Source organism: Streptomyces sp. BoleA5 (assembly GCF_000373665.1).
Classification (GTDB): Bacteria; Actinomycetota; Actinomycetes; order Streptomycetales; family Streptomycetaceae; genus Actinacidiphila.
The window spans coordinates 1-115,343 of sequence record NZ_KB892100.1; the positions used below are offsets into that span (position 1 = coordinate 1).

At 70.7% G+C, this 115,343-nt stretch carries 94 protein-coding genes, 1 tRNA gene, 2 pseudogenes and 1 riboswitch (1 of these 98 running past the window's edge); of the genes and pseudogenes, 43 read left to right on the forward strand and 54 right to left on the reverse strand.

All coding sequences use genetic code 11. The features are described from left to right. Nucleotides 1-51 precede the first annotated feature (51 nt). Both B085_RS0115040 and B085_RS51905 read right to left on the reverse strand, forming a co-directional pair. Entirely contained in the window at nt 52-273 is a 222-nt protein-coding gene (locus tag B085_RS0115040; RefSeq protein ID WP_018559389.1) for a DUF3311 domain-containing protein, read from the reverse strand. Between the two features lie 695 nt (nt 274-968). Next, nucleotides 969-1,161 (reverse strand): annotated as a pseudogene (locus B085_RS51905) (Tn3 family transposase); the annotation flags it as partial. A gap of 496 nt (nt 1,162-1,657) precedes the next feature. Between B085_RS51905 and B085_RS42460 the strand changes: the two are divergent. After that, entirely contained in the window at nt 1,658-2,128 is a 471-nt protein-coding gene (locus B085_RS42460; protein ID WP_267881088.1) for an SDR family NAD(P)-dependent oxidoreductase, read from the forward strand. A 321-nt stretch (nt 2,129-2,449) separates the two neighbouring features. Here the strand turns inward: B085_RS42460 and eno are convergent, their stop codons facing one another. Continuing rightward, nucleotides 2,450-3,775 carry a phosphopyruvate hydratase gene (gene eno, locus B085_RS0115060; protein WP_018559393.1) on the reverse strand — a complete coding sequence of 442 codons (1,326 nt, stop codon included), beginning with the start codon at nt 3,773-3,775 and terminating at the stop codon, nt 2,450-2,452. A 163-nt stretch (nt 3,776-3,938) separates the two neighbouring features. Between eno and B085_RS0115065 the strand changes: the two genes are divergently transcribed. Beyond that, nucleotides 3,939-4,364: a MarR family winged helix-turn-helix transcriptional regulator gene (locus B085_RS0115065; protein WP_018559394.1), complete on the forward strand. Its 426-nt coding sequence runs from the start codon at nt 3,939-3,941 to the stop codon at nt 4,362-4,364. 876 nt (nt 4,365-5,240) lie between these two features. On the opposite strand, the gene B085_RS0115070 is transcribed toward B085_RS0115065, so the two are convergent. After that, on the reverse strand, nt 5,241-5,942 hold the full coding sequence (locus B085_RS0115070; RefSeq protein WP_026251050.1) for an SDR family oxidoreductase: 702 nt from the start codon (nt 5,940-5,942) through the stop codon (nt 5,241-5,243). Between the two features lie 130 nt (nt 5,943-6,072). Here B085_RS0115070 and B085_RS0115075 point away from each other — a divergent pair, with 130 nt between their 5' ends. Beyond that, nucleotides 6,073-6,642, forward strand: coding sequence for a TetR family transcriptional regulator (locus B085_RS0115075; protein ID WP_018559396.1), 570 nt, complete (start codon nt 6,073-6,075; stop codon nt 6,640-6,642). A gap of 378 nt (nt 6,643-7,020) precedes the next feature. On the opposite strand, the gene B085_RS0115085 is transcribed toward B085_RS0115075, so the two are convergent. Then, the gene (locus B085_RS0115085) at nt 7,021-8,550 is read right to left on the reverse strand and encodes an MDR family MFS transporter (RefSeq protein WP_026251051.1); all 1,530 of its coding nucleotides are present in this window, start codon (nt 8,548-8,550) and stop codon (nt 7,021-7,023) included. 239 nt (nt 8,551-8,789) lie between these two features. Between B085_RS0115085 and B085_RS0115090 the strand changes: the two genes are divergently transcribed. From B085_RS0115090 to B085_RS51445, 4 genes are all read left to right on the forward strand, one after another. Then, nucleotides 8,790-9,278, forward strand: a complete 489-nt coding sequence (locus tag B085_RS0115090; protein ID WP_018559399.1) for a TetR/AcrR family transcriptional regulator — start codon at nt 8,790-8,792, stop codon at nt 9,276-9,278. 512 nt (nt 9,279-9,790) lie between these two features. Next, nucleotides 9,791-10,351: an isochorismatase family cysteine hydrolase gene (locus B085_RS0115095; RefSeq protein WP_018559400.1), complete on the forward strand. Its 561-nt coding sequence runs from the start codon at nt 9,791-9,793 to the stop codon at nt 10,349-10,351. A gap of 507 nt (nt 10,352-10,858) precedes the next feature. Beyond that, nucleotides 10,859-12,478: a tannase/feruloyl esterase family alpha/beta hydrolase gene (locus tag B085_RS0115100; RefSeq protein ID WP_018559401.1), complete on the forward strand. Its 1,620-nt coding sequence runs from the start codon at nt 10,859-10,861 to the stop codon at nt 12,476-12,478. 250 nt (nt 12,479-12,728) lie between these two features. After that, on the forward strand, nt 12,729-12,854 hold the full coding sequence (locus B085_RS51445; RefSeq protein WP_018559402.1) for a hypothetical protein: 126 nt from the start codon (nt 12,729-12,731) through the stop codon (nt 12,852-12,854). Between the two features lie 177 nt (nt 12,855-13,031). Here B085_RS51445 and B085_RS0115110 read toward each other — a convergent pair whose 3' ends face one another. From B085_RS0115110 to B085_RS0115120, 3 genes are all read right to left on the reverse strand, one after another. Continuing rightward, on the reverse strand, nt 13,032-13,403 hold the full coding sequence (locus tag B085_RS0115110; RefSeq protein WP_018559403.1) for a hypothetical protein: 372 nt from the start codon (nt 13,401-13,403) through the stop codon (nt 13,032-13,034). Further along, nucleotides 13,387-13,605, reverse strand: a complete 219-nt coding sequence (locus B085_RS0115115; protein ID WP_018559404.1) for a hypothetical protein — start codon at nt 13,603-13,605, stop codon at nt 13,387-13,389. The genes B085_RS0115110 and B085_RS0115115 overlap by 17 nt, the downstream gene beginning before the upstream one ends. A gap of 219 nt (nt 13,606-13,824) precedes the next feature. Further along, nucleotides 13,825-14,499, reverse strand: a complete 675-nt coding sequence (locus tag B085_RS0115120) for a hypothetical protein (RefSeq protein ID WP_018559405.1) — start codon at nt 14,497-14,499, stop codon at nt 13,825-13,827. Nucleotides 14,500-14,658: 159 nt separating this feature from the next. Between B085_RS0115120 and B085_RS42470 the strand changes: the two genes are divergently transcribed. Beyond that, nucleotides 14,659-15,294 (forward strand): hypothetical protein, encoded by a 636-nt coding sequence (locus tag B085_RS42470; RefSeq protein WP_234018575.1) that lies wholly within the window; start codon nt 14,659-14,661, stop codon nt 15,292-15,294. A 207-nt stretch (nt 15,295-15,501) separates the two neighbouring features. Here B085_RS42470 and B085_RS0115130 read toward each other — a convergent pair whose 3' ends face one another. Beyond that, nucleotides 15,502-16,518 carry a helix-turn-helix transcriptional regulator gene (locus tag B085_RS0115130; protein ID WP_026251052.1) on the reverse strand — a complete coding sequence of 339 codons (1,017 nt, stop codon included), beginning with the start codon at nt 16,516-16,518 and terminating at the stop codon, nt 15,502-15,504. A gap of 93 nt (nt 16,519-16,611) precedes the next feature. Here B085_RS0115130 and B085_RS0115135 point away from each other — a divergent pair, with 93 nt between their 5' ends. Continuing rightward, complete coding sequence (locus B085_RS0115135; RefSeq protein ID WP_018559408.1) at nt 16,612-17,010, forward strand: VOC family protein; 399 nt, start codon at nt 16,612-16,614, stop codon at nt 17,008-17,010. A 74-nt stretch (nt 17,011-17,084) separates the two neighbouring features. Next, nucleotides 17,085-17,276, forward strand: a complete 192-nt coding sequence (locus B085_RS0115140) for a hypothetical protein (RefSeq protein WP_018559409.1) — start codon at nt 17,085-17,087, stop codon at nt 17,274-17,276. A gap of 134 nt (nt 17,277-17,410) precedes the next feature. On the opposite strand, the gene B085_RS42475 is transcribed toward B085_RS0115140, so the two are convergent. The 6 genes from B085_RS42475 to B085_RS42485 all read right to left on the reverse strand — a co-directional run bounded on the left by B085_RS42475 (nt 17,411) and on the right by B085_RS42485 (nt 25,815). Next, entirely contained in the window at nt 17,411-18,202 is a 792-nt protein-coding gene (locus B085_RS42475) for a GNAT family N-acetyltransferase (protein WP_018559410.1), read from the reverse strand. Nucleotides 18,203-18,911: 709 nt separating this feature from the next. After that, nucleotides 18,912-19,511 (reverse strand): hypothetical protein, encoded by a 600-nt coding sequence (locus B085_RS0115150; RefSeq protein WP_234018576.1) that lies wholly within the window; start codon nt 19,509-19,511, stop codon nt 18,912-18,914. A gap of 8 nt (nt 19,512-19,519) precedes the next feature. After that, a complete protein-coding gene (locus B085_RS0115155; RefSeq protein WP_018559412.1) occupies nt 19,520-20,167 on the reverse strand; it encodes a cysteine hydrolase in 648 nt (215 codons plus the stop codon). A gap of 401 nt (nt 20,168-20,568) precedes the next feature. Further along, entirely contained in the window at nt 20,569-20,745 is a 177-nt protein-coding gene (locus B085_RS50745) for a VOC family protein (protein ID WP_018559413.1), read from the reverse strand. Beyond that, the gene (locus B085_RS51645) at nt 20,712-21,083 is read right to left on the reverse strand and encodes a VOC family protein (protein ID WP_324603864.1); all 372 of its coding nucleotides are present in this window, start codon (nt 21,081-21,083) and stop codon (nt 20,712-20,714) included. The genes B085_RS50745 and B085_RS51645 overlap by 34 nt, the downstream gene beginning before the upstream one ends. 85 nt (nt 21,084-21,168) lie before the next feature. Next, a complete protein-coding gene (locus B085_RS42485) occupies nt 21,169-25,815 on the reverse strand; it encodes a family 78 glycoside hydrolase catalytic domain (protein ID WP_106434943.1) in 4,647 nt (1,548 codons plus the stop codon). An 897-nt stretch (nt 25,816-26,712) separates the two neighbouring features. On the opposite strand from B085_RS42485, the gene B085_RS49295 reads away from it, so the two are divergent. After that, the gene (locus tag B085_RS49295) at nt 26,713-26,853 is read left to right on the forward strand and encodes a hypothetical protein (protein ID WP_018559416.1); all 141 of its coding nucleotides are present in this window, start codon (nt 26,713-26,715) and stop codon (nt 26,851-26,853) included. Between the two features lie 626 nt (nt 26,854-27,479). On the opposite strand, the gene B085_RS0115185 is transcribed toward B085_RS49295, so the two are convergent. After that, nucleotides 27,480-28,055 (reverse strand): TetR/AcrR family transcriptional regulator, encoded by a 576-nt coding sequence (locus tag B085_RS0115185; RefSeq protein WP_026251053.1) that lies wholly within the window; start codon nt 28,053-28,055, stop codon nt 27,480-27,482. A gap of 95 nt (nt 28,056-28,150) precedes the next feature. Here B085_RS0115185 and B085_RS0115190 point away from each other — a divergent pair, with 95 nt between their 5' ends. Continuing rightward, nucleotides 28,151-29,101 carry an NADP-dependent oxidoreductase gene (locus B085_RS0115190; protein ID WP_037731713.1) on the forward strand — a complete coding sequence of 317 codons (951 nt, stop codon included), beginning with the start codon at nt 28,151-28,153 and terminating at the stop codon, nt 29,099-29,101. A 36-nt stretch (nt 29,102-29,137) separates the two neighbouring features. Here the strand turns inward: B085_RS0115190 and B085_RS0115195 are convergent, their stop codons facing one another. Further along, on the reverse strand, nt 29,138-30,139 hold the full coding sequence (locus tag B085_RS0115195) for an SMP-30/gluconolactonase/LRE family protein (RefSeq protein WP_018559419.1): 1,002 nt from the start codon (nt 30,137-30,139) through the stop codon (nt 29,138-29,140). A 133-nt stretch (nt 30,140-30,272) separates the two neighbouring features. Between B085_RS0115195 and B085_RS0115200 the strand changes: the two genes are divergently transcribed. Next, a complete protein-coding gene (locus B085_RS0115200; RefSeq protein WP_018559420.1) occupies nt 30,273-31,277 on the forward strand; it encodes an ArsR/SmtB family transcription factor in 1,005 nt (334 codons plus the stop codon). Between the two features lie 131 nt (nt 31,278-31,408). Here B085_RS0115200 and B085_RS42490 read toward each other — a convergent pair. After that, a pseudogene (locus B085_RS42490) lies at nt 31,409-32,173 on the reverse strand (pyridine nucleotide-disulfide oxidoreductase); the annotation flags it as partial. A gap of 20 nt (nt 32,174-32,193) precedes the next feature. Here B085_RS42490 and B085_RS51910 point away from each other — a divergent pair. Next, nucleotides 32,194-32,619 (forward strand): CGNR zinc finger domain-containing protein, encoded by a 426-nt coding sequence (locus B085_RS51910; protein WP_158689737.1) that lies wholly within the window; start codon nt 32,194-32,196, stop codon nt 32,617-32,619. Here the strand turns inward: B085_RS51910 and B085_RS42495 are convergent. Together B085_RS42495 and B085_RS42500 are read right to left on the reverse strand one after the other, a co-directional pair. Beyond that, on the reverse strand, nt 32,592-33,608 hold the full coding sequence (locus tag B085_RS42495; protein ID WP_018559423.1) for a helix-turn-helix domain-containing protein: 1,017 nt from the start codon (nt 33,606-33,608) through the stop codon (nt 32,592-32,594). The two genes, B085_RS51910 and B085_RS42495, sit on opposite strands and share 28 nt — an antisense overlap. A gap of 210 nt (nt 33,609-33,818) precedes the next feature. Continuing rightward, complete coding sequence (locus tag B085_RS42500) at nt 33,819-34,238, reverse strand: hypothetical protein (RefSeq protein WP_018559424.1); 420 nt, start codon at nt 34,236-34,238, stop codon at nt 33,819-33,821. A gap of 183 nt (nt 34,239-34,421) precedes the next feature. Here B085_RS42500 and B085_RS0115225 point away from each other — a divergent pair, with 183 nt between their 5' ends. Continuing rightward, on the forward strand, nt 34,422-35,159 hold the full coding sequence (locus tag B085_RS0115225; protein WP_018559425.1) for an SDR family NAD(P)-dependent oxidoreductase: 738 nt from the start codon (nt 34,422-34,424) through the stop codon (nt 35,157-35,159). A 430-nt stretch (nt 35,160-35,589) separates the two neighbouring features. Here the strand turns inward: B085_RS0115225 and B085_RS0115230 are convergent, their stop codons facing one another. The 3 genes from B085_RS0115230 to B085_RS0115240 are packed head-to-tail and all read right to left on the reverse strand — an operon-like array spanning nt 35,590 to nt 38,894. Further along, the gene (locus B085_RS0115230) at nt 35,590-37,290 is read right to left on the reverse strand and encodes an FAD-binding oxidoreductase (protein ID WP_018559426.1); all 1,701 of its coding nucleotides are present in this window, start codon (nt 37,288-37,290) and stop codon (nt 35,590-35,592) included. Nucleotides 37,291-37,302: 12 nt separating this feature from the next. Continuing rightward, complete coding sequence (locus tag B085_RS0115235; RefSeq protein ID WP_018559427.1) at nt 37,303-38,010, reverse strand: lysophospholipid acyltransferase family protein; 708 nt, start codon at nt 38,008-38,010, stop codon at nt 37,303-37,305. A gap of 38 nt (nt 38,011-38,048) precedes the next feature. After that, nucleotides 38,049-38,894: an SDR family NAD(P)-dependent oxidoreductase gene (locus B085_RS0115240; RefSeq protein WP_234018577.1), complete on the reverse strand. Its 846-nt coding sequence runs from the start codon at nt 38,892-38,894 to the stop codon at nt 38,049-38,051. Nucleotides 38,895-39,326: 432 nt separating this feature from the next. Between B085_RS0115240 and B085_RS42505 the strand changes: the two genes are divergently transcribed. The 3 genes from B085_RS42505 to B085_RS0115255 are packed head-to-tail and all read left to right on the forward strand — an operon-like array spanning nt 39,327 to nt 43,257. Beyond that, nucleotides 39,327-40,154: a hypothetical protein gene (locus B085_RS42505; RefSeq protein WP_018559429.1), complete on the forward strand. Its 828-nt coding sequence runs from the start codon at nt 39,327-39,329 to the stop codon at nt 40,152-40,154. Continuing rightward, nucleotides 40,151-42,463 carry an HAD-IB family phosphatase gene (locus B085_RS42510; RefSeq protein WP_018559430.1) on the forward strand — a complete coding sequence of 771 codons (2,313 nt, stop codon included), beginning with the start codon at nt 40,151-40,153 and terminating at the stop codon, nt 42,461-42,463. The genes B085_RS42505 and B085_RS42510 overlap by 4 nt, the downstream gene beginning before the upstream one ends. After that, nucleotides 42,463-43,257: a hypothetical protein gene (locus B085_RS0115255; protein WP_018559431.1), complete on the forward strand. Its 795-nt coding sequence runs from the start codon at nt 42,463-42,465 to the stop codon at nt 43,255-43,257. Before B085_RS42510 ends, B085_RS0115255 begins: the two co-directional genes overlap by 1 nt. Before the next feature lie 277 nt (nt 43,258-43,534). Here the strand turns inward: B085_RS0115255 and B085_RS0115260 are convergent, their stop codons facing one another. Both B085_RS0115260 and B085_RS0115265 read right to left on the reverse strand, forming a co-directional pair. After that, a complete protein-coding gene (locus B085_RS0115260; RefSeq protein WP_018559432.1) occupies nt 43,535-44,851 on the reverse strand; it encodes a tetratricopeptide repeat protein in 1,317 nt (438 codons plus the stop codon). A gap of 762 nt (nt 44,852-45,613) precedes the next feature. Beyond that, entirely contained in the window at nt 45,614-46,465 is an 852-nt protein-coding gene (locus tag B085_RS0115265) for a D-alanyl-D-alanine carboxypeptidase family protein (RefSeq protein ID WP_018559433.1), read from the reverse strand. Between the two features lie 132 nt (nt 46,466-46,597). Here B085_RS0115265 and B085_RS46930 point away from each other — a divergent pair, with 132 nt between their 5' ends. After that, entirely contained in the window at nt 46,598-47,083 is a 486-nt protein-coding gene (locus B085_RS46930; RefSeq protein ID WP_234018578.1) for a helix-turn-helix transcriptional regulator, read from the forward strand. Nucleotides 47,084-47,161: 78 nt separating this feature from the next. Here B085_RS46930 and B085_RS45635 read toward each other — a convergent pair whose 3' ends face one another. The 3 genes from B085_RS45635 to B085_RS0115280 all read right to left on the reverse strand — a co-directional run bounded on the left by B085_RS45635 (nt 47,162) and on the right by B085_RS0115280 (nt 51,438). Next, entirely contained in the window at nt 47,162-47,773 is a 612-nt protein-coding gene (locus tag B085_RS45635) for an SMI1/KNR4 family protein (protein ID WP_018559434.1), read from the reverse strand. A 211-nt stretch (nt 47,774-47,984) separates the two neighbouring features. After that, nucleotides 47,985-50,084, reverse strand: a complete 2,100-nt coding sequence (locus tag B085_RS0115275) for a glycosyltransferase family 4 protein (RefSeq protein ID WP_018559435.1) — start codon at nt 50,082-50,084, stop codon at nt 47,985-47,987. A 487-nt stretch (nt 50,085-50,571) separates the two neighbouring features. Then, nucleotides 50,572-51,438 carry a helix-turn-helix transcriptional regulator gene (locus tag B085_RS0115280; RefSeq protein ID WP_018559436.1) on the reverse strand — a complete coding sequence of 289 codons (867 nt, stop codon included), beginning with the start codon at nt 51,436-51,438 and terminating at the stop codon, nt 50,572-50,574. 589 nt (nt 51,439-52,027) lie between these two features. Between B085_RS0115280 and B085_RS0115285 the strand changes: the two genes are divergently transcribed. The 3 genes from B085_RS0115285 (at nt 52,028) to B085_RS0115295 (ending at nt 54,423) form a co-directional block, all read left to right on the forward strand. Then, a complete protein-coding gene (locus tag B085_RS0115285) occupies nt 52,028-52,498 on the forward strand; it encodes a VOC family protein (protein ID WP_018559437.1) in 471 nt (156 codons plus the stop codon). Between the two features lie 242 nt (nt 52,499-52,740). Further along, nucleotides 52,741-54,180: a dihydrolipoyl dehydrogenase family protein gene (locus B085_RS0115290; RefSeq protein ID WP_018559438.1), complete on the forward strand. Its 1,440-nt coding sequence runs from the start codon at nt 52,741-52,743 to the stop codon at nt 54,178-54,180. A 168-nt stretch (nt 54,181-54,348) separates the two neighbouring features. Further along, nucleotides 54,349-54,423, forward strand: a tRNA-Met gene (locus B085_RS0115295). Nucleotides 54,424-54,994: 571 nt separating this feature from the next. Here B085_RS0115295 and B085_RS0115300 read toward each other — a convergent pair. Continuing rightward, on the reverse strand, nt 54,995-56,755 hold the full coding sequence (locus tag B085_RS0115300; protein WP_018559439.1) for an ABC transporter ATP-binding protein: 1,761 nt from the start codon (nt 56,753-56,755) through the stop codon (nt 54,995-54,997). Further along, on the reverse strand, nt 56,755-58,200 hold the full coding sequence (locus B085_RS42520; RefSeq protein ID WP_018559440.1) for an ABC transporter transmembrane domain-containing protein: 1,446 nt from the start codon (nt 58,198-58,200) through the stop codon (nt 56,755-56,757). Before B085_RS42520 ends, B085_RS0115300 begins: the two co-directional genes overlap by 1 nt. Nucleotides 58,201-58,316: 116 nt before the next feature. On the opposite strand from B085_RS42520, the gene B085_RS0115310 reads away from it, so the two are divergent. Then, nucleotides 58,317-59,237 carry a GNAT family N-acetyltransferase gene (locus B085_RS0115310; RefSeq protein WP_158689738.1) on the forward strand — a complete coding sequence of 307 codons (921 nt, stop codon included), beginning with the start codon at nt 58,317-58,319 and terminating at the stop codon, nt 59,235-59,237. Here the strand turns inward: B085_RS0115310 and B085_RS0115315 are convergent. The 5 genes from B085_RS0115315 to B085_RS0115335 form a co-directional block, all read right to left on the reverse strand. After that, complete coding sequence (locus B085_RS0115315) at nt 59,222-60,685, reverse strand: hypothetical protein (RefSeq protein ID WP_018559442.1); 1,464 nt, start codon at nt 60,683-60,685, stop codon at nt 59,222-59,224. The two genes, B085_RS0115310 and B085_RS0115315, sit on opposite strands and share 16 nt — an antisense overlap. Continuing rightward, nucleotides 60,682-61,884, reverse strand: coding sequence for an arginase family protein (locus B085_RS42525; protein ID WP_018559443.1), 1,203 nt, complete (start codon nt 61,882-61,884; stop codon nt 60,682-60,684). The genes B085_RS0115315 and B085_RS42525 overlap by 4 nt, the downstream gene beginning before the upstream one ends. Further along, nucleotides 61,884-63,080 carry a diaminopimelate decarboxylase family protein gene (locus tag B085_RS42530; protein ID WP_018559444.1) on the reverse strand — a complete coding sequence of 399 codons (1,197 nt, stop codon included), beginning with the start codon at nt 63,078-63,080 and terminating at the stop codon, nt 61,884-61,886. Before B085_RS42530 ends, B085_RS42525 begins: the two co-directional genes overlap by 1 nt. Before the next feature lie 103 nt (nt 63,081-63,183). Further along, complete coding sequence (locus B085_RS49305) at nt 63,184-63,354, reverse strand: hypothetical protein (protein WP_158689739.1); 171 nt, start codon at nt 63,352-63,354, stop codon at nt 63,184-63,186. 86 nt (nt 63,355-63,440) lie between these two features. Next, on the reverse strand, nt 63,441-64,421 hold the full coding sequence (locus tag B085_RS0115335) for a phosphotransferase enzyme family protein (RefSeq protein WP_018559446.1): 981 nt from the start codon (nt 64,419-64,421) through the stop codon (nt 63,441-63,443). Nucleotides 64,422-64,579: 158 nt separating this feature from the next. Between B085_RS0115335 and B085_RS0115340 the strand changes: the two genes are divergently transcribed. Then, nucleotides 64,580-64,831, forward strand: coding sequence for a hypothetical protein (locus B085_RS0115340; RefSeq protein WP_158689740.1), 252 nt, complete (start codon nt 64,580-64,582; stop codon nt 64,829-64,831). Continuing rightward, nucleotides 64,828-65,886, forward strand: coding sequence for an aKG-HExxH-type peptide beta-hydroxylase (locus B085_RS0115345; RefSeq protein WP_158689741.1), 1,059 nt, complete (start codon nt 64,828-64,830; stop codon nt 65,884-65,886). The genes B085_RS0115340 and B085_RS0115345 overlap by 4 nt, the downstream gene beginning before the upstream one ends. A gap of 244 nt (nt 65,887-66,130) precedes the next feature. Here B085_RS0115345 and B085_RS0115350 read toward each other — a convergent pair whose 3' ends face one another. Further along, entirely contained in the window at nt 66,131-66,775 is a 645-nt protein-coding gene (locus tag B085_RS0115350; RefSeq protein WP_026251058.1) for a dihydrofolate reductase family protein, read from the reverse strand. 647 nt (nt 66,776-67,422) lie between these two features. Here B085_RS0115350 and B085_RS42535 point away from each other — a divergent pair. Then, nucleotides 67,423-68,712 (forward strand): tachylectin-related carbohydrate-binding protein, encoded by a 1,290-nt coding sequence (locus B085_RS42535; RefSeq protein ID WP_018559450.1) that lies wholly within the window; start codon nt 67,423-67,425, stop codon nt 68,710-68,712. 225 nt (nt 68,713-68,937) lie between these two features. Here the strand turns inward: B085_RS42535 and B085_RS50045 are convergent, their stop codons facing one another. Together B085_RS50045 and B085_RS0115365 are read right to left on the reverse strand one after the other, a co-directional pair. Continuing rightward, nucleotides 68,938-69,111: a hypothetical protein gene (locus B085_RS50045; RefSeq protein WP_018559451.1), complete on the reverse strand. Its 174-nt coding sequence runs from the start codon at nt 69,109-69,111 to the stop codon at nt 68,938-68,940. Between the two features lie 171 nt (nt 69,112-69,282). After that, a complete protein-coding gene (locus B085_RS0115365) occupies nt 69,283-69,591 on the reverse strand; it encodes a hypothetical protein (protein WP_018559452.1) in 309 nt (102 codons plus the stop codon). Nucleotides 69,592-69,753: 162 nt separating this feature from the next. Here B085_RS0115365 and B085_RS0115370 point away from each other — a divergent pair, with 162 nt between their 5' ends. Continuing rightward, the gene (locus tag B085_RS0115370) at nt 69,754-70,749 is read left to right on the forward strand and encodes a helix-turn-helix transcriptional regulator (RefSeq protein ID WP_018559453.1); all 996 of its coding nucleotides are present in this window, start codon (nt 69,754-69,756) and stop codon (nt 70,747-70,749) included. A gap of 79 nt (nt 70,750-70,828) precedes the next feature. On the opposite strand, the gene B085_RS0115375 is transcribed toward B085_RS0115370, so the two are convergent. Beyond that, complete coding sequence (locus B085_RS0115375) at nt 70,829-71,704, reverse strand: SDR family oxidoreductase (RefSeq protein WP_051102060.1); 876 nt, start codon at nt 71,702-71,704, stop codon at nt 70,829-70,831. Between the two features lie 982 nt (nt 71,705-72,686). Here B085_RS0115375 and B085_RS51915 point away from each other — a divergent pair. Beyond that, the gene (locus B085_RS51915; RefSeq protein WP_420706595.1) at nt 72,687-73,067 is read left to right on the forward strand and encodes a Ku protein; all 381 of its coding nucleotides are present in this window, start codon (nt 72,687-72,689) and stop codon (nt 73,065-73,067) included. A gap of 22 nt (nt 73,068-73,089) precedes the next feature. Here the strand turns inward: B085_RS51915 and B085_RS50050 are convergent, their stop codons facing one another. The 9 genes from B085_RS50050 to B085_RS0115425 all read right to left on the reverse strand — a co-directional run bounded on the left by B085_RS50050 (nt 73,090) and on the right by B085_RS0115425 (nt 80,035). Continuing rightward, nucleotides 73,090-73,329, reverse strand: coding sequence for a hypothetical protein (locus B085_RS50050; RefSeq protein ID WP_018559456.1), 240 nt, complete (start codon nt 73,327-73,329; stop codon nt 73,090-73,092). 39 nt (nt 73,330-73,368) lie between these two features. Next, a complete protein-coding gene (locus B085_RS0115390) occupies nt 73,369-74,775 on the reverse strand; it encodes a purine-cytosine permease family protein (RefSeq protein WP_051102061.1) in 1,407 nt (468 codons plus the stop codon). Continuing rightward, a riboswitch (TPP riboswitch) is annotated at nt 74,767-74,859 on the reverse strand. (Overlaps the previous gene by 9 nt.) Before the next feature lie 216 nt (nt 74,860-75,075). Beyond that, on the reverse strand, nt 75,076-75,324 hold the full coding sequence (locus B085_RS0115395) for a hypothetical protein (protein WP_018559458.1): 249 nt from the start codon (nt 75,322-75,324) through the stop codon (nt 75,076-75,078). Nucleotides 75,325-75,627: 303 nt separating this feature from the next. Then, the gene (locus B085_RS0115400) at nt 75,628-76,362 is read right to left on the reverse strand and encodes a hypothetical protein (RefSeq protein WP_018559459.1); all 735 of its coding nucleotides are present in this window, start codon (nt 76,360-76,362) and stop codon (nt 75,628-75,630) included. A gap of 211 nt (nt 76,363-76,573) precedes the next feature. Next, nucleotides 76,574-76,840, reverse strand: coding sequence for a hypothetical protein (locus tag B085_RS0115405; protein WP_018559460.1), 267 nt, complete (start codon nt 76,838-76,840; stop codon nt 76,574-76,576). Between the two features lie 160 nt (nt 76,841-77,000). Then, entirely contained in the window at nt 77,001-77,162 is a 162-nt protein-coding gene (locus tag B085_RS49310; protein ID WP_018559461.1) for a hypothetical protein, read from the reverse strand. A 236-nt stretch (nt 77,163-77,398) separates the two neighbouring features. After that, nucleotides 77,399-77,932: a GNAT family N-acetyltransferase gene (locus B085_RS0115415; protein WP_018559462.1), complete on the reverse strand. Its 534-nt coding sequence runs from the start codon at nt 77,930-77,932 to the stop codon at nt 77,399-77,401. A gap of 380 nt (nt 77,933-78,312) precedes the next feature. Beyond that, nucleotides 78,313-78,540, reverse strand: coding sequence for a hypothetical protein (locus B085_RS0115420; protein WP_018559463.1), 228 nt, complete (start codon nt 78,538-78,540; stop codon nt 78,313-78,315). A gap of 190 nt (nt 78,541-78,730) precedes the next feature. After that, nucleotides 78,731-80,035 (reverse strand): glycoside hydrolase family 47 protein, encoded by a 1,305-nt coding sequence (locus B085_RS0115425; protein ID WP_018559464.1) that lies wholly within the window; start codon nt 80,033-80,035, stop codon nt 78,731-78,733. Nucleotides 80,036-80,449: 414 nt separating this feature from the next. Between B085_RS0115425 and B085_RS51450 the strand changes: the two genes are divergently transcribed. From B085_RS51450 to B085_RS0115445, 3 genes are all read left to right on the forward strand, one after another. After that, nucleotides 80,450-80,572, forward strand: a complete 123-nt coding sequence (locus tag B085_RS51450; RefSeq protein WP_018559466.1) for a hypothetical protein — start codon at nt 80,450-80,452, stop codon at nt 80,570-80,572. Between the two features lie 297 nt (nt 80,573-80,869). Then, nucleotides 80,870-81,514 (forward strand): RraA family protein, encoded by a 645-nt coding sequence (locus B085_RS0115440; protein ID WP_018559467.1) that lies wholly within the window; start codon nt 80,870-80,872, stop codon nt 81,512-81,514. A 153-nt stretch (nt 81,515-81,667) separates the two neighbouring features. Then, on the forward strand, nt 81,668-82,372 hold the full coding sequence (locus tag B085_RS0115445; protein ID WP_026251060.1) for a flavodoxin family protein: 705 nt from the start codon (nt 81,668-81,670) through the stop codon (nt 82,370-82,372). A 581-nt stretch (nt 82,373-82,953) separates the two neighbouring features. On the opposite strand, the gene B085_RS0115450 is transcribed toward B085_RS0115445, so the two are convergent. Then, nucleotides 82,954-87,033, reverse strand: coding sequence for a carboxypeptidase regulatory-like domain-containing protein (locus B085_RS0115450; protein ID WP_063741028.1), 4,080 nt, complete (start codon nt 87,031-87,033; stop codon nt 82,954-82,956). A 691-nt stretch (nt 87,034-87,724) separates the two neighbouring features. On the opposite strand from B085_RS0115450, the gene B085_RS51650 reads away from it, so the two are divergent. From B085_RS51650 to B085_RS0115485, 8 genes are all read left to right on the forward strand, one after another. Next, nucleotides 87,725-87,988 carry a family 16 glycoside hydrolase gene (locus B085_RS51650; protein ID WP_420706597.1) on the forward strand — a complete coding sequence of 88 codons (264 nt, stop codon included), beginning with the start codon at nt 87,725-87,727 and terminating at the stop codon, nt 87,986-87,988. A 251-nt stretch (nt 87,989-88,239) separates the two neighbouring features. After that, on the forward strand, nt 88,240-92,466 hold the full coding sequence (locus B085_RS0115455; protein WP_234018580.1) for a carboxypeptidase regulatory-like domain-containing protein: 4,227 nt from the start codon (nt 88,240-88,242) through the stop codon (nt 92,464-92,466). 513 nt (nt 92,467-92,979) lie between these two features. Beyond that, nucleotides 92,980-93,303, forward strand: coding sequence for a CATRA system-associated protein (locus tag B085_RS0115460; RefSeq protein WP_018559471.1), 324 nt, complete (start codon nt 92,980-92,982; stop codon nt 93,301-93,303). Nucleotides 93,304-93,340: 37 nt separating this feature from the next. Beyond that, nucleotides 93,341-94,888, forward strand: coding sequence for a CATRA conflict system CASPASE/TPR repeat-associated protein (locus B085_RS48595; RefSeq protein WP_018559472.1), 1,548 nt, complete (start codon nt 93,341-93,343; stop codon nt 94,886-94,888). Nucleotides 94,889-94,934: 46 nt separating this feature from the next. Then, a complete protein-coding gene (locus B085_RS0115470) occupies nt 94,935-97,610 on the forward strand; it encodes a CHAT domain-containing protein (RefSeq protein ID WP_018559473.1) in 2,676 nt (891 codons plus the stop codon). A 77-nt stretch (nt 97,611-97,687) separates the two neighbouring features. Then, nucleotides 97,688-98,449: an NUDIX hydrolase gene (locus tag B085_RS0115475; protein ID WP_018559474.1), complete on the forward strand. Its 762-nt coding sequence runs from the start codon at nt 97,688-97,690 to the stop codon at nt 98,447-98,449. A 566-nt stretch (nt 98,450-99,015) separates the two neighbouring features. Next, entirely contained in the window at nt 99,016-99,660 is a 645-nt protein-coding gene (locus B085_RS0115480) for a dihydrofolate reductase family protein (protein WP_018559475.1), read from the forward strand. Between the two features lie 214 nt (nt 99,661-99,874). After that, on the forward strand, nt 99,875-100,741 hold the full coding sequence (locus tag B085_RS0115485) for a GNAT family N-acetyltransferase (protein ID WP_018559476.1): 867 nt from the start codon (nt 99,875-99,877) through the stop codon (nt 100,739-100,741). Nucleotides 100,742-100,947: 206 nt separating this feature from the next. Here the strand turns inward: B085_RS0115485 and B085_RS0115490 are convergent, their stop codons facing one another. From B085_RS0115490 to B085_RS0115500, 3 genes are all read right to left on the reverse strand, one after another. Further along, nucleotides 100,948-107,919 carry a glycoside hydrolase domain-containing protein gene (locus B085_RS0115490; protein WP_026251064.1) on the reverse strand — a complete coding sequence of 2,324 codons (6,972 nt, stop codon included), beginning with the start codon at nt 107,917-107,919 and terminating at the stop codon, nt 100,948-100,950. A gap of 428 nt (nt 107,920-108,347) precedes the next feature. After that, on the reverse strand, nt 108,348-108,752 hold the full coding sequence (locus B085_RS0115495) for a hypothetical protein (RefSeq protein WP_037731763.1): 405 nt from the start codon (nt 108,750-108,752) through the stop codon (nt 108,348-108,350). An 83-nt stretch (nt 108,753-108,835) separates the two neighbouring features. Beyond that, on the reverse strand, nt 108,836-109,615 hold the full coding sequence (locus B085_RS0115500; RefSeq protein WP_026251066.1) for a hypothetical protein: 780 nt from the start codon (nt 109,613-109,615) through the stop codon (nt 108,836-108,838). 410 nt (nt 109,616-110,025) lie between these two features. Here B085_RS0115500 and B085_RS42545 point away from each other — a divergent pair, with 410 nt between their 5' ends. Both B085_RS42545 and B085_RS0115510 read left to right on the forward strand, forming a co-directional pair. Then, a complete protein-coding gene (locus tag B085_RS42545; RefSeq protein ID WP_051102062.1) occupies nt 110,026-111,237 on the forward strand; it encodes a HEAT repeat domain-containing protein in 1,212 nt (403 codons plus the stop codon). 136 nt (nt 111,238-111,373) lie between these two features. Beyond that, a complete protein-coding gene (locus B085_RS0115510; protein ID WP_158689743.1) occupies nt 111,374-111,610 on the forward strand; it encodes a hypothetical protein in 237 nt (78 codons plus the stop codon). Nucleotides 111,611-111,759: 149 nt separating this feature from the next. Here B085_RS0115510 and B085_RS0115515 read toward each other — a convergent pair whose 3' ends face one another. Both B085_RS0115515 and B085_RS0115520 read right to left on the reverse strand, forming a co-directional pair. Then, a complete protein-coding gene (locus B085_RS0115515; protein ID WP_018559480.1) occupies nt 111,760-112,047 on the reverse strand; it encodes a hypothetical protein in 288 nt (95 codons plus the stop codon). Between the two features lie 257 nt (nt 112,048-112,304). Then, the gene (locus B085_RS0115520) at nt 112,305-112,565 is read right to left on the reverse strand and encodes a hypothetical protein (protein ID WP_051102063.1); all 261 of its coding nucleotides are present in this window, start codon (nt 112,563-112,565) and stop codon (nt 112,305-112,307) included. Nucleotides 112,566-112,837: 272 nt separating this feature from the next. Between B085_RS0115520 and B085_RS0115525 the strand changes: the two genes are divergently transcribed. Together B085_RS0115525 and B085_RS42550 are read left to right on the forward strand one after the other, a co-directional pair. Next, nucleotides 112,838-113,371 carry a DUF4262 domain-containing protein gene (locus B085_RS0115525; RefSeq protein ID WP_063741015.1) on the forward strand — a complete coding sequence of 178 codons (534 nt, stop codon included), beginning with the start codon at nt 112,838-112,840 and terminating at the stop codon, nt 113,369-113,371. A gap of 450 nt (nt 113,372-113,821) precedes the next feature. Further along, nucleotides 113,822-115,343: the 5' portion of a carboxypeptidase regulatory-like domain-containing protein gene (locus B085_RS42550; protein ID WP_018559483.1), read on the forward strand. It continues 2,699 nt past the right edge of the window; 1,522 of the gene's 4,221 nt are visible here — the first part of the coding sequence; it begins with the start codon at nt 113,822-113,824; the stop codon falls past the right edge of the window.

Genomic DNA, 115,343 nt, shown 5'->3' on the forward strand with positions numbered 1-115,343 from the left:
CCAGGAAGAAGAAGATGAAGACGGCGAGTGCGACGCCGTTGACCCCGTCCTTCACTTCGCGGCCTCCTTCCGTGCCCGCTCCTCACGGCGGACCATGACGTACGCGGCGTACGTCAGTCCGGAGGACAGGAACACCCACAGCATCTGGTACCAGTAGAAGAAGGGGATGCCGATGAACTCCGGGGTCAGCTTCGCGTACGAGCCGACCCAGAGCATGGCGACGAAGGGGATGACGAGGCAGACACCGGCGATCACACGTGTGGTGGTGACCACCGGTGGCCGCCCGGAGGTTCCGGCTTGATTTTGTGACACTACGACAATCTCTATCTATAAGAATGACGGCTTTTTCGAAGAACGAACGGCCACTCCGCGCGCGGTGGAGCGGGCGACGAGGTGACCGTCGGACGGCACTTGATCCAGATTCACGCCGAGTGGAAACGGTAGTTCGGTTCAAGGCGCACGGATAGAACGTCAGAGCCAACGTGACACAGCGCCCTGGACAGGCCCCGTCCTCGTGGTCGCGGTCGCGGATTCCAGCCGCAAATCCACCTCGGTCGGGACGAGTTGCCGTCGGCGGATCGCCGGTTGGGAGGAACGCTCGTACACGGCCTGGGACGGGGAGGTGTCACTCCCGTGCGGTTCACAGTGCTGTGCCCGCGTGCGCCGGGGGTGACCGGCGTCGTGGTGCCGAGGCGGCCTGACCCGACAGTCTGGCGGGGCCTGGCAGCTCACTGGAGGGGCGGTGAGGTCCGCGGGCCGGGACGACCCTCGCGATGCGCCAGGGTGCGCGCGTATGTCAGGCACGGGCGAGTCGGCTCACCGATGAGGCTGGTCACCCAAAGGAATGACGTGGCCTCTGCGGCGTCCTCAGCAGCGGCCGACCGCGTCCCGGCGCTCGTCGATGAACGCTACGAGCGTGTGTGTGGCCGGTCGAGCTCGGCCGCGAGGAAACTCGCCGCGGCCGCCTTCCGGGCGAGCGCGTGCCGGCCGTCCTGGAGGTTGGCCTGCCCTTGATCTGGCGGCGGTAGCCGGCTCGTCGGCCAGGCGCAGGATGTGCAGGGTCTTCGCGATCCGCCCGTAGTGCGCGATCGCGTCCCCGAGTGGGGTGGGCCGTCCGTCGCGGGAGAGCATCCGGATCACGTCGTAGGCGCGGACGGGGCCGGCTTTGACCTAGTGATGCTGGACTCGGACACCGCAGCCTCGGTTTCCATCTGGATCAAAAGCGGCGGCGAGCTCGAAGCGCAAGGTCGAAGCGGCCTGCATCGCTGTATCGCCCGCCTGGACCAGGTCATACCTGCACTCAGCGAAGCGGACGACCCTGTGTACTGGCACCGCCTGCACGAGATGGCTCGACTTGTCGCGGATTCGTAACCGCCAAATGCGATGACCTCCAACGGCGAATCATGCGTCAGCCTGTCACAGGTCCCGGAGCACGGGTGTCCTGAGCAGGTCCTCCAACCCGGCCCACTCGAAGAGGCAGGCGGCCAGCACGGCGTGATCCGTGGGGTCAGGCAACTCCCACTCCCCGTTGGATGAGCGGAAACCGGCCTCCCCTCCCTTCTCGACAAGCCGAAGGCCGAAAGCGCGCGGCACGATCCGGACATCGATCGCGGGTCCTTCGTACGTGACCGATCGGCCGGAACGCCGGAGCGCGGACGTGCCAGCGAAACGGAGCGGTTCCCCGTCTACCTCGCCCTCGAAGCCCTTCCGTATCCGCCACCGGAGCAACAGGGGCTCCGCCACGAGCCGGTGGACCCGGGCCGCCTCCCGGGTGCTGCGTGCGGACGGCCGCATCATCACCGTGAGTTCCGGGCTCGGTTCCCGCGTCGGGCTCCCCGGCCTCGCCGACTACGCGGCCACCAAATCGGGCATCGAGCGGTACACCATGGGTGTCGCCCGGGACCTCGGGCCCCGGGGCATCACGGCCAACGTCGTGGAGGCCGGACTGATGAAGAGTGGCATGGAACCGCCGGACCCCGAGACCCTCAAGGCCCTGGTCAGCTCTCTTTCCCTCCAGCGCATGGGACGTCCGGAGGAGATCGCCGCGGCCATCGCCTTCCTGGCAAGCCCCGCCGCCTCGTACGTCACCGGGGCAGTGCTGGACGCCCACGGCGGCTACAACGCCTGACCGGCGACCCCGCCGCGAAAAACGACCCGCGGGATCGCGCCCACGGTCGGCGGCCCTGGACGCCAGTGCCACACGCACTGCCGCAACCAGCGGCACACGGCCAGCACCGCGAGCTGTCCGAGCCGACGGCGTCGCGCCCGGAGAACGTCGCGCCGACACAGTCACCCTCCGTCGACCCCCACAGTGCACCGTCACCGCCTCCTGGTTGTCGACGCCGACGAACCGCGCGTGGAGCCCGCCCGGCGGCACGCCGCCGATGCTGCTCTCTGCCCGAATCCGCGCCCGGTCCCCCGATCGTGATCGGGGGACCGGGCGCGGCGTCTACCCTCGTGTGCTCTTCGCGCCCCACGAGAGTGCGGAGCGCCCCGCGAAGCGTGCCGCTCCCCCCAGCTCCTCCTCGATGCGGATCAGCTGGTTGTACTTCGCCGTGCGGTCGGAGCGGGAGAGCGAACCGGTCTTGATCTGCCCGCAGCCGGTCGCCACCGCCAGGTCCGCGATGGTGGTGTCCTCCGTCTCACCCGAACGGTGCGACATGACGGCCGTCCAGCCCGCCTCGTGGGCCAGCTCCACTGCGGCCAGCGCCTCGGTCAGGGTCCCGATCTGATTGACCTTGACCAGGACCGAGTTGCCGACGCCGGAACGAATGCCTTCGCGTAGCAGCGTCTCGTTGGTGCAGAACACGTCGTCGCCGGTGAGCTGACAGCGGTCGCCGACGCGGGCGGTCAGCTCGCGCCATCCGTCCAGGTCGTTCTCCGCCATCGGGTCCTCGATGGAGACGACCGGGTAGGCGTCGATGAGCTTGGCCAGGTAGTCGGCGTGCTCGGACGGAGTGCGGCGCACCCCCTCCCCCGCGTAGTCGTACACCCCTTCGCGGAAGAACTCCGACGACGCCGGGTCCATGACCAAACCGACGTCCTCACCGGGGCGGTAACCGGTGCGCTCGATCGCGGTCATCACGAAGTCGAGGGCCTCCTCGGCGGTACGCAGCCCGGGGGCGAAGCCGCCCTCGTCGCCGACGCCCGTGGAGTGCCCCGCCGCCAGCAGGTCGCGGCGCAGGGTGTGGAACACCTCGCTGCCCATGCGGACGGCCTCGGCGAAGGTGTCGGCCCCCACGGGCGCGATCATGAACTCCTGGAAGTCCAGCGGGTTGTCGGCGTGGGCGCCCCCGTTGACGATGTTCATCATCGGCAGCGGCAGGAGATGGGCGTCGGCGCCCCCGAGGTAGCGGTAGAGGGGCTGGCGGTGGGCCGCGGCGGCGGCCTTGGCGGCGGCGAGGGATACACCGAGGATCGCGTTGGCGCCGAGTCGGGATTTCGTGGCGGTTCCGTCCAGGGCGATCAGTGCGGCGTCGAGAGCCGCCTGGTCTCCGGCGTCCCGGCCGCGCACGGATGCCGCGATCTCACCGTTGACGTGGGCCACCGCGCGGTCGACTCCCTTGCCGTGCCACCGCGCGGAGTCCCTGTCCCGCAGTTCCACGGCCTCCCGGGCACCGGTGGAGGCGCCGGAGGGGACAGCCGCGCGTCCCAGGGATCCGTCAGCCAGGACGACGTCGACCTCGACCGTGGGGTTGCCACGGCTGTCGATGATCCGGCGGGCGGTGACGGTCTCGATGGCGGCGTCGACTGTTCCGACTGCCTTGACGGACATGGAAGGTCCTTCCCGTTGTCGTATGCCGTGGCCCCGGCTGCGACAACGCTGGCGCTGAGCCCGACAAGGGCAGACAATACAGCAATGCTGTGCAGTTTTGCTGTACAGCATTGCTGTGCAGGCAAGGGGCTCAGCTCTGCTGGTCAACGAGGTAAAGTGCCCTATGCCCACCCCGGAAGCCGCCGCCATCGCCGCCGACCTGCGCACCGCGATGGGCAAGCTCATCCGACGCGTCAAGAACGAGGACCGCATTCCGCTCGGCCAGGTCGCCGTGCTCGGAGCACTCGACCGCAACGGCGCCATGACCACCAGCGACCTCGCCGCCGATCAGCGCGTACGCCCGCAGTCGATGGCCCGGGCGGTAGGGCTGCTCATGGAGCAGGACCTGATCACGCGACGAGCGCACCCCACGGACGGCCGCAAGTCGCTGGTCGAGTTGTCGGACGCCGGCCGCACCGCACTCGAAGCGGAGCGCGGCCGCAGGGCCGGTTGGCTCGCACAGGCCATCGAGGCCGAACTCACGGATGAGGAGCGGGTATTGCTGGCACGGAGCGCCGCCCTGCTGGAGCGGCTCGCCACACGCCATTAGCGTCTGCTGCGGCAATCCTCACGGGGCTCGCATTTCCGGGGCGCGTGCGGAGGTTGGGCTTTGGAGGGGAAGTACAGGCTGCGGCGCCGGACACGTCGGCGGGCACGGTTTGCCCAGGTCACCGTTCATGGAGAGCCGGCCGGCGAGCCGAGTGTCGAGATGGGTATCGACGTCCTCGGGTGGCGCGGCACGTCTTACGGGACCGCGGTGCGCGCGGGGCCGGTGAAGAACGGTCGTTCGCCGGGCACCAAGCGGTGATCGCCCCTGGGGTTCCGGGGCGATCACCGTTCGACATGGGCCTACGGGTCAGGCGCCGCCCAGTCGATGCGAGGCTGGGGAAATCCAAGGGCTCAGCCGGCACATGGAGGGTGCGCCCCGTGAACGCCGGCCGGGAACCGCAGCCAGTCGCCGTCGTCTCCGCGGGACCCGTCCGCCAGCGCGAGGAGTCCCCCGAGTTGGACTCCGCCCGGGACATCAGGCTTCCCGGCTGCGAAGGACGCGGGCGCAGGAGCGGACGGCTGACGGAAACCGTTGGCTGTTGTGGACCGCAACGCCGCCGAACCACGGCGCAGCGCAACACATCACACCCGAAGACCGCATCCATCGGCGGTCGCTTGGCCGCATGAAGACCGGCCACGTGTCCCGGATGCACGTGGTGCGCTCGTTCTCGCTCGATGTGCGCGTGACACGTCCGCGAGGGCGGCACGTTCGGCATACCGCCCGCCGCGCGAAGCCCGCAGTTTCACGGAGCACAATCCACACCGGACCCGACGATGTCCCCTACGGCCGTTGTCCGCACCGCTCGGGTCGGCTGCCGCGCACCCCGGACAACAGGCTCGTCGGTGCGCCCGAAGGCATCGCGGCGGGGCGCCCCGGTCAGCCGGCCAGCTGCGGGTACAAGGAGGCGAGGTCGGCTGCCAGGCCCGCCTTGACCTGGCGGGAGAGCTCGTCGGCCAGCACTTCGTAGGCGTCGGCTTCGATCCCGTCCAGCGCCTGCTCCGCGACGTCGCTCGGCGACGCCTTCGGCGCGTCGACATGCGCCGCCAGGTCGGTGTCCACGTAACCGACGTGCAGCCCGGTGACGTTGACGCCGCGCGGCTTCAGCTCCAGGCGCAGCGAGTTGGTCTGCGACCAGAGCGCGGCCTTGGACGCGCTGTAGGAACCGGAGAGTGCGACCCAGGAGAGGACCGAGTGCACGTTGAGCAGGTGGCCGCCGCCGTTGGCCTCGATGACCGGGACGAAGGCCCGGGTCATCTCCAGGGGGCCGTAGAAGTTGGTCTCGAACTCGCGGCGAACGTCTTCCACCGGCGAGGTCAGGAACGAAGCCGCTACGGCGCCCGCGGCATTGTTGATCAGGATGGTGACGTCCGGTGCCTGTTCCACCGCGGCGGCCACGGACGCGGAGTCGGTGACCTCCAGGGCCAGCGCCACTGCCCCGGGGTGAGTGACGGTGCGGGGGTCGCGGGCGGTGGCGTACACCTTCTTCGCCCCTCGGTCGTACAAGGACTCGACCAGGGCCCGGCCTATGCCCCGGCTGCCTCCGGTGACGAGAACGGTAGAGCCTGCGATTGCGGTCATGAATCTGCTCCCAGCGTGACGCCCGACGGCGAAAACCGATCGGTTTCCAACACTGTAAACCGATCGGTTTCCATGCGGCAACACGCGGCGTAGACTCGCTTCCATGACTTCCAGCGCACCCGCCCCGTCCGTGACAGCCGCGGCGACGGCTCCGACCCGCGAGCGGCTCCTCGATGCCGCGGCCGGGCTCTTCTACCGGGAGGGCGTCAACATCGGCATCGAGGCGCTGTGCCGGGAAGCCGGAGTCTCCAAGCGGTCGATGTACCAGCTCTTCACCAGCAAGGACGACGTCCTGGCCGCGAGCCTGGACCGCGCCGGTTCCGGATACCTGAGCGGGCTGCTGCCCGCCCCCGACGCCGACCTGCCGCCGCGTGATCGCATCATGCACGTCTTCAAGCAGCTCGAGTCGCTGTCCGCGTCACCGGGCTACCTGGGCTGCCCTTTCCTGGCGACCGCGTTCGAGCTCAAGGACTCCGAGCACCCCGCCAGCGTGGTCGCCCGACGCTACAAGGACGCGCTCACCGACTTCTTCCGCGAAGAGGCCCGTCGGGGTGGCGCCCACGACCCGGACCTGCTCGCCCACCAGCTCACCGTCGTCTTCGACGGCTCCAGCGCCCGCACCATGGCCCAGGCCCGCAGCCTGGGCGGACTGGCCACCGCCACCGCCACCGCCTTGATGGACGCGGCGGGGGTGTCCTGAGGCCTCAGTGCTGCCGGACCACGAAGGCTCGGAAGGGCCGGACTCCGACGGTCGGTTCGGACGGCTCACCGCGGTTCCTGGGCGTCAACGGCCACGCCCTGACCTGCCGGCCGGAGGACGCCGCGATCCTGATGCGCGGCGTCGTCGCGGGCGAGGTGCCCATCCGCGATATCGCGCCGCAGCTCCTCCGGTGGGCCGCGGCCTGAACCAGGCCGCCGGTCGTTCCCGTCCGGTCTCGGGCGAGGCCGCGCAGAGAGGTGTCCAGGCGGATCCACTCCTCCCGCCGGGTGCGGTTTGCCCCGGATGGATCCGCCCCCGGCCGCCCGGACCAGGGCGCGTCGTCGTCCGGCTCAGGCGGCCGGGACGGCGTCGTCCGGCTCAGGCGGCCGGGACGGCGTCGTCGACGGAGCCGTGGACGTCGGCGCGGTCACCGGCCTTCCGTGCCGGCTTGAGGAAGAGGGCGAGGACGATGCCCACAGCGAGGGTGGGGGCGATCCACAGGTATCCGGTGGCCGTGGCGTGGGCGAAGGCGTCCAGTGCGCTGTCGCGCAGGGTCGCGGGCAGCCGGCCGATGGTGTCGGGGCGGGTGGCGTCGAAGCCGCCGCCCGCCGTGAGGCCGCGGGTTCGGTCGGCGAAGCCGGTGTTGAGGAAGCTGCCGAAGACGGCGACACCGAAGGCCGCGCCGATGGAGCGGGCGAAGGTGACCACGGCGCTGGCGGCTCCGAGATCGGTGGCGGGCACGCTGTTCTGCACCGTGGTCAGCACGACCATGGGCACCATGCCGATGCCTGCGCCGGTGATCAGGAAGTAGACGCTCAGCACGAGGGTGCCGGTGGCCGCCCCGATGGTGCCCAGCAGCAGCAGGCCGGCGAGGTTGGCGACCAGGCCCGCCAGAAGGATCATCCGCAGCCGGCCGACGTGTGCGGCCCAGCGACCGGCCAGGGACTGGCTGGCGACCAGGCCGGCGACCAGGGGCAGCATGTGGACACCGGAGAGGGTGGCCGAGACCCCGTGGACGATCTGGAGGTAGGTCGGCAGGTAGACCAGCACGGCGAACATCGCGGCGTTGGCGAAGAACCCGATCAGCGAGGAGAAGACGACGGTCCGGGAGGTGAACATCGCCGGCGGCAGGACCGGGGCGGCGGCGCGGCGCTCCACCGGCACCAGCAGCACGGCCAGCGCGACGGTCGCCGCGATCAGGCCGACGATGGGCGGTGAGCCCCAGCCCCAGCGCTCGCCGAAGGACGTGACGAGGACCAGGCCCGTGGCAATGGCGGCCAGGATGGTGGAACCGGGATAGTCGATGCGGGCCTTGGCGCCCCGGGTCGCCGCGGGCAGCGACCGCGCCGCGATGAGCAGGGCGACGACACCGACGGGCAGATTGACCAGGAAGGCCCACCGCCAGGACAGCAGGTCGGTGAAGACGCCGCCCAGTAGGGGGCCGACGATGCTGGCGACGCCGTAGACGGAACCGAACATGCCCTGGTAGCGGCCGCGTTCGGCCGGGGCGACGATGTCCCCGACGAGGGCGAAGGTCAGTACGATCATGCCGCCGCCGCCCACGCCCTGAAGAACGCGGGCGCCGATCAGCTCGGGCAGGTTCTGTGCCAGGCCGCAGAGCACCGAGGCGGCCAGGAAGACCGAGGTCGCGGCCAGGTACAGCCGCTTGCGGCCGAACATGTCGCCGAGCTTGCCCCACAGCGGAGTCGCGGCCGTCGACGCGAGAAGGTACGCGGCGCTGACCCACGCTATGTCGTCGAATCCGTTCAGGTCCTGCGCTATGCGGGGCAACGCGGTCGAGACGATCGTCTGGTCCAGGGCCGCGAGGAGGACGGCCAGGATCAGCGCGCTCATCGGCGCTGCGACGCCGCGGGACGCGGGTGATGGGGACTCGTGTGATGTCGACATCGAGACGTGCCTTTCCGGGAGTGGTGCGCAGGGACGCTGTGCCATCCGCCGTTGACGAATGGAGCCCACGGGATCGCACTACCAACGCTATCTGCCACAGTAATGTAGCACTTAAAATGCAGCCCTCTACGCCTGAGAGGCGTTAGATGTCATAGGTTTCACACTCGGCCGTTAGACTCGTTCCGGTGAGAGCCGACGCAGCACGCAATCTGGAAACCGTCCTGACCACCGGGGCGCGCATGCTCGCCGCCGATCCAGGCGTGAGCGTCGCGAGCATCGCCACCGAGGCGGGCGTGGACCGGCGCACCGTCTACCGCCGCTTCACGTCCCGCGACGAACTCCTCGCGGCCATCTACGAAGCCCGCCTCACGGCCATCGAGGACGCCATCGAGGACGCCCGGCTGCGCGAGGCCCCCGTAGCCGTCGCCCTGCATCGCTACGTCGAGAACATCATCGCCGTCAACCGCACCTGGCCCGTCGACCTCGCCCGCATGCTCACCGACGACAGCGTCCACGCGCGCCGCGAGGCCTCGGTCCGCGAGGTCGACGCCTTCCTCGAACGCGCGACCGGCGAAGGCCTGTTGCGCCCCGGTCTCGCAGGGGGATGGACGAATGCGCTGCTGCCCCAGCTCATGCACCTGGTCGCCCGGCAACTGCCCGACCTGAGCCCCGCGCAGGCGGCGGACGTCGTCGTCGACACCCTGCTGCACGGCCTCGGAGCGTCCTGACACACCGGAGGCTCCCGCGAATCCCCGGCAGGCGATTCCGCGCGGACGCGCTATTCCCGGGTCGCCGGAGCGCGCCGCCGGCACCGCGGCGCGGCGCGTCGTCCGGCGCGCCCAGGGCCGGCCGTCTGCCGTGGCCGGCTCCTTCGACGAAACGCCCGGCCAGGGTCGACCCGCTCGGCGAGCGCGGCCGGAACCCGACCCGCAAGCGGCGCACGCCACAACTTGCGCATCCACGCCGCGAGCAACCGCGCATGTCTCACGTGGGTGGAACCTCATCCCATAAGTGCTACAGTCGAGTGACAGATCAAAAGGGGTAGCGCAAGCCTCACGGGCCCCGTCGCCCCGCGGTCGGCACCAGAACCCCGGAGGCACTCCAACCGTTCGCGGCAGGGCCTGCGCGCCGGACGGCCCGCGAAGGACGACCGGCGCACACGGGCGTGCCCAACCGCCTCCCCGCAGAAGCCCAGCCTCCCCGCAACACCCGCGGGCCGAGCACCTCACCAAGGAGAGACATGCCTGTCACCACCCTTGACCCGAAGCCCGCCCTGATCGTCGTCGACCTCCAGAACGGCATCCTCAAGCTGCCCCTCGCGCACCCGGCCGCCGGCATACTCGCCCGGAACGCCGAACTGCTCGCGGAATTCCGTCGCCGCGGCCTGCCCGTCGTCCTGGTGAACGTCGCCGGCGGCCCTGCCGGACGCAACGACCTCGGCGCACGCTTCCCCACACCGAGCCCGGAGTGGACCGAACTCGCCCCCGAGCTGGACGCCGGCGCGGGCGACCACTTCGTGACCAAGCACGCACGCAGCGCCTTCACCAAGACCGGCCTGGACGAATGGCTGCGCGCGCGGGACGTGACGCAGGTCGTCATCACCGGCATCGCCACCAGCAGCGGCGTGGAGTCCACAGCCCGCGACGCCCACGAGCAGGGCTACAACGTCACGGTCGCGCTCGACGCCGTGACCGACACCAACGGCGTCGCACACGACCACACCATTGCCAGGATCTATCCGCGCATCGCCGAGACGGGCACCGCCAAGGACATCCTGTCCGCACTCGCTGACACGAACTGAGATCCACAGAGAACCCGCTGACGTTACGTCACCACGGCGAACCGCGATGTGACACAGAATGCCGGCCGGCGCGCGGCAAAGACCGCCGGAAGGGCAACGGCGCCGCTCGCCCCCTGAGCAAGCCCGTGACGGCGGCAGGTCGCGAGCCTGACGGGGGTCGGGCCCCAGCCGCCGCAGGCGTTGAAGCAATATTCGCCTGCGTAGCGGCGCCTGCAGGTCTTGGCATCGAACGGGAGCCACGATTGACCGGCGCCGGCGCTCCGGGACGATCGCGTCGTTGCCGTGCCGACGGCACCAGGGCACCACCGCCCCCGACAAGCACGCCTTGCCGGCGACCTCCGTCGCCAACCCCAGCCTTCACCCCCTGCGTTCGTGTCACACCTCACTCCGTCACCTACTTAACCGGTGATACGGTCTGTCTCGGTCTTCGCCGAACCGGGCACCACTCCCCGCCCTCCCCTTGCGCTGCCACCTCCCGCGCACACCGACCTACTTGAACGGAAACCCATGAAACGAGCTCTGACCGTCCTCGCCGCCTGCGTGCCGCTGGCCGCGGCGGTCTACCTGCCGACCGCGTCCGCCGAGCCCGGGAACGGCTCCGGTGGCGCCGCGCCGACCTGCGTGACGCCGTCCGTGAAGGCCCCGGCCGGTACCGCAGTGGAGTCCGTGACAGCGGCCCGCAAGGAAGGCGGCACCGTCCACGGAAGCGGACTCCTGGGCGGCACGGTCACCGGCGTGCCCGCCTACTGCGAGGTGACGGTCACCCTGACCCACCCCGGCGACAACGACCACGCCGAGGTGCGGACCTGGCTGCCCGTCACCAACTGGAACGGCCGCTTCCAGGCCCTCGGCGGCAGTGCGTACGCGGCCGGGGACAACGGAACCGGGATGGCCACCGCGGTCAAGAACGGTTACGCCGTCACAACCACCGACGCGGGCGTCGGCGACGTCCTCGACGTCAACTGGGCGCTGAACGACGACGGGCAGGTCGACACCGCGCTGCTCAAGAACTTCGCCTCCCGTTCCCAGCACGAGGCGGCGGTCGTCGGGAAGCAGGTCGTCGGCGACGTCTACGGCAAGCACGCCGCCTACGCGTACTTCAACGGCTGCTCCACCGGCGGACGCCAGGGCTACATGGAGGCCCAGCGCCACCCCCACGACTACGACGGCATCCTCGCCAAGGCGCCCGCCGTCAACTGGGACGAGTTCGAGGTCGCCACCCTGTGGCCGCAAGTCGTCATGAACAACGAGAAGACCTATCCGACGGCCTGCGAGTTCAAAGCCTTCACCGACGCCGCCGTGAAGACGTGCGACCCGCGCGACGGCCTCAAGGACGGCCTGGTCAACGACCCGGCCCGGTGTGACTTCGACCCGCGTCGGCTGATCGGCACCAAGGTCGCCTGCGCCGGCGAGGAGCTGACCGTCACGGCCGCCGACGCGGCCGTGGTCCGCAAGATATGGGACGGCCCCCGCACCCCGTCGGGCAAGAAGCTGTGGCCCGGCGTCCCGGTCGGGGCCGACCTGTCGGCCCTGGCCGGCGTCACCGGCCCCGACGCAAGCGGCGACGTCAAGGGCGCTCCGTTCCCGGTGCCCGAGTTCTGGGTCACCACATGGGTGAAGAAGCAGCCGGCGTTCGACGTGTCGACGATCACGTACGACCGGTTCACCCAGCTGTTCCGGCAGTCCGAGGCCGAGTACGACAAGGTCATCGGCACCGACGACCCCGACCTGTCCGCCTTCCGTGACTCCGGCGGCAAGCTCCTGAGCTGGCACGGCCAGGCCGACCAGTTCATCCCGGCCCAGGGCACGGTCGCGTACCGCAAGGACGTCGAGCGGACGATGGACGGCGCCAAGAAGGTCGACGACTTCTACCGCCTCTTCCTCGCCCCGGCGACGGTCCACTGCGGCCTCAACTCAGGCGACGGCACGACCGACGACCTCGGCGCGCTGAGGACCTGGGTCGAGCACGGCAAGGCCCCCAAGACGCTGCCCGCCACCCTGGTCGACTCCGCAGGGCAGGAGGTCAGCCGTGACCTGTGCAGCTACCCGGCAGTCTCCCGCTACGACGGCCACGGCGACCCGGACAAGGCCTCCAGCTTCCGCTGCGTCGCCCCGACCCGGCACTGACCGCTCCGCGACGGCCTGAGACGGACCGAACCATCATGCGCATACGGAGAACGGCCGGCGCTCGTCCGTGCTGAGGCCGTAACCGAGCCGCCGTACCCGGGTCGCGGCATGGGCCGCCGCGCTCCACGGCCGGCACCCCGTGTTCGACCGGGTGCCGGCTCGGTCCACGGCACGGCACGGCGGCGAGGGTCAGCCGCATCTCGCTGAACAGGTCCGTTCCGAGGGCGTTCCCGGGGTCCGCTTCCTTGCCGTGGAGCACCACCGCCCCGTCCACCACGCCGGCCTGGCCGAACCCGACGACCGCCCGCTCAACCCGGCCGCCCGGGCCTTCCTCGCCCAGGTACCGGGCGGCACACAGCCTCCCGGCCACGGATGAGCACCTGCCCGGCACCGTGGAGCGCTGCCGGTGGCGACCCTGCGGGTGGAGGGGCTCATGCCGTCTCTGTCTCCCCGGTGGGTTGTCGGGGACCGGCCCACCCGTGCCCCTGCGAGGCCTTCCCCTCGCGCGGAGGACCGCAGCCCTTACTGGGCCGCGGTCCTCTGCGGCACTGCCTCAGGCGGGCCACGCCCGCAGGAGCGCCGCCACGCTCTGCACGGTGCACGCCTCGTCGCGCAACTCGTCGACCAGAGCCCGCACCTCGTCCCAGGTCGGTTTCACCTCGCGGCCGGCGGCCTGCAGATACGCCACCGTCACCGCCACGGCGACCGTCATGTTCGACCGCTCCAGCCACCGCATTCGCCCCAGGGAGTGCGCCAGCGCCGCCGCCCGTGCCACCGGCCCGTCGTAGACGTCCCGATCGAACAACTGGGCCTTGTGGCGCTCCACCGCCGACAGGGGCACGCCGAAGTCGTCGGGGGCCGGATCGTCCTCCCCCGCCTGACTCGCAACGCTCAGGATCCAGCCGAGGTCAACCGCGAGGTTCACGCACGCGCTCCTCGATGAGGTCCCCGAACTCCTCGATCACGTTCGCCGCGGACGCGAGGAACGCCTTCCGGACGGGATCGGTGTCGGACTTCACCAGGTGCTCGATGTACTCCTGGAGGGACATGTGCCGGTTCCCCGCCGCCTGGCGGGCCGCCTCCACCGTGTCCTCGTCCAGCCGGACGTTCAGCTGCGTCTTGGCCATGCAGCGATGCTAGCTCCCGCTAGCCATGATCGGTAGTGCTTCTCACAGGGTTCAGGTGTGTTCCCCCGCGCCGGACCGGCTGCCACCCACGCGCCACCTCGACGGAGCCCGGCCCGGGAGATCTCCCTCGCGTTCGGGGCCCGCTGGTGCAGGCTCGGCACGGAAGTCCTCGCCGACGCGCGATACTCCTCGCCTCCCTGCTTCCGAGCGCGAGGAGCCTCACTCCGCCTCGCGGACCTCCCCGTACCAGCGCCACTTTTCCACGTGCTCCCGCCCCGGGAGGTCGCCCCGCCCGGTGGCCCACAGCAGCGTCGGCCACGGCTCCTCGTCGCTCTCCACATGCGGGAAGAGCCTTCCGAGGACCAGGGCGCACAGGTCGTCGGGGGCGGTGAACTCCACGCCGAGGCCTGCTGTGATGTCGTAAGTGTGGACGAGGGTCTCGACGATGCCCATCGCCGCGAAACCAGCCGGGTCCGAGGTACCGAAGGTGTGGTGGGCGCGCGCCGACGAGGGAGTCGTGCGAGTAAGGGAGACCTGCATCGCACCGCACGCCTCCAGGACCGTCAGCAGCCCGGACGGGCCCGCCTCCCGATCGGCCTGGAGGTTGTTGAGCGGCCCTTCGGGCCGTTGGCGGTGCATCCCGAAGGGGACATAGGTTCCGGCCGGCAGGCCGGGCGTCCCGATCTGCATCCCGTAAAAGAACAGGTCGTCCGCCAGGTGCTCGGCCGTCTCCCAGCACGTCCACTCCAACGCGCCGGCTGTCGCGTCCCACGCCTCCGCCTCCGAGGGAGCCGACCGCAGCGTGGTGAGGGCGAGTTGTACGGCGCGGGCCAGGGCGTCGGCCCAGGCGTCGTTCGTGCGGGGGGCCGACTCGTCATGGTCTTCGAATGTCATCCGGGCACCGTAACGGGCACACCGGATCGCCGCATCACAGTTCGGACGTCACCGACCGCCGCACCGCGCCGCCGCGAACGGCCGTCCGAGCACCTCGGGGCCGCCGCTCGGAAGCGGGTTGTCGGCAGACCGGTGCGCGGGCCCGCCACTTCTGCGCGGATGACGCGACGGACCTTCGGCACCCGGCACGCGCCTTCGCCGACCCCGGAGCGCGTCGACCTCGCGCAAGCGGCTGTTGTGTCTAGGGGAGTGGCCGACACCCTCGCCAAACTCGGCGCCCGCGTCTCGGTGGCCGACGTCGACCCCTATCGCGCGCTCGAAGCCGTCATGGCAGGGCATGCGACGGGAGCGCTGAACGATCTCCTGCCCGAGACCCGGCTCCTCTTCCTCGCCACCGGGCATCCCGGGGTCATCGGCGCGGCGGAACTGGACGTTCTCGCGGACGGCACGGTGATCGCCGGCGTCGGGCACATGCCCTGGGAGCTCGACACCGCGGCCCTGTCCGGCCGTACGTCGACTGCCGAGCGTCTGGGAGCCGGCGGCCAGGAACGCGCCCTCCACCGTCTGAAGGACGGGAGAGAGGTCATCGTCCTGGCCGACACCAAGATGATCAACCTGACGGCCGCCAAGGGGAACCCCATCCAGGCCATGGACCTCGGACTCACTCTTCAGGCCAGGAGCCTGGCGGTTCTCACCGCGGCGGCGGAGAATCGGCCGGCCCCCGGAGTGCAGGCCGTTCCGGCGCCGATCGACCGTCAAGTGGCCACCGACCTGGTCGGCTTGCTGAGTGCCTGACCGTCCACGCCGTTCCATTGGTTCGTCGTGAGTCCACGGGTGTGGCCGCCCTCGACCCGGCGGTGTCCCGCGTGGGGTCGGCACCGCCACCGCTTCCGTGACCTTCTTGCTGCTCGTCGGAGCGGCAAGAAGGTCACGGTGGACTGGAAAGCGCGTTCGGAGTCGCCGTCGGCCGGCCGGCGGCGTGAGCGACCCCGCAGGTAGCCGTCAGGCTCGGCGGGCGTAGGACGCGAGGCGATCGGCGAGCGAGACGACGAGGTCGCGCAGTTCCTCGGGGCGCTCGATGACGAACGGCCGGTCGAGGGTCGCGAGTACCCGAGGCAACCAGTCGAGCCGCTCCACCCGTAGCTCGACGCGCAACCAGCGCTCGTCCGCCCGGTCCTGGCCCGCCGCGGGCTCGGGCCCGGGCTCGCCGTACGCGTACTCGTACTCGTCCAGGTTCGCGACACTGGCGGGAAGGTGGGCGCGGACCTGCTCTGCTGTCCCGTGGATGCGCAAGATCACCTCGTGCCGGTACTCGGCCGTGGCGAACCCCGACAACACGCGCTGTGCCGGACCGGGGCCCATGGGTGCTTCGAATGAGCCGGGCAGGGGTCTCGCGTCCGCGATGCGGTCGAGCCGGAAGGTGCGGTCCTCACCGATCCGGGCGTCCACGCCCGTCACGTACCACCGGCCCGAATGGGCGACGATGCCGTACGCGTGCAGCGTGCGTTCGCTGCGCCGTCCGTCGCGGTCGGTGTAGCGGACCGACAGCGGTCTGCGGTGGCGCACCGCATCGGCGATGGCGAGCAGGACCTCGGCGTCCGGGGTGTCGAACTCACCGGGCTGGTCCGTGAAGGCGAGAGTCTCCAGGAGGAGGTCGAGCCGACGGGCGATGTGCTTGGGCAGCACCCGCCGGATCTTCGCCGATGCCGTTTCGCTCGCCGTACGCTCCGTCGCCGTCAGCCCTGTCCGGCGGCCGGCGACCAGTCCGAGCAACACGGCCAGCGCCTCGTCGTCGCTGAGCATGAGCGGAGGCAGGCGGTACCCGGGGGCGAGCCGGTATCCGCCGTAGCGGCCGCGCACCGATTCCACGGGCACGTCGAGGTCGATCAGCTGCCCCACGTACCGCCGTACCGTGCGGCCCTCGACGCCGAGCCGGTCGGCGAGTTCCGCCACCGTCCGGGTGCCCCCCGACTGCAGCAGCTCCAGAAGGGTCAGTACGCGGCCGGTGGGACGAGGCATGTTCACAGCCTAGGGTCAATACAGGACCGATTCCGTCCCCTATTTCTCCTAGCCTGCGACGTGCACACCGCCGGCACGGCACAGGAGATTTCCATGGACTTCGTCTCGATCCGCATCATCACCGGCGACGTCGCGCGCCTCGTCGAGTTCTACGAGCGAGCCACGGGGGTTCAGGCGAATTGGGCCACCCCGGACTTCGCCGAACTCCAGACCACGGGCGCCACTCTCGCGATCGCGAGCACCCGCACCGTTCCGCTGTTCGCCCCGGGCTCCGCCCGCCCGGCGGACAACCACAGCGTGATCACCGAGTTCCTCGTCGACGACGTGGACCGCGTTCACCAGAACCTGACCGACTTCGTCACAGACTTCGTCACCGAGCCCACCACGATGCCCTGGGGCAATCGGTCGCTGCTGTTCCGCGATCCCGACGGCAACCTCGTCAACTTCTTCACCCCCGTCACCCCTGCGGCCATCGAGAAGTTCGCACGCTGAGTCGCGCACAGCCGCTCACGCGGGAGCCCTGAGATCCCAGGGCTCCCGATGAACGCGCCGATGAGCCCCGAACAATGAGCTCGTTCCTGCGAAGACGGCGGATCGCGGTCGGGCGCTCCGGCGCAAGGGCTCGGTCGGACCTCGCCGGCCGCCACATGACGGCTCGCTCGCCCCACGCCAGGGGCCTCACCAGGGCCATCCCGGAGTCGCACCGCTCCCAGGTCCGCTACCGCTTCGTCGTCGACATGGCGAAGTTCCAGGGCTGACGCCGCCCGGCGCATCATGCCGCTCCGCGCACCTGTGTGGTGCGGGTACCTGGCCGGTTCTGCGTCCGGCACCGTGGGCGTCGCCGGTGGCGACGCCCACGGTGCCCGGTATCACGACGCCGGACAGGCGGCGGTCAGGATCCGATCAACGAGGTCCACGTCTCCGCGGTGCGGAAGCCGAGGCTCTCGAAGAGACCGACCGCCTCATCGGTCGCGTGGAGGTAGGCCGTGTGCGCTCCAGAGGCCCGCCCGTCCACCAGAATCTTCTCCACCACAACCCGGGCGTGGCCCTGGCCGCGGTGCTGCGGTGTCGTGGCGACGTTGATGACGCCGAGGTGGCCCTCGACCACGACCCCCAGACCCGCGGCCACGGCGACCCCGTCCGCCTCGGCCACGTAGGCGGTGATCCCCTGCGCGTCCAGAACAGCCGGTGTGTACAGGCCGGAGATGATCACCGGAGGTGCGCCGAACCCCGCGGCCAGCACCTCGGCGAACTCGTTGTACTCGGCACCGCTCAGCGCCCGCACCCGCACCCGTCCGCCTTCCGGCGGGAGCACGGATCCGCCCGTCAGCGGCATGACCATGAAGGGCTGCTCGGACTTGCCGGTCAGCCCGTACTCACCGGCCTTGCGCACGATCGCGTCGTCCGGGCCGCCGCGCAGGCGGATACTCCAGGGGAACCCGTGCCGGCCGGCCTCCTCGGCGGCCACAGCGGCCAGATCCGCGCACTCCCCCGCGTCCGGCTCCCTCGCCGTGCTCATCACGACGTTCAGGGCGGGTATGTGCGAGCGGGTGAGGGCGAGGAGAGTACCCCGGGCCCCTCTGCGGCCGGTGGCGCCGGGAACAACGCCCACCAGCTTCTCCATCGCCGACCCGAAGGCGTGCGCGGCCGCATCCGCTCGGTCACCGAGAGACTTGGGATCCATGTGAACTCCACTCACGAGGTACTTGGACACCGGCAGGACGCCGGACGGGGAAAGAAGTGATCGCGAGGCGCCGAGCGCGACTGAGGGGAGGTCGGCTCGCGGAGGTGCCCACGGTCACGGCGCTGAAGTGCTGGGCGAAGTCGCCGACGGTGAAGCCCTCCGGGATGTCGTCGGCCAGGACGATGCCCGAGGTGGCGTCGCCGGGGAGATCCGCCAGTACGGCCGCGCCCGGCCACGCTCACTCGATGACGTATAGGCCACCTGGCCGGCCAATTCCCGCCGTGGGGCGCGACGGTGGCCTCGACCGTTCCGGGCAGGACAGCCCCCTGCTCGTCTCGGAAAGCCACCGGAATCCGGGGGTGGTGGTTCAGACAGGGGGTCATGTCCGTCACTTCATTGTCTGTGCGTGCGGTCAGGGGTGACCACGGTGACGAGGGCAGGATGGCGCGCAGGAACTGCCGGAGCTTCCCCTCAGTTAGAAGTTTACCATCATCTAAAACTCGCGGTCGGCAACCCGCGCACGTCTGAGGCGGCTACCGGGGACACGGCGAAGCGCAGAACGGATACGGGAATCGCCGCGTCAGCGCGGTTCGCTCTCCACGACGGGGAGTGGTCCGGCGGCGGACACCGCATGTCACCGGGCGCCTGGACATCCGTCCATCTTGCTTTGCCGGCCGCTGCGGCAGGGCCCCCGCGCGGTGCGCGGCGCTCACGGTCCATAGGCGGGATCCGTACCGCCGCCGGCCTTGATCAGCCAGGACAGCGAACCCCTGCCGAACGGCCAGCCGGTCGTGGCCACCTGAATCCAGCCGCTTCCCGGTTCATCGGTTCCCGCGTGCCACCACCACCAGCTGCGATCGTCACCGGCCCCTTCCTCGGTCGGGTCGAAGCAGTGCAGCCAATCCGACAGCGTCCACGGCCCCTGACCGGCGGCTGCCCTCTGCTCCGGCGTCATCGCCCGCCACTGCCGCGGCCACGCCTCGGCATCGAAGGGCTCGCCAGGCTCCGGATCCTCGGGCTCGGGTGCGCACCGCTGGACGAACCACGCCGGCAGCAGCTGCGGCCACCGCTCGCACGCGGGCCAGTCGCCCATCCGCTCGACCACGCACGTCAGCACCGCTCGCGCATCGGCGATGACCTGGCCCGGGTCCTCGGCGGTGAACCGGACCCGTACGAGAAACGGCTGCCGTCCGCCGTCCTTGGCCCGCGGTCCGGACCGAAGACGTCGCAGCTCGCCATCCATGATCTCCACGGCGAAGAAGTCTGCACCACAGGCCTCGCCACGCGCACCAGGTCGCGCGCCCTTCACGGAGCTCTTCAGCGCATACCGTCGAGCACTTCGTCAGTCGACAGCAGAGCATGGGCGAAGAAGCCGTAATTGATGATCGCCGCCTGGTATCCGTCGCCCCAGACCGGGTGCCGAGGACCGGCAGTCGCATCCCTGACCACAGCGACCTCGAATCCCTGCTCGACGAGGTGACGCATATGGGACTCGACGCACATGTTCGCCAGCATCCCGCCGAGAATAATTTTCTGCATTTTCCGCTTCCGCAGCTGCAGCACCAAGTCGTTGGATTCCGGTCCGAATACCTTGTGCGGGCTGGCGACCACCGTTCTGCCGTCTTCGATATAGGGCTTGAAGCGGTCCAGCCAGTCCGCCCCGGAGTTCCGGAACCCCGTGAGATCGAGCTGTCCCGCCCTCGCGAACGTGTGGGTCTCGAGTTCGCTCGTCTCGAGGGGCCCGCTCATTCGCCACCCGCTGTCGGTCGGGTAGAAATAATGGGGCGAGATGAAGACCTCGTATCCACCCGCCTTCGCCGCCTCGAAAATCCTCTCCATGTTCTCGACGGTCCTGTTCTCCGTGACGCTCGCCCCCACCGCGTCCCAGGCCACTCCGTCCTCGCTCAGCACGTCGTTCTGCGGGTCGATGAACACAACCGCCGTGTCGGTATTGTTGACTTCCACCTGGCGCTCCTGACGCGATGAAAAACCCTGCAGCGGATGTCTTCCGAAGCGCGTTTTGACGCCTCCGTTCCACTTTGCCCCATCACGGGCCACTCCGCATCGGTGCATTGCTGCACCTCGGTCGCCGCCCCCGCCGCCCAAGGCGCGAACAGCCATCGACGGGCACCGGGGTGCCGGGCCTTGTCGAGGTGAAGCCGCGTCACGCACGGTGAGGTCGAGCGGTGTGCACCCGTCGGACGCGGCTCGGGCGCGGGCCGCGCGATCCCCTCGCGGTGCCGGACGCGGGACTCGGTCAGCCGCGCAAACGCACGCGACGATCACGGGGACGTCGGCGATCGTCCCCGGGGGACTGAACGCCGAACGCCTGCGCGAAGTCCCCGGCGGGGCCGACGTCGCCTGATCTATGGGGCGTCACGACACAGGCAGAAAGGGTGGCCGGCCGGGTCGAACAGCACCCGGACGTTCTCCTGCGGCTGGAACTCCGCGATGGCGGCGCCCAGGGCGACCGCCGAGTCCAGGTCGCCGACCTGGAAGTCGAAGTGCATCATCGGGCACTGGTCGCCGTCGGCCGGTGCCACACCGGAGCCCGATAACCGTCCGCCTGCTGGAATACGAAGAACGGGCCTTGCGGGGAGGCCGCCACGATGGCTGTTCCCGGCTCTTCGTGACCGATGTGCCAGTCCAGGAGTTCGGCGTAGAACCTCGCCAAACCGCTGGGGTCCGGCGCTTCGATCGTCGTCCCCCACCACATGCCGCCTGTCCGAGATCGCATGCTTGAGCCTATCCGAGACCCCCGCAGACGCCGATCCCGTTGGCACCGAAGGAACTCGGCCCGCGCGACACGACTGGGCCTGATCTGGCTGATGCGGCGCCGACCCGTCCGTCGGCCCCAACGCTCCGGTACCGGCCGCCGCATGGTCCGGAGATCTCCCTTGCCGCAGGTCGTGTGCCTGGGCGCCCCGTCACCGGGGTGCCCAGGCACACGACGGTCGCCGGTGATGTCAGTCGACCGGCATCACCCACACGTCGGCGATCGACGGGTCGTAGTCGGCGCCGGTGTCCTGGAAGCGGAGCCGTACGGTGCCGTCCGAGGTGTCGGCGGAGGGGTCCACCACGAACTGGTGGGTGATGGTCCCCTGGCCGCCCTCACTTCGCCTCAGGTCCACGCTGTGCACCACCTCGCCGTCGGCCCGGACGTCGTAGGTCTTGCGCCGGGCACCGTCGAAGGTCTCGACGACGCGGACCACGAAGCGGCCGCTGGAAGGCACGGCGACGTCGAACTCCATCCAGCCGCCCGGGTAGGAGGAGTGCGTGTAGCGCCGGGTCAGCCCGGCCTCGGTGTTCGTCCCCGAGTGCTCCGACGCCGTCAGCCGGTGGGCGGACTCCGACGGCCCGTCACCGAGGTCGACGTGGTCGCTCGACGCCGCGGGTGGCGTGGGCAGCGAGACCGCGATCGTGCCGGTCGCCCGCTCGGCCGCCGTCGTGCCGGTCGCCACGGTGACCGCGGCCGCTCCCTCGACGACGGTGAGCGGCACCGTCACGACGGCTTCGACCGTGGTCTCCTCCCCCGGGTTCAGGTGGTAGGAGACCGGGTCAGGCGTCGACCAGCCTTCGGGGAGGCCGAGCGTGAGCTTGCCGGACTGCGCCACACCGGTGCGGTTGGTCAGGACGGTGCTGACGGTGGCCTTCTCGCCCGGGCCGGCCGGGTCAGGCGTGGTGGACACGCCGTCGATGGCGACGCCGGGGGCGACCACCAGGCCCGCCGAGACCGGTAGCGTCGCCGTTCCTCCCGCGTACTGGTAGGACACCGAGCCGGTGAGGTCGGCCACGGACGCCTGCGCGTCCGCCGCAACTGTGACGTCGTAGGCGTGCTCGAGGGTACTGCCGGCACCCGTGGTCGACGCGTGCCGGCCCACGGACTTCACCGTCCAGCCGCCGGGTGCCCGCAGAGACGAGTCGACGCCGGTCAGAGGCTGCTTGCCGGTGTTCTTCAACGCCACCTTCACGCGGACGACGTCGCCCGGGAGGATCTCGCCGGCCGGTACCTCCAGCGTGGCCACCGCGCCGACAAGGCGCGACGACGCCCGCGAGAGGGGCTGCTCGATGCCGGTCAGCGCATCACGCAGCGCCTCGGCCTCCGTCTTGTCGATCGCGCCCTGCTCGGCGTACGTCTGCGTCCATCGGTCGAGGTCGGCCACGCCGGCGAGCGCACGGTGCGCCGCGGCAGCGGTCAGCCGCTCGTCCGCGCCCTCGCTCTGCAGGCGCCACGCAGCAGAGAGTTCACTGCGCATCAGGGCGGTGCGCACCTGCAGGTGACCCTTGGCGATCTTGCCCAGACCGCGCACCTGCAGCGCGTCGACATCGTCGGAGAACGACGCTGCCTGTGCCCGGGCCGCCCCCAGGTCCCCGAGCACCTGGTCGACCGCGAACGCGTAGCGCCCCGAGCCGACCTCCAGCACCACGTCCCCGTCGGCCTCCTTGACGTACGTCACGTCGTCGACCTCGCTGATCGGCTTGCCTCCCTCGGTGACCGCCCAGCGGTTGGCCGCCGGGACGCGCACCTCGGCGGTGGTGTTCGCCGGCACGGTGACGTCGAGCTTCATCGCCCCGGACGTCGTGTTCCACGCGCTGCGCACCGTGCCGTACGGCGTCTGGTGACTGAAGTCGACACGGTCGACGCCCTTACCGGGCTCCGGGGCGATGAGAACCTTGCGGTAGCCCGGCTCGGCCGCCGAGACGCCCGCCATGGTGCGGTACATCCACTCGCCGACGGCGCCGTAAGCGTAGTGGTTGAACGAGTTCATGCCCACGTCGTTGAAGGTGCCGTCGGGGTTGATGGAGTTCCATCGTTCCCAGACCGTGGTCGCGCCCTTGCCGATCTCGTAGCCCCAGGACGGGTAGTCCTCGTGCTGCAGCAGCCGGTAGGCGATGTCGGACCGGCCCGCCTCCGTGAGTGCAGGCAGCAGTCCGTCGACGCCGAGGAAACCGGTCGACAGGTGGTAGTCGCGGCGCTCGAGGGTCCCGACGAACTTGGCGACGACCGCGTCGCGCCGGTCGGCGGGGGCGAGGTCGTTGGTCAGCGTCAGAATGTACGAGGTCTGGCTGTCGCCCTTGACCGTGCCGTCGGCGCCGACGAACGCCGCCTGGTACGCCGACCTGATCGCCTCGTAGCGCTGCTGGTACGCCGCCGCGTCGCCGTCCCGCCCGATGGCGGCCGCCATCTGCGCGAACTCAACGGTGCTCTTGGCGACGAACGCGGTGTCGAGCACGTCGGCCGGGGTGGCGTCGTCGAGGTTGAGCCAGTCGAGGTAGCCGCCCGCGGAGCGGATGTGACCGGTGGAGTCGGCGTCGAGGAAGTCGACGTACTTCTTCATCATGTCGTAGTTCTCGCGGATGACGTCGGTGTCGCCGTACGCCTGCCACAGCGTCCACGGCACGTGCACGCCGGCGTCCATCCACCCGGCCGACTCGTAGCCGCCGTCGAAGCGGCCGGGAACCACGGGGGCGACGCCGGGCAGCGAGCCGTCCGACCGCTGGGTGTCTCTCAGGTCCTGCAGCCACTTGGTCAGGAAGGACTGCGCGTCCATGTTGTAGACGGCGGTGCGGGCGAAGACGTTGATGTCGCCGGCCCAGCCCATGCGCTCGTCGCGCGCGGGGGTGTCCGTGGGGATCGACAGGAAGTTGCCGCGCATGCCCCAGACGATGTTGCTGTGCAACTGGTTGACGAGGTCGGAACTGGTGTCGAGGCTGCTGGTGAGGTCCCCGTCGGTGCCGACGACGACACCGACCAGGTCCTTGGCCGCGGGGGCCTCGTCGACGCCGGATATCTCGACGTACCGGAAGCCGTGGAAGGTGAACGAGGGCTCGAAGGTCTCCGGCTGGTCCGTGGCGAAGGTGTAGTGGTCGGTCGCTTTCGCGGTGCGCAGGTTCGCGGTGTAGAGGGTGCCGTCGGGGTTGAGCACCTCGCCGTGCCGGATTTTCACCGTCCGGCCGGGCTCGCCCTTGAGGGTCAGGCGTACATGGCCGACCATGTTCTGCCCGAGGTCGTACAGGTGGACGCCGGCGGTCGGCGAGTCGATCCTCTTCGCGGTCCTGAGCTCCTGGGTGACCCGTACGTCGACGGCGGTCTGCGGTTCGAGTACGGTCACCGGCTCGTCGCGGACATCCGCCCTGGCCCAGTCCGCGTCGTCGTAGCCGGGCCTGTCCCAGCCGTCGACCTGCTTCGCCACGCGTGCGTCGTAGGCCTCGCCGTCGAGCAGGTCGGCCTCGCGGGTCGGACCGCCGGTGGTGGTCCAGGTGCCGTCGGTGCGGATGGTGGTGCTGGTGCCGTCGGTGAACTCGACGAGCATCTCGGCGATCACCGAGTTGTCCTTGCCGTAGACGTCGGTGCCGAACATGGCGACCTTGCCGCTGTACCAGCCCGGTGCGACCTCGGCGCCGATGACGTTCGCTCCGGCGCGGACCTGCGGGGTCACGTCGTAGGTCTGGTAGTCGATGCGTTTGTCGTACGCGGTCCAGCCGGGCGCGAGTTCGGCGCTGCCCACCCGCGAGCCGTTGAGCCGCAGTTCGTACACGCCGCGCGCCGATGCGTAGACGCGTGCCCGGGCGACCTTCTTTCCGCCGAGGTCGAACTCCTTGCGCAGCAGCGGGACAGGCTTGTCGCGGCGCAGCCAGGCCTCGCCGCCCGCGCTGTCGACGCGCAGGCCGCCGGCGGTCACGGTGCCCGACGCGAAGGTGCGGTCGCCCGTGGGGAAGGCGGTGTCGACGAGGACGGTGCCGTCGGCGCTGGTGACCGTGACGTCGCGGACCAGTCCGCGCTCCGCGCCGCTGGTGCGGAAGCCCATCGTTCCGGGGCCGCCGAACGTCGCGTCGGTGCGCTGGTCCAGCTGCTTGCCGTCGACGGTGGTGGTGATCGTGTCGCCGTCGACGGCGATCACGTAGTCGTGCTCGGCGGCGAAGTCGAACCCGGACGGGAACGGCGTCGCCTTGAGGACCGAGTAGCCGCTGTTGCGTTTCACGTGCGGGCGCAGCGCGTCGTCGGTGTCGCTGATCTGCCACATGTAGGCGTTCTCGGTGTCCTGGCCACGGAAGTAGACGCCGAGTGCCCCGCTGATGTCGGAGGCGGTGAACTCGACCGTGTAGTCGGTCCACTTGGCGCCCAGCGCGGGCGTGTCCGCACCGATCCACGCGGCGGTCCACGGTTGGGATCCCAGAGCGGTGCCGAACGTGGCGGGCGCGCTCCACTGGGAGGCGACGCCCCGGTCGTCCCATACGCGAACAGACCAGGTGTAGTCGGTATGCGGTTTCAGCGCGGGGCCGCCGTAGCGGACGTCGACCGACTGACGGGAGGCGACCTTGCCGCTGTCCCAGACGTCCGGGTGGTCGAGGCGGCCGGCCGATGAGGCGACGTGTATCTCGTAGGCCCGCTGCGTGACGCCGCGGCGCTCGGAGGCGAGCTGCCAGCCGAGCGTCGGCGCCGCCAAGGGGACACCGAGCGGGTCGTCGAGGGCGTTGACCGTCAAATCGCTGACGCTTGTTGCAGCGGCTGCGGGGGCGGTGGCGGTGGGTGGACTCGCTGCCGTCGCCGTCGTGGGTGCCACCACGACGAGGACTGATGCAGCGACCACGGCGGCGATCTGCTGACGCACTGGCACTCCTCAAGAGGGGTACTGAAACGCTTCAATGACACTCTGAAGGCGATCACACCTCCATGGCAACGAGCTGGACGGATTTGATTGAACTGATTCGAGAGGTGGTTGAATCGGTTTAAGCCGACGGGGCCACCGCCCGCGTGGTACCGCGTTGGCCGAGAGCCCGGCCCGCGGGCCCATCACCCACGCTGAAGCCGGTTGCACGGCCCGGCTGTCGGGCCGGCGGGCCGGCCCGGAGTGCTCGTACCGCGCGCGATGCGTCGATCCCGAGCGCGTCCGTCGGGGAGTGCGGCTGCGCCTGCCGCCACGTGGAGCAGATCCACCGCGGCGTGCTCCGCAACTCCCGGAACCGAACCGACGGATGATCCCCGCACCACGAGAGGGGACGCCGTCCGCCGCCTTCCGCGGGCGTGAAAGGGAAGCCGCCACCACAGCGGACGCGCCTGCCTGGGGAGTTCACGGGTAGGCGCTCAGATGGGGCAACCCTTCATCCCCTGGGTCCACTCGGAGGCCGAGACCGTCCCCGGCTCCCCTCCGCAACCACGCTGCGAGGCGAACATGCGAGATCGAATAGAGATGGCGTACACAGGATGGCCCGACGGATCCCCCCTGGGGGTCCTCGTCACCGTCATCGTGATGATGGTCGCGCTGGTGATGATAGCCAGGCTGTTGCGCGACAAGAAGTGACACGTCGGAGCGCCGTTCCGGAGTGAGTCCGGGCGATGTGAGCCCGCCGACGTGTCATGGCACCATCCCCGTTGTGAACGACCGTGGCCATGAGGTGAATTGGTCCGGCCTCTTCCAAGGCTCGGGCCCCGCCGGCGACACGCCGCGGCATCCGGCTGCTCTCCTCGGCGACGATGCGAAGGCCTTCGTCGCCGGGTACTCGCACCTGTGGTCGGCGACGCTTCGCCCCCAGGCAAGGCCTGGCCCGCGACGGCGCCCACCGCGCTGCTCGTCGCCGAACTCCTTGACAATCCGCTGCTGGGGCCGGACATTCCCTCGCTGCCCGATGCCATGCTCGCCTATGTGTAGGAGGCCGGCGTCGCCGCCGACCTCGGAGACCGCGCTGCGGAGATCCGTGCTCGGGTCAGGGACCGCGCACCGGAACTGCGGGCCTGGACCGCCGCGTACGCGTCGACCTACGGCGACGGCAGGGCCCGGATGTGGCGGGACGGCACGGGGCCGGGTGAACTCGTCCTCGATCAGGCGGCGCTTGCCTGCTTCGACCTGGTTCCCGTGCTCCTGCGGCGAGCACTGCCGCACCTCGCGTCGGAACGCGCCAGGCGCAGGACGTGCGCCGCCACGGCTGTCGGGTCACTGGCTCGGCATCCGGCGGCCTCCGGTCAACGCCTGCGGCCGTTGAACCAGTTCACGTCGATGGCCCAGGCCGCCGATTCCCCGCACGACCTGGCGACGATCGCGATCGCCATCGGCCACCTCGACGGCGATACGCGCCCCTGGCCGGCCGACGCACATGCGGGCGTTCGGGCGTGCGCGGCCCCGGCGACCGACCTTCAGACCCACGTGCGCGAAGCTGTCTCCGGCTCGGCCCGCGCTGGACCGGGACATCGCCGACGCCTTGGCCGAACGGTGCCCGGCCGAGGCCGCCGGACTCCGCCGCTGCAAGCCCACAGTCAGAGGACGCTGTGCCCGCGGCGCTACGACGCGGATACCGCCGTGACCAGCGCCCGGAGCTCGGCCAGCGCCGTGCGCACCAGCGCCGCGATGTCCTGGTGGTCGGGTTCGTCGAGCCAACGGCGGTAGGCGGTGCGGAAGACCGCGAGACCAGCCTGCGCGGCCAGGATGCCGGTGTCCGCTTCGACCCCGCGCCGCCCGAGGCCGTCCGCGAACGCTGCCGCGAAGCCGTTGTACTTGACCAGCTCGCGCTCGGTCAGCTCGGGGCTGTCAGCGATGACGAGCTGGCGGTGCCGCTGGGCCTCGCGGGTGCCTATGGCCTCCCAGTCCAGGGTGGTCAGGGCCACGGCAATGGCCTCCAGGGGAGGCAAGCGGGCAGGAGCACGCGTCACGGCGTCTGCGATGCTCTGCTCCAGCTGCGTGGTGTCTGCGAACGGGACCTCGCGCTTGTCGGCGAAGTGCCGGAAGAAGGTCCGCTTGGTCACTCCCGCCCGGTCGGCGATCTCCTCGACGGTCGTCTGCTCGAAGCCCTTCTCACTGAACAACTCGATCGCGGCACTGCGGAGCCGCTCGCGGCTCCCTGGCTCCCAGCGTCCCATCGCTCCAGAGTAGCCACGCAGGAGTGATGTCACTAGGTGACATCCCTTGCGCTACAGTCATGTCACTCAATGACATCACTTGATCGGAGAGCCCCATGACGACCGGAACCACGCCGCGGCGGATCCAATATCACGAGTACGGAGGGCCGGAGGTCATGCGACTGGAGACCTTCACGCCGACCCAGCCCGGCGCCGACCAGATCCTGGTCCGCGTGCGGGCGGCAGCCGCGAACAAGCTCGACTGGGGGATCCGCAGCGGCCGTCTCAGGTCCATGACCGGCAAGAAATTCCCGCGTGCGCTCGGCACCGACTTCGCTGGTGTCGTGGAGGCCGCCGGTCCGGGCGTCACCACGTTCCGCGTCGGCGACGAGGTGCTCGGCGGCGCGCCCCTGAAGTCCTCGGGCGCGTTCGGCGACCTGGTCGTCACTGACCTCAAGACAGTGGTCAGGAAGCCGGCGGACCTCTCCTTCGAGGAGGCGGCCGCGATCGTGACGCCCGGCCTCACTGCCTTCCAGGCGATCGTACGCAAGGGCAGGCTCAAGCCTGGCGGTGCAGTCTTCGTCACCGGCTGCCTGGGCGGGGTGGGTCGCTCGGCAAGCATGATCGCGCTGGCACGCGGCGCCACTGTGGCCGGCAGCTGCCGGGCCACCTCCGCTGAGAAGGCACGCGCCTTGGGCATCGACCCTGTCGTCGGCTTCGACTTCGACCCGGCGTCGCTGAGGGGGCGGTACGACATCGTCCTCGACGCCGCCAACGCGCTCTCCGTCGAGGCGATGCGCACCATGCTCAAGCCGGGCGGGCAGGTCGTCGACATCCACCCGGCCCCGGCCAAGTTCGTCAGGAGCATGCTGCCCGGGCCGTACAACGTGGTGATCGCCAAGCCCGTGCGGCAGGACATGGAGGAGGTTGTCGCAATCGCCGCCGACGGCAAGCTGCGTCTGCCGATCGCCCGCACCGTACCGCTCGAGCAGGCGATCCCCGCTCTCACCGAGCTCGAGCAGCACGGCACGCCCAAGGGTGGCAAGCTCGTCATCTCCCTGCTGTAGCGCCGCCCGAGCCGCGGCTCGCGGGCTTTACCGACCTCAGCTCCGCAAGGTGACGTGGGTTCGTCGAGGGTCGGGCCGGTCGGCGCACACCGGGTCGTCGATCGCGCTCACGGTGTACGGGGGCCGGCCCGGCGGCTCGTCGTTCTGGCTGTTGACGACATAGAGCCGGCAGCCGTGGCGGGCCAGCGTCGTGGGCAGGTCGAAAGGCTCGCCGGTGACGCGGTGCGTCACCGTGCCGGAGCGCAGGTCCGGGTCGAGCTCGGCGACGTAGACGCCGTTCGGTGCGCCGTAGTTGAGCACCGCGTACAGCGTCCGGCCGCGCAGCAGCATCCCGTCGGCCCCGAAGGACGCGCCGCCCAGGTCCACTTGGCCGACTTCCCGGGTGGCGACGTCCACCCGCCACACCGCCTCGGTCCCGTTGGACGCCACCAGCAGCGTACGGCCCGACCGGTCCGCCACGATGCCGTTGAGCAGCCAGTACTGCGCGGGGAACTGCGGGAAGGCGGAGCGAACGTCCAGCCACGGCTCCAGCGGGCCCAGCCGCCCGTGGCGGATGTCGGCTCGGTACACCACGGGGTTGGCCCAGTCCGTGACGTACACGGCGTCGCGGGTGATCACGAGGTCGTTCAGGTCGGACGCGCCGAGCGGCCCGCCCTGCGCCGTGCGCGTGGCGAGCAGCCGGCCGCCCCGGTCGTGGACGATCAGTTCCGCGCCCCCGACCGAGTACACCCGTCCCCGGCCGTCGGTGTGCACGCCCAGTGTGCTCGTGCGGTCCGCCAGGCCCTCAGCGTGGAAGGGCCGCAGGCGGGTGTCGCGGACGTCGCCCCGGTACAGCGCGCCGGTGCCGTCGGAGGACACGTACATCGTGCCGTCGCGGTCGATCGCGATTCCCTCCGGCAGCACACCGGGCGCCCGGGAGACGACGTAGGTGCGCGGCAGTTCGCGCGCGGCGGCCGGGCCGGCCTGGGCGGGCATCGCCGCCAGGCCGGCCAGCAGGACGGCGGCGCCGAGCCGCGGGAGTCGGTTGGTGCGGGGCATCGTCAAACCTCCGGGGTACGTGGCGGGCGTCCCAGCGACGCGAGGACGCCGGAGAGCCTGCCGGGCCCCGGGAGCGGCCGCATCACCTTTCACGTCTGGGCGAAAGGCTCCTCCGGGCCGATAATCGGTCGTCGTGATCCGCTTACACTTCGACACCGACGATCTGCGCCGGATCACGCTCGCCCCGGCGCCCAACGCCCTGTGGGAGGCGGTCCTCAGCGTGCGCGGCCTGCGGGCGCCGACCGCGGGAACGGGCCGGTCCCACCCCGCCGCCGGGCAGTGGCGGCGGCGGTGGAACGGCGGCCTGGCCGACGGCGCAGGTGTCCTGCTCGACCTCGTGCCCCGCGACGGCTACCTGCCCGACTTCCTGCTCCAGCCCACCGCCGGAGACCTCGCGACCGCCATCGACTTGGCCAGGCGTACGCCCGCCGACCGTCTCGCCGCCGACCTGCGTGTCCTGCCCGGCCCCGGCGGGACCGGTGGCGCTCAGGAGCCGCCGAGCCGCTGGATGCTGGAGCTCGCCGCCGGGTCACCCGCCGCGCGACGGGTGCTGGCAGCCGACCTGAGCGCCTACTTCGCCTCGTCGATCGCCCCACTGTGGCCCAGGGTCCGCACCGACGGCGCGGCGGACCGGGCCCTGCGCGCGGAGATGCTGCTGCGCGGGGGCGTCGACGCTCTGCTGACGACACTCGCCCCCACCTGGCGCTGGGATCCCCCGGTCCTGCACGTGCCGTCCCGCTACGACGACGACGTCCCGCTGTGCGGTCGCGGGCTGCTGCTCGTGCCGTCCTGGTTCGCCATGGGACCGATGATCCGCTACCAGGCCGACGAACCGACGGTGCTCGCCTACCCGATGCATGTGCCGGAGCAGGCGGGCACGCCTGCCGCCCCACCGGGGGCGGCCCTCGGGCCGCTGCTGGGACGTACCCGGGCGGCGGTGCTCCGGTCCCTGCGCGAGCCGGCCACGACCACCGCGCTCGCCGGCCGGGTCCAGGTCTCCCTCGCGGCGGCCAGCCAGCACGCCGGGGTGCTGCGGAAGGCCGGACTGGTACGCACGACCCGGATCGGCACCGCCGTCCTGCACACCCTCACCCCGCTCGGCGCGGCCCTGCTGTCAGGTGAACCGCCCACGGCGTAGCGTCGGCGCCTCAGGGGGGCACGGCACCTCGGCGCGGCCTGCACCCTGGCTGCCAAGAGGAGGCCGAGGGTGTCCGTGACGATGAACCCGCTATCGGCCCTTTGACTGCGCTGCCATGGGGATGAGGGCGGTCAGTCACTGTCGCGGCGGTAGGCGGCAAGGAGGTGGGTCCAGATCTCGCTGACCGTCGGGAAGCAGGCGACGGCGTGCCGGAGGCGCTTGAGAGGGATCTCGCCTGCGACGGCGACGGTGGCGGAGTGCAGCAGTTCGCTGATGCCGTGGCCGACGAAAGTCACCCCGAGGAGGATCTCCCGGTCGGTGTCGACGACCATCCGGGCGTGACCGCGATAGCCGTCGGCGTAGAGGTTGGCGCCCTGGGCGGCGGTGAAGTCGAGGTCGACGACCTTGACATGGAGACCGGCCTCCTCTGCCTGCGCGGCGGACAGACCCACCGCGCCGGCTTCGGGGTCGGTGAAGAAGATCTGCGGTACGGCGTGCTGGTCGGCCGTGGTGGCGTGGTCGCCCCAGGGGGCGTCGTCCAGGGGACGGCCGGCGGCACGCGCGCCGATGGCGTCGCCTGCGGTGCGCCCCTGGTACTTGCCCTGGTGGGTGAGGAGGGCGCGGTGGTTGACGTCGCCGAGCGCGTAGAGCCACTCGCCCTCGACCTCGCGGACCAGGCAGGTGGTGTCGGCGTCCAGCCAGGATCCAGGGGTGAGGCCCACGGTGTCCAGGCCGATGTCGTCGGTCAGCGGGGCGCGTCCGGTGGCGAACATGATCTCGTCCGTCTCCAGTTCGCTGCCGTCGTCCAGGGTGCAGGTGACCGGTCCGGCGGGGTCGGGGCGGCGCAGGGCGGTGACCTGGACGCCGATACGCACCCGCGCGCCGGCGTCGGTCAGCCCGCGTGGGAATACGCACGGTGGCCCGATCGCTGCGGGCATTGCGCGGCGCGTTGCGACGGCTCGCGTCGGAGACAACCGGAGATCCGCGTTCTTCGCCGGCCTCTGTGCCGAAGCCGGACCGTCAAAAAGCGATCAGCACGCTGAACGCTCTCGCCCGGGCCTGGCCGGAACTGCGGTGGCCCGCCGACGGGCCGATCTCACGCGTGTATCGCGGTGACGGGGGCGAGGCCCGACTTGCCGTACAGGTCATCGCGCGCCAGGCTGTCGAACTCCTCACCGGGCCGGACCGCGATCACCTGCGTCCCTGCCTGGCACCCAACTGCCTTCTCTTCTTTGCCGACAGCCACGCACGCCGGGAGTGGTGCTCCCCCGTGTGCGGCAACCGCGCGCGTGTCGCCCGCCATTACCGGCGCCATCACACTTCCGGAGTTCCCTTGCGGTGAGGCACCGCCGCCGGTGCGACTCCGCTGTCGCCACCGAACGTCTGCCACCGCACGTCGCGGGGGCTCACTCCGTACGCCGCCTTGAACACCCGACTGAAGTGGGGCGCGCTGGCGAATCCCCACCGGTGGGCGATCGCCTCGATGGTCATGAACTGATACGCCGATGACGCCAGTTCCCGCTTGCACTCTTCCAGGCGCTGCGTCCGTATCCAGTCGGCGAGGGTGATGCCCGCCCGGGACAGGATCAGGTAGAGCTGGCGTACGGAAACGTGATGCTCGGCGGCGATACGCGCCGCAGTCAGGTCGGGTTCCGCCAGGTGGAGGCGGACGTATTCCTGGACGCGCTGCACAAGTGTGCTGTTCAGAGGCGCTCTGGCGAGATCGTCACGGCCCACGGCCAGGCTGACCAATGCCCTGATCAGGTCGACACAGGGCTGCGCGAACAGGGCGGTCTCAGCCTCTCCGACGTCGCCGGCCTCATCACGCGCCAGCCGGGCGAAGAGCGCTGCCGCGGCACCCACGACCGGGCGCTCCGAACTGAGCCGCACAGCTGTGACCTGGTCGAGGAGGGACGGCCGCAGCCCCAGGACGTGCGTGGGAACGCGCACGAGGACCGAATGCATCGCTCCGCGGAAGAGGACCTCGTAGGGCTTCGCGTTATCGAGCACCACGAGATCTCCCGCCCGTGTGACACCCTCCCTGCCCCCCTGGCGGATCCGGGCGACTCCCGCTTCCTGGAAGTGGACGAGTACGTGCGGCACCATGTCCTCGTCCACCGGGGCGGCGGCACGGCGCAGGCGGGCCACGTTCCAGCCGATCTTCGAGACCTTCACCGCCCCCACCGCGTAGGTGGTCGCATTGGCGCTCAGGCGATCCGGGTTCCGGGGAAGGTCCACCTCGATGCGGCCGTTCACGGACCAGGAGAACTGACGGATCGCGTCCGCGCGATCACCCGGAGCCAGCGACGCCACATCGAGTCGATCTGTCATGCGGCTCCCTCCAGAACTGTGCGCGGGGCTGCACGCCGGGACAGGCCTCCACGCTACTGTGACCGGGCGGCTCATTTTGCGACTTTTACTGTATCTTGCACCTTTTTGTGCGGAGCCCCGGACGGCAGGGCCCCGCTCGCCGACGCCTCTCGCCCACCGGTCACGCCCCGGCCCGCTCCCCCACGGCGTCCAGAGGCAGCGACAGTCGCGTCAGCGCGGTCCGGTACTCGGCGATGATGTGCCGGCCTCCGCGCCGACGACCAGGCCGTCGACGCCCGCGTCGACGGCTTTGCGCGCGTGCTCGACGTCCGCCACGACGTGCGGGCAGACGGTGCCGATGTCGCGGAATCGCTCCGGACAGCGGCGCGGTCCTCCCCGGGAGGCGATGAGCTCGGGGGGCCGACGGGCCGGCAGCAGGTCGGTGACCTCGTCGACGTCCTTGCGGTGGAGTGGCAGATCGACCGCCCAGGGGCGGTCGGTACCCGCGGCCGTCTTGTCGAGTACCCGGGCGAGGCCGGCCAGGCGAAGGGGACCGGCGGCGACGACCCCCAGACCGCCGGCGGCCCTGACGGCGAGGGGCAGGGCCGAACTCGACCCGCCGTCAGGGAACCGCGCCTGCGGGCGATCCACGACCGGGACTGACGCCCTGTCAATTCCGCCCGGCCGGCCAACCACAACTACTTGACGTGGCAATAAAATGTGAACATGCTTGTCGCGACAAGCACTTTGCCGCCGGTTCGCAGGACGTCGTCCCGTGTCCGGCCGGCCGGATCGGCCGAAGTCCGCGGACCACGGCCCCAGAGAGGACCCCACATGGCACTTGCCGACAAGACCGCCCTGGTGACCGGCTCGACCGGAGGCATCGGCCGCGAGACGGCCCTGCTGCTGGCCGGCGCCGGCGCCGAGGTCGTCGTCACCGGTCGCCGCGCCGACCAGGGGGCCGAGACGGTGCGCACGATCACCGAGGCCGGCGGCCGGGCGCGCTTCGTCGCCGCCGACCTCGAGGACCTGGACTCTCTGCGCGCGCTCGCGGAGGAGGCGGGAGAGGTCGACATCCTGGTCAACAACGCCGCGGTCTTCCCGATGCTGCCGACCGCCGAGCAGGACGCGGAGTCCTTCGACCAGGCGGTCGCCACCAACATCCGCGCCCCGTACTTCCTCACGGCGGCCCTGGCCCCCGGGATGGTGGCCCGGGGTTCCGGGGCCATTGTGAACGTCAGCACCATGGGCGCCCGCGTCGGCCTGCCCGGCATGTCCGTCTACTCCGCCACCAAGGCCGCGCTGGAGTCGCTGACCCGCACCTGGGCGGCCGAGTTCAGCCCGGCCGGCGTCCGCGTCAACACCGTGGCCCCTGGGCCGGCCGGCACCCAGTCGGTGATCGACCTGTGGGGCCAGGAGGCCGCGGAAGGGTTCGGCAAGATCACCCTGCTCGGCCGGATCGCCCAGCCCCGGGAGATCGCCGAGGTCGTCGTCTTCCTCGCCGACGACTCCCGTTCCGCGTACCTCACCGGCGCCACGGTCGCCGCCGACGCCGGCGCCACCGCGATCTGACCGCCACCCCGCGCGGGCCCACCGGGCAGGGGATGCGGGCGATCAGCAGGCGGCACGCCTGGCCTTGTGGGGCGCGGTCAAGGCTCGGGAGGCGTACGGACCGGCGGTTCTCCCCGACCCCCAAAAGATGGCGAAGGCGTCAGATCGCCCACGTCCACGGCTCGTTGTCACACATCGGCCGGCTGTCCGGTCTCAGTAGGCGCAGCCTGCATGACAGGGCAGACTGCGCCCGGCGCGGACTGATCACCCGTGCCGAACGGTGGCCATCCCCCGGTGCGACACGGGCCCGGCTCACCCGAAGCGCCCGCCCCACGTCAGTGGAGGCGGGCGCTTCGCGTCGCGCGGTCTCGGGGGAGCACCTTGACGCGGCACAGCGAGGCCCTCTGCCGTACTCGGTCGGCCCTGTCCCGCCGGGCCGGGCAGGCCCGGCTCAGACGACGATCTTGCGCGGGTTGAAGTTGCCGCCCGGGTCCACGGCCTCGAACAGGCCCGACATGACCGCGACGCCCTGCGCCGAGATGTCCTCCTCCAGCCACGGCGCGTGCTCCAGGCCCACGCCGTGGTGGTGCGAGATCGTGCCGCCCGCGTCGACGAACGCCTGCTGGATCGCGCGCTTGACGGTGTCGTACTCGCCGAGCGGGTCGTCACCGAACACGAAGGCGAAGGTGAAGTACAGGCAGGCGCCGGAGTGGTACGAGTGCGACATGTGGCACATCGTCCAGCCCTTGCGGCCGATCTCTTCGTAGGCGCTGTCGGCCGCTTCGTAGACCGCCGCGTGGATACCGCGGAGCTTCGACCACGGACCCCCGGTCTCGCTCACATCGCCGGCGGCGCCGTGGTCGAGCAGGAAGTCGCGGATGTACGGCGTGTCGAACTTCTTCTGGTCGTAGAGCGCACCGGGCCCCTTGCCGACGCCGATGCCGTGGTGCCTGCGCACGATCCGGTCGACGACCGACTTCTGGCGCTTCGCGTGCGCCGTGCCGCCTTCGAAGCCGATGAAGGAGAGGCAGATCTCGTCCAGGTCCCAGCCGCGCCGCCTGAGGTACGCCATGAGCCCGGCCTGCGCCTTCTTGGCGACACCCTTCGACTCCTTGCTCGTCGCCAGCGAGAAGCCGGTCTCGTGCGCGTCCGAGATGCGGGTGACCGAGGGCGAGACGTCGCTCGCGGCGATCTCCTGCATCGCGGCGAGGCCGTGGTCGAAGTTCTTGAAGAAGTAGGCGTGGATGCCGCGGCTCTCGGGGAGCCGGTGCACCTGCACCGTGGCCTCGGTGACGACGCCGAGCCGCCCCTCCGAGCCCACCACCATCTCCCGCACGCTCGGCCCGGTCGACGCGCTCGGAACGGCACGGATCACGAGCACGCCACCGGCCCGGACGACACGCAGTCCCTTGACGATGTCCGCGATGTCGCCGTACTTGTCCGACTGCATGCCGGACGAGCGGGTGGCGATCCATCCGCCGAGCGAGGAGTGGGTGAACGAGTCGGGGAAGTGCCCCATCGTCCATCCGCGTCCGTTGAGTTGGGCCTCGAGATCAGGGCCCAGCACCCCGGCCTGGACACGCGCCAGACCGGAGTCGGTGTCGATCTCCAGCACCCGGCTCAGGCGACCGAGGTCGAGCGAGACGACCACCCGCGACTCGTCGGGGTGCGGCTCGAGGCTGCCCGCGATGTTGCTGCCGCCGCCGAAGGGAATGATCACGGCGTCCGCCTCGACGGCCGCGTCGACGACGCTCCGCACCTCCGCCTCGTCCGCCGGGTAGACGACCACGTCGGGACAGCGCGCGATCTCGCCGGCCCGGAGGCGGACCAGGTCGCGCAGGCTCTTGCCGTAGGTGTGGACGACCCGGGCCAGGTCGTCGACGACGGCGTTCCCCTGCCCGACGATGCCGGTCAGGGCGCCGACGAACTCTTCCGGCGCCGCCGAGGCCGGCACCGCCAACTGTGAGAAGTCGGGCTGTCGGGTGCGCCTGCCCGCCCGGAGGTCGAGACCGACGGCCTTGTGCACGAACGGCGCGAATCCGGGCTTGTCCTCGTGGTGGAAGCCGACGCCTTCCACGCCCCAGCCCCACCACTTCATGTGTCTCACCTCACCGGTGCGCATGGCGTCGGTACGGGAAGCGGGTTCGTTCACGGACGGTCTCCTTCAGCTGTCACGACGTGAGGTGGCATGGGTGCCGAGGATCCGGTCGGAGTTCTCCTCGGCCAGGCTGACGATCGCCGTGCGGATGCGTTCGCTGAACTCGTCCACGGACTCTCCGGGAAGGGTGGTGAGCGGTTCGCCGAAGACCACCCCGACCGGCAGGCGGCCCGGTCTCGGCCAACTCGATCCGCGGGGATGCGCCGCGTACGCCCCGATGACCGCGACGGGGAGCACGGGCACCTCGGCGGACGAGGCGAGCGCCGCCGCCCCGGGTTTGAACGCCCCGAGGGATCCGTCGCGCGAGCGTGTGCCCTCGGGAAAGATCAGGAGTGGTACTCCCCGGTTCAGCAGGGCCCTGGCGCTCACTCTGCGGGCGCTCGTTCCGGTGCGGTCGACCGGGAAGGCGTTGAAGAACAGGGCCGTGAGGCCGCGCCGCCGCCACACGTCGAAGAAGTAGTCGGCGGCGGCTCCCACCGCGAGGTAACGCGCCAACCGGCGGGGCAGCGCGCCCATGATGAGTGGTGTGTCGAGGTGAGAGGTGTGGTTGGCGACCACCACATACGCGTTCTCGACCTCTTCCAGGCATTCGCGCCCGAGTACCGTGACGCTGGTGACACGCCACACGACGGGCTTCAGCAGCCCCCGTTGTGCGACGAAGCGCGCCGCGGCGTGAAAGCGTGAGGTGAAACGGTCGCGCGTCGTCGCGGGCATCCGCTTCCTTCCCGTGCGGGCTCGCCCGCACCGATTGTTCAGTGCGTGCGACGGTCGTTGCGGCTGGACGAGATCCGCCGCGAGATCCACCGCACCGTGTGCCGTGGAAGATGGCGTGTGAACCACATGAGCAGCCGGTACCGCAGGCTCGGCATGGAGATGACCCGTCCGCGCCGCACGTCGCGCAGGCTGCTCTCCACGAGTCGATCGGCGTCGAGCCAGAGGAAGTCCGGAACGCTCGACGACCGGATTCCGGCCCGGGCGTGGAACTCCGTGCGGACCCAGCCCGGGCAGAGCGCCGTCACGGTGACGCCCGTTCCGTGCAGCTCGTTCGCGAGACCCTCTGTGAGGGAGGTCACGAAGGCCTTGACGGCCGAGTAGCTCCCCATGGTGACGAAGCCGGCCGTGCTGGACACGTTGACGATCGCTCCGTGTCCGCGTTGGCGCATGGCCCGCCCGGCGGCGCCGGCGAGCACCAGCACCGCGCGCCCCATGACCTCGATCGCCCGGTCGTGCGGGGTGGTGTCGGCCGAGGTTATCGATGCGTGCACGCCAAAACCGGCGTTGTTCACGAGCATCTCCACCGGACGGGCGGGGTCCTCCACCCGGGCGGCGACGCGCTCGACGTCGGCGCGATCGGACAGGTCGGCGGGCAGCACATCGACGGCACGCCCCCGGGATCGGAGCTCGGCCGCCATCCGGCCGAGACGCTCCCTGTCGCGCGCGACCAGGACAAGGTCCCAGCCGCGGTCTGCCAGAGCGCGCGCGAAGGCCGCTCCGATACCCGACGTCGCACCGGTGACGAGCGCGACTCCCGTACCGCTCAACATAGTTTCATATGCCATCTTCTTGGCATCCGAGCTCCCCGCTCGTAGCTGTCCCATGGGTGGCGAGCGGGTCCACGCCGTCGATTCCGGCAGCAGCCGATGGCCGACTGCCCGCGCCTGACACATCCTTCGTTTCCCGGCTCAGTTCGTTTGACCAAGCACGCATCAACCGTGTGACACGAGCTTGCGCACAACGCTCGCGGGGACTCGGGATCCGCCCGGTGCCCACCGGCCGGCCCCAATCACTCGCCGCGCCCGCCCGGGTCGTCCCGCCGCGAACCGACTCGCCGCCGGCAGAGGGCCACCTTTCGCGGTCGGGCAATTCGCCCCGAATCGTCCCATCACACGCACCATCCGCTCCGAGCGGAGCCGGGCCGTGTGTCACACATGCGCGGGTCCCCTGGTCACACGCCATAGCCACTGACGGTGTCTCGCACGCTCAGGGGCCACCAGCAAGTTGCCCCACTCCGGCCTCCAGAAAGCCCGCGCATGAACTCAAACGACGAGGCGACGCCCGCGCCGCCCGGGAAAGCGGGCTTCGACGTGCGGGAGTTCGCCCGCACGGCACACGGCAGCCACCGCGGAAGGCTCGATCTCGCGTCGCTCGCCGAAGAGCCGCTCGACACCGATTCCGTCCGCCTCGTCCGCGCGCTGCGCGACATGGAACGTACGACGCTGCACCGTGTGCGCAACCTCCTCGTGACGGCGACGCACAAGGACGCCCGGGTCACCGCGTTCCTCACCACGTGGATGTTCGAGCGCTTCTGGATCGCCGACGCCCTCGACGCGGTCCTGGACGCCTCACCCGCCGCCCGCGGCCTCCCTTCGAGCGCCGGCCCGGCACGGCGGGTGATGGCGGAGCGCCGCGAGCGCCGTGGGCCCATCCGCCGTTCCCTCATCGCCAACATCACCGGTACGCAGATCGTCGCCGGGCACGTGACGACGAGCCTCGTGGACGAATGGATCACGCGGGCGGCCTACCGCCGTCTGGCCGGAGTCTCCCCCGCCATGGCGTCGATCATCGAACCCGTGGTGGAGATCAAACAGCGCCACATCCACTTCCTGGCGGAGGAGGCGGAACTGCGACTCGGGCACTCGGTCCGCGCCCGGCGCATCACCCGTCGCGCCCTACGGCACTCCGCCTGGCCACTCGGCTCGGTCGACCGCTCCCGGCACGAGCGCACCTTCTTCGAACGCCATGTCTTCGGTGACCCGAGCGGAAGGGCCGAGGCGGGCCGGATCCGCGCGATGGTCGCCGCGCTCCCCGGCATCGGTCCCGGTGTCGCGTCCACCGTGGAATCGAGGCTCCTTCCGTGATCCCGCACACCGCCGAGACCGAACTCGGCACCGCGCACGTCCTGCTCACGGGCGCCACCGGCTTCGTCGGCCAAGCCGTGCTGGAGCGGCTCCTCACCGATCACCCCGCCACCCGCATCTCGCTCCTCGTGCGCGGGAAGGGCGGACAAACCGGGCAGGACCGGCTCCGGCGGCTCCTGCGCAAGCCCGTGTTCGGGACCTGGCGAGAGGCCGTGGGGGCCGAGGAGGCCGACCGTGTCGCCGCTGAGCGGATCACCGTGCTCGACGGCAGCATGACCGGCATCCCGGAGCTGCCCTCCGACCTCGACCTCGTCATCCACTCGGCGTCGACCGTCTCGTTCGACCCTCCCATCCACGAGGCGTTCGACACGAACGTCAACGGTGCCGTCAGCCTCTACCAGGCGCTCCTCGCCTCCGGTTCGGACCCGCACGTCGTCCACGTGTCGACCTGCTACGTCGGGGGGCTCCGCCGCGGTGTGGTGGCCGAGGGCAAGCTCGAGCACGACGTCGACTGGCGCACCGAGTGGCGCTCCGCGACACAGGCCCAGGAACGCACCGAGCTGACGTCGCGGGAACCGGCGCGGCTCGAGCGGTTCATGTCCCGCGCCCGCGGCGACCACGGCAAGGAGGGCCCGATCGCGGCGGCCCGCGCGAGTGAGAACGCCCGGCGCGAGTGGGTACGCTCCCACCTCGTCGACGCCGGCCGGAGGCGCGCCCAGAGCCTGGGATGGACCGACGTCTACACACTGACGAAGGCACTCGCGGAACGCGCCGCCGAAGACCTCTGGGGCGAGGCCGGACACCGGCTCTCGGTGGTCCGGCCCGCGATCATCGAGAGCGCCCTCCGGCATCCGTTCCCCGGCTGGATCGACGGCTTCAAGGTCGCCGACCCGCTGATCTTCGCCTACGGCCGCGGCCAGTTGCCCGACTTCCCGGGGCTGCCCGACTCGATCCTCGATGTCATCCCCGTCGACTTCGTCGTCAACGCCATCCTCGCCGCGGCCGCCAACCCGGCACCCGCCGACGAGCCGGCGTACTTCCACATCGCCTCGGGCGCGTCGAATCCGCTGCCGTTCCACCGCATGTACGAGAACGTACGCGACTACTACACGCGGCACCCGCTGCCCAGGGACGACGGTTTCGTCGAGGTACCGACCTGGAAGTTCGCGGGCGAGCGCAAGTTCAACCGACGTCTTCTGCTCGCCAAGAAGAAGGCCGACCTGTGGGACGCCGGGCTGCGGATACTGCCGAACGACGAGCGGAAGCGCGCTCTCGCGGCCCAGAACGCCCGCCTGCGCGCCGGCATCGCCACCCTCGGCAACTTCACCGACCTCTATCGCGCCTATGTGCGGACCGAGATCATCTTCGACGACCGCAACGCCCGCGCGCTGAACAACGCGCTTCCCGCCGAGGTGCGCGAGGACCGCGGCTTCGATGTGCGGCGGATCGACTGGGAGGAGTACCTGCAGAAGGTGCACCTCCCCTCCCTGAGCAAGCTGACGGCCGCCCACCGCCGCCGGAAGACCGCGGCCGCCCGTCCGGCGGGCACCTGCCCGAAACCGGAGCTGCCACGGCGGACCGACGTGCTCGCCGTCTTCGACCTCGAACGGACCGTCCTCGACTCCAACCTCGTCGAGCAGTACCTCTGGGTGCGTACCTCGGGCTTCCGCAAGGCGGCCTGGCCGAAGGAGGTCGCGGACCTGCTCGTGGCGCTGCCCGGCTACCTGCGCGCCGAGAGGCGCGACCGCGGCGAGTTCATCCGCGCGTTCCTGCGCCGCTACCGCGGCATGCCCGTCGCCCGTCTCGAGGAGGTCGTGGGACGCGGCTACGCCGACACGATGCTGCGGCACACGTGCGCGGACGCTGTGGCGCGCATCCGCGAGCACCGTGCGGCAGGTCACCGCACCGTCCTGGTCACGGGCTCCATCGGCCTGCTCGCCGCTCCGCTCGCCGGTCTGTTCGACGAGGTCGTCGGGAGCTCCATGCACGTGAGGGACGGTGTGCTCACCGGCTACCTGACGAAGCCGCCGCTCGTCGACGAGGCGAGGGCCGCATGGCTTCGGCGGTACGCCGAGGAGGGCGGCTACGACCTCGCGGCCTCCTACGGCTACGGCGACAGCCACTCCGACCTGGCGTGGCTGTCGCTGCTGGGCAAGCCCTCGGCGATCAACCCCGACGCCGAACTCACGCGTGCGTCACACAAGAGGAACTGGGACATCCACCGCTGGAAGAGGAGCGGTTCGGGTGTACGCGGCGAGGTCCTCGCCGCACGGCCGACGATGCCGCGCACCGACGGGAAGAGCGACTGATGGCTTTCGACATAGACAAGTACGCGAAGAACTCCACCGGAGTGCAGTGGGCCGACCTCGACTTCGACGAGTTCGAGCGCCACCCGCTGCCCGAGGGGACACTGCGCACGCTGCGCTACATGTGCGACATCGAATACCACACGGTGTGCTACATGCGTGATCTGCTGACGACCCCGTCCCACAACGAGCCCGCGGTGGGCACCTTCATGACGATGTGGAACCGCGAGGAGTTCTGGCACGGCGAGGCGCTCGCGGCCGTGCTCGAACGCCACGGCGTCCGCATCGGCTTCGACGAGCTCAAGGCGACCCGTCTCAAGCTCGGCTGGAAGGACCGCTTGGGGACGGTGAAGCAGACGGCGATGAGCCGCCTCATCGGCCCCGACTTCGTCGCGGTGCACATGGCCTGGGGCGCGGCGAACGAGTGGTCGGCCACGGCGGCGTACCAGCGGCTCGCCGCGTTGGAGAGCCACCCGGTGCTGGTGCCGCTGCTCAAGCGCATCGCGCAGCAGGAGACGAAGCACGTCGCGTTCTACGCGTCGCAGGCGCGTGATCGGCTCGCGGCGAGCCAGAAGGCCCGCAAGGTGGCCCGGTTCGCGCTCGAGAAGGCCTGGGGCCCGGTCGGCTCGGGCGTGATGTCGGAGAGCGAGGTCACGCACGTCATGACCCACCTCTTCGCGGGCCCGGAGGGCCGCAAGCTCATCCGCGACATCGATTCACACATCGCGAAGCTGCCGGGGCTCGACGGGCTGCGCATCGTGGAGGACTCCATGGACAAACGCGGGATCGCCGCCTGATCCCGCCCGTCCCCGCGCCTGGCCTGGCCTGGCCTGGCCTGGCCATGATCAGCACGCCGTGGCATCATCTGCCGATGCCTGGTCACTGGACTGGTTCGGTCGTCCTCGTCCTCTTCGCCTCGGGATGCCTCGGGATCGCTGTCCGTGAGGCGCAGCGCCGTGCGTGGATCGCGGCGGTCCGGTCCGGCTTCGGCGCATTGGGCTTCGCCTGTTTCGCCGTCGCCAATGAGGGCTTCGGGTTCGCCAGGCACGCGGCGATGCGCGGTCCGGCTTCCTGTCAATCCCCTGTCGCCGGGGTGCGCCGTTGTCGCAGGACGGCCAGGGCGTCCTCGACGCGGCCGAGGTCGATGAGGTACCCGGCCAGGTCATGGCTGTTCTCGGGGGCGTGCTGTTCGAGGACGGCGACAGCCTCCTCGATGCGTCCCGCGCCGGCCAGCAGCTCAGCGATGTGCGGCGCCGCGTACGAGGTGGCGCCCTCGGAGTGGGAGCGGGCCTGTGCGATCGCTTCGTCCACGCCGTCACGGGCGGCGATCAGCGGCAGCCGTATCCAGTACAGCTCCCACTCCACCTCGCCCCCGCGGGCAGCGGCAAGCGTGTCGAGGTGTGCCAGGCCGTCCCCGGGGCGACCCTGCTCCAGGCACAGCTCGGACAGAACATGGAGCACCCCTTCGTTCCCGTTCCGGCCGTCGGCCCGGACACGCATCACGTCGACGGCTTCCTTGCCCCGACCGTGCCGGGCCAAGAGCCGGGCGAGCTGGAAAGCCGAGTCGGCTCCGTGGGCCACCGTTCGGTCGGCCTGCCGGTACGCCGCGATCGCCCCCTCCACGTCGCCGCGCTCCTCGAGCAACCACGCGAGCCGGTCCACGACGCACCCGGACTCGTCGTTCGCCGCAGCCGCCCGCAGATCGCCGAGCCGGCCCTGCCGCGCCAGGAGCGCCGCCCATTGCTCACGGTTGCCGCGAGGCATGGTGCCGCCGTCGGACAGCAGAGCGATCGCCTCGTCGGTGCGGCCCTGACGCTCGCGAACCGTTGCGATCAGCGCGATCACCGTGTCGCGGTCGAGCCCTCGGCAGCACCACGGAAAGTCGGAACATCGGTGCCCGGTGAGGGGGACGAGCAGCTCGGCGGCTTCCTCGTCACGGCCGGCCGCGGCGGCGACATCGACCAGAGCGACGGTGAGGGACCGCTCACCGAGGTACGGACGCAACAGGGTGAACGCTTCCTCGGCGCGCCCGTGCCGGGCAAGCAGCCGGGTGTAGAACTCCAGCGCCATCGGATGCCCGGCCTTCGTACGGGCCAGGGTGATCTCGATGGCCTCTTCGACGCGACCCCAGCTCTCCAGCAGATCGGCCACCGCCACGACGGCGGTCCACCAGCCGGTTGCCCGGTACGGGGCGAGAACCTCCAGCGCCTCGGCCTGCCGGCCCCGCTCACCCAGCAACCGCGCCCAGGCCAGGGCGCAGTTCCACTCCCCGCGTCCCGCCTGCTGCTCCACGACGGCGACATGGCCGCGTTCGAGGAGCCGCGAGACAAGCTCCGGCGGGATGCGGCCGGACCGCGTCCAGGCCCAATAGTCAAGATCAGTGGCGTCCACAGCCACGGACCCTAACGCCCGCCGCCGACATCACGGGCGGCTTCGAATCCAGCACAACCGAGATGACGCTCCCCCGCCGGTCGGTGCCTCTCCGCCGACCGCGCCGCAGCGAAGGACTCACGCCAATGACCTCCGACATGACGCCACGCCACCCGCGACAGGCCACGCGGTGCTGGGACTTCGCCGTTGCCGTCACTCGCGTCCGCCCCCTGCTCCACCAGGCGAGTTCTTGCCGTCAGGCCCATCAGCAGCTGCCATCGGCGTCGGCCGGTCGGGGCCCGAGAGCCGAGGCAGCCTGCTCGGATCGGTCAACGGCACACCTGATAGCGCAGGTGAAGCACCCGGTTGCCCTGTCGTACGGAGCCATGGCGGCGCTGATCGCGTCCTGCACGTCGCCCGGATCGCAGGGGGGCAGACAGACCGTCACTCGTTCTTTCGCCATGGTTTCCCCTGCCCCCAACTGATCGTTCCGGAATGACGTGCCGAGCCGTCGAAGGCAGGCGACGCCACAGGCGAGTCGCCGACGCATGGCCTCGCCTCCAGCCGGGACCCGAACCGCCCGCAGGCGGGATCAGCCACGACGTTCCGGCGTCTCGTTCGCGTGCCCGCCTGCCCGCTTGCCTGCTGGATGTCATCGTTCGGGAGGGCCGTGCGCACCGCGTCCACCGTCCGCCCGGGGATGAGGTGTCCGATGGCGAACGGCAAGAGGGTCTGCCCGCGACCTCTCGGTCACGGGCAGACCCTTCGTTCCAGCGGGCGCGCCTACTTCTTGAACGCGTAGTTCATCATCTTCGTCGCGTCCGTCGCACGGCTGGTCGCCGAGGAGGAGGCGAGAACGGTGCCGATGACCGTCTTGCCGTTACGGGTCGCGGCGAAGACCAGGCAGTACTTGGCAACCGAGCCGGAACCGGTCTTGACGCCGATGGTCCCGGAGTAGCTCTTCAGCAGCGTGTTGGTGTTGGTCCACGACATGTAGCGGTAGCCACCGCTCTTCGTGGTCACCTTCTGCTTCGTCGACTTGGTCTTCACGACGGCGCGGAAGGTGGAGTACTTCATCGCGCTGCTGGCGAGCTTGGTCAGGTCGCGGGGCGTCGAGTAGTTCGCCCCGTTCCCGATGCCGTCGAACGAGTCGAAGTGGGTGTTCTTCAGACCCAGGCTCTTGGCCGTCGAGTTCATCTTGCCGATGAACGACTTGACCCGTGCGGCCCGCGTGGAGCCGGTGCCGAACTTGTCGGCGAGGGCGTAGGCCGCGTCGCAGCCGGACGGGAGCATCAACCCGTACAGCAACTGACGGACGGTCACCTTGTCGCCGACGATCAGGCGCGCCGAGGAGGCGCCCTTGGAGACGATGTAGTCGCTGTAGGCCTTCTGGATCGTCACCTTGGCGTCAAGGTTCAGATGCGGCTGGGCGAGCACGACCCGGGCGGTCATGATCTTGGTGGTGGAACCGGTGGAACGACGGGTGTCGGCAGCCTTCGAGAAGAGGGTCTTGCCGGTCCCGTTGTTCATCACGAATCCGCCCTTGGCGGTGATCGTGGGCACCGCCAACGTGGCCGCCTGGGCCGGAGCGGTGAGCGCTCCAGCGGACAGCACGGCTCCCGCGGTGATGGTCACCGTAGCCAAGCGAGATGTAATTTTTATGCCGTTTTTCAAAGCTTGTACCCCAAATGCTCCTACGGGTTGACGGCAAAACGAGGCCGCCAGCCCATAGGACTCCCGAGCGGATCAAATGGATGCACGATCAGCGTGAGAAAAGTCGCGCCACAGCTCAGGGCAAGGACGTCCGGATGCGGCGGAGCGACGCGCCCCCGCGACCCGCTACCGCCCAGGCCGTGGACCACCGCCGCCCTCGCACGAGAAGCCGGAGTCTCGCGGGCCATTCTCGACCGCCGCTTCGCGGCTGCGACCGGCGAGTCACCCGGCGCCTACCTCACCCGCTGGCGCATGGACCTCGCCGCCCGCCGCCTATGTGACACCCAAAACAGCCTCGACACGATCGCCGCCGCGGTCGGCTACTCCGGCTACGCCTTCAGCCAGGCCTTCCACCGCGCACGCTCACAGCCGCCCGGCCAGTTCAACTGCAACCGCTCGCACCGAAGGGAACCCGACCCCGACCGGCGCAGCCGCCGCCCCTGTCTGACCACCGCGCCCAGGCACGCGCTGTCCCCAGCCGCGGGCCACGGAGCGTCAGTCGCCCGCCTTGACGTCCTTCATGCACCGAAGCCCTCGTAACAGGGGCGGATCTCCAGCGCCTCATGCAGACGGCCCCTCCAGCCCCACCAGAGGTGCCGATCGCCGCACTGCGACGCACTATCGCTGTTCCGCCACCTCCCAGTCCAGAGCGCCGACGTCGTCCACGACGGCGACGCACGGCTGTACGGTGCCGCCGAGGGAAGCATGCCGGAGGAGGGCCGGCGACCCTGAATGGACGGCGGCTTCGACGTCTTGGAGCATCGCAGTGACCGAGCTCCACAGTTCCACTCCGAGGACCCAGGTCTCGTGGTCCCACAGGAAGACCGCGCCGTACGAATCACCGGGCCGCAAGTCGACGATGAGGCCGTCACCGCCAGGGCTCATCGCGATCGGCAGGAACGAGGGCAGAAAGCGCGGTTCCGGTTCGCCGTTCCCGACCACGGAACTCCCTTCTTGCTCCGCGACGAGCAACCAGATCTCCCGCGTCTCCAGAGCTTCTTCCAAGCCCATCGGAGCAAACGCATCCGGGATCCAGTAGTCGGCGCTGACCCGGTGCAGGGTCCACCACGCGACCAGGTCGGCGGGAAAACTCACCCCCAGATCTGACTCGGCCGCACGCAGTCGGCTGTCGTCCGCAGCCGCTCTCACGGGGGCCTTTCGGAGACGACCCTCGAACCACGTACCGATACGGTCCCAGGCCTGGTGCAGGTCGTGATCAATCGAGGTCATGGCCCGAAGTATTGCAATGTGCCCGGCAGCCGGCGGACTCCGCCCATCGCGCCCTTCGGGCGCGTCTCCCCGGTGCGGTCACCGTGCGCCGCGCGCACGCCGGGGGCCCGTGCACCGGCTGCTGCGGCAGGTTCGCGCTCACGGATGCCCGGGCCGCGCGCGAACGCGCGGCCCGGGGACACCTCCAGGGCAAGATCGTGCTTACGGCCGCTCAGACGTCCGTGTCCCCGGCGGCGTCCCTGACGCTCAGCGCCAGGTGGTTGCTGATCGTGAAGAACGGCTTGATCCGGGTGGCGCCGCGCTCCGCGTGGTCGAGCAGGACCGGCGGGAAGGCGTCGGTCTTCTTGCGTTCGACGAGATCGCCCATGATCCGTCCCACAGGCACGGTCCGGTCGCCCAGCTGGAGCCGCAGATCCCACAAGTCGTGTTCGGCGCCGCGCCGTTCCATGGCCTCGCGGTACGGCAGGACGAACTCGCAGCGGTCGTCGCCCAGCAGGCGAACCGGTACCTCGAAGTCGTGGGCGGTGTCTTCCCGGGAGACGGCGCGGACGGTGGCGTCGGCGGTGTCCGCGAGCCGGGCATCACCGAGCAGCCGGACCGCGACGGTGGCCTCGTTCTCACCGATGACGACCGACTCCACCTCGCCGTGCGCCGGGCGCAGCCAGGTCCGGACGGCGAGGAAGCCGTCGCTGGTGGCGTAGGGGATCCACGAGGAGACGCCGTCGGTGCCGACCACCGGCGCGAGGGGGATCAGCCGGGCCTGTTCGACGAGTTCGGCGGTGACGCGGTGCCGCTCCTTGGTTCCGCGGACGCGCACATAGCAGTCCCACCGGCCCTCGGGCAGTTGGTGGGCGGCACGCTCGACGAGTGCGGTCGCGTGCTGCTCGCCCGTGGCGGCGAACTCCAGCGGTACCCGGATCTGCCGGCGCTCGGGGTCTCGGCGCAGGCGGGCGACGAAGTCGACGGGCTTGGTGCGGGGGATGGTGTCGAGGTCGATCCGGACCACGAACCCGCCGTCCGGCGTCGCGGCCGCGTGGCCACGGGGGACGGGGGGCCGCTCGGCGTCAACCGGCTGCGGCTTGTCCTTCCTGCCCGAGGAAGGGACGAGGGCCCGCAGCGAGGTGCGCAGCCGGGTGGCCAGCGAGCTTCGGCTGCGGCGCTCCCGCTGCAGGCGTTCGAAGAGTTCCTCGTAGCGTGCGGCGATCACGGCCGGGGCGTAGGTCGCGGCCTTCGCCTGTGCCGCGGTGCCCATACGCCGGCGCAGGTCGGAGTCGGCGATGAGGCGGAGCAGGGCCTGGGAGTACGCGTCGGGACCGCCGTCCAGCGGCACCAGCAGCCCGTCCTGGCCATGGGTGATGATCTCCCCCGGGCCGTGCGGGCAGTCCGTCGCGACGACCGGGACTCCGCAGTGCATCGCCTCGACGATGGTCATACCGAAGGACTCGCTGTCCGAGGAGACGGCCGCGATGGCACCCTTGCTCCACTCGGTCTCGATCGGGGAGACGGGACCCATGAGGAAGATGCGGTTGTAGAGACCGAGTGCGTCGATCTGCTCACGCAGCGCGGCCCGCATCGGGCCGCGCCCGTATATTCGCAGAGTCCACTCCGGACGCTCGGCCGCCACCTTCGCGAAGGCGTCTATCAGCCGGTCGTAGCGCTTGACCGCCACCAGCCGACCCGCGGCGATGATCGTCTTGCTGTCCAGGGCGGACATCTCGACGGCAGGCGCCGGCACGCCGTTGGGGACGCAGACGACGCGGTCGGCGAAGCCCGGGAGGGCCGCGCGGTAGTCGGCGGCGTCGGCTTCGGAAACGGTCACGAAGGCGTCGAGGCCGACCACCGCGGCGTTCTGGTCGTCACGCAGCTGATCGCTGTGGGAGTGGAGGGTCAGATGCTCCTGTCCCACCCTCACGTAGTGGCTCTGCCCGTAGCGGGACAGGTACCCGTTGAGGATCGGACGGGTGGCGACCACCACGTCCGCGTCGGTGCGCGCCAGGTAGTCGGCTATCCGCTGGTCGTGCAGCCCCGTGAAGCGGAGCCGCCCGAAGTCCACCCCCGACTCCGGGAACATGCTGTTCGGCTGCTGCGTGAGCTCGTGCTCGCCCTCGTACGTCGGACTGTCCGGCCGCATGTCGATGAGCGACTCGAGCCTGACCCGCGGGTCGAGGGCGAGCGGCGGTTCGTCCAGGACCCGGTGGACGCTGACGACCTCCACCTCGTGTCGCTCGGCGAGGCCAGCGGAGAGGTTCGCGGTCGAGCGGATGGTGCCGCCGATACCGTACGCGTTGTTGATCAGAAACGAGACCTTCATCGATCCACCCTTGTCGCTGCCCCGCACCCAAACAGTCCGTGAACGCCACGCCATGAAGGCATGGCCAGTCGGGAACTGTCAAAGAGTAGATCATCGCTCCCGGCAGGCGCCCGTGATCGCATTGCGAACGCCTCCGTTACCGCCCGGTGCCGTCGATACGGGCACCGGCACAGTGGCCGCGCCTGAGCAGCGTCACGTCGCGGGGAGAGCGCTGGAGCAGTTCCCCGGGAACCCGAGTGCCGCAGCCGATCCGTCGGGCCCGTGCTAGGCCTTGTCGTCAAATGAGCTCCCCCAGCTGACGCTGGGAGGGGCCCCCAGGTGCGGTGCATCGCAAGGCGGAGGATCGTCCTCGTAGTGGGCTACTCGGACGATTCGACAACGCAGCGTGGGGGCACCTCCCAGCGGAGCTGGGGGAGCGCAGTGCCAGGCGTCGCTGAGTGGGGGCACCCCCGGCCGAAGGTTGGGGGAGGGCATGTGACGACAAGGCCTAGGTGTCCGTGTCGTCGATCCGGCGGGCTAGAGCGCGCAGGGCCTCGGAAGAACGTGAGCCCGGTTCGGCCGTGCTCACGAACAACCACTGGTCCGGGTCACCCGGAAATATGAGGGTCTCATAGTTCAGGGTGAATTCGCCGACAATGGGGTGCCGGTAGTGCCTCGTACCGTGGGAGAACGCCTCCACATCGTGCGCGGCCCACCATCGGCGAAAGTCCGCGTCCGCCTCGGACAGTCCGTCGATCAGCTCGGTCAGTTGCGCATCGTTGGGACGCCTGCCCGCATACAGGTGCAAACCTGTGACCACCATGCGGGCCGCCATTTCCCACTCGACGAACAGTTCACGCGCCACAGGGTCGAGAAACATGAATCGCGCCAAATTGCGCTCAGAGATCGGCATGGTCTCGAAGTCGGCGAATATCGCGCGAGCCATCGCATTCAGGGCGAGGACATCCATACGGCCGTCGAGGATCATCGCAGGAGTGTCCCGGAGCACCTCAAGCAGCGCGTAGGCGCCCGGACGCACCCGGCGGGGATGAGCGGACCGGCTGACCGTGACGACGGACTGCGGCCTGGCCAGGGCGAACAGATGCGCACGCTCGACGTCGTCCAGCAGCAGAGCCCGGGCCACGGCCTCCAGCACCGCTTCGGAGGCGTTGGCCACCCGTCCGCGCTCCAGGCGGATGTAGTAGTCCGCACTCAGTCCGGCCGAGAGGGCGACCTCCTCGCGGCGAAGTCCCGGGACGCGGCGACCCGCTCCCGGGGTGACTCCGGCCTGCTCGGGAGTCACCCTGGCGCGCCGCGAACGCAGAAAGTCGCTCAGCTCCTTGTTGTCACCCGAAGCGGACGACACCTTGGCCATATCTTGAGGTTAGTCCTCGATGCGCCATTCCAGCAAGACGGCCGACGGAAAGGGCCAGGCCCGCAAACAGCCGAACAGAGCCCTACCGATTTCCGCCGGCAAGGCGGCTGGCCTCGACGGGCGGACGCCTTTTGAAAATCCTGGCGTATTGAATCCACCGTCACGCCGGCCGCGCCTTTTCGGAGGTTCCCGGAATATTCACAACGCTCGAGACGAGGCCGGGTCGCCGCCATGACGGCAGACACGGTCCGGCGATCGGCGCCGCCAGCCGCCCGCGCCGGCCACCGCCGCCCCACGCTCGGGCGACGGCAAGGCCCCAGGTGCCGAACGCCCGCGCTGTGGCGCGAGCCGAACCGGCCACGGGGCGCCGCATGCGCCGTCGCCGCCCAGGGCCGACGCCGGCGCGAGGTCACCCGGGTTCTCGCGACACTTCCCGCACCCATTCCTCAGCAATGCGGCCGGGGGGGCCTGCCAGTACCTGGACCGGTGGGCCACGTCCGAAGCAGGCCTGCTGCACCGATCCGAAGCGCTCTCTCGGCTGGTTCTCTGGCATTGCACGCCGGAATCGCCAAGAAGAAGGAAATCTCCCATGGACCTGAAGCTCGAAATGATCGTGCTGCCCGTTTCCGACACCGACCGGGCCAAGGCCTTTTACGAGAAGGCCGGATTTCGCCTGGACGTCGACTACACGGCCGACGAGGCATTCCGAGCGGTGCACCTCACGCCGCCCGGCTCCGAGTGCTCGATCATCTTCGGCGAGGGGATGACGTCCATCGCGCCCGGCTCGTTCCAGGGCCTGTATCTCATCGTCTCCGACATCGAGGAAGCCCATGCGGATCTCACCGCACGCGGCATCGAGGTCAGCGAGATCTTCCACGACGCCGGCCTCTTCTTCCATGGCCACGGCGGCGGTGACGTCACCCACCGCAGTCCGGGCCAGGAGCGGCTGCCCGGCCCGCACCCCGAGCGCTCCTCCTACGGCTCCTTCCTCACCTTCAGCGACCCGGACGGGAACGGCTGGGTGCTCCAGGAGGTCTCGCAGCGCCTCCCCGGCCGCTGACAACCCCGCCGGCCACCGTCCAAGGCCCCGCCCCGGCCCAGCGGGCCATGCGACGCCGCTCCGCGCCGCCCGGGCCGGCCATCCCCGACCGCCGACCCCGTGCGGCGCGCGGCGCGCGGCGGCCCAGGGGCCGTCCGGCGGCGGGGTGACGGCGGACACGGCAGCATGCGGGCCGCCGCCGCAGCAGTGCCCGAGCGAGTCACGGAAGCAATGACGAACGAAACAGTGAGGACCACAGCGTGATGAACGAGACCACCCGTACCTACGACGTGATCGTCATCGGCGGAGGGCCGGTCGGCGAGAACGTGGCCGAACGCGCCCGCGCCGCAGGGCTCAGCACCGTGATCGTGGAGCGCGAGCTCCTCGGCGGCGAGTGCTCGTTCTGGGCCTGCGACCCGAGCAAGGCACTGCTGCGGCCGGTGGTGGCACGCGCCGACGCGAGCCGCATACCCGGGCTCGACCCGGCGGTCGCCGGCCCACTGGACGTCGAGGCGGTCCTCGCGCACCGCGACAAGATGTCCTCGTACTGGAAGGACGAGGACCAGGTCGACTGGCTGAACTCGGTCTCGGTCGATCTCCTACGGGGTCACGGCCGCCTCACGGGCCCCAAGCAGGTGGCCGTGCGGACCCCGGACGGCGACACCGTCGCCCTGACGGCCCGGCACGCCGTCGCCGTCTCCACCGGCACCCGCGCCGCCCTGCCCCCCATCCCCGGACTCGACACCGTCCGCCCCTGGACCAGCCGCGAGGCCACCAGCGCCGACAAGGTGCCCGGCCGCCTCGCCGTCGTCGGAGGCGGTGTGGTCGCCGTCGAGATGGCCACGGTCTGGCAGGCCCTCGGCTCCCAGGTCACCATGCTCGTCCTCGACCACGGACTGCTCGAGCGGATGGAACCGTTCGCCGGCGAACTGGTCACCGACGGACTGCGCGAAGCAGGCGTCGACATCCGCTTCGACACCACCGTCACCTCCGTGACCCGCGAAGGCGGCGAAGACGGCGAGGTACGGATGGCGCTCTCCGACGGAGGGGAGCTGGTCGCGGACGAGATCCTGCTGGCGACCGGCCGCGCCCCGCAGACACACGAGGTCGGCCTGGAGAGCGTCGGTCTCACCCCCGGCGACTGGCTGACCGTCGATGACACCTTCCGTGTCACCGGCGTCGAAGGAGGCTGGCTCTACGCGGTCGGCGACGTCAACCGCCGCGCCCTGATGACACATCAGGGCAAGTACCAGGCCCGCGTCGCCGGCGCCGTCATCGGCGCCCGCGCCAAGGGGGAGCCCGTCGACGACGCGCCCTGGGGCGCGCATGTCGCCACCGCCGACCACGCTGCCGTCCCCCAGGTCGTCTTCACCACCCCCGAGGTCGCCTCCGTCGGCATGACCAGCCGCGAGGCCGAGCGGAGCGGGCGCCGCATCGAGGTCGTCGACTACGACCTCGCCCACGTCGCCGGCGCCCATCAGTACGGCGAGGACTACCGCGGCAGGGCCCGCATGCTCGTCGACACCGACCGCAACACCGTGGTGGGCGTCACCTTCGCCGGACCCGGCGTCGGGGAACTGGTGCACTCGGCCACCATCGCGGTCACCGGCCAAGTGCCCCTCGACCGGCTCTGGCACGCGGTCCCCGCCTTCCCCACCCTCGGCGAGGTCTGGCTGCGGCTGCTGGAGACCTACCGCGGCTGAGCTCGCCCCGGCCGGCATACGGGCCGTCCCGGCCTGGACTCTGCCAGGTGACTCGGTCGTCTGCAGGTGAGGTGAGAAGCGCTCCCCTGTCCCAGTGGCCGGTACCGGCACGCCTCCGCGACAAAGCCCCGCACGGTCGGCCCGAGGAACGTAAGCTGACTGCACCGACGCGGGGTGGAGCAGCTCGGTAGCTCGCTGGGCTCATAATCCAGAGGTCGCGTGGTTCGAATCCCGCCCCCGCTACAAATAGCCGGCCCCTGCCCGACTTCCCGTCGGGCAGGGGCCGGTGCCGTGCGTGGCCGCTTGGGCCGGCCGAAGCTCCGGGGGCGGGGGACTTCGTCCCGTGTGCCCCGGGGCTCACGGAGCCCGCCGGGGCCGAGTCCAGGCGTCGATGAGGAGACGTACCGGCAGGAGGGCGCCGTCGGTAGCGGCGCCCCGCGGCCGCCGGCTGGTGCAGTACGGCCGCGCGCCCATCGTGCAACTGTGCGATGTCGACTCCGGTGAGCTCCAACGGCCAAGCCGTCGTGGGGCGCGTATGGAGCCCGGCGTGTCGGGGGCCACGCCGGGCCGCTGTCGACCATCGAACAGCCGCCCCGGGTCCCGCGCAGTTCCAGGACCTCCATACGGGTCACGGCCGCACATGCCTGCCGCGACACTCCTGCCGTCGGCGGCACACGACGGTGATCGCCCTCCCTACCAGCGCTTCGACCGACCATCAGATGCGGACGGACGGGGCCGGGGCTGTCGGGCCCGTGAACCGCACACGCGGCCTGATCACCACCCAGTCGGCGACGTGCATCGAAACGGGACAAACTCAGATGTCCAAAGGAGTGCTCTGATTGTTCTCCCACACTCGCCACAGCGCGGCATACCGGCCCTGGCGATCAAGGAGCTCCTGGTGGTCCCCGGTCTCGATGATGCGGCCTTCATCCAGCATGACGACACGGTCGGCGGTGAGCGCGCTGTCCAGTCGGTGCGCGATCGAAATGACTGTGCGTCCGGCCAGGAGTCCGGCGAGGCCGGAGTCGGCCTCGCGTCGCTGGGATCCGTCGAACATCGAGGTGGCCTCGTCTAGGACGATCACCTTCGGGTCCTTCAGCATCACGCGCGCGAGAGCGAGTTGCTGTGCCTGCGCGGGGGTCAGCTCGTGGCCGCCGTCTCCGACCACTGTGTCCAGGCCGTCGGGCAACTCGGCCGACCATCCCTGGGCTCCGACCGAGGACAGGGCATCGGTGATCTGCTGCCTGCTCGCATCCTCGCGTCCCAGCAGTATGTTCTCGGACACGGTGCCGGCGAACACATGGTCCTCCTGGGTCACCATCACCACGTGGTCGCGCAGCGCGTCGGACGTGAGCTCATGTGGAGCGTGCCCGTCGAGGGTGACCGTACCCACCGACGGCGCGTAGACGCCGGCGACCAGCAGCGCGAGCGTGGACTTCCCCGCACCTGAGGCGCCGACCACGCAGATCCGCTCCCCCGCGGCGATGTCGAGGTTCACTTCGCTCAGCACATCGATGCCGCGGTCGTAGGCGAAGGACACGTCACGGAGCACCACGCGTCCGTCGCCGAGTTCCACGTCCTTGTCACCGCGGTCCGACGGGATGAGGCCCACCCCGGTGATCCGGGCGAACGCGGCGCGGGACATCTGCAGGTCGCCCCACCAGTAGACGAGGTCGTCGAGCGGGTCGACGAGGAGGGTGAGGAACATCGACACGGATGCGACCTGGCCGATGCCGGCCCTTCCTTGGGTGACCAGCATCCCTCCGACCAGCAGCACACACAGCATCGGCAGTTGGTAGCCGAGCTGAACGAGGGGAAACCAACGGGTCCGCAACCGAAGAGGTACGAACTGCGCGTCGCGGGCTTCGCGGGCGCTGATCGCCATCTTCTCCCGGCGTGGGGCACGGATGCCGAGCCCCTCCACGACGCTGGCCCCCTGCACGGTCTCGATGACCGACGCGTTGACTGTGCTGTAAGTCGCCAGCTCGGTCGCGAAGGCGGGGCGTGCCCGCCTGGTGAACCAGCGGGTGGCGGTGACGATCACGGGGAGGCCGAGCAGGCAGCACAGGGCGAGTTTCCAGTCGACGACGAATGCGGCGGTCAGGGAGAGCAGCACGCTCAAAGTGCCCGTCATCACTTCGGGGATGCCGATGCGGACGAAGTCGGCGACGGTCTCGATGTCGTGGGTGGTCCGTGAGGCGATGTCACCGGTGCTGGTCCGCTCCACGGCGGAGAGCGGCAGCCCGAGCACACGGTCGGTGAATGTCGAGCGCAGCTCGTGGAACACGTCCTCACCCAGGACGAACGCCATGCGGCTGGCGATCCACCGGGTCACGGCCTGGGCCAGCACGCTGGCGGCGATCGCGAGGGCGAGCCGGTCCACCTGCGTGGCCTGGTGCCCCCCGGCGACCCGGTCGACGAGGACGCCGAGCAGCCAGGGGGCGACGAGGCCGGCGGCGACGGCGGCGGCGTGCGCGAGGGTCAGGAAGACGATCGGCCACCGGTGGGCGGTCAGCAGGTGCCGGACTTCGCGCCGGACGGTCGGATCGTCGGCGATGGGCAGGGTCACCGGCATCAGGCACTCACCCGCCGGTCCGCGACCCGGGCCAACGTCGCACTGCCGCTGATCACGACGGTCGTCAGGCCACGACGCTCGGAATAGAGGCGCTCCGCGACGCTCGCCTCGGTGACCGCGTCGACCGCCGTGAGCGGATCCACCAGGATCAGCAGCTCGGGCTTGGGCAGCAGGGCGCGGGCCAGTGCGATGCGCTGGCGCTGGCCGCCGGAGAGGTTGCTGCCCGCCTCCTCGATCTCGGTGTCGAGGCCCGAGGCGAGGCCCTTGACCGCGTCGTCGGCCGCCGCCGTGTGGAGGGCCCGCCCGATGGCGGCGTCGCCGTGCCGTCTCATGGGGTCGACAACCTCGCGGAGGGGGCCGGCGAAAAGGTAGGGCACGGCATCGGCGAGCACGGCACCTGTGTGTGCCCTCGCCAGCCGACGGGCGAGTTCGGAGCCATGGCGGCCCGTGGTGTCGACCACGGTGAAGTCGCCCCGCTGTATCCATACGCCACTGGGATGGTCGGTGATGCGATCCCCGGCGACCTCCGCCGCGGCGAGCGGCTCCTGGGTGTCGCCGACCGCGAGGACGCTTCTGATGCGCGTGGCCGCGGTCCTGGCCGCAGCCAGGGCGCTGATGGCGCCGGCCATCGCTGCGATGGGCTGGACCAGGAAGGCGGCGCAACCGTAGAGCGCGACCAGATCGCCCGCGGCGAGCGTGCCGGCCAGCGCGAGGCGCGCGCCGAACCAGAGCACGGTCACCAGGAACAGGCCCGGGAAGAGCACTTGGGCCGCGTCGAGGAGCGCGTGGGTACCGGCCACCGCGATCCCGGCCTTCCGTACCTGCTGGGACCGGGCCGCGTAGCGCCGCCCGGCGATCCGCTCTCCGCCGATGCCCCGAAGCACCCGCAACCCCCGGCCGATGTCGCTGCCGGCCACGGTGAGAGCGCCGAGCAGTTCGCGGTGAGCGGTCTGCCGCTCCTCGAGCGGGCGCAGCGTCCGCCCCAGGCAGAACACCAGCGCAGGAACCCCGAAGAGCACCAGGCAGCCGAGCAGCACGGAGCGGCCCAGGAGGTACACGGCGATCACGGTGTACGCGCCGCACGCGCCGAAGAGTGAGGCCAGGGCCATCGGTAGCGCCGCGATCGCCGGGGCGTCCACGGACAGTGCGGTGGCGACCTCGCCCGGGGCGACAGATCGGGACACCGGCACGGCGGCGTCCGCGACGTGCCTCGAGATCCGGTCGACCAGGCGGAAGTTGACGAGGATCTGCACGCCGCCCAGGATCCTGAACCGGCCGACGCTGCCGCCGATCCGGACGGCGAGCAGGAGGGCGAGCACACCGCAACTGCCGAGGACGGCCTGGGACGAGTGCGTCAAAGAGGCGTCGAGGGCACTGCCGACGGTGATCGGCACGAGGCTCTCGGCGGTACTGGCCAGCACACCGAGCAGGATGGCGAACGCCATCCCTCGGCGATGGCCGGCGAGAGCCCAGCCGACGAACCGAAGGGTCCCTGCCATCACATCGCCTTTCCGGTACCGCGCGGGCTGCCATGCCGGCCCGGTTCAGATATGATCATCAAATGGACTTTTCTTGGCGGCCGTTGAGCACGGAGGACGTGCTGCCCTGGGCGGACCTTCTGGACCGCGCCGAGCGTGCCGACCGGGTCGGTGAGCACTACGACCTCGAGGACATCGCGGGCCAGCTGACCGAACCGGGCCTCGACCTCGACCTCGGCACCTTCTCGGCCTGGGACGGCGGACGGATGGTGGGATACGCCCTGGTGCGTCCGCGCACCTACGGCCAGAGCCGCCCCGCCCTCGCCTACGAGGGCGTTGTCGACCCGGAGTTCCGCGGCCGCGGCATCGGCGGCGCGTTGCTCGCCTGGGCGACGACACGCAGCGCCGGGCTCCCGGGACGAGCCGGGCTTCGCGTTCAGGCGAGTGACCGGGTGCCGGGATACCGCACCCTGCTCGAACGGCACGGTTTCGAGCCCAGCTCCTGGCTCGTCGACCTCGAGCGTCCCCTCGACGCCGAGCAGCGGACGGTGGCGGTACCCGACTCGGCCGTCGTCCTGGCACGTGTCGACTCGCTGCCCGGGGATCCGGTCAAGTCCTGCTATCTCGACGCCTTCGGTGCCTCGGAGCTGGACTGGGCCAGGCTGACGAACGCCGCGGCGTATCGGCCCGACCTGTCCTTCGCCACCGTGGACCAGGCGCGGGGGGAGGTCGAGGCCCTCCTGCTCGCCTGCTACTTCGAGGCCGACGCCAAGGCACGCGGTGCCCGCGAGGTGTATGTCCAGGGTCTGGCGGCGCGGCGACGGGCTCGGGGACGCGGTCTGTCCGAGGCGCTCCTCGCCCATGCCTCGGCACAGTACAAGCGTGACGGCTACCAGCGCATCGCCGTCGGGCTCGTGGTCGACCGTCCTGACGCGGACCTCACCGGTTACCGGCAGGCGGGCTTCATCCCCGTGCAGCACTGGACTGTCTACTCCTGCCCCTGACCGGCCATGCGCATCAGGTCCACCGGGCGCACATCCGGATAGTCGCGTCGCAACGCCGCGAAGTCCGGATAGGCGGCGAGTCGGCACATCATCTCCAGCGCCGCCCGCAGGGACGGACCTCCCCGCGATCCCATGGCGACCTTGAACAGGCCGCGTCGTTCGCTCACGCGCGGGAGGATCGTCTCGTACCGGTGCCCCCGGAAGCCGAAACTCGATCCCCAGGTGAGGAGAAGCCGCTGCCGGCGGACCTCCTCGTTGATGACCGCGAGGAGCAGTCCGTGGTTCTCGATGGTGTCGTCCGCGAGCCGGCACACCACGAATGGCCCGTGCCGCAACGGCGAACTCCCGTGCAGGGAAGGGTGGGCGATGCGGGAGAACAGGCCGCCGTGACCGCTCACCGCCTCGGCGAGCGCCTTGTTGTGCAGGAAGACCTGCCCGGCATGCCGCGCCGTCCAGCCCCGGTCGAACACGAATGCCGTGTCCATGGCCGCCAGGCCGTCCATCGAGGGCGCCGTACCGCCCAGCGCCCGGGCCGTCCGCAGATAGGCCGCGAACTGTCCGGCACTGGGTGTCCCCGCGTTCTCATGACAGGAGTACACGGAGACCACGCCCGCATTGGCCAGTTCCAGCCCCTGCTGGTCCAGTTTGAGGCCGGAACGGACCTCGACGACCAGGTGGGGCAGGCCGTCGGGCAGCGCGGACAGGAAACGCTCGGTCGGCCAGGTGAACGAGGCCAGGGTGTTGTCCAGGATCAGCGTACGGGGGCGCGGCGCGGCCGAGCGCCAGGCGCGGACGAACGCGGCGATGTCCATGACGGAGGCGTCCCAGTCGTAGCGGACCGGTTCGACCAGTAGGGCCTGGTAGCGACCGGAGGCGGTCGCACCGTAGAGATCGTCGAGGCTCTCCCACCCCGTCGTCTCGCCGCGGCACAGTTCGAGCAGCATGTCCGTCTCGAAGTAACTGCTCCACGCTCCGAGCCGCAACGGCGCATCGTGGGTCGGCTGGGTCATCGCCCGGTAGCACTGGAGCAACGCCGACATGGCACCCATCGCGCTGGAGAACACCACGTGCTCACTCGCCCAGCCGGCCGCGTTGCCCGCGTTGCGAGCGATCCGCTCCTCCAGATGCTCCGCGGTCGCGCCGCGTTCGTAGCTGTGGTGCAGCCGGGCCCCGGAGGGCAGCACCTTGGCCACGCCGTGTTCAGGCGAGCGGAAGTGCTCGTCCGCACACTCGTGTGCCCGCCGCAGGATGGCCCGGCGAAGCGCGACAGCGATCCGGTCGAGCTCCTGCTCCGTGAGGTCGGGTGGCTGGTCGAGCGCGCCGACCGCGACGGCTCGCGCGTCGTCGACGACCTTCGTCAGTTGCGGATACTCGTCGGCGCCCGCCGCGATGGCGAGTTCGGCGAGAACCTGGGCTTCCAGACGGCACTCTTCGCTCTCGGTGTTCACCCGCAACCTGCTGTGGCGGCGTCGATGGTCCGAAGCACGATGTCGGCTGCCACCAGGCCGGACTGGTCGGAGGAGTCGGCGATGAGCTCTACGAGATCCATGCCGACCACGCGCCGCGCGGCGCACAGCCCCTCCAGCAGCGCGACAGCCTCGGTGTGGGTGAATCCGCCGGGCAGCGGCGTGCCTGTGGCGGGGATGAACGCGGGGTCCAAGCCGTCCACGTCCACGGTCACGTAGTACGGGAGGTCCTCGGGAAGGTCGGCGAGGACCTCGTCGATCGGCACCCGGGCGGCGCTGCGGCCGCTCCACCGCGTCACCTTGGGGCTGGGCTCGGTGTCCGTGGCGGTGAGCTGGCGGATGCCGAACTGGACCACCCGCTCGACCCTCGCGTCACCGACCACCCAGCCCATGAAGTTCCCGTGGTGGCAGTCCTGCCGCCAGTCGTCCCGGCGAGGGCCCGCGTAGTCCGCGTGCGCGTCGATGTGGATCACACCCAGGCGCGGATGCGTCCGCAGCACGCCGCGGATGGCGGCGAGAGCCACGGAGTGGTCGCCCCCGAGCATGACGGGGAACCGACCGGCGCCGGTGATCCTCGACGTCAGCTGTTCGGTGACGTCGAACGCCTCGGCGTTGCGGGTGAGCACCGAGCCGACGTCGATGTCACCGAGATCCGCCAGCCGCACGCCGCTGAGGACCTGCCGTCCCCGGACGGGATCCCACATACCGGTAGGAGACCCGGCCTCGGGCCGGTACTGGAACAGCGATCCGCTCACCCTGCGCAGGTAGTCGGGGCCGAAGCGGGAACCGGGTCGGTGCGATGCGCCGACATCGTAGGGAACACCGAAGACGACCACATCGCTGGTGCCTCCGGCGAGAGCCTCGGCGACCGAGAGCAGCGGGCTCTGGAACAGGCCGCCGGTGCCGGTCACCGCACGGCCCGCGGGATTGTGGGTCACCAGAACACCGAGATCCTCCAGGCGGTTGACCGCCTCGGTGAGCACACTGCTGTCCATGCCCGTGCCATCGACGACGGCCGCGACCGTGGTGGGTATCGCGAACTGGTAACCGAGGGTCGCCATGGACGGGCCGAGGGAGATCTCGCGTCCCTCTGCGGTGAGCCAGAAGGTACCGGCGCCGGTACGGACCAGGTCGCGGTTGAGCACGAGCATCCTGGTATCGGCCGTCGGACGGTCGGCCATCAGAACGCGACCGTGGTCAGGCGCGTCAGGTGCCGGCCGTCGAAGGAGTATTCGGTCGGCGGCGGCAGCCGGTTGAAGCGCCGTGAGTTCGTCATCGTGTAGGCGCCCGACGCGGTCAGCACCAGCCGGTCTCCTGGCGCCACCCGGGGGAAGTCGAAGTGTTCGGTCCGGCCGAATACGTTCGTGCCGAAGAAGTCGTTCTCGTACAGCGTGTTCCCGGCGATCAGTCCGGGTTCGGTCGGTGCCACGTCGCCCTCCGGATCCGCGGACAGCACTGTCGGCCTGTGCCAGGGCGCGAGGTTCCAGGCGGAGGTGTCCACTGTCACCACCCGGGTTCCGTAGTAGTCGTGATGCTCCTCCACCGATCGGACCGTGGTGAACAGGTAACCGTAGGCCCCGAGTACCGCGCCGCCCGGTTCGCAGCGGAAGCTGATACGACGTCCGGTCCGGCTCTGCCAGGCGGCGACCATCTCGGCCATCCGCCGGAAGGCCGCGATCGACCGGCCACGGTCCGCGTACAGGTGGAAGAAGCCGCCGCCCAGGTCGATGACCTCGAGATCGGGCAGCGCCTCGGCCATGGTCAGCGTGTAGTTCACCTTGAAGAGCAGGGACTGCGCGGTCATCTGTCCGGTGTGCATGTGCAGTCGGGTCAGTCGCAGCCGATGGCGGGCAAGGGCCGCGTGCACCGCCGGTTCGGTGACCGACACACCGAAACGGCTGTTGGCCCCGAACGTCGAGTCGCCCTCCAGTGCCGCAGGCAGCGGAATCCGTACACGTAGTCCGACATCGGTGCCCGGATGGTCGGCACCGTAGAGGTCGATCTGCGCGACGGAGTCCAGGTCGACGGTGACACCAGAGGCCCGGAACCGGGCGAAGTCGGCGGCGGAGAAGGCCGGTCCTGTCGTGGTGATCTCGTCGAACCCTGCGGCTTCGACGAGTTCGAGCTCACCAGGACTGGCCACATCGGCGCCGACACCCAGTGACGCAAGGTGGGCGAGGACCTCCGGCGTGTGGCATGCCTTCGCCGCGATGTTCAGCGCGGCGCCGGGAACGATCGAGAGATCCTCCTGGATGCGCCGGACCGTCCGCTCGATGCCGACGAAGTCGTAGACCAGGGCCGGCGTTCCGATCTCGCGCGCGGCGTCGAAGAGCAGGCGTTTGGGCTGCGACAGCAGCGGTTCGACGGTTGTAGGCATCCCCAAGGCACGGCCCCCGTGAGTGCTGGAACAGGAGAGCCTGGTGGGGCCGGTTGCCCAGCCCTACCAGGCTTGTTGTGCTACGACGTCGCCGGAGGCGTCGTCAGGTACGCGGGCGACTGCCGCCCAGCGGGCCTACGTTCATCTCGATCGGCCGGATGCCGGCCTCCTCGAGCTGGTGCACTTCGGTCAGGTCCACGGCGTCCAGGTCCCAGTCGGACGCCTCGAACGCTGCGGCGAGCTTGACTTCCAGCTCGTTCAAGGACGTTGCCACTGCAGCCTCCTGTCATACGACACAGATGCGGCATCCCGCACCCCACCCCCGTGTGGGAGGTCCTCCGGACAGTAGAGGTATTCAGATCATCTGTCTATCAACGGAATCTGGACAATTGACATGTCGTCAGGCTCGATTGTTGCGAGGTCCCGAAGGAAATCGCGTTTGTGCGGATTCGACCAATCATCCCATTCATCCGCATCGACCAAGGTCCAGGTTCCCCACTCGGTGATGAGGTAGCGCAGGGCAGTGGGCCACAGCTTGATCTCTGCCGCGGTGAGAGAAACCCGGGCCAGGTACTCACCTGTGAAGACCTGCCACTCGGCCGGGGTGAACAGGCGCGGAGGCGCGGAGGGAAGCTCATTGTGGAACAGGAGTGCCGCCATCGCGAGGTCGATGATGCGAGGCAGGTAGTCGGCGTTGTCGGGGTCGACCAGTATCGGCCCGTTGGCCGTGTACACCAGGTTGTTGGCCTTGAAGTCGGTGGACGCGGCCACATGAGGCAGATCTCCGTCCCGGATGGCGGGCAGCGTTTCGGCCATGAAGGAGCGATGCCACGGTGCGGATCGGGCCAGGACCGCCTCGGCGATGTCGGGCGCCCGGAGGGTCAGCACCCGGCGTAGATCCTCGATCTCCGCCTCCACGTCCGCGTCGTCGTGCTCGGGCCACTCGAAGCTCGGGAGCTCCGGATCCCGCTCGTACGCGTGCGCGTGCATGCGGCCGAGCAACGCACCGGCGGCGGCGATGTCGGCGACCGACCCGTCGTACGACCGGCCGGAGATCCACGGGTAGGCGACCCAGACGCGGTCGCCGACAGGCCCGGGGTTTCCGGGCAGATCGAGTGGAGTGACGACCCCGATGCCGCTGTCCGCCATCGCCCGTGTCCAGCGCGCGATCGCGGCGGCGGCGGGCAGGTTGCGGGTGCGCTTCACCGCCGACGGAGTTCCGGCGACAGTGGTGCGGAAGACGGGGGCGTAGTCGTAGCAGGACTCCTCCGGTCGGTCCTGCTCAGGGATTCCGAAGTGCTCAAAAACCTCGGCGTGATCCGCGGCCTTCTCCCGGTCCACGGCTCTCCTTTCGTCGGAACGAGTGACTGTGCCCGATGATCGCAGCGCCCTTGACGGGCACTTGGCAAGTTGGGGACACTGACCGCCTTGCGTCGATCGGGGGGTCAATGGCGGAACAAGGCAGTGGCGGCGCGTACACCAGGACTCCCGGCTGGACGTTGAGCCCGTACGACGATCTGTCGCACGCCTTCGTGTTCGTGCGCGAGCCGATCACCGTACTCGTTCTGGACCGGCTCACCTTGCTCGCGCTCGAACTGTGCACCGGACATTCCTGGGATACCGCGGTCGAGCGGTTCGCCGCGATCACCGCACGTGACCCCGAATCGTCCCAGGCCAGAGCGAAGTTCCGGCAGTTGGCACGGGTGTTGGAGAGGCAGCGTCTCATCGCCCGGACCGAGGTGGCGGCTTGAGCCGGAACACCGTGGCAGCGGTGGAGCGGGCGTTGGCCGCCGGCCCATACGGCGACAGCTCGTCGCTGCGTGCCAACTCCGACGCGTTCTACGCGGGTGTCACGGACCTGTTCACCGAGGTGTTCGACGAGGTCGAGCTCCAGTGGCCCTGGCCGCCGACCGCGCAGGCGCGCATCCTGATTCGCGGTGCGTTCGACCACGTGATGCCTCGTCTCTCCGCTGATCCGGAACAGGCCCGGAACCATGTCGCGGCAGTGCTCGCGCTGATCGCCGAAGCCGGCGCCGACCCCCAGGATCCGATCTCGAACGGCCCGACGCCGGTCGCACTCCGGCACCTGCGAGGCACGCTGCTCGGTGAGGCGATCCAGTCCGGGTTCCACGCCACCATGAGATCCGACGGCCATGCCTTCGAGATCGAGCCGCTGGTGCCGGACGGCCGCGAGCAGGCGGCCATGGAACTTCTCGCCGAGCTTCTGCCGGTCATCGGACCCTCGACGATGTCCTTTGTCAGCGGTCTGGGGGTCTTCACCGGCGAGCGGCTTACCAGCGCCTACGCGGCCGCGACACCAGGGCTCGTCTACGTCAGCGAGTCCCTGCTCGGCGATCGGCTGGAGGCGGCCGATGCCATCCTCCACGAGTGCCTGCACCAGAAACTCGCGGAGATCGAGCTCACCAGGCGCGTGCTGCGGAACGGATACCGGGACGAGGACGCCCACCACATCGTGATCCCCTGGGGCGGCCCGGGCCGAACCTTCAGCGTGGACCGCTCTCTTGGGGCCTTTCACGTATATGTGCACGGCGCTCTGCTGCATCTGGCCGCCGTGGATCGGTCGCACCCCGATATCGATGCGGACGACCTGGACGCCCGGCTCGGGATCCGTTGGAGCCGTGCCGCGTTCTTCGCCTCCGCGCTCGCGACGGCGGAGTCCCAGGCCGAACTCGGACCGGACGGCCGTCGCCTGGTGAGGTGGCTGACGGAGTGGAACGACCAGCTCGGCCGGTGCGGGGACCTGAGCGGACGTACCCTTTCCTCCGCCCGGGGCAGGCTGGGCTGAGACGTTGTGCCCGCCACCGGACCGCAGGCCCTTGCGGCAGGACGATGGCGGACCCCGCTGCCTTCGCGCCTTGGGGACGATCACGCGGTTGCTCGTCGTCGGGGCGCCTGGGATTGAGCCCAGGGTCAGTCCCACCACAGGACGACGAGCATGCGGTGTTTTGCTGCGCGCTGTGAAAGGGCGCGGCTGGGGAGGGGCGGGCGTCCCATCGCCGTCGTGGCCTGAACTCGGATGCGCCCTCCCGTCACCTTCGCCAGAACAGGTGGTGCGTCACGCCGCTCGCGCTGGGCACGACCTCCAGGTGGAACCGGTCGAGCAGCTCGTCGGGGGACTCCCACAGCCGCAGTCCGGTCCCGAGCTTCACCGGCGCGACCGCCACGTGCAGGGAGTCGACGAGGTCGGCGTCGAGGAACTGCCGGACGGTGGTGACCCCTCCGCCGAGTCGGACGTCCTTGCCCTGCGCCGCTTCACGCGCCCGTTCCAGGACCGTGGCCGGGTCGCCGTCGACGAAGTGGAACGTGGTGTCGGATAGCGCGAACGACGGACGCTTGTGGTGCGTCATGACGAACACCGGCGTGCGGAACGGGGGTTCATCCCCCCACCAGCCGCGCCACTCATGGTCGTGCCAGGGCCCGCGCTGGGGTCCGAATTTGTTGCGGCCCATGATCTCGGCACCGATGTTGCGGGCGAAGTCCCGCGTGAAGTAGTCGTCCAGGCCCCGGCTGCCTCCGGGAGCCGTCCGGTTCGGCCAGCTCGCCGTCGCGCCGGCCCAGCCGAACAGCCTCTCGGGCCGGTCACAGCCGAACGGCCTCTCCAGACTCTGGTGCTCACCGGCACCGATCCCGTCACTCGAGACATTGAAGTTCATGACTCTCAGCAGTTGATCCACGTCGTTCCTCATCTGGTCCTGCGGTCCTTTCGCCTCACCGGTCGGCGAGGCGCCCCACACCCTGACGTCGAACGGGACACCGCGGGATCGACAGCGGGCCGCAAACTTTTTCCGGATGTGTGAGGACCCGGCCTGACCTGCGGTGCGGCCGAGCCGGACACGAACGGCATCGCGTCGGTGGACTGCGACGACCGCCCCCCGGGGGACGTGACCGGGCCGCGCAGCGGTGCTCCAGCCGAGGAGCACGCTGTCGAGTGTGGACGGTGCCGTACCGTGCATGCCGGACCCGCTGACCGGGTCCGCGAACGTCCGGCAGCGGGAACACCTCCCGGTCGGCGGTCGGGGGTCACGACGACGCGACCACCAGGGCGAGCCAGGCTCGGGCTCGCGTGACGACAAGCCGCGTAGACGGCGGTCTCCGCACATGCGCGACCCCTCGGCCCGGCGGATCTGCCCTTCAGGACGCAACGGGCCAAGGACCTTTGCGTCCATACGCCTTCTCTTCCAACCCGCCTGGCCCGCGGCGAAAGTAGTTCGAGCCACCAGGCGCCACCCCCGGGAGATCCTTCACAGCTGCACCTGCAGGGCAGCTGTCCGGGCCAGGGACGCGCCCACGTCCGCCCGACTTTCCCACCGCAGGAGAAATCATGAAGCTGGGCCATGCCATCCGCCGTGCCACCGCCGCCGTGGTCGCCGTCAGTGCGATGTCCCTCGGCTTGGTCGCGACCACCGCCGGGACGGCGCACGCCGTCGCGTCGTGCACCGGTGACGTGTCGATGTACGGCACGCTGTCCGACGGCCGGCTGACGTACACGCAGATCGAGCCGAACACCGGCAACCGTGTCAAGACGCTCATCGGCCCGAACCTCGGCTTCACGCCCAAGGCGATGGCGGCCCTCAACTTCAACACCATCCTGGTCACTTCGACCACCGGCGACCTCTACCGGGTCGACGTGCAGACCAACAACACATCCCTCACACTCGCCGGCGTCGTCCAGATCTGGGACGGCGGCTGGACCTTCGACAAGCTGGTCTACGACGGCGCGGGCCACCTCTACGGCACGGTCGACGGCCAGCTCCACCAGTACCTGGTGTCGCAGGCCAAGCCCTCAGGGTCGGCCCACATAGGACAGCACGTCGTGATCGACACCGGCTTCGTCCTCAAGACGCTCGCCGCCGCGGGCGACGACCGCATCGTCGCCTCGACCTCGGACGGCCGGCTGCTCAGCTACAAGATCAACGGAGTGAACGACTGGGACAGCGCCGTCCTGAAGTCGAGCGGCTGGTCGGCGGTCGACTCCCTCTCCTCCCCGGGCGGCGGCCTCTACTACGGCCGCACCAACGGCGGCATGTACTGGTACCACGACTCGGACCCGACCGACGGTGACGGCAGCGACATCGCCTACCACTCCGACGACCCGGTGGACGCGTCCGGCTGGACCCAGAGCCTGCTGTCGGCCTACGCCAACAACTGCGCCTACGTGGCGCCGACCCCGCCGAAGTCCGTACAGGGCGGCACCATCTACCGCAACGAGGTCATCGCCCGGGCCAAGGACTGGTACAACCGCAACATCCCTTACAGCCAGAGCGCCTATGCCACCGACGTCGACGGCGACCACTCCTACCGCACCGACTGCTCCGGCTTCGTCTCCATGACCTGGCACCTCACCACCTCGCTGACGACCGAGACCCTCCCCAACGTGAGCACGCAGATCAACAAGGCCGACCTCCGGCCCGGTGACGCACTGAACGACTACTCCGACCACGCCGTCCTCTTCGCGGGCTGGAAGGACCAGGACGCGGGCACCTTCTACTACTACGCCGAGGGCAGCACCGCCACGGACATGAACTACTCGACCGCGAACGTCTACAGCGGCGACATCGGCGGCCACCCGGCCTCCTCGTACGTCGCCCTGCGCTACAAGAAGATCGCCTGACGCGTCACTCGACGCCGCGAAGGCCCCGCCGGTCCTCGGCGGGGCCTTCGCGGCGTCCGTTGCAGGTCGAGCCCCTGGTCCTGGACTCCGCGGTCGGCCGTCACCGGCCCACGCAGAAGGGCGGCGCCCCCTCGCTTCGAGGGGGCGCCGCCCTTGGCAAGTCCACTGGCGTCGATCCAGGTGTTCGCCAGCTGGAAGTCCGGCGGCCGAAGCGCCGGCTGCCACCTACTGCCAGCCGGCGTCCGCCGGGGTGACCTGCCAGCCGGCGTCCGCGACGAGAACGGAGGAGGACGGAACCGCGTCCGCCGTGGACCGGGGCGTGACCACCGGGGCGGCGAGAGCCACGGCGAGGACGAGAGAGCAGACCGCGGCGACCTTGGCGATTCGGGAGCGAAGCATGCCTGTTTCCGTTCATTCCAGAGGAGAGATACGGGGTCCGGCCCGTCCTCACGTCCCGCGGTGACGCTCGGCCTGGCCGGTGACCAATAGGTTCGTCGCAGCTCAGGCTCGTGGAAAGAGCTCAGGGATGGACGGAAGGGGCCTTGGACTGATGCGTCCAAACGGGCCCGTTCACTCGCCGTTCCGCGGCGCGAAGGCCAGCGGCATCAGCGGCACCCCCGCGCCGGTCAGCCGCGCCGTCGCCAACGGCGCCACGTCACCGAGCAGTCGGCGGCACACCCGCAGGGCTCGCTCCTCCGCCTCGTCGAGACCGTCGGCCAGCAGATAGAGACCAAGGGTGAGTTCGGAGGGAGAGACCGTGTGCACGGCGACGTGCTCGACGCGGTCGCGGGGAACGATCGCCGACCGCACCATTGCCCTCACATCCTGCGGCAGTTCCTCGCCGGAGGGCAGTTCCAGATGCACGTGGACCAGATACATGCGCTCCAGAGTCTCAACCGCAGGCGTTTTCACGTCGCTTTGCCCGCTGGACCGTTGAGGCCCTGGCCGGTTCCGTCCTGCCCCTGTGACGATCCCCCGTCCCTCTGCGAACATCATCGTCGGGCAGGGGGATGCCGTGCGCAGGAAAACAGGGGGAACCACATGCTGACCGCTCTCGGACTCGACTCCGCCACGGAGACGGTGTACCGCGCCATGCTCAGGAACCCGGCCGCCGGTGTCGCGGCCCTCGCCCACGCCGCGGGCCTCTCCGTCGAAGAGGTGGGCAACGCTCTCGACACCCTGAGCGAGCTGGCCCTGGTACGCCCCGCAGCGGGGGACGCGGGCCGCCTCCGGGCTGTCTCGCCGGACATCGGCATGGAGATCCTGATGGGCCGCCAGCAGGCCCAGCTGGCGGAGCAGCAGCTGCGTCTCGAAGCCTCGCGGGCCGCCGCGGCCCGGCTCATCTCCGAGTACGCCGAACTCCGCCCGGCCGCCAGCCATCCCGGGGTGGAGCACCTGGTCGGCCTCGACCAGATACGCGACCGGCTGACCGTGCTCACCCGCGAGGTACGCGAGGAATTCCTCGCCTTCGCCCCGGGCGGACCGCAGACCGCGGAGAACATGGCCGCTTCACGCCCGCTCAACCAGGATCTGCTCGGCCGCGGGGTTCGGATGCGCACGATCTACCTCGACAGCGTCCGCACCCACCGGCCCACCGTCGAACACGCCACCTCGCTGGCCCGGCTGGGCGGCCGGATCCGTACCACTCCGTCCCTGCCGACCCGGATGATCATCATGGACCGGCTGACGGCCATGATCCCGGTCAGCAGCGACGACACCGCGGCGGGCGCCGTCCTGCTGACCGGTCAGGGCACGCTCACCGCACTGTGCGCGCTCTTCGAGACCACCTGGGAGTCCGCGCAGCCGCTCGGCGAGATCGTCTCCACCGACCCGAACGGGCTCAACGGCCAGCAGGCGACCGCCCTGCGGCTCCTGGCCGAGGGCCACACCGACGAGGCGATCGCCAAACGGCTCGGGGTGTCGCACCGCACGGCCCGCCGGATCGCCTCCGAACTGATGGAGCGCCTCGACGCACGCAGCCGCTTCGAGGCCGGTGTGCGCGCCGTGCAGCGGGGCTGGCTGCCGGACCGGTGCTGAACACCGCCCCAGAGACGGGGCACCATTGACGCTTCGGGTCCGCTTGGTCGGCCGAGTACCGGGGACGTGGCCGCCGGCGTCACACCTCCGGAAGCGCGGCCACCCATGGCGCCGGCCCTTCTCGAGGCGCCGGGACGGGGCCGTGGACGAAGGCGCGCGCAGCCGAGAGCTCGTCGCGAGCCGCGGCTTCGACCGCCTCCAGGTAGGCATAGGCGTCCTCCCCGACCGGCACGCGCACGGGCGCCGACGGGGCCGCGACGAGCCGCAGCACATGGGCGGCGAACGTCTCCGGGCGGCCGATCGACGGATCGTCCAGCATGGCCCGCAAACCCGCCCGCACCTCCGCCGTGCTCACCAGGTATTCGGGGATACGGTCGGCGGCCTCGGTCACCGCGGTGCTGTAGTGGGTGGCGAACTGGCCGGGCTCCACCGCGTGCACCCTGATCCCGAAGGGTGCGACCTCCGCGGCGAGCGCCTGGGTCATACCCTCCAGTGCGTACTTGCCCGTCACGTACGCGGACAGGCCGGGCAGCCCCATCCGGCCGACGAGCGAGGAGACGTTGACGATGTGGCCCGAGCCCTGACGGCGCATCAGCGGCAGGACGAGGCGGCTCAGGCGCCACGGGGCGACCGTCAGGACCTCGAGCTGGGCGCGCAGTTCCTCGTCGGACACCTCCTCGACCGCGCCGAACAGTCCCGACCCCGCGTTGTTCACCAGCACGTCCACTCCACCGAAGTGATCGACCGCGTACGTCACCGCGGCCTCGCACTGCCCGGCGTCACACACGTCGAGCGCCATCGCCGTCACCCGGTCCGGATACCGTGTCACCAGATCCCGCAAGGCCGCCGGCTTGCGGGCCGTGGCGATCACCAGATCCCCGGACTCCGCCACCGCGCCCACCAGCGCCCGCCCCAGTCCCGACGAACACCCCGTCACAAGCCATCGCCGCGTCATGCGTCCCCCCGTATCGCTCGCCGGCGGCACACCGTGCCGCCCGTAGGCGATCATGGCATCCGGACCGAACCACCAGCAGAGGCGTGCGGGGGCAGGACCGGAGCGCGCGCAGGCTCTCCGGCGCGCGTTCCGCGACCAGCACGAAGTCCCGGCCGGCATGGCGCGGCGTCCGCCCCCGTGCAGGCCCCGGTGGCGCACTCGGCACGGTGGGATCGGCGGTAAGAGGCACCTCACCTTTCACAACCCGCCACCGGGCTGGAAGGCGACCCGCGGCGCGCGAGAGCTCGGGGGTCGGCTCGGCTTCGGTGGACTGCTCCCCGCCCGCCGGAGCCCGGAGCGGGTGCCCCACGCAGCACACTTTCGCACACACGTTCGACCCGTCGAGGTGGTCGGAGCGCCCGCGGCCGCGGCCGGAGTCAGCACCGGGCGGTTCATCCGCGGCGCCGCGATCGACCCCGCCCTGGCCCGACCGAACGCCTTCCTGGCGGTCGCCGTGGCCGCGGCAAGAGCGCTTCGCCGCCACGTGGACCGAGTTCGGCCCCGAGGTCGCCCAGACCGACCGGCACGGCCTTGGTGCGGAGCCCGGGCCGCTGACACACCGCCCGGCCAGTACGCCCGGGGGAACGCCGCTTGCACCCTCCCCGCTCGGCGGCTCCGTCGCCGGGCTTGCTCCGACCCGCTCCCGCCCCGGGTGCAGGTGGGCCCACCCCTGCGCCGGCGCGGACGGTGGCCTGGCGGGTGCCCGCGCCGAAAGGTGCCTGATCACCGCCCCGGAGCAGCATCCCTCGCGGGGAACGGCCCCGTCTTGCAGGCTGACGGTACGCGCGGGACCAGGGCCGGCTGCATGAGCCTCGGCCTGATCGTCAACCCGATCGGCCTCCAGCCCGCGACCCCAGGGGAACGGCACGGGATTCCACCAGGTCCACGCGCGAGCGACGGAGCCCGACTAAGGCACCGGAGGTAGTGCTATGAACCCGAAGACGTGGAGACACCCCCGTCGGAGATCGCGCGCGGCGTGGAGCGGCGAGACGACCTCACCGTCGTGCTCCTCGAAAAGGGTCCGGCCGCGCTCCCCCGCCCGGCAAGGCGCACTGTCGATGTCCTCGGTTTCTTCGACGGGCGCGGCATCGGCCCGGTGCTCCACACCAGGGCCTGCCGGGGAGGCGCCGCCGGCGAACAGGGTCGGCGCCCACGCCCGCTCCTGGTGGAGGCTCTGGCCAGGCACGACGCTGTGGCGGTCGCCGAAGTCACCTTGCGCGCCGGGGAGCAGCCGGCAGTACTGAGGTCACCGCGCGCCATGCTCGTGCCATGGCTGCCGGTGTGTCCGTGCACCGGACCACGTCTCCCCGGCCGTCCTGGGTGATCAAGCGGGTGTTCGAAGCTCGTCAGGCGAGGGTCTTCGCCCGGCTCGGGGCGGGCGGTCGGCTCCAGGCGTCGGCGTAGGCGCGGGCCGCGGCACCGGGGTCCTCCGCGGCGCAGATGCCGGACACGACGGCCGCCCCCGCCGCGCCGGCTTCCCGCAGTCGTGGCACATCGCCCGGGTTCTGGACCAGCGGTGAGTGGGCCCGTACGCGACCGAGCGCCCGCGCGGCGAAGGCGGTGTGATCGGCGGAAGTCGGGGGCATGCGGACTCGCTCCTTGGGGGACGGACGGGGGACGATGGTTCAGGGCCGCGAACGGTGGCGCAGGCGCAGTGGGGTGTACACGCCGAGGGCCACGAGGAACGCCACGTAGTACGAGAGATCCGCGCCGTGCAGGGCCTCGGCCACCGGGCCGACGTACAGGCTGGTGTCCATGAACGGCACAGCGGCGGCGAAGGCGGCCACGAACGCAACGACGGCGTACCAGCCGGGCTGCGGTCGGCCGGTCTCGGCGGCGAGGTCGATCGGTGCGCCCGCTCGTGCCCGTGCCCGGGCCAGCCAGTCGACGATGACGATCGCGACGAAGCCGGGAATCCAGTAGCCGACGAAGAGCAGCACGTTCTGGAAGCGGGCGGTGGTGTCGGCGGCGTGCATCCACAGGACCAGGGGGAAGCCGAGCACCGCGGCGAAGGCGGCCGCGGCGGGGCGGGGAACGCGCACGCCGACGGTCTGCAGGGCCAGGGATCCGCTGTAGTCGTTCATGGCGTTGCTGCACAGGGCCGCCAGGGCGACGGCGAGCAGCCCGAACGCCCCGAGCGGCCCGCCACCGAGCAGCTCGGCCACGCCTGCGGCAGTCTGGTCGGTGAGGACCGACGCGCCCCAGAGCCCGAGTGCCTGGACGCCCACGAAGGACACCACCAACCCCGCCAGCGTGTACCAGAACATGCGCGGGGCAGAGGTCGTCCGCGGCAGGTAGCGGCTGAAGTCACTGGCGTACGGAGCCCACGACAGGGCCAGACTCAGCGCGATGGTGCTGGTCAGGACGAACGCCCCACCCCGGTCGGCGCCATGGGCGGAGCCGTTGGCCGCGGGGTGCACACCGTCGAGCAGCTTCCAGGCGATCAGCACGAAGGCGGCGGCGAGAACGAAGGTCATGACGATCTGCAGCCGGTGAACGGCCTCGTAGCCCAGGACGCCGAGAGCACCCTGGGCGACCATCATGACCAGGACTCCGAGCCAGAACGGCCAGCCGCACAGCCGCGCCAGCGCGTCCCCGCCGAACAGCCCGATCAGCGCGTCCCAGGCGACCGAGGACAGCCACTGCAGGATGCCGGGCAGCGCGACGGCCCGGCCGAAAGCGAGCCGGGCCAGCGGCAGCTGCCCCGCGCCGGTCCGGCTGCCCCAGGTGCCCAGGTAGGCGGTGGGTATCGCGCCGACCACGGTGCCGAGCGCCACGGCCGTGAGCGCGGTGGCGAAGTCCAGTCCGAGGACTATCCCGATGGTGCCGGTGAACACCCCGGTCATCGTGAGATTGGGGGCGAACCACACGGTGAACAGGCGTCCCGGGCCGCCGTAACGGTTGCTCTCGGGGACCGGTTGTATGCCGTGTGCCTCGATCCGGAGATCGCCGGCGGCCGCCGGCATCCGGCCGTCGAAGACGGTCTGCCGGCCGTCGGTGGGCAGACCGCTGGAAACATGCGCCAATGGCATGGAAGACATCCCTCCGCCAGTACGAACTGGTTCAGGTTCGACGGGTGTGATCTCAGCCCCGGTGGGGCACCCCGTGTCCGGTACGGGGGACAGAGTAACCCGACGGCGAAGCCCGGCGCGTCGACGGGATGAGACCCGTGCGGGTGGGACGGCCCACCTCTCGGCCGCTGAGGCTCACGCCCGGGATGTGTGCATAGCAAGGCGGGGATCGTCCTCGTAGTGGGCTACTCGGACGATTCGACAACGCAGCGTGGGGGCACCTCCCAGCGTCAGCTGGGGGAGCTCATTTGACGACAAGGCCTAGGTGTCCCGGCTGCGTTCGCGCCACTGGCGTCTCCTGTCCGCCGGGGCCGCGCCTCCAGCGGTAGCCCTCCGGTACGCGGCCCGTTTCGTCAATTCACGCCCGCACAGGATTCCCCACAGCAGGAGACCCAGCGCATCGAGGAAACGACTTATCTTGTCTTCCTCGGAGGTCACGAACACCAACTGCGCCACGATGAGCAACAGATACCAGGCCGGATGATTCTGCCATTTCGGCTTGTCCGTCACGCCTACCCCTCACAAAGCCGCACGCTCAGCACTGTCTTGAAACTGGTCAGGGGTTCGCCCGCACGACGTCCTTCGTGAGAGGTCCGGTGCCCGCGGGCCGTGGCTGAGGCGCCGCCGGCTCCGTCACCGCGGACGCCTCCGTGCCGACGGCGCCGGGTGCCGCAGCCTGCGGCACCCAGCGCAATGACCGCAGCCGCCACGGCCGCCCACTTCGTGCTACGCACGGCATCCCTTCCCAGCTCAGGGACTGTTTGCCCCCTTGATCAAGCGAGGAGTACGCCAGGCGGTTGGTGGCGGCGGTGATCAGCCCTCTGCTCCCGACTCTCCTGCCGGGGCCGGGCCGGCGCCCTGGGCGAGGTCGCGCAGGGCGCGCATCACCGTGTCCGCCTCTTCCCCGCGCAATTCCCGACCAGGTCCCCCGATCGCGGCACCCCGGGCGGCGAGGTCGCGCAGGACCCGCAGCGCGGTGTCCGCCTCCCCGGACTGCGACTGCCGACCGGACCCCGCCGCCCGGAGGCCGCTCCCCATGGCAACGGAGATCGCTTCCCGAGCCGGGAGGAAGGCCGTCGGGGCCGAGTACGCGGCCAGGTCGTCAACGCGGACCAGGCGCAGCTCGCCGGGTTCGATCCCGGAGCCGGACAGCACCACTTCGGTGTTCTCGACGCGGCCCCGGGCGACCCAGTGCGGGTTGCTGCCGTTCCGCCATAGTTCGAACGTCGCGGGTTTCCCGTCTGCGGTGATGGTGACGGGTTCGGGTACCGGACGGCCGGCCGGAAGTCCCTCGTCGTGGTGGCAGTAGACCTCCAAAGCGTCCTCCAGCACCTCGCCGGCCTCAGCGTTGCCGGAGGATGCGCTGAAAACCCTGACGTGCTCGGCCTGGGAGTCATAGGACGCAGAGCCGAACCACAGGAACACGTGCATGTCGCCCGTGACATGGTTGTGGCCGCTACCCATGAACTGCCGTGATTCCGGCCAGTCGGCATCAACCGCGACGACCCTGAAGCGGTTCGCCGCAACAGGAGTGCCTTGATCGTTCATGGATGGGATCGATCTCCTCGTGCTCGTTCGTGATCAGGCATCGTGCCATGCACGGGTCCGGGGCCGGCGGGGCGGACCCGGGCTGATCCGTGCACTGTCACTCGTGCGGGAACGGTCTCATCAGGCTCTGACAGCGGAGCGCCGCCGAGTTGCCCGCAAGATACCGGCTCGTTGACGGCATGACCGCTTTGTCGGGCTGCGCGGGCGCGGCTCAGTCGCGCCGTACGGAGATCAGGCGCACGGCCACGGCCGGCACCACCCCCGCCGCGAGGAGGTACAGGCCAAGACGGTCCTCGGTAACTGCCGGCGACCACACCCGCCAGGCCGACGGCGTGGTGAAGTCGGCTGCGGGGAAGTCCCGGTAGATCCTGGGGGGAGCGCTGGTCCGGCCGGGCACCCACAGCAGGGCGCCGATTGCGGCGCAGGTCGCGGAGGTCGCATACGGGGCCGAGGTGGAGCGCGGAGCCGGTCTCTTCACGGGTTGTCTCTCGTCTTCGACGTCGTTGCGCGGATTGTCGCTGTTCGCGCCCGGTTCGCGTTCATGCCCGGGCCGCCCTGGCTTCGGGAGCAACGCGGGTTTCGGTTCGACCCCCGTTGCCCGGGGCCCGGCCTGCACATCTCGCCCTCTGCAACGCGCTTCAGACGCCCAGTAGCGCGGCGAGCAACAGAGCCGCCGTCGCGGAGAAGAGCCGCGGCTTCCTCCAGCCCGGCCCGGAAGCCTGGCGGTCCGATTCCCAGGCGACCACCATTCCGCCGCCCAGGCCCAGCACGCTCCGCAGCAGGAAAACGGGGGTGTGCACGGGGATCCTCCGGTGACTTCGAACGGGCCCGCAGGCTACCCCTCGCATCGGTCGCGCGACACTCCGGGGTCGCGGTCTGGAAGGGGGCACCGGGCCGGGCCTGACCGGGTAGGCGCATGCACCGGCGTGGCCCTGCCGGCCGGTCGGCGCCCCCCTGCCGAAAGAGGCTGGTGGCCGGCCACGCTCCGCGTTCGCCTGGCCCATCCCGCCGGCAGGAGCCGTGGGGAGGCCGCGGTTCAGGCGTGGAACTCGCTGAGGTCGATCGTGTGGACGCGCAGCGGGAAACCGTACTCCGGGTGCGTGATCTCGCGCTGCGGCGCCATGCCGAGCTTGCGCATGACGTTCTCCGAGGCGTTGTCGCCGATCCGGGCGATGCCGATCAGGCGATCCAGGCCGCGGTCCTGGAGCGCGAACTCCATCGCGGCGTGAGCGGCCTCCGAGGCGTAGCCCTGGCCCCAGAACTGCGGACCGAGCCGCCAGCAGACGGACACCTGCGGCATCACCTCCGGAAGGAACTCCGGCAGCGTCAGACCGGTGAAACCGGCCAGTTCGCCCGAGGCCAGCATCTCCACGGCGAAGAGGCCGAAGCCCTCCTCGTCCCACTCCTCCTCCCACCGCTCGATGGCTTCCGCCGTGTGTTCCAGGTCACGCACGGAGCCGTCGCCGACCCAGCGCATCACCTGCGGGTCGCCGTTGATCTCGGCCATGGGTACAAGGTCGTCGTCGTGCCAGCGGCGCAGGAGGAGACGGGGAGTCTGGATCTCGGTCATGGGCTCATCCTGGCGAAGGAGACGCCGCAACGGTAATCGGGGATGGGCAAGGCGGTCTTCACTCCCGGGAACCAGCCCACCCCACGACACCGTGGCCCGGCGCGCCGCACAACCCGCCCGGCCCCTGGGCCACCACCAGATGACGCCGGCAGGTCCGGTCTGCCCCTACGGGCCGGGAGGCCCAGGCGGACCCGGCGGACCCGGCGGACCGGTCGAATATCCGATCATGTTCGGACCGCGAGGAGAGCGCCAACGACCGCGCACCCCTCCGGCCCTCGGCGGCGGGCCCCCACCGCGGCGGGGGCACCGGTGACGTTTGCGTGCCGCGACACCTGACGCCCCCTGCCGGGCACCCTGTCGGGCGAACGCGCCCGGGAAGGTCACAGGGCGGCGCGCTGAGCAGCCTGGTAGGCGTCCCACAGCGGCTGCACGACCGTGCAATCCCGGGCGGCGCCGTCCCGGCACGTAGGGCATTCGGTGGCGTGGTCCAGCCATGTGCGGTACGCCGCCTGGACCGCCTGGTTCGCCTGCGTCACACGGGCCCGGACCACTGCGCCGGGACCCGAGCCGGTCTCCAGCCAGCGCTCCGTGTACCCGGACTCCCCCATGGCCAAAGACTCCTCAACCTCACCGGATCCCGCATCCGGCTCGCCCCGACAGCAGACCCCTAATGTATCGATGTGTGGCGTGCCGCATCTCGAACTGGCGCATCATCTGGACAACTCCAGCGTCTTGGGCTTGTGACTGGCTGGATCCTTGCGGTACGCACCACCCCGCGGTGGGAGGAACGGCCGCGCGTCACTTCCCGACAGGGCCACCGCCGCCCGGCGCGGGAGCGGGGGCCCGCAGCCCGCGCAGCACATTGCCCTCCGTCGTCAGATAGCCGGATCCGTAGTCGAAGCGGCGCGCCTCGGCGAACAGCAGGTAGTAGTACTTGGCGTTCTCGCTGAACCAGTACGCCGGGGTGCGGTCCCCCGTCTTCATCGGGGACGCCGTCACATCGCGGACGACCGTGTAGCCGTTGGCGACCCTGCAGTACCGCTCCTGGCGGTCGAACACCTCGCGGGCGCGCTCTCGGTACAGCTCCTTGCCGGTGACGAGCCACAGGGACAGGCAGGCGTCGACGTACTCGGGGCGCAGGGGACAAGAGGGGACCTCCGCGCGCAGGCTGCGGTAGTCGAGGAGGTCCGGTGGCAGGCGGAAGGCGTCGAGCACGGCCGTCCAGCTGTCGTGGTAGCTCTCGCCTTCGGCGACGCGCCCGCTGCGGGCCAGCAGTCCGGCGTAGAAGGCGGTCAGTTCGGACTGGACCTGGCCTGTGGCGCGACCGGTGCTCATCTCGGCCTGGCGGAACCACAGCCGCCCCGTGCTCCGGTCGGCGAGGTATCTGAGGATCCCGGCGGTGAGGGTGGTGTACCAGGTGCGCAGTTCCTCGTCGCCGTACAGCTTCCAGCCGTACCAGAGGTACTCGAAGAAGGAGTCGGCCGGCGGATCGAGGGTCGCGGTGGTCCCGGTCCACACGCCGGTCTCGACGTCGAGGGTGGTGCCCAGCAGGCCCAGCCGCGAGCGGCGTTCGCAGGCGGCGCGTAGGGCCTTCTTGGCCACGTCGTAGTAGGTGCGGTCGCCGGTGAGCCGCGACAGCTCACCGAACTCGGTGATGCAGCTGCCGATCTCGGCGAGGTGGTTGTCGCGGCCGCTCACCGCACCCGTGGAGAGGTTGACGAACCGGTAGGGGGCGCCCGTGGGCGATGCGAGGAAGGCGGGCATCAGCCGGTCCGCGAGGTCCCGGGCCAGGTCGAGCAGCGCGTGGTCCCCGGTCGCGAGGTGCCCCGACAGGAGCCCCCCGACCAACCGGATGATCACCTCGAAGACCTGGACGGAGACGTCCTGATCGAGGACGAGCTCGTTCTTCACCCATCGGACGGCCGCGTCCAGCTCCTCGTCCAGCTCCATCAGGTACAGCGTGTCGAGCGCCTCGACGATCGTCAGACCGAACGTGTGGCCCTGGGCGAAGAAGTCCGCGCCGCGGCCACTGAGCGGCCGCAGCTCGTCCCGTCCCCAGGCCAGCCGCCGATAGGCGTCCCAGGCGCGACGGAACGCCGCCACGGACTCCTCCCCCAGACCCGCGTACGGCTCCGCCGCCGCTCTGGCGGAACCGTGCGCGGACACGACCGGGACGGCCGCTACGGGGGTGAATGCCGCGAGAGCACCGAGCAGCCCGCGCCGCGAGAGAGAGCCGGGACCCGCGCATTTCCTCATGCCCGGGAACATCCCCCGAAAGCCCAGCCCTCCTCACACGAATGACGGAACATCACCGTGTTGACGGGACGGCCTGGGACGGCCCTCCGGAACCCGCCGGATCACTCGTACGTCCGCACTGGCAGAGCCGAGCCCACACCACCGAGAGGCGGCCATGTCGCACCCCGCGGAACCCCTCGTCGAACACTGCTTCATCATCACCTTCAGCCATCGCGAGCAGGATCTGATGACCTTCTCCGGCACATACGCCCCCTCACCGGAATGACCAGGCACGACGTCTACACCACCATCCGTGCCGATCAGGTGCGGCGGTTGCCCTCGCACATCCAGAGCAGCCACTACCAGGTGCCCTACTTCTCGCTGGAACGCAACCATCTGACCTGACCGGATGCCCGTCCGCGCCAGGAGCACGCCCCCTCCGAACAGCCCGGGCGCGCGACCCGATTCCGTCCTAGGATCAGCTGAACCGCGCCGCCGGCAGGACGCGCGCTCTGGCGCATGACTCGTGGATCACCCGAACGGGGTACCGACCCGCGCGGCGCCGCGGGCGCCCGGCGATGCGCCCGGGCCGGACAACCGGTGACTGCGCTCGTCCGTGACGCTCCCGCGGAGACCGAGGTACGCCTGGAACACGGCGCCCCACATCGGCGGACAGACCACGAGCGGACCAGGAGGAGACGCATGAGCAGTGATCACGGTAGCGAGTACGCGGCCACCGCCGCACGGCTCGGCTGCGCGCCGCTGGTGGACGCCATGGGCCGCCTCCACCACCACCGCGCGCACATCCTCGCCCTGTGCAGCCCCGACCCCACCAGGCCGCTCTTCGGGCCGGCCGCCACTCTCGCCTACCTGCCCTACCGGGACGACCTGCCGCAGTCGGCGGCCGGCTTCGCCGAGCTCTTCGATCAGGCGGTCGGCGACGACCCGGCCGGGAAGGTCCTGGTGCTCTCCAGCGGCGGCTATCGGGACGTCTCACACGGTGGGGGGACGAAACTGTCCAGGGTCGCCCTTCACGGGCTGGCCGGAGTGCTGACGGACGGCAGGCTTCGGGACTTCGCCCAGTTGCGCGACCACGGGTTCGCGACCTGGTGCCAGGGCGAGGCGACACGCTGGGGCGGCGACACCATCATGCCGTTCGCGGCCGGCGTCACGGTAGAGATCGCCGGTGTGTGCGTGACTCCCGGTGACTACGTCTTCGCCGACACGGCGGGAGCCGTGGTCATTCCGCGGGCCAGTATCGAGCGGGTCCTTCAGGAGGCGGCCGAGATCGACGCCGAGGACGCCGCATACGTCGCCCGGATCCGCGACGAGCACTCACCGCGCTAGCGCGCGGTACGCCCGGTCGTCGAGTTGCCCGGGCGTCGTGCGTGGGTGAGCCTCCTCGAAGAGGACATGGCTCCCCACCGGGCGTCCTCCGGACAGGACCCACGCTGGGAGGAACAGGTGACGACCCACCCGACGACCGCACCCGCGGCACAGATGCCGCAGTTCGAAGGACTGCGCGCCATGTTCGTCAACACGACGCTGAAGCGCTCACCGGAGACCAGCAACACCGACGGGCTCGTCGACCTGAGCGCGGGCATCATGCGCGGGCACGGCGTGCGGGTGGAGCGGGTCCGCGCGGTGGACCACGACATCGCGACGGGCGTGTGGCCCGACATGAGGGAACACGGCTGGGCCGACGACGCGTGGCCGGACCTGTTCGAGCGAGTCCTGGCCGCGGACGTCCTCGTGCTGTGCGGGCCCATCTGGCTGGGTGACAACAGTTCGGTGATGAAGCGCGTCATCGAACGGCTCTACGGTTGCTCCAGCCTGCTCAACGACGCAGGGCAGTACGCCTATTACGGACGCGTCGGCGGTTGTCTGATCACCGGGAACGAGGACGGGATCAAGCACTGCGCCATGAACGTCCTCTACAGCCTCCAGCATCTCGGCTACACGATTCCGCCGCAGGCCGACGCCGGGTGGATCGGGGAGGCCGGACCGGGACCCTCGTATCTCGACCCGGGCTCGGGCGGCCCGGAGAACGACTTCACCAACCGCAACACGGCGTTCATGACCTACAACCTCCTGCATCTGGCGGCCATGCTGCGAAGCGCGGGAGGATTCCCGGCGTACGGCAACCAGCGCGCCGAGTGGGACGCCGGTTGCCGCCCCGACTTCCCGAACCCGGAACACCGATGACCTCGTTGCCACCATCGGGACATGGCAGTCGCCTCGGGCCGGCCGACTAGCTACCGCTGTCCACGAGGCGGCCATCCCGCTGCTCGAGGAGCTTCGAAGTACTTGAGCCTCGCCATGTTCATGTGCGTTGCCGAGCATCTCGACGAATATGGCCGGGGTGACCTGCTCGAACGGTAAATCCTTGCCCCCTGCCGACCTCGGCCGCGAGCTGTTCGTGGCTGTATTCCACAGGGCCGGTAAGGGCGTAAACCTGCCCGCCGTGCTGGTCGGATGAGGCGAAGACGTTGTCGACGGCCGGTGCGATGTCGCGGCCGGCGATCGGGGCGAAGCGGCTCTCCTTACCGAAGAGCATTACGCACCGGCCGCAGCGGACCAGCCCGGGGATGAGAGGAATGCAGAGCAGCCACTGCTTGACTTCGACCTTCCCCGGAGGGAGGGAATTCCTACGGCTCGCGCTGTGACGCGTGGCAGTTCCGGTACCCGATCGATTTCGACGCCCCGGTGGGGTGACGGCCGGGACGGGAACGGGCCGGCCCCGAGGGGCCGGCCCGCCTCCGTCGCCGCCGGATCGGCGGGTGCTCCTACTGCTTCTTGAGCGTGAAGTCGCCGGTGACGGTCTCCCCCTTCCTGACCTTCATCGTGGTGGCCACCGGGCGGTAGCCGTCCTTGGCGACGATGACGTCCAGCGGGTTGTTGCGGGAGTCCAGCCACAGGGAGTAGGTGCCGTCGGCGGCCGTCCTGAGCGAGTAGTCGGCGGCCCAGCTGCCGATCTCGACGGTGGCGCCGGCCAGTGGCTTGGTGGTGCCGTCGCTCTGGACGCCGCGGACGGTGCCGGTGATCTTGCCCCAGGTCTTCGGCGGGTCGACGTGCAGGGTCACCGGGATCTTCCGCATCCCGTACGGGGTGTCGTTGTCCAGCGCCAGCTGCGCGGTGAAGTCACCCGGCTGCGCGATCTCGGGCACGGATGCGTCCAGCGTGACGGTGACCGTCGTGCTCGCCCCGGGCTGCAGGGTGAAGTGCTGGGTACTCGTCCTCAGCCACGGGACGTCGGTCGTACCGCCCTGGTCGTATCCGGGCAGGAACTCCACGGTGCTGCTCGGGGTGTACGGCTCGCTTCCGCCGCCGACCTTGTAGAGGCCGAGGGCGGCGCCGCCGCGGTAGGTGGCCACGTCGGCGTTGGGCAGGGCGGTCCAGGCGCCGGCCTGCGGGTCGTAGGCGAAGCCTTGGTTGGTGAGGGCCTCGTGGCTGATGCCGCTGGTCATCAGGAGCCGGTCGTTCGCCGCGGTGGAGGACGAGCTCCACAGCGGGATGGGCAGGTCGGGAAGCGACGTCCAGGTGTCGGCGGCCGGGTCGTACACGTAGGCGTGCTTGCTCTCACCGATGGAGTCCGCGTTGCCGCCGGCGCAGTAGAGCTTGCCGTTGACGCCGCCGCACGACTCCCAGGCCACGCGCTCGGGGTAGTCGGCGATCCGGGACCAGGTGTCGGTGTCGGGGTCGTAGGAGTAGGCCTCGACGGTGCCGCAGCGGTCGTCGCAGCCTCCGACGGTGTAGAACTTGCCGTCGAGAGCCGCGTTGCCCTGGCCGGCGTAGGCCGCGGGCGCCGGTGCCCCGGTGCTCCAGCGGTCGGCGACGGGGTCGTAGATCTCCAGCTTGGGGTCGGTGGTGCTGTCCGGGAGCCAACCGCCGACGGTGTAGAACCTGCCGTCGACGAACTGGGCCGACGGCGCCTCCCGGCGGTCGGTCGCACTGGCCACCTGGCTCCAGCTGCCGACGACGGGGTCCAGGACGTACATCGCGTTGCTGACGTCGAAGCCGGTGTAGCCGAAGGCGGAGTAGACCTTGCCCTCGTAGGTGCCGACCGCGTTGCCGAGGACGGTCTCCGGGAGGTTGGGGGCGGTCTGCCAGGCGTCCCCGGACGGTGCCGCGGTGCGCTGCGACCGGGACGGGGCGGGGCCCTTCTTGCTCGCGTGCGGGGAGAAGTGCCCCTTGACGGTCTGGAGGGGTGCGCCGCTGCCGAGGGCCTGGGGCCGGAAGCCCCCGGCCCGTTCGCCCGCTGTCACGGTGACGGGCGCGCCGCCGGTGTTCTTGACCGTCATGTTCCGCGTGGTGGACTTGCCCCAGCCGAGGGTGGCGCCGACGGCGTCCGGGGTCACGGTCAGCTGTCCGGCCTTGAGCTTGTAGGCGACCGGGACCACGCTGTCGGCCGCGATGCCGACGGTCTTGCTCAGCTCCGTGTAGCGCGGCCTCGCCGCGCTGACCTCGTGCTTCCCGAGGCCGGGCGAGAACATGAGATAAAGCCCGTCACCGCGTGCCGGGTCCTCGGGGGTCGCGACGGTCGTCGCGGTCGCCCCCGGCACGTCCTTGACGGTGACGCCGGCGCCGACGAGTCCGTCGCCGGTGTTGGCGTCGGTCACGGTGCCGGTGACCAGTCCTCCGGGAGTGGCCGTGTAGCCGCGGTCGCCGACGAAGACGTCGTCGACGCCCCACCACCAGGCGAACTCGGTGACGAAGTGGAAGCGCACCCGGACGTCCCGCTTGCCCGCGAGGCCGTCGAGCGGGATCTCGACCTTGGCGTGGTCGGCGAAGCCCGCCGTCGCGGTCCACAGGGACTTCCATGTGGCGCCGTCGTCGGAACTTGCGTCGACCGAGACGGCCTTGCCGTCTGACACGAAGTACATGGCGTCGAAGGCCAGTTCGGGGTCGCTCGCGTCGGTGAGGTCGTAGGCGGGGCTGATCAGCTGCGTGTCGTGGGGCGAGCCGATCGTGGGGTTGTCGGCGATGGCGAAGGCTCCGTCGCCGCCGGTCTGGTTGCCGCGCCCTTCGGGGTCGTCGAAGGTCCAGCCGCCCTCGCTGCCGTCGGCGTTGACGACGCGCCAGCCCTGCGGGGCGGAGTCGGTGGACGCGAAGTGCTCGGTGGCGCCGTCCAGGTGCACGGTGTAGCCGGGTGCGGAGGCCTTCCAGGGGTCGGCCCGCAGGAGCAGCTGGAGCGACTGGGGCGCGTCGGTGACGGTCAGGGACCTGGTCGCCGTCGTGTAGCCGGGCAGTGACGCGTCGGCGTGGAGGGTGTAGTCGTGGCCCTCGGGAAGGCTGAGGGTGAAGGCGCCGGTGGCCGGGTCGGTCCACACCGGGCCGCCGGGGACGCCGTCCACGGTGATCTTGGCGTAGAGCGGCCAGCCGTGGCCGGAGCCGTCGCCGACCCTGCCGGAGATGGTCTGGCTGGGGACGGGCTTCAGCGCGAAGTCCCGGGTGAGGGCGCCGTCTTCGGTGACGTCGATGTCCGTGGCGGTGCCGCCGGCGTAGCCGTAGGCGTCGACGGTGACGTCGTAGTGGCCGACCGGGAGGCCGAGGGTGTAGCCGCCGTCGGCCCCGGTGCGTGTGACGTTGCCGGTTCCCGCACCGACGGTGGCACCGGCCAGCGGCTTGCCGGTGGCCTGGTCGGTGACGGTGCCGGACAGCGTCCCGTGCGGGCCGGTCCGGAAGGCCCGCAGCCCGTCGGGGGTGCCCAGACCGGTCGGACCGTCGTATCCGGCGGAGCCGGAGCACAGGTAGGCCGGGGTGCAGGTGCCGTTGTCCCCGGCGGTGACGTCGAAGAGCCCCCCGTCCGCGGCGTAGGGGTAGGAGTTCGGGTAGGTGCCCGCGACGGGGGTGCCGGCGTTGGCGTAGACCGCGGCGATGATGGGCGAACCGGCGCTGGTGCCGCCGAACTGCGCCCAGCCGCCGCCACCGTAGGTCTGGTACACCGCGACGGGCGTGGCGGGGTCGGCCACCGCGGACACGTCGGCGACGGCGCGGTTGGCGCAGCCGGTGTCCTGCTGGAAGGCCGGCTTGGGCACGTGGAGCGAGCACCCGGACCCCGCGCCGCCCCAGGCGGTCTCGGACCAGCCGCGGCCGCTCCCGCCGTCGGCGGTCAGGGAGGTGCCGCCCACCGCCGTCACATGGGAGGACGCGGCCGGATAGGAGACGCCGTAACCGAAGTCGCCGGAGGAGGCGACCATGGCGACGCCGGGGTGGTCGTAGTGGGCGTCGAGCACCGTCGTCTGGTAGGGGTCCTCACCGCTGCCGAAGCGGTAGTCGGTGCCGTAGGAGTTGGAGACGAACTTGGCGCCGAGTGCCACCGCCGTGTCGACGGCGGCGCCGAGGTCCTCGAATCCCGGGGTGTCGGCCTCGACGAGCAGGATGTGGGCCTCGGGGGCGATCGCGGAGACCATGTCCAGGTCGAGGGAGATCTCCCCGGCCCAGTCCGGGTCGGGCTGCGGGTAGTCGGTACCGCCGCGCTGGTCGACCTTCGTGAAGCAGCCGTTGTCCGTGGTGCAGGCGGGCAGGCCGTACTGCTCGCGGTAGACAGCGAGGTCGTCCTCGGCGGTGGGGTCGTCGAAGGCGTCGACGATGGCGATCGTCTGCCCTGCTCCGCCGCCCGCCGGGACGTTGTAGGCCGAGCGCAGATCGGCCGGGCCGAACCCGCCCGGCGCCGCCTGGGTCCGCAGGCCCTCGGACGGCTTCACATCGGTGCGGCGCAGGGCGTAGCAGGTGGCCTCGCCCTTCTTGGCGGCGCCGCACGCCGCCTCGTAGGGCGCGTGGCCGTCAGCGGTCGTGGCGGCGGTGGCACTCGCTGTGGACGGCGCCGCTGCCTGGGACGGCGTCTGGATGCCCAGGACGGCCATCGCGGCGGTGACGATCACCGCCGGCCAGGTGGACATCCGCCGCCGCAGCGGTGGAACGGATATGTGTGGTACGTGCAACGTCCGACTCCCAAGTCATCACAGGATCGCCGAATCATGAAGGTTCGACAGCGACTTCTGTGGTCGCCGGGAGTCCATTAGCGGAGAGATCTTGTGTCCATGTCAACGCCGAAAAGGGCGGAAAAGGGCCACCGTTTTGCGTTCTCCGGTGCGCTCGACGGGAATGTGTCCGGATACCGGAGAGTAGGCGTGATCAATGACGCCGCGTTCAACAAGTCCCATTATGAAGGTGGTTGACGCATGCATCGCCTGATTCCCGGACGGCGCCCCCGGTTCCGCGTGCCCCGCTTGCGGTCGACCGTGCCCCCGCGACGGGGCGTGCCGAGGCGGCCGTCGACCGGTGACCACGTGACGCAGAAGGGACCGGGCACCTGCGTCGCGATCACCACGACGATCGCAGGGTGGGCCAGACACACGACGCGCACCGCCCTCCACCTGGAGGCGACCGCCGCAGTCGCGGCGAGAGACACAGTGGAGAGGATCAGGCACAGGGCCGCGCCTGCCGCGGTGTCGGGAACCTTGTCGGTGTCGACACCTCGCCCACGGCCGGAAGAGTCAGCAGCAACATGAACACCGCCACGGCGTAGAGGCCGGCAGCCGGACACCCGCGGATCTGAACGCCGCCACCGCGCCGGAGACCTGGCAGACGTACGACATCGTCTTCCGGGCGGCCCGTTTCGACGCGGAGGGCGGCAAGACCGACGACGCCGGGATCACCGTGGTGTGGAACGGCCCGGAAGGTCCACGACGACGTCGCCGTCGACGGCCCCGACCGGGGGCGGCGACGCGGAGTCGGCCGCGGCCCGGCGCCATCCGCCTCCAGGACCACGGCAACAAGGTGCGGTTCAGGAACCTCTGGATCGAACCGCTCGGCTGACGGGCGGACCATGACGCGGACCGCAACCTGATCGCGCGGTCCCAACCTGATCGCGCGGTCCGGGCGCGAGGTCTCCGCGGATGTGGGCGGGCCCAGTGGCGCGAGCGGCCACTGGGCCCTTCGTCGCGATCAGCTCAACGACCCACCCGGCCGGGCGAGGCGATGTCTAATGGGGCCGCGGTGAATGGATTCATTCCCCATCGCCCGCCCCACAGTTGATGACGCGTCACCGGACAGACGGGAACGGATACTTGCCTATACCAAGAAAAGTCGCGCGCTTCGGCCGGCACAGACTCACCGCGGGCCTGACGGCGCTGAGCCTGTCACTGCTCACCTTCCTGGGGACGCAGCCACCGGCCGCCGCACAGACGCCGTCCGGTGCGACGCACCAGGCCGCCGGCACCTCCAGGGACAACGGACTGTCCATGGAACCCTCCTGCTCCGCGCCGAGGAAGAACGAGTTCGCGTGCTTCGCCCTGCGCCGCACGGACCTCGCGACCGCCGGACGGTCGTCGGAGCCGGCCGGCTACGGCGCCGGCGATCTGCGCAGCGCCTACGACCTTCCACCCAGCAGCGGCACCGGCCAGACCGTCGCCGTGGTCGCCGCGTACGACGATCCCACCGCCGAGCAGGACCTGGCGGTGTACCGGGAGCAGTACGGGCTGCCGGCCTGCACCACCGGCAACGGCTGCTTCCGCAAGGTCGACCAGCGCGGCGGCACCGACTACCCGGAGCCCGACCCCGAATGGGCCGGGGAGATCTCGCTGGACCTGGACATGGTGTCCGCCGTGGCGCCGAACGCGCACATCCTGCTGGTCGAGGCCGACAGCGCCGATCGCGAGAACCTCGGGGCGGCCGTGGACCGGGCCGTCGCGCTGGGCGCCAAGTTCGTCTCCAACTCCTACGGCTCCTACTACGACAGCTACCCCGGAGGCGGTGAGGACCCCGCCGAGACCACCGACACGCACTACAACCACCCAGGTGTCGCCATGGTCGTCGCGTCGGGAGACCTGAAGTACGGGGTCCCCTACCCTGCCGCCTCCCCCTACGTCACCTCGGTCGGCGGGACCTCCCTCGCCCGTGACCCGAGCACCCCGCGGGGATGGTCGGAGTCGGTCTGGAGCAACGGTGACAGCGGCACCGGCTCGGGCTGCTCCGCCTACCAGCCGAAGCCGTCCTTCCAGAAGGACACCGGCTGCCCGCGGCGAACCGTCGCCGACGTCTCCGCCGTCGCGGACCCCGCCACCGGCGTCGCGGTCTACCAGAGTTACGGGAACAGCGGCTGGCAGGTGTACGGAGGAACCAGCGCGGCCACGCCGATCATCGCCGGGATCTACGCGGCCGCCGGAACGCCGGCGGCCGACAGCTACCCCAACTCCTACCCCTACGCCGCCGCCGGCGGCGGACTCAACGATGTGACCAGCGGGTCCAACGGCGAGTGCGACCCCGCCTATCTGTGCACCGCGGGGCCGGGATACGACGGACCGACCGGACTGGGCACCCCCCGCGGCCTCGGCGCCTTCCGCGGCGGGCCCCGCGGGGAGGTCTCCGGGACGGTCACGGACTCCGGGACCGGCAGACCGGTGGCCGGGGCGGCGATATCGGGCGGGGACGTCGTGGTGCACTCCGACGCCTCGGGTGCCTACGCCCTGTCCCTGCCGGCCGGAACGTACGACATCGGCGTCGAGGCGTTCGGCTACGCGACCGTGTCCACACCGGACGTCACGATCGCCGACGGTGCCGCCCTGACGAGGGACTACGCACTGCACACGGTGCCCAGCCGCACGATAACGGGGACGATCGCCGACGGCTCCGGCCACGGCTGGCCGCTCTACGCCAGGATCGTCGTGGACGGTGCGCCCGGCGGTCCGGTGTGGACCGACCCCGCGACCGGCGCGTACGGCGTCTCGCTCCCCCAGAACCGCGCGCACACCCTGCGGGTCACGGCCTCCCTGCCCGGTTACGAGGAAGTCACCCGGCACATCGCGGCAGGCACGACGGCGCAGAAACTCGACATACCGGTACCCGCCGACGTCTGGTCGGCCGGCGTCCCCGCCTACGCGCCGAAGCTGACCGGCCCGACCCAGCGGTTCACCTCGACGAACTCCGCACCCGAGGGCTGGACGGTCGTCAACGCCGAGGGCACCCGGGGCGGCTGGGCGTTCGACGACCCCGGAGGCCGGTCCAACAACACCGGCGGCGACGGCGGTTTCGCCGTGGTCGACAGCGACCACTACGGCTACCCGGCCGCCCAGGACTCCAGTCTCGTCAGCCCCCGCTTCGACTTCACCGGCGTCGCGGTCCCCGAACTGGCCTTCGACACCGACCTCATGCCCTTCTTCGGCCAGACCGCCGACCTCGACGTCAGCACCGACGACGGCGCGACCTGGAAGAACATCCGGTCCCTGACCACCGACGCGGCCGGCCCGAAGCACATCGAGATGTCCCTGGCCGCCTACGCGGGCAGGCCCTCGGTCCGGCTGCGGTTCCACTACACCGCCTCCTACGCCCTGTGGTGGGCCGTGGACGACGTCTTCGTCGGCAGCCGGGAGCTCACCCCCACCCCGGCCGGCCTGATCACCGGAACCGTCACCGACGCCAACACCGGCACAGGGCTGACATCCGCCGCCGTCACCTCCCCCGACGAGCCCGCCCTGAGCACGATCACGGCGGCGACGCCCGACGACCCGAACCTGGGCGACGGCTTCTTCACCCTGACCGCGCCCCTGGGCGAGCACGCCCTCACGGCGGCGGCGCCGCACTACACCGAGCGGACCAAGACGGTGACGGCACGCGCCGACACCGCCGTCACCTCGGCTTGGAAGCTCACGGCGGGCCGGCTGTCCCTGACGACCGACCCGATCGAGGCGACCGCGGTCCTGGGCAAGAGCGCGACCCGGGAACTGACCGTCACCAACACCGGGGGCGCGCCGGCCACCTTGACGCTGGCGGAACGCGCGGGCTCCGGAAGCACGGAGGACGGCGCACCGCTGCGACGCGTCGGCCCGCGGCGGCTCCCGCCGTCCGACGGCGCCGCGCGCCCCGCGCGGATCGACGGCCGGACCACAGGGACCGCCGGACCCGCGACCGCCTCCGCCGAGGCCGGGGCCGGGGCCGGGGCCGGGCCTTCGGGTGACGCCTGGAAACCCGTGACCGACCTGCCCACGGCCATCATGGACAACGTCGTCGACACCTACGACGGCAAGGTCTACTCGGCATACGGGTACGACGGCGAGGACGACACCGGCGACCTCTACCGCCTCTCCCCGGAAACGGGCACCTGGACCCGGCTCACCTCGTCCCCCCATCCGCGCCGCGCGCCCGCGCACGGCTTCATCGACGGCAGGTTCTACGCCGCCGGCGGCTGGGGCAGCAGCACCGGCGGCATCGACCCGGGCCTGGACGTCTACGACCCGGTCCGCAACACCTGGACCAGCGGCGCGAAGGCGCCCAGGGCGTACGCCGGATCGGGCAGCACCGTGCTCGGCGGAAAGCTGTACACGATCGGCGGCTGCTCGGCCACGATCTGCGGCACGACCGACGCCTCCGTCTACGACCCCCGGGCCGACCGCTGGTCCGAGATCGCCCCTTATCCGGAGCCCATCGCCTGGCAGTCCTGCGCCGCCATCGGGACCAGGATCTACTGCGCCGGCGGGGAGAGCGGAGGCGCCGTCGCGGTGTCCTCCACCTATGTCTACAACCCCGCCACCGACACGTGGTCCGCCCTGCCCGACATGCCGATCCCGCTGTGGGGGGCGGCGTACACCGCGGCCAACGGACTGCTGCTGGTCTCCGGCGGAGTGACCGACGACAGCCGGCTCACCAACGAGGGCTTCGCCCTCGACCCCGCGACCGGCACGTGGAACACCCTGCCCAACGCCAACACCCCCACCTTCAGAAGCGGCGGCGCGACGGGCTTCTACAAGGTCGGCGGCACCGTCGACGCCTACGAGCTCTCCCCCACCGCCACCGTCGAACTCCTGCCCGGCTACGACCAGGAAGGCCTGTCGGAGGTCAGCTGGCTCGGCGAGTCCGCCAGGAAGATCACCCTGGCCCCCGGCCAGAGGACGGTGCTCACCCTCACCTTCGACACCGCGGAACTGGAGGTCGCGCAGCCCGGCGACTACGGCGCCCGGCTGGCCCTGTTCACCGACACCCCGTACGCGGTGCCCGACATCCCCGTCACCCTGCACGCCGACCCGCCCCGAACATGGGGCGACATCAGCGGGACCATCCTCGGGGCGACCCCCGCGGGAGGCGCCGCCCCACTGGCCGGAGCGACCGTGCAGATCGACAGCCGGGCCGACTCCCACACGCTCACCACACGCACGGACGGCACCTTCGGCCTGTGGCTCGACACCCGTGACAACCCGCTGACCGTGATCGTCGCCAAGGACGGCTACCGGCCGACCGTGGCCACCGTCCGGCTCAAGAAGGGAGCAATCGTCACCCACGACGTCACCCTCGAACGGGCGTAGCCGCCGCCCGCGGCCGCCCCTCACGCGACGGGGCGGCCGGTCCCGCGGGGCCCAGCGCGGACCGCGCGCGGCCGACGCCATGGTCCACCCGGACGATCAGCGGCGTCCTTTGGGCGCGCCGCGGCATCGTCGGGCGGGTCGCGGCGGGACGCTCTCTCTAGCCACGGCGGGTTCTTCCCGTCGGCGGGCCGGGCGCCGTATCCCCGAGCACGGCGCCCGGCCCCCGGCATCCTCGGCCGGCCGGGGCAACGCCCCTACCGGCACCAGGACGGGCAGGCGGCCAGGCGGTCGGCGCCCACTCGCACCGCAACTGAGCGAGCGGCGGCCGCCGGCACGCCGACGGGGTTCGGCAGAGGTCCGGGGCCCCACGCCGACCGGATGCCGGAACTGCTCACCCCACGTGCCGAGTCGGGAATTCCAGCCGCGCACAGGCACCCGGGCGATATCCTTGGGCCCTCATTCCGGAAGCGGATACGGGAAAGCGGCAACGGGGGTCCACCGGTGGATGCTGACGTGAAGCGGCGTGCCGTCAACCGACTGCGAGCGCTCGACGACTGGCTCCTGTCGGCCGAAGGATGGGCCCGTGTGGAGGCAGTGCTCGCAGATCTGTACGCCGCAGTGACCGCCGGCTCCGACGACGCGACCAACAAGGGCCTCGCCGGTCTGCAGGACCTGGAGTCCGCCACTCGTGCCCAGACCCTGCCCGGCGCCCTGAAGACCCTCATCCCCGCGGACCGGCGCGAGCAACGCAACGTCCTGGTCGAGATACTCATCCTCGACCTGGACGGCCCGGACGAACCGGGCGACGAGAGGGACACGGACCCCGCGACCGACTGAGCGCCGTTCGCCTACGTCTGGAATCGGGTGACACCTGGTGCAACGGTTCGTCAAACCGTCGCTGATCATCACATGCTTCGTGCCGGCCGTTCCGAAGCCGGAGGACACCGCCCCCCGGCAATACCTCGGACGCCTGTGGGAGGCGTGCCGCCTGCTCGGCATGACAGAGGCGTTCGGCGGGCTGCCTTCACGTGAGGGACCCGTTCCCGGATTCGAAGCCGTCACGGCGGAGTTCACCGTCCTGGAAGCGGCGAAGCGAGCGGGCGGCCCCGGCATCCACGCCGCTTTCCGGTTCGCCGAGCACGATGTGCTCGGGCTGGTCGCCCTGATGGCGCCGAACGACCTCGACGCCGGGCTCGGGCAGTGGAGCACCCTGCTGGACCAGTGGTCGGCGGCCCTGACAGCCGCGGGGGTCACCGACCCCCCACCGGACGGGATCCTGGGCGAGTTCCACGTGTTCACCGCGCTGCACCAGGCGGGGACGCCCCGGTCACAGCCCCCCGTGGCCGAATCGGTCCGACGCCACGCGCCGCCGTCCGCCGCGGACGAGGACACCTGGTGGCGTGGGCACGACGTCACGGACCACGGGTTCTCCGTCTGGCGCACCGGCCCGGGAGACGTGAGGAACGTGGTGACCGACTTCTGCGTCCTCGCGCCGCTCCGAGCCGAGGAGGCACTGGACGAGTGGGTTTGGGCGAAGGACGGCGAGAACGGCTTACGGCCGCTGACCCGCTACCTGATGCACGCCGCCAAGGTCGGCTACGAGGCTCGCCGGTATCACACGCTCGCCTCCACCAAGCCCCTGCACGAGCGCCGGGCCGAAAGCGACCGGGAGAGCCGCGCCCTGCTGCGTGCGCTGCAGCCCGGCGCCTCCGGCGAACAGGTCAGTCTCAAGGACGTCCTGGCAGCCGCCGCCATGCTCGACCAGACCCAACTCGGGCCCCACGGAACACTGTGGACGATCACCCAGCATCGCGACCTGGCCCGCACGGTGAACATCGCGATCACGAACATGCGCCTGCACACACCCCGGCTGCGTCGCGTCGGACACGGTACCTCCTGGCCCGAGCGCGACCTGGCCGCGGCCGAGACCCTGGTCGCCCAGGTCCAGAACGATCTGGAGTACCTGTCGACCGCCCGTGAACGGGCCGAGGCGGCGCGCACCGCGGCCACCGCGGTCACTGACCGGGCGTTGAACGAGTACCGCAACCGGCTGAGCCTGGTGCAGACCTCGACACTGGGATCCCTGCTCACCGCGCTGACCGTGGTGCAGACCCTCGACTACGACCTTCCGCTGCCGAAGGCCGCCCAGTTGCCCACCATCCTCGTCCTCGCGGCCGTCGCGCTGCTCCTGCCGCTGGCGGTGCTCAGGCAGGCCGCGGTATCCGCGGCCTCACTCCCCTACCGCTGGATCGACTCGGCCGCCGCGGGCCTGCTCGGATCCTCGGTGTGCTGGCTGGCGCTGACCTTGTGGCGCCTGCACTTCGGTCACGCCCCGCCGGCGCCCGTCGTGACAGTGGGCGCATGCGCGGCCGTGGGCCTGGCCGTCACAGCGGCGGTCCATCGGGCGGCCCGCCGCCGCTGACTTCCCCGACCACCCCGTCCTCACAGAAGCGGGAGCCGAACAGGCCATGCCCCAGTCGACGAGCCCCCAGCCGGAAGACTCCGTCTCGGCCATTCTCGCTCTCATCGGCCGACTCGACGTCGAGGACGTCATCCTCCGTTTCGACGTGGACTTCGACGTCCCCATGCGGCAGGACGGCGCCCTGCGCCTCTTGCGGCTGGCCGGGGAGTACGGCCACGGCGGGCGGAACGACATCAGGGCCACGGCGCGCCGGGTGGGCGCCCACTGGTGCGAGATCGTCCACGCGGACGTGACGTACAAGCTGTTCACCGGCCTGCAGCTGATCAAGGCCTCACGGGACGACGCCCGGCTGCTCCACGAACTCCACCTCCGCGGTGAACTTCCGGCGGATGACCCCTTCGCCGCCTACGCGGCCGCCCGGTGGTTCGACGGAGAGGGTCGGATCCGGTACCGGCTGGGCAGCTTCACCTCCGCCCGCATCTCCTTCGGCACCGCCGTCGGCATCGCCAGGCGGGCCGGACTGTGGTGGGCCGTGCCGGATCTGCGCAGCAACCGCGAACGCGCGCGGTTCGAGGAGCAGGGGCAGCCGATGCGGGACGGTGGAGAGGCAGCGGCCAGGGGCGGGTTCGTCACGGAACTCGAGGCGCTCCTGCGGGAGATCGAGGAGCTGGCCCACCTGCACGGCGTGGACGTCGTCGTCCCTCCGACGCCCGGCACTCCCGCCCGCCACCGCGAGTTCCTCCGCGGCTATTCCAACGTCCTCCACAACCTCGCCATCGCACTCCGTGAGGCCGGACGGCCCGAGGAGTCGCTGGCGGTCACTTCACGCTCCTTGGCGATCTCCGAGGGCCTCGCCGACGTGTACCGGGTGGCGCAGTCACGTACCAATCAGGCGCTGTGCGACCCGGAGAACGCCCAGCGGCACTTCGAGGAACTGCTGACCCTCCCGCTGCAACGCTGGAGGGCCATCGCCCGGCAGAATCTCGCGCTCCGCACCGGGGGCGGCCGGGGGCTGGAGGAGCTGAGGCGACTCCTGGACGAGATCGAGCAGGACGACTCGCCGGACGGACACCACGCCGGTCTGGACGTCGACTTCTACGCCTACACCGTCCGCGGGTACCAGCGGACCGCCGAAGCCCTGCCGCCCGAGCGCCGTCCGAAGGACGTCCTCACACGGCAGCTGGGCCTGGCGCGTTCGGTCCGATCCGCCATCGCCCTGCCCGCCTACAAGCGGACGTACGCCCGGCACATGCGACCGGCGTTCCTGCACGCCATCGCCGAAGCCGTCGTCCACGGACACGACGCGCAGGCCGACCAGGAGAGGGTCCTCTCCCTGGTCGAGGAGTCCGCCGGTCGTGAACTTCTCGACCTGCTCGGCTCCTCGCATCCCTCGTCGCTCAGGCCCCCCGCCCATCGTATCGCCGGAGCCCCCTCCCCCGAAGCATCCGGCCCCCGCCCCGGTCCCGCTGTGCGCGCCCCGCTCCGGGCCGCTTCACCCGAGCTGACCCAGGCCCTGCGCGAGGTGCTGGCCGAACGCGAGCGGGAGTACGAAGAGCACTTCCTGGACGCCCCGTTGACCTCCGTTCCACACGACGAGGACATCGCGCACCGCCTCGTCCAGTACACCCTCAACCACCCGGGCTCCGCCGTGGTGCGCTACTTCCGATACGCCGCGCCCGACGGACTCACGGGCGGCGCCGGAGCGGTGCCCGACGCGCTCGGCATCATGGTCTGCCGGGACGGGCGTCTGACGACCGTGACGGGCATCCCCTACGGAAAGGTGGCGGACCTGGCCGAACTGGTGTGGGCCGACATCTCCGACCCCGAGTCGCCGTGGCCCTCCGAGGCGACCTGCCGCCACGTCTGGGACCTCCTCCTCGCGCCCGTCTGGGACCGCGTCGACGACGGTGCCACCACGACCCATCTCACCCTGATCCCCACGGACCACGTCTTCGCCATACCGCTCCACGTCGCGGTGGGCCCCGGCGACACAAGACCACTCGCCGCACGGGTCCCGCTCTCCCACTCCGTCAGCGTGGCCGCCTTCGTCACGCAGGGACGCCACCTGCTCAAGCGCCAGCTCATGGAACAGGACGACGACCTGACGGCCCTGCTGTCCACCGACGCCGACGCGTCGGGCCGCGAACTCGTCGGCACCGGCTGGCACCCCGGCAGGGTCTTCGTGGCCGGCCCACCCCCGGAGGGCCTGGAGTACACCGAGCCGGCCCACGACGCCGACTGGGACGGACTGAGCGCACTCGTGGCCAGGGAGCCGGAGTTCTTCGTCTACGCCGGCCACGGCACCTACCTGGACGGCCCGGAGGCCGCCGGTCCGCTGCTCCACCTCGGCAGCCACGACGTACTGACCCAGTTCGACCTCGCGCTGCGGGTGAGCCTGCCGCGCAACAAGCTGACCGTCCTGGGCGCGTGCGTGGCGGGACAGGGCATGCGCTCCGACGGGGGCGACGTACTGGGATTCATGCGCTCGCTGGTCATCAGCGGCGCCGGAGCCGTCTGCCTGCCCCTCTGGTACGTCCTGGACATCGCGCTGGTGCAGACCGTACGCGCGCTGCTCCGCACGAGCAGGCAGGTCCTGGGCGATGCCGACAGCGCGCCCTTCGACGTCGTCCAGGCCCTCCACGAGCACTACCTCACGGTCCTGGACGACTATCCGAACCTGGCCGGCCGCATCCAGCACACCCCGCTGGCCCTGTACTTGTGACATCCCAGCGGCGGCGCTCGACGGGCGCGGGCCGGAGACCGAGACCGCACGAACCGGAAGAGACGAGGCGACGACACATGACACAGGCCGGATCCGAGGGCGACGCGGTGCGGGAGCGCAGGGAGGCACGCCTGAAGGCCTACGCCGCCCTGCGGGAGCAACGGCCGGAGCTCTTCGTGAACCCCCCGGGGACCGCGTACGAGATCCTGCTCGACCGAGCCGAACAGGACCACGTGACCCGCGAAGTGGAGGCGGTGGCCGTCGCGTTCGGCTTCCCCGAGGACTGCGCGGACATCGGCGTCGTCTACCGCGACCCCTACGTCTGCATGGTCCGCGACGCCGTGCGCTTCCGCTCCGGGCGCGTCAACACCTACATCCGCTTCGTCCCCGAGGGCCCCAGAGGAGGTGCCGCCGTCCTACCGGTCCTGGACGACGGCAGGATCGTCCTCCTCCACCACTTCCGGCATGCCGACCGCGACTGGCACTGGGAGATCCCGCGGGGTTTCGGTGAGCCCGACGAGGAGAGTTCGACCACCGCGCGCCGTGAACTGCTGGAGGAACTCGGAGGAGAGGTGACCGAGATGATCCATCTCGGCGAGCTCACCTCCGACACGGGGATGCACAGCGCCCGCGACCAGCTCTACCTCGCGCGGCTCGCCTCGTCCTCGTTCCCCGAGACGCCGGGCCCCGGCGCCCGCGAGGAGGGGATCGACGCCTTCCGGGCCCTGACCCCCGACGAGATGCGCTCCGAACTCGCCAAGGGACACATCCACGACGGCTTCACCCTTGCCGCCTGGGCCCTGGCGACGGCCCGCGGGCTGCTGCCGTCAGCTCCGTGAGGCCGACGCCGCGCCGGCCGCCTGCCGGGCGACCCGGTGAGCTTCGCTCCGTGGCCGCGCCGCGGCACGGCTGTGCGCGTCGCCGCAATGGGCCGCGTCGGCGACGTCGCGGTCGCGAGGGCGACCCGGGCGTGGTCACCGGTCGCCGGTGTGCGGGCGCGCGGGGCGCGGGGCGCGGCAGTGGTTGACGCCAGTCGCCCAGCGCCGTGAGGAGAAACCGGCGGGCCAGGGTCCGTATCGCGTCCCATGCCGGTTCCGTGGCCAGGGCTTTCGCCCGAGTGCACGGTGAGTGACATCCGCTGGGGGCCGGCAGGACGGAAGACGGGTCTTGGACGCCGAGCTCGAGGGCCTCATCCGGCTTGTGGTCAGCGTCGCGACGGGAGCGTTCCGGGACGAGGCACAACGGGAGCGCTCGGCACCCGGGCCCCGGCGTCGCCGGGCACCCGATCGACGCTGCGGACAGGACGGTCGAGGATCCGGGGACCGGGTGCCGTCGCAGCGATGATTTCGCCGGCGCCCGCCGGTCTACCCACCGACCGGGACGACCAACTCATCGGGAGTAGACCGTGGGCCTCATCCACATCGAACTGTTCGCGACCCTCGACCTCGTCGGGCAGGCGCCCGGCGGCCCCGACGAGGACCCGGCCGGGTTCCCGTTCGGCGGCTGGCAGGCACCCCTGCTGGACGAGGTCGCCGGGGCGCAGGTCGGGGCCGCGTACGAGGGCACGGACGCCCTCCTGCTCGGCCGGCGGACGTACGACATCTTCGCCGCCTACTGGCCGCACCAGAAGGACGGCGAGGACGGCGAGATCGCCAGGCTCTTCAACAGCGTCCCGAAGTACGTGGCCTCCCGGGGCAAGCCCGACCTCTCGTGGGCCGGGTCCACGCAGCTCGGCCCGGATCTCGCCGGCGCGGTGCGCGAGATCCGGGACCGGCACGAGCACGTGAAGGTCGTCGGCAGCCTGGACCTGGTCCAGACCCTCCTGCGCGAGAAGCTCTTCGACCGTCTCGACCTCTGGGTGCACCCGATCGTGCTCGGCGTCGGCAAGAAGGTGTTCGACGGCGGCGCGGTCCCCACGAACGTCACCCTCCTCGAACCGCCGGCGGCCAGCCCGACGGGCACCGTGTACCTGCGCTACGGACTCGCCGACGGCACGCCCGGAACCGGCGACATGAGCGCACCCGATCGCGGCGTCGGGCGCGGCGACTGAGCGTCCCCTCGCGCCGGGTGGCTCCGTGTCGCCGGCGGTCAGGCGGGGAACCGGTACCGATGCGCGAGCCGGGCGCCCGCGACCGGGCCGGCGATACTCGCGGGCCGGAGTGCCGGCACCGCGGGTGGCAGGGCCTCCGCCGGGCCGTCGCGGGAGCACTCCTGGGTCGGTTAATCGCTTGCGGACCCTCTTGGTGGGGTGTCTGATCCCGGCCATGACGATTGTGCTGGGAACGCCGGCGGTCGACGGGGTGCGCGAGGCCATGGCCGCGCTGCGGGAATGGCAGTACGACGGAGCGCCGATGCAATTGCATCCGGGCGACATCGGCTGGAACCACCGGTTCGGAACGGCCGAGACGGCCGCGGTGGTCCGGACCTGGAGCCGGGACGGACGGATCCTGGCGGTCGGGATGCTGGACTCGCCGACGGTGGTGCGGATGACGGTCGCTCCGGACGCCTTCCGGGATCAGGGCCTCGCGCGGCGGCTCGTCGAGGACTTCTCACTTCCTGAGCGCGGCGTGCTGCCGGAAGGAGCGGTGTCGATCGAGGCGCCGCTGGGCCTGCTGCTTCACGACCTGTTGACCGAGGAGGACTGGGGGGTCGACGAGCCGTGGACACCGCTCTTCCGCGGTCTCGCCGAACCGGTGGAGGACCCCGGCGTGCGGATCAGGGCGATCGGCCCGGAGCAGGCGCAGGATTTCGCCGGCGTCCTGCGGTCGGCGTTCGACACCTCGAGGCCTACGCGCGAGTACTGGCACGCGATGTCGGCGGGACCGTTCTTCGCGGACGCCCGGTGCCTGGGCGCATGTGACGACCAGGGCGACGTGGCGGGAGTGGTGACGGTCTGGTCGGCCGGTCCGGGGAAGCCGGGGCTGGTCGAGCCGATGGGCGTGCACGAGGACCACCGCGGTCGCGGCTACGGCCGGGCGATCACTTTGGCCGGGGCGGCCGCGCTGCGGGAGATGGGCTCGTCGAGCGTGCGCGTGTGCACGCCGAGTTCCAACGCCGGTGCCATCGCCACGTACAGGGCGGCCGGGTTCGAGGCACGGCCGGAGGTGCGGGACCGGATCCGGACCGCCTGACGCCGGGCCGCGCGCAGTCCCCTTGGGCCCGGGCCGCGGGGACCTGAACCTGCGCGAGGAGCAGGGGGACGAACGACGACGGCCCCTGCGGGTGAACGGCAGTCGTTGACCCGCAGGGGCCGTCTTCGGTGCGGTGCTGCTCGCTGCTCGGCCGGAACCCGCCGCGGCCTCGTCGGACGCGGCGGGACCGGTGGCCACATGGCGCCCTACGACCGAGGGATCCACATGGGGTTCGCCCACTCCGTCGACGGCGCCCAGAACCCGGCGCCGCCGGCGGAGCCCGTGCCGTCGCCTCCGCGGCTCAGCAGGTCGGCGACCGCGGCGGTGCGGTCGCCGCCGTTGCCGCCGGCCGCGACCGGACGGTCGTCGCGGTCCGTGGGCTGGAACCCGACCGTGTAGGTCCGCGTGACCGAACCGTCGGCCGAGGTCACCTTGATGGTGCGGGTGGTGAAACGGTGCTCGTTCGACGCCAGGACCGAACTGCCGTCGGTGACCTTCACCCGCGCGCCGGACTCGGCCGGTACGGCGCTGAGGGCCGGGATCTTCCTGTTCTTCGGCCAGTCGACGACGTACGTGGACACGGCCGGGTCGAACCCGTCGATCGCGACGCCTCCGACGGTGATCGCCTTGGCGTCGGCGACACTGGCCCTGGTGGCGTCGGTGTGGTTCGTCACCTTGACCGACCCGTCCGCGCCCACGACCACCTTCGCGGCCATCGCGGCCGCCAGGTTGATCCGCTCCCAGCTCGCTCCGCCGTCCGCGGTGAGGTCCAGCGGGGAGCCGGAGTCCGTCGCGGTCTGCTCGAGGATCTGGACGCGCTGAGCCGTGGTCAGGTCCGGGAAGGCCGTGATCAGCAGGGCCGCCGCGTCGGACGGCGCCTTGAGGGCCTGCCCGGACTTCCCGACCCGGGAGAACCCGTAGTCCAGGCGCTGCGTGTACAGGTCGACGTGCTGGGCCGTGTTCAGCCCGGCGTAGGAGTCGCCCTGGCAGGCCTCGAGCGTGTCGCCGTAGCCCTCCTTCTCGCACTGCGCGAGCAGCACGTTCTCCATCTCGGTGTGGGCCTGCGTCAGCAGCTTCGCGAAGTCGGGGTCCGCCCACCGGTGCGCGACGGTGGCCTGTGCGGCGATGCGGCCGCCCATGACGTCGAGCGGGTAGTGGAAGCCGAGGACGATGCGGTTGTCCCCGTACTCCGAGGTGCGGGCGAGGATCGACGGTGCCAGCTCCGGCAGGAGCGTGGCGAGGACGGTCCCCGCCTCGTAGCCGCCGTAGGTGTGGCCGCTCGGGTAGGAGCCGCTGGTGGTGAGGCTGCCGTAGGAACCGTCCTGCGACTCGTAGACGGCACCGCCGTCGCCGACGAACCCGAGCCGCACGTAGGGGCGCTGGTAGGCGTAGTGGTCCTTCGCCGTTCCGCCCTTGTCGAGGCCCTGTGTGACGCGGGAGAACAGCGCGCCGGTCTTCGGCAGCCGCCCGTCGTTCAGGGCGTCCAGGTAGATCTGGCCGAGCCGGGAGCCGAGGCCGTCGGCCATCGTGACGGTGGAGCTGTTCGTCGCGTCGACCTCGGCCCGGTCCACCTCCTTCTGTGACGCCGCGTTGTTGATGCGCACGGCGATGCGGTCGTTCTCAGCGGAGGGCGGGGTGCCGTAGGGCACCTTGGTGTTGGCGGCGAGGATGCCGGAGTCGAGGTGCTCGAATCCGTTGAGCAGGCCGTAGAAGTAGTCGGTCCCGTCGCCGGTGCCCGGCCACTTGTCGGACGTGTAGGTGGCGTTGAGCGTGTCGTCCGGGAAGGGGGACGGCTCGTAGGCCGGGTCGGAGGCGTCCGCCGCGGCGGTCGCCGAGGTGGACACCGGGACGGTCGCGGTGGAATCGTCCGAGGTTCCGGCCAGGGTGACCGCGGTGACGGTGGCCGCGTGGGCCCTCGCCCTGCCCGTGGTCGTGAGCAGCGTCGTGCCCGTGGTGGCGGGAACGTGCGCGGTGGTTCCGTCGTCGAGGGCCACGGTGTAGCCGACGATCGGGAATCCGCCGTCGCCGGCCGCCCGCCAGGTAACGCGGACCCGCTCGCCGTCGGTGATCACACCCGTCACGGCCGGCTTCTGCGGCTTGCCGCCGCCGGTGACCACGGGCGCCGTGGTGGCGCTCGGCTGGGAGGTGCCGACGACGTTGACCGCCTGGACGCGTGCCGTGTACGAGCTGCCGGACCGCAGCCAGGTGAAGGTCGCGCTCCGGCTGTCCGGGTCGTCGATCTTGATCTGGTGGCCGTCGCTGAGGCTGATCTTGTAGCCGGTGACCGGTGAGCCGCCGGTGTCCTTCGGTGCGGACCAGGCGACGGTCACGCTGGTGCCGGACGAGGTCGCCGACACCGCGTCAGGCGCGGCCGGCACCGTCCTGGGCTTCGTGGTGAGCCCGGACACGGCGTGGCGGAGGGTGTCGTACCGGCCGGTGAGGGCCGCGTCGGTGGCCGTTCCGTCCGCGATCGCCGTCTTCGCCGCGGCGAGTGCCGCGGTGAACGCCTTCCACGACGCGTCCGTGTAACGGTCGTCGTCGAGGGCCGACGCGGTCGCGACCAGGTCCTCCAGCCTCAGCCGCGGAAGCGGCACCAGCTGGCCCGCCGCCAGGGTGAGGCTGCGCGTCCGCGTGTCGACTTCGAGCTGGGTGGCGTCCTCGGCGGCGGCGAGGGCGCGTGCGGCCGCGAGTTCACGCCCGTACACACCGAAGTCGATCGCGTCGTAGCGCTCCGCGTCGGCGGAGAGCCCCTCGTACCGCTCGATCGCCTTCCGCAGGGCGGACTTGTCCGTGACGGCGGGTGTCTCCACGTGGTTGAAGGTGATCCGGCCCAGGTTCGCGACGTACGGGTGCGAGGAGTCCGGGGTCGTCGTCAACCGCAGGTGGACGGTGTGCGTGCCGGTGACCGCCTTGGGCAGCGTCAGGCTCGTCGTCCCTCCGGCCGACCACGCGGATCCCGTGACGGGCAGCGGCACGGTCGCGTACGGCGTGCCGGGGTCGGCCGCGTCGAAGGAGTCCAGGTAGAGCTGGACGGCGGAGCCGGTGCCGCAGCGGGCGGAGTTGTTGACGTAGGTGATGGTGACGGTGCTCTTCGGGGAGCTGCCGAAGTCGATGTCCCCGTAGTCGATCCAGGCCCCGTTGTAGGTGCCGCCGAGGTCGGTGGTGGTACCCGAGCCGGTCCAGCCGACGGGCTCGCTCTTGAGGCCGCCGCCGCTGTGCGAACGGAACGCGGTGGCGTCGAAGCCCACGGGGGCGTCGGCGGTCCGCGTCAGGGCCAGCGAGTAGACGTTGCCCACGTACGGCTGGGAGGCGGTCTGCGTGCTGGAGACGAACGCCGCGTACACGTCCTGGACGCCGGTGAAGACGCTCGGGTCGAGGTGCACGTTCGTGGTGGCGATCGTTCCCCAGCCCGATCCGCTGTAGTCGAGGGGGATGTCGACCTTCTTCGCGCCGTCCTTCGAGCCGAGGTTCAGCTCGATGTGCGAGTCCGACGCGGCCCGCGACTCGGGCTTGTCGTAGCGGACGGTGACGGTGTCGGCGCCGCCCTGGAGGTCGGTGTCCTTCCACTGCGCCCACGCGCCGTTCGTCACGTTCTCGAAGATGCCGTTGCCGAGGTTGAGCGGCAGCGAACCGTTGCCGGTCGTGGTGCTGTTCACCGCGGTCAGCGTGGCGAGCGTGGTCGTCGGGGACGTCGAGACCTCGTACGGCGAGAACTGGTACCAGTCGAAGTTCGACACCCACTGCTGGCCCGACGGGGCGTGGAACACGAACGTCGCGCTCGTGGCGCCCAGCAGGGCGTCAGGGTCGGTGACGGCCGCCTGCACCGTGTTGTAGTACTGCCAGCCGCCGGTCCCGGGGAGCGCGACGGTGGCGACGAGGGGGCCGTCCGCGGCGCCCGCGTGGATGTCGACGCTGCTGGGCTTGGCGTTCACCGGCTGCGAGTTGGCGTAGCGGACGGAGACGGTCCGCGGGGCGACCCCGCCGAAGTCCAGCCGGGTGAACCGCTCCCACGATCCCTCGGTGACGCCGCCGAGGTTGCCGTCCGAGTTGTTCCGCTCGCTGACGAGGCTGGGGCCCTCCTTCTGGTCGGGGTCCTCGGCCTGCAGGACGGCGAAGCCGCCCTCGTCGATGGTCAGCCCGTCGACGGCGGTCCGCAGCGCGTCCTGCGCGGCCATGATCGTGCCCGTCACGGAGCCCGTGTCCGCGAGGACGGTCCGAGCGCGTTCGAGGGCCGACCGGAACAGGTTCCAGGAGCCGTCGGAGTAGTTGGCGCTGCGCACCACGGACGCCTGGTCGACGAGTGCGCCCAGGGCCTCGCGGTGCACCGCGGCGGCGGAGACGGGGAGCGGGTCGGTCGGGGATATCCCGGTGCCGCTCACCGTCGAGGCCCGAACGCCGTGGGCGAAGGCCGCGTCGCGGAAGGTGACGCCGAGGCGCGCGTCCACGTCCGTGGTACCGGTGAGGGACAGCGTCGCCGTCCGCTTGCCGGTAACGCGCAGGTCCGCGGTGACGCCCTTCGGCAGGCCGGTCACGCTCGCCGCACCGGTCTTGGTGAGGCTGGTCCCCTTGTGGGCGTCGAAGGTCGCAGGGCCGTCCAGGGTGAGCTTCACGCTGTCGTCGAGGGTGCCGTCCTCGTCGGTGGCGACGGTGCCCGGCCGGGCGGAGACGACGGTGTCGCCCTTGTCCGTGCCCGTGTCGCCGTCACCGGTGTCGCCGCCGTCGGTGTTCAGCGAGTACGCGGGCTTGGTCTCGGCGCCCCACTGGGAGGGCGTGGAGCCCATGGTGAAGTCCAGCGTGCCGCCGGAGATGATCTGCGCGTAGTCCAGCCACGTGTTGTCGAAGCGCTTGCCGTCGAGAGTGGCGTTCTGCACGTAGTAGCTGCTCGCGGACACGCCGTCGGCCTTCACCGTGAACTTCGAGCCGTTGGCGTAGCTGATCGTCGTGGAGTCGAAGAACGGGCTGCCGATCTGGAACTGGCTGGAGCCGGCGGTCACCGGGAACAGGCCGAGCGCCGCGCCGACGAACATGGTCGACATCGTGCCCGCGTCGTTGTCCATGGTCGGCAGGAAGCCGTTCGGGGAGAGCTTGTAGACCTGGGTCTTGATCGGCGGGGTGAACTGGCCGCCGGAGCTCGGGGCCTCGTTCGTCGAGCCCGTCGCGATGTAGCGGTTCCAGGTCGTGCCGGTGTAGATGGCACGCACCCACTTCTGCGTCAGGCTCGGTTCACCGACGTAGTTGAAGAGGTAGGGGGCCTGGAGGTCGATCTCGTTCGCGTTGGAGTGCAGCATGGTCGAGCCGTCGTCGACGGTCGAGTCCTCGCCGAACATGTGCTTGACCGCGGCCTTGCCGGCCTTGTCGCCGCCCATGGCCTCGATGAGGCCGCCCATGTCGTACGCGTCGTACCAGTGGTACTGCCAGAGCGTGCCCTGGTAGAGGCCGGCCGCCTCGAACTTCTCGTAGTCGGCGCTCTGCCAGTCGCCGTTCGCGGCGCGCGGGGTGAGCAGACCGACCTCGGTGCCGTCGGCCGCGGTCCAGGCACCGGACTTGACCAGGTTGTCGATAGCCATGGCCGACTGCGCGCGCAGCTTCTTCGCGTCGTCCTTCTTGCCGAGCGCGTCGGCGATGACGGACAGCGCCCACTGGTCGTAGCCGCGCTGCACGGTCGTACCGGGGTCGCCGGTGACGTAGCCCTGCCGCAGCTGCGCACCCGTGTAGTAGCCGGAGTACGACAGCAGCGCCGGGTACGCCTCGTCGAGCCGGTCGAAGTTCCTGAAGCCCTTCGACAGCGCGTCGGCGACCAGCACGGCCGAGCGCTCCCAGCGCACGGTCGGGACCGAGTGGGTCAGGCTGCCGAGGCTCTTGCCGGAGGCGCGGGCGTCGGCGAAGAGCTCGACCAGCGACTGGATCATGTCCCGGTAGGTGGCCGGGTCGATGTAGGCCTCGACGGAGTACTTGCGGAAGTCGTCCCAGGTGGACCAGCCGTCGTAGTACGTGAAGCCGTTCGCCTTGTGCACCGCCCCGTCCGCGCCGCGGTACGTGCCGCTGGTGCTGGTGGCGTTCACCGGCAGCGCGTACATGCGGTACAGGTGCGTGTAGAACTCCTTGGTGAGCGTCGACCCGGGGTCGGACTTGGCCGAGGCGCGCACGTCGACGGCGCCGAGCGCGCTGTTCCACTCCGCCTTGGTCCGCGCCCGCGCCTGGTCGAAGGTGAGGTCGCCCACCTCGTTGCGCTGGTCGGTCGCGGCCTGTTCCGCGCTGATCGGCGACAGCGTGATGCGCAGTTCGACGTCGTCCCCGTGGGACTTGTCGAACCCGAGGACGGCGCCGGTGTCGGCGCCGTCCTGCGAGGTCGCGTCACCGAGCCTGCCGTCGGCGCCCCAGCTCTTCAGGGACGTCACGGGGACGTTCGTGGTGGCGTCGTAGTAGAGCTTGTACGAGGCGCCGTTGAACGAGCCCGCGATGAGCCCGCTGATGGACGTGGTCCCGTCCGGGAGTGTCGTCGCCTTCATCGTCGAGCGGGTACGGCTGGTGAAGTTGTTCGCGAGGTCGAGGACGAGCTCGGGGTCCGACCCGGCGGGGAAGCTGAACCGCTCCAGCGCGGTGCGCGTGGTCGCGGTCACCTCGGCCTTGATGGTGCCGGGGTCCTGCGTCACCGCGGACCCGGTTCCGGAGATGGCCCCGAGGCCCACCTGGTAGTAGCCGGGCGTCGCCGTCTCGTCGTCGTGGCTGTACGCGTGCGCGTACGTGCTGGGCGCGGGCCGCTTGTCGTACCGCACGGAGGTCGGCACGACCAGCAGGTCGCCACCGCCTCCCGAGCCGCCGACGCCGTCGAGGTTCGTCGCGGTGAAACCGGCGATGTGGTCCTCGTTGTAGTCGTACCCGGGGTGGTTGCGGTTCGGCGTGGTCAGCGGGCTGACCTTGGCAAGACTGTGCGGCGCCTGGGCGCCGGGCAGGTCGTTGCCGTCGTCGCCGGCGGTCGCCACGAACGGGTCGACCAGCTTCGTGTAGTCCGTACCGCCGGAGCCTCCCGCGGAACCCGCGGACGCCGTCGAGGCGGGCGCGGCCACGGCCGCGCCACCACCCGCGAGCGCCGCGAGGCCGAGCGCCCCGGTCAGCAGCGCGGCGACCGCCGCCCGAAGGGGGCTGCGGCGGAGACCCGATGTTCTCGTATGTGTCACGCGGGGCAAGGGCGGATGGGATCTGATGGACACGTAACCTCTCCAGCGTCGCGATACGCACGCACAGTTCGGCCTCACCAGAAGACAACGTTGTCAGCCCGGACGCCGGGCGCGCAACCCAGAGCGAGACGGCAGCGCACAGGCGGGATCGTACCCGCCGTGTTCACAGCCGTCCGCCATCAGATACGGAAAAGACGTACAGGAGGCGAACAGCAAACGCACAAAGGGTGCGTGCCGGATGCCGTGTCCGGGCACCGGCCGTACTTCCTCCACCTTCCGGCACCCATCAGGCATCTGACGCCTTTTCGCAGGACAGCGATGTGGGTCCGCCGTCCGGCCGGCGGGGCCGGAGCGGCCGCGGAGACCCGGGGCGGGGCGTCGGGGCGGGGGCGTCGGGACGGCGGGGGCGATCGGGACCGCGCACCGCTTCACTGCGGTCGAAGGCCTGCCACGATCTCGTTCGCGTACTGATCCTCCGGACCCAGGTCCTGAACCACTCCCCGGGCCTCCTGGACGCGATCGGTCTCGCACAGCAGCCGTAGGAGGACGTAGAGGGCGTGACGGTCACCGTCCTCGCGGCTGCGCAACGCCGCCGTCATCTCCCGCTCGCCGAGCGAGCCGTTGAGTCTGCGGCGTGCGTGGACATCCGTACGAGCGAGTTCCGCGAGCTCCGGGAACCGCTCGGCACGAACGAGCAGATCCATGTGCCACAGATGGTTGCCGTGCCTGTGATGATCCCCGGAGAAGCACTCGGCGTGGGCACTGACCAATGCGATGGCCGTGTCCCAGTCACGCGCCTCTTCCGCTGCCAGGACCTGCTCGAACCACTCCACCGGGGCAGTATCACGCAGGCCCGCCCCGTGCAGCATGGCGATGCCCGTCCCTGTACGGCGGGGCACCGCCGCACAGGCGAACGTCAGTGCAGGTCCACCTGGAACCCATGGCGGTGGTCGGCGGGGCAGGTGAAGATGCGCAGGTCTCCCGATCGGCCGACGACCACGCCCGTCTCGTCGTCGCTGGCCACGGTGAACATGAGTGTCATGGCCGTGCCGCAGTCGTCGCAGGCGAAGACCATGGGGTGCGTCAGGTGCCAGGTGGGCCAGCCGCCGAGCTTCCAGCCGGCGAGGCGGGTGATGACGTCGCCGGTCTCGCGGACCAGTTCCTCAAGGCGCGGGCGGAGGTCCGCCGGCAGTTCCTCCCGGAAGGGGAAGTCGGTCACACGCTCGGCGGTGATGGCGCACGGCTGTGGCAGGTAGCCGTCCTCTTCATACCGTGAGGGCGGCGGCGGGGTCGTCAAGGGGCCGAGGACGGCGGCGGCCCGACGCCAGCGCAGCTCCACCACGGGGCTGACGTCGGCCTGCGAGGCCGGAGGATCCCAGTGTTCATTGGGGCACCAGAGGATCTGCAGGAGGTCGATGCCGACGGGCCACCAGGGGCCCGGCACGTCGCGTCGGAAGATCTGTGCGACCGGCACCATGGCCGCGGCAGGCGAACCGGCGGGGTCGCTCGCGTCGGGCAGGGAACACTCGGGCCACGGTTCGTCACTCGGCCACAGCAGCGGTCCGCCGATGGAGCTGCTCCAGGGGTCCGGCTCCGCGCGTTCGGGGTGCAGGATGACCGCGTCGCGCGCGTAGGAGGCGAGTTCGGGCAGCGCGGCGAGTATCGCCTCAACCGTCGGACGGGTAGTGCGGGTCATCGTGCCTTCCGGTCTCAGGTCGTGGATCCCTCGCAGCGTATAGGCCTGCTGTGACAGCCACTCCCTCGCGGACGCCGGTCAACGCGCTCAAGGGCTCCAGAGCGGTGGCGACCTGCTCCGGGATGCGGGCCCGGTCCGCCATGGCATGGTGACTCTTCCCGCGGGTCGCCGGCGGCGCTCTGGCGGTAAGGGCTGCCGACACACGGTCGGGATCTACGGCCGCGGTACTCCGGCGAGGGCGCGGCGCGGCCGCCGCCCTGCCCTCAGGTGCCTTTTCCGCCGTGTTCTCGCGGGCGACGTTCCTCCCGTGCGGGAGGCCGGCAGAATGAGCGCAGCAGGTGCGTGCCGGGTGCCGTGTCCGGGGACTCATCGTGTCCCCTCCACATGCTGGTGTGCCAGGATCTGCTGCCGTGACGAGCGACGACCCTCTCGCAGGCCTGGACGATGTGCCCTGGGCCCAGCTGCAGCACTCCTACGGCATGGCCGACGACGTCCCCGGACACCTCCGGGCGATGCAAGCCGGGGACTGGGAGGGCCGGTACCCGCCGGATGCGCAACTCGCGAGCCACATCGTGCACCAGGGCACGCGATCGCAGGCCGCGGTGTACACCGTGCCTTTCCTCGTGCGGATGGCGCTCGATCCGAGGCTGGTCAACAGGCATCGGATCGTCGGTCTGCTGGTCGCCATCGCGATCGGGCTGGACAACAACCACCTGCCGAACGGCTATGACCCTCGGGAAGACCGCGCCGCCCTGGCGAATCTACGCGGCGAAGCCGATGGGTGGGCTCGCTGGATCCGCGAAGCGGAGGACGACGAGCAACGCAAAGATCGCGCGGAGACCTGGGCTCACGTGCTCATCGCCGCCGAAGCGGTGGTGCGGTGCCATGACTCCGTCCGGGAAGCACTTCCCGCACTTACCGTCCTGCTGACCTCGGACAGCCCTGAACTGCGGGCCATGACGGCGAACTTGCTGGCGTGGTTCCCCGAGTCCTCGGCGACGTCGATTCCGCTCTTGAAGGCGTTCATCGCCGAGGAGGATTCGCCCGGCGTGGCGGCGACGGGAATCGTCGCCCTCGGCCTGCTCGGCGAACGGGCGGCTGTCCCCTTCATCCGGCGCTACCTGGACAGCCCGATCGTCGAGTTGCGTTGGGCCTCCGCCTTCGCGCTGACGCGATTCGGCATCGCCGACCCGGCCGTCGTCGACGTGCTGACACAGGTCGTCGCCCGGCCGCCTGAGAAGACCGGGACCATGTCGTTTCTGAGCGGCTCCTACATGAGTCTCGCGGCGATGGCCCTGGCCGCAACGTCCGAAGGCACGACGTTCAAGGCGGTCGATGCCATGCTGATCGGCCTGGCCGACAGTACTGGCGTCGAAGGGTTCGATGACAGGTACTACACCGGGCAGGTGCTGTTCGGGCTGGTTTTCCCGGGCGATCCCGCCGAGCCTCCTCAGTCCTTCGGCGACCTGAGCGACGCGCAGCAGCGTGTCGTGCGCTTCGTGGCCGACCGGGGCGAGGCTGCCTGGCCATCCGGCGCAACGGACGCCCTGCGTCGGTGGAAGGTGCCGACCAGGCTCTCTGAGCTGCGCGTCTACGCCGGGAGGGGACAGCTTGGCCAATAGGCCGGTGCCCGACGCCTCGTCGTGCTCACGCTGGTTGTCCTTCGCCGCCGCCACCCCCGCCCTCAGACCCGGCCCGGACCGCGCCGGAAGCCGGAATCGGGCATCGGGCCTGATGCCGCGCTGCCAGGCTGGCTGCATGGATCTTTCCGAGCGCTTGCCCGACTGGACGGACTGGGACCGTGCCGCCTTCGTGGTGGGCTGTTCACTGGGGATCTTCGGCGATTCCGAGGCCTTCACACGGATCAAGTGGGCGTGCTGGACGGACAACCCACTGGGGAATGCCCTGCATGGGGTTCTTCTGCACCTGGCCGCCGCGGGAGTGCTGGAGCGGCGGGAGGAACCGGACGAGCGGTTCCGGTGGTCGGTGCAGTGAGTTCGGACAGGTGGGGGCCACCCCGCGCTCACGGCGAGAAGGTGCTCGGATCCGGACATGCGAATCGCCGGTGAACCGAGCAGCCGGTGCACCTTCACGACGTCGCAGGTGGCCAAGCAGGCGTGTGTCACGACCGCTGCGAGTGGCGATCAGTCGGCGGCGAGGACGTCGGAAAGACTTACAGCGGGGCAGCCGAGCATGCCCGCCAGCGTGCGCTGCTGACGTCCGGTCAGAGCGGCAACGAAGACCACGGCGTCAGCGTCGGCCTGGTCGCAGGCCTGTGCCACCTCGCGGACTTTGCCGTAGCTCAGAAGAGTCCGCGACGAGTAGGGCAGACCCATCTTCCGGACCCCGCCGTCGGAAACGCCCCGCCGCTGCACGAACTGCGCGACGACCCGAGCGCCACGCGCCACCAGCGCAGTGGCTGCCGACGTCATGCGCCCTTCGAAGTCCTTCTCTTTCGCGGAGAAGTAGCCGACCAGGACTACATCAGCGCCCTCGGGTGTGAGCCGAGGAGCCCGGCCTCGGGCCGACGCAGACGCCGACGCCGACGGCACACGGCGAGGCAGGCGCCGGTCGCGCCTTCGGGGCTGATGCACGAGCCACAGATTAGTGCGCTGACCGGGCGAGGTCCGTCCTCCCAGGAAACCTGCGGGGCTGCGCAACCCCCGGTCTTCACGGTCACCCGTGGAGGTCAGGCGGGGCGGGGAACGATGCTCACCGCCCGGTAGTCGTACCCGTCCTGCTTGAAGCCGGGCGCTTCCCAGATGAGATCGACCTGTTGCCCTGGTGACAGCGTGCGAAAGCCGGGCGCCTGAATGTCGGCGTAGTGGCCGAAGCACCCTCCGGGAGTCTCGGGCGAGTCGAGGACACCCCAACCCTCCTCGTCCCTCCACTCACGCACAATCGCAGTGACGACCACGGCGACCTTACGGGTCCCTCTGCGACGAGTCATCTGTCTCTCCCCCTGCTGCGGTGATTTCGAGGTCGCCGGTGGGACCGGTCGCCGCCTCAGTCGATACCGAGGATCGCACGCCGGTGGCGGGGTGGCGGCGAACAGTGCCGGCGTGATGATCGAGGGCCGGCCACCCCCGTGCGGCGGCGACCACGTCTGTACGGCCAGGCTCTCGTCGTGCGGACCGAGTTCACGCCCGTCAGTCAGAGCACTCGTCGCCATCAGCGTATCCCCCGCCGAAGGGGCCAAAGCGCTCCCGTATCCTCACGGCCATGCCCACCGGTCACGACGCCTGCCACTGCGCTGTCTGCCAGGACGACAACGGAGTGGATCCCCACACCCTGGCGACCGTGGACGTCATCCATCACCACGGTTGGCACGTCATGATGATCCCTGCCGACAACCAGGGACCCGGCTGGGCCTACACCATTGGCCTGTGGCACCGCCACGGGATGCCCGAGCTTGCGATGTTCGGCCTGGACATCCGCCTGATGCAGACGATCCTCAACGACCTGGGTCGGCGCGCTGTTGAGGGACACCCCCTGGAAGAGGACAAGGAGCGGGACGACGTCGCCGGCGTGCCCGTCGTGCTCAAGCCCGTCGACTACCGCTGGTACAGGGCGTTCTTCGGCGCCGCGATCGGCTTCTACCGCAAGCCGCCCTTGCCCTTCCTCCAGGTCGTCTGGCCGAACCGCGACGGAGCCTACCCCTGGCAGCCCGGTGGAGAGGACCTGATCGCCCTCCAACCCCGGTTGGATCTGCACCCCGACAAGCACCCTGCGGGAGTGTGGACACAGGACCTGTGAACGCACGATGGCGGACCTTGACCGGTGCAGGGCCTGTGCGCTCGGGCCCCAGGTAGGCTTCGCCGACGCTCGCGCTCGGCCGGCCGGCCGGCCGGGTGCGCATACCGGCGGACCGCAGCAAATCCGGCCCCGAACAGCGGAACCGAGCAGACCTGCGTCAGGCCACCGGTGCCCACGGTCCGCGGTTGCCCGTCGTCATGTGAAGGGGCCGAACCCGGCTCCTCGGGCGGTCGCAGCCGAGTATCGGGCTCGGCCGTCGTCACGTGGAGACGCCGCCGCGGTGGAAACGTGACCAGGAAGGCGTGAACACGACACGCGGCGCCAAAACGCCAACTCCATCCATTGACCTGGTTGTCGAGTACACGCGATCTTTCTTCGGCAACCGTCTCGTCGTCCGACAACGTCCTCGGGTACCGCCCCGTCCGCTCCGCCCTCCACCGGAGTCGCCCTGTGCTCATACGCCGTCCCTCACGCACCCGCTCCGGATCCCTCGGGGCTGCCCCTGCCGGGCCGGCGGGATCCCGCCGGCACCGTGCCATCGGCGCGGCCGCGGCCCTGCTGCTGACCGCGCTCGCCGTCCAACTGCCCCAGCAGGGGTCCGCCGTCGCCGCCGACTCCGGGCCCGCGGCGGAGTCGGAGCCGCTCTGCGGAACCCCGCAGCCCGGGCACTTCGGGTGCTTCGCGGTGCGGCAGTCGGACGCCACCGGCGGGCGTGGCGCGCGGTCCGCCGGTCCCGAAGGGTTCGGCCCGGCCGACCTGCGCTCGGCGTACAGCTTGCCGGCGGATGGCGGCGCCGGGGCCACCATCGCGGTCGTGGCCGCGTACGACAACCCCAACGCCGAGCAGGACCTGGCCGCTTACCGGGCCCAGTACGGGCTGCCGCCCTGCACGAGCGAGACCGGGTGCCTCCGCAAGGTCGACCAGCGCGGGGGAACGGACTACCCGCAGCCCAACGACGGCTGGGCCGGCGAGATCTCCCTGGACCTGGACATGGTCTCGGCCGTCGCGCCGAAGGCGCACATCCTCCTCGTCGAGGCCGACAGCTCGGCGACGGACGACCTGGGCGCCGCGGTCAACACGGCGGTGGCCATGGGCGCCCGCTACGTGTCCAACTCCTACGGCGCCTACTACGACGGCCCGGACCTCGCCGCCCTGGACGCGGCGTACTTCGACCACCCCGGCACCGCCGTGGTGTTCGCCTCCGGCGACTACGGCCACGGGTTGAGCTATCCGGCCTCCTCCCCGTACGTGACGTCGGTCGGCGGCACCTCGCTCAGCAGGAGCGACGCCGGTGCGCGGGGCTGGACGGAGACGGTGTGGAGCGGCACGGGCTCCGGGTGCTCCGCGTACCAGCCGAAGCCGTCGTTCCAGACCGGTACCGGCTGTGACCGGCGATCGGTGGCGGACGTCAGCGCGGTCGCCGACCCCGAGACCGGTGTGGCCGTGTACAACACCTACTCCGGCGGCGGGTGGGGGGTCTACGGCGGCACCAGCGCCTCCGCCCCGATCATCGCCGGTCTGTACGCGCTGGCCGGCACACCCGTCGACGGCACCTACCCGGCCGCGTACCCGTACCGCTCCCCCGGCGCGCTCAACGACGTGACCACGGGCAGCAATGCCCACTGCTCCGACGACGCGCCGTGCGACCCGGACGGCCCGCCCGCGTGCGAGCCCGCGAACAGCTGCACCGCGGGCCCCGGCTACGACGGGCCCACCGGCCTGGGTACCCCGAAGGGGGTCGGCGCCTTCCGGCCCGGCCCGCACGGCACCGTGACCGGCAAGGTCACCGACAAGGCGACCGGCAAGGCGCTGTCAGGGGCGACCGTACGGCTGGGCGCGCACTCGGCGGTCACCGGGGCGGACGGCCGGTGGTCGCTGGCGGCGCCCACCGGTACGTACACGCTGACGGTCGACGCCTTCGGCTACGCCCGCAAGAACCTGGGCGAGACCACCCTCGCCGACGGCGCGGAGC

What these genes read in the sequence shown, in the direction of transcription:
- B085_RS0115135 (WP_018559408.1), top strand. Translation starts at nt 16,612, where the DNA reads ATGGACTTCGTCTCGATCCGCATCATCACCGGCGACGTCGCGCGCCTC.
- B085_RS50045 (WP_018559451.1), bottom strand. Translation starts at nt 69,111, where the DNA reads ATGCTTCGCTCCCGAATCGCCAAGGTCGCCGCGGTCTGCTCTCTCGTC.
- B085_RS42475 (WP_018559410.1), bottom strand. Translation starts at nt 18,202, where the DNA reads ATGGATCCCAAGTCTCTCGGTGACCGAGCGGATGCGGCCGCGCACGCC.
- B085_RS0115500 (WP_026251066.1), bottom strand. Translation starts at nt 109,615, where the DNA reads ATGACCCGCACTACCCGTCCGACGGTTGAGGCGATACTCGCCGCGCTG.
- B085_RS0115510 (WP_158689743.1), top strand. Translation starts at nt 111,374, where the DNA reads ATGGATCTTTCCGAGCGCTTGCCCGACTGGACGGACTGGGACCGTGCC.
- B085_RS0115415 (WP_018559462.1), bottom strand. Translation starts at nt 77,932, where the DNA reads ATGACCGAGATCCAGACTCCCCGTCTCCTCCTGCGCCGCTGGCACGAC.
- B085_RS0115365 (WP_018559452.1), bottom strand. Translation starts at nt 69,591, where the DNA reads ATGTATCTGGTCCACGTGCATCTGGAACTGCCCTCCGGCGAGGAACTG.
- B085_RS50050 (WP_018559456.1), bottom strand. Translation starts at nt 73,329, where the DNA reads ATGCCCCCGACTTCCGCCGATCACACCGCCTTCGCCGCGCGGGCGCTC.
- B085_RS0115070 (WP_026251050.1), bottom strand. Translation starts at nt 5,942, where the DNA reads ATGACCGCAATCGCAGGCTCTACCGTTCTCGTCACCGGAGGCAGCCGG.
- eno (WP_018559393.1), bottom strand. Translation starts at nt 3,775, where the DNA reads ATGTCCGTCAAGGCAGTCGGAACAGTCGACGCCGCCATCGAGACCGTC.
- B085_RS0115300 (WP_018559439.1), bottom strand. Translation starts at nt 56,755, where the DNA reads ATGCCGGTGACCCTGCCCATCGCCGACGATCCGACCGTCCGGCGCGAA.
- B085_RS0115275 (WP_018559435.1), bottom strand. Translation starts at nt 50,084, where the DNA reads ATGAAGGTCTCGTTTCTGATCAACAACGCGTACGGTATCGGCGGCACC.
- B085_RS42520 (WP_018559440.1), bottom strand. Translation starts at nt 58,200, where the DNA reads ATGGCGTTCGCCATCCTGCTCGGTGTGCTGGCCAGTACCGCCGAGAGC.
- B085_RS0115475 (WP_018559474.1), top strand. Translation starts at nt 97,688, where the DNA reads ATGACACAGGCCGGATCCGAGGGCGACGCGGTGCGGGAGCGCAGGGAG.
- B085_RS0115445 (WP_026251060.1), top strand. Translation starts at nt 81,668, where the DNA reads ATGCCGCAGTTCGAAGGACTGCGCGCCATGTTCGTCAACACGACGCTG.
- B085_RS0115470 (WP_018559473.1), top strand. Translation starts at nt 94,935, where the DNA reads ATGCCCCAGTCGACGAGCCCCCAGCCGGAAGACTCCGTCTCGGCCATT.
- B085_RS0115420 (WP_018559463.1), bottom strand. Translation starts at nt 78,540, where the DNA reads ATGGGGGAGTCCGGGTACACGGAGCGCTGGCTGGAGACCGGCTCGGGT.
- B085_RS0115090 (WP_018559399.1), top strand. Translation starts at nt 8,790, where the DNA reads ATGCTCGCCGCCGATCCAGGCGTGAGCGTCGCGAGCATCGCCACCGAG.
- B085_RS0115185 (WP_026251053.1), bottom strand. Translation starts at nt 28,055, where the DNA reads ATGGGACGCTGGGAGCCAGGGAGCCGCGAGCGGCTCCGCAGTGCCGCG.
- B085_RS42470 (WP_234018575.1), top strand. Translation starts at nt 14,659, where the DNA reads ATGACGCGACGGACCTTCGGCACCCGGCACGCGCCTTCGCCGACCCCG.
- B085_RS0115225 (WP_018559425.1), top strand. Translation starts at nt 34,422, where the DNA reads ATGGCACTTGCCGACAAGACCGCCCTGGTGACCGGCTCGACCGGAGGC.
- B085_RS0115085 (WP_026251051.1), bottom strand. Translation starts at nt 8,550, where the DNA reads ATGTCGACATCACACGAGTCCCCATCACCCGCGTCCCGCGGCGTCGCA.
- B085_RS42530 (WP_018559444.1), bottom strand. Translation starts at nt 63,080, where the DNA reads ATGCCTACAACCGTCGAACCGCTGCTGTCGCAGCCCAAACGCCTGCTC.
- B085_RS0115450 (WP_063741028.1), bottom strand. Translation starts at nt 87,033, where the DNA reads ATGGCCGTCCTGGGCATCCAGACGCCGTCCCAGGCAGCGGCGCCGTCC.
- B085_RS0115400 (WP_018559459.1), bottom strand. Translation starts at nt 76,362, where the DNA reads ATGAACGATCAAGGCACTCCTGTTGCGGCGAACCGCTTCAGGGTCGTC.
- B085_RS0115195 (WP_018559419.1), bottom strand. Translation starts at nt 30,139, where the DNA reads ATGCCCCGCACCAACCGACTCCCGCGGCTCGGCGCCGCCGTCCTGCTG.
- B085_RS0115100 (WP_018559401.1), top strand. Translation starts at nt 10,859, where the DNA reads ATGAAACGAGCTCTGACCGTCCTCGCCGCCTGCGTGCCGCTGGCCGCG.
- B085_RS0115515 (WP_018559480.1), bottom strand. Translation starts at nt 112,047, where the DNA reads ATGACGTCGGCAGCCACTGCGCTGGTGGCGCGTGGCGCTCGGGTCGTC.
- B085_RS0115240 (WP_234018577.1), bottom strand. Translation starts at nt 38,894, where the DNA reads ATGGGACAGCTACGAGCGGGGAGCTCGGATGCCAAGAAGATGGCATAT.
- B085_RS0115390 (WP_051102061.1), bottom strand. Translation starts at nt 74,775, where the DNA reads ATGCCATTGGCGCATGTTTCCAGCGGTCTGCCCACCGACGGCCGGCAG.
- B085_RS45635 (WP_018559434.1), bottom strand. Translation starts at nt 47,773, where the DNA reads ATGACCTCGATTGATCACGACCTGCACCAGGCCTGGGACCGTATCGGT.
- B085_RS0115520 (WP_051102063.1), bottom strand. Translation starts at nt 112,565, where the DNA reads ATGACTCGTCGCAGAGGGACCCGTAAGGTCGCCGTGGTCGTCACTGCG.
- B085_RS0115310 (WP_158689738.1), top strand. Translation starts at nt 58,317, where the DNA reads ATGGACTTTTCTTGGCGGCCGTTGAGCACGGAGGACGTGCTGCCCTGG.
- B085_RS0115065 (WP_018559394.1), top strand. Translation starts at nt 3,939, where the DNA reads ATGCCCACCCCGGAAGCCGCCGCCATCGCCGCCGACCTGCGCACCGCG.
- B085_RS51645 (WP_324603864.1), bottom strand. Translation starts at nt 21,083, where the DNA reads ATGCGGCGGCCGGTACCGGAGCGTTGGGGCCGACGGACGGGTCGGCGC.
- B085_RS0115375 (WP_051102060.1), bottom strand. Translation starts at nt 71,704, where the DNA reads ATGACGCGGCGATGGCTTGTGACGGGGTGTTCGTCGGGACTGGGGCGG.
- B085_RS0115370 (WP_018559453.1), top strand. Translation starts at nt 69,754, where the DNA reads ATGCTGACCGCTCTCGGACTCGACTCCGCCACGGAGACGGTGTACCGC.
- B085_RS0115095 (WP_018559400.1), top strand. Translation starts at nt 9,791, where the DNA reads ATGCCTGTCACCACCCTTGACCCGAAGCCCGCCCTGATCGTCGTCGAC.
- B085_RS42495 (WP_018559423.1), bottom strand. Translation starts at nt 33,608, where the DNA reads ATGACAGATCGACTCGATGTGGCGTCGCTGGCTCCGGGTGATCGCGCG.
- B085_RS0115285 (WP_018559437.1), top strand. Translation starts at nt 52,028, where the DNA reads ATGGACCTGAAGCTCGAAATGATCGTGCTGCCCGTTTCCGACACCGAC.
- B085_RS0115440 (WP_018559467.1), top strand. Translation starts at nt 80,870, where the DNA reads ATGAGCAGTGATCACGGTAGCGAGTACGCGGCCACCGCCGCACGGCTC.
- B085_RS0115115 (WP_018559404.1), bottom strand. Translation starts at nt 13,605, where the DNA reads ATGGCCAAGACGCAGCTGAACGTCCGGCTGGACGAGGACACGGTGGAG.
- B085_RS0115525 (WP_063741015.1), top strand. Translation starts at nt 112,838, where the DNA reads ATGCCCACCGGTCACGACGCCTGCCACTGCGCTGTCTGCCAGGACGAC.
- B085_RS42535 (WP_018559450.1), top strand. Translation starts at nt 67,423, where the DNA reads ATGAAGCTGGGCCATGCCATCCGCCGTGCCACCGCCGCCGTGGTCGCC.
- B085_RS0115140 (WP_018559409.1), top strand. Translation starts at nt 17,085, where the DNA reads ATGAGCTCGTTCCTGCGAAGACGGCGGATCGCGGTCGGGCGCTCCGGC.
- B085_RS42505 (WP_018559429.1), top strand. Translation starts at nt 39,327, where the DNA reads ATGAACTCAAACGACGAGGCGACGCCCGCGCCGCCCGGGAAAGCGGGC.
- B085_RS0115235 (WP_018559427.1), bottom strand. Translation starts at nt 38,010, where the DNA reads ATGCCCGCGACGACGCGCGACCGTTTCACCTCACGCTTTCACGCCGCG.
- B085_RS0115190 (WP_037731713.1), top strand. Translation starts at nt 28,151, where the DNA reads ATGACGACCGGAACCACGCCGCGGCGGATCCAATATCACGAGTACGGA.
- B085_RS0115290 (WP_018559438.1), top strand. Translation starts at nt 52,741, where the DNA reads ATGAACGAGACCACCCGTACCTACGACGTGATCGTCATCGGCGGAGGG.
- B085_RS0115280 (WP_018559436.1), bottom strand. Translation starts at nt 51,438, where the DNA reads ATGGCCAAGGTGTCGTCCGCTTCGGGTGACAACAAGGAGCTGAGCGAC.
- B085_RS0115120 (WP_018559405.1), bottom strand. Translation starts at nt 14,499, where the DNA reads ATGACATTCGAAGACCATGACGAGTCGGCCCCCCGCACGAACGACGCC.
- B085_RS0115255 (WP_018559431.1), top strand. Translation starts at nt 42,463, where the DNA reads ATGGCTTTCGACATAGACAAGTACGCGAAGAACTCCACCGGAGTGCAG.
- B085_RS42525 (WP_018559443.1), bottom strand. Translation starts at nt 61,884, where the DNA reads ATGGCCGACCGTCCGACGGCCGATACCAGGATGCTCGTGCTCAACCGC.
- B085_RS0115485 (WP_018559476.1), top strand. Translation starts at nt 99,875, where the DNA reads ATGACGATTGTGCTGGGAACGCCGGCGGTCGACGGGGTGCGCGAGGCC.
- B085_RS0115130 (WP_026251052.1), bottom strand. Translation starts at nt 16,518, where the DNA reads ATGCCTCGTCCCACCGGCCGCGTACTGACCCTTCTGGAGCTGCTGCAG.
- B085_RS51450 (WP_018559466.1), top strand. Translation starts at nt 80,450, where the DNA reads ATGACCAGGCACGACGTCTACACCACCATCCGTGCCGATCAGGTGCGG.